The following is a 112,732-nucleotide window of genomic DNA, read 5'->3' as shown; positions in this document are numbered from 1 at the left end:
ATCGAAGGGGGCGCTGCCGGTATGCAGCAGGCGGGTATGCAGATGATGCGTCACGCGTGGGTTCCTGGGGCGGGCGGCGCGCCGGCGGCCCGCGCCGGCGGGGCTAGGCCGCGCTGAAACGCACGATGCCGTCCTCGCCGGTGCTGCGGCCGAGCTTGCCTTGGAAATAAAGGGCATGCAGGTGCGCCAGCGCCTCGCCCATGGCGAAGGTCAGCTGGTGCAGGTCGAGCTTGCGCTTGAATAGTACCGGGACGATGTCCGAGGCGGAACACGGCCGCGCGCCGCACGCCTGGATCACGTCGGCCAGCCGTTCGTCGTGGTGGCTGCGCTGCTGGGCGATGCGCTCGTGCAGGCCCACGAAAGGCCGCCCGTGCGAGGGCAGCACCAGCGTGTCGGCCGGCAGCCCGTCGTAGTTGGACAGCGAATCCAGGTACAGCTGCAGCGGGTTGGCGTCGGGCTCCATGTCGAACACGCTGACGTTGGTCGAGATGCGCGGCAGCACCATGTCGCCCGAAACGAGCAGCTTGGCCTGCGGATCGTAGAGCGAGATGTGCTCGGGCGCGTGGCCGTGCCCGACGATCAGGCGCCAGTCGCGCCCGCCGATGGACAGGACGTAGCCGTGCAGCAGGCGATGGAAGGTATCCGGCACGGCGGGCACCAGGCCCGAGTAGTAGGTGGCGCGCTGGCGGATCTGCGCCTGCGAGTCGGCGTCGGTCAGGCCGTGCCGCGCATAGTGGGCCACGGCCTGCTCGCCGCCGGCCGCCGAGCCCTTGGCGCCGGGCTGCGACCACAGCCGCGCCAGCGCGTAATCGGCCATGCTCATGTAGAGCGGCGCCTGCCAGCGCTCGCACAGCCAATGGGCCAGGCCGACGTGGTCCGGATGCATGTGGGTGACCACCACGCGCAGCACGGGCAGGCCCTGCAAGGCCGTCTGGAAGACCTGCTCCCACTGCGCCTTGACCTCGTCGCGGGCGATGCCGCAGTCGATCAGCGTCCAGCCCTGCCGGCCGGCGAACTCGTCGCGCACCAGCCAGACGTTGACGTGGTCCAGCGCGAAAGGCAGCGGCAGGCGCACCCACAATACCCCTGGCGCCACCTCCAGCGCCTGGCCGGGCTCGGGCTGGGTTGCTCCGAAGGGATAGTGCAGCTGGTGTTCCAGGGGGTTCATGCGCGTGCGTCTCCAAATCTTGACCGTCGGGCTGAAGTCATCATAATTTACGTTTACGTAAACTGCCAAACCATCCGCCCCCTTCATGCCGCCCGCCCAGAGCTGGACCATCTCCGAACTCGCCCAGGAGTTCGACGTGACGCCGCGCACCATCCGCTTCTACGAGGACCAGGGCATCGTCAGTCCCGAGCGCGACGGACGCAACCGCATCTACCGCGCGCGCGACCGCGCCCGCCTGAAGCTGGCGCTGCGCGGCAAGCGCCTGGGCCTGCAGCTGTCCGAGATACGCAGCCTGATCGACATGTACGACGGCCCGGGCACCACCGAGCCGCAGCTGCGCCTGTACCTGGAGGTGCTCACCCGCCACCGCCTGGCGCTGGAACAGCAGCGGCGCGACATCGAGGAAACCTTGGGCGAGATCGCCGAGCAGGAGCGGCAGTGCCGCCAATTGCTGGGCAAGGCCCACGCCTGAGACGGCGACCCGGCCGACGGTCCTAGCATTAACCCTGATTTACGTTTACGTAAACGGAATCTACGCTTTCCTTCCCGGCCGCGCGCCCGCCCCGCCGCGGCGCCCCCCCGACGCCTGTCGCAGGCGCAACCCGATACGGAGACACACCATGGATCTGCCCGGCCTGAATTTCTCCCTGGGCGAGGACGTCGACATGCTGCGCGCATCCTTGCGCGCCTTCGCGCAGGCCGAGATCGCGCCGCGCGCGGCCAGCATCGACCGGGACGACCAGTTTCCCGCCGACCTGTGGCGCAAGCTGGGCGAGCTGGGCGTGCTGGGCATCACGGTCAAGGAAGAGTACGGCGGCAGCGACATGGGCTACCTGGCCCACATGGTGGCCATGGAGGAGATCTCGCGCGCCAGCGCCTCGGTGGGCCTGTCCTACGGCGCGCATTCGAACCTGTGCGTGAACCAGATCCACCGCAACGGCACCGAGGCGCAAAAGCGCAAGTACCTGCCGGGCCTGATCTCGGGCGAGCGGGTGGGCGCGCTGGCCATGAGCGAGCCGGGCGCCGGCTCGGACGTGGTGGGCATGAAGCTGCGCGCCGACAAGCGCGGCGACCGCTACGTGCTCAACGGCACCAAGATGTGGATCACCAACGGGCCGGACGCCGACACGCTGGTGGTCTACGCCAAGACCGATCCGCAGGCGCACCAGCGCGGCATCACCGCCTTCCTGGTGGAGAAGGGCTTTGCGGGTTTTTCGGTGGCGCAGAAGCTGGACAAGCTGGGCATGCGCGGCAGCCATACGGGCGAGCTGGTGTTCCAGGATTGCGAGGTGCCCGAGGAAAACGTGCTGGGCGAGGTCAACGGCGGGGCGCGCGTGCTCATGAGCGGCCTGGACTACGAGCGCGCGGTGCTCTCGGGCGGCCCGCTGGGCATCATGCAGGCGGTGATGGACATGGTCGTGCCCTATGTGCACGAGCGCAGGCAGTTCGGCCAGCCCATCGGCGAGTTCCAGCTGATCCAGGGCAAGATCGCCGACCTGTACACCACGCTGCAGGCCAGCCGGGCCTTCTGCTATGCGGTGGGCAAGAACCTGGACAGCCTGGGCAGCGAGCACGTGCGCCAGGTGCGCAAGGACTGCGCCGCGGTGATCCTGTACTGCGCCGAGAAAGCCACGTGGATGGCCGGCGAAGGCATACAGATACTGGGCGGCAACGGCTACATCAACGAGTACCCGGCCGGCCGGCTGTGGCGCGACGCCAAGCTGTACGAGATTGGCGCGGGCACCAGCGAGATCCGCCGCATGCTGATCGGGCGCGAGCTGTTCAAGGAGACGGCCTGACGCGCGGCTGCCGGCGCCCGGCAGCGCGCCCCCGTGCGCCCCGGCAACAGGGCCTTGGGCCTAGGCGCCGCGCCGATCCCTTACGATAGATTGTTGCAGCCGGCCGCCCCCCTTTTTGCCTGGCGGCGTGCCGGCCCACCCCAGGACCCCTCAGGAGTATCTTCATGTCTGATCCCATCGTCATCGTTTCGGCCGCCCGCACCCCCATGGGGGGCATGCTGGGCAGCCTGTCCGGCCTGGCCGCCCACCAGCTGGGCGCGGTCGCCATCAAGGCCGCCGTCGAGCGCGCGGGCCTTGCGCCCGAGCAGGTCGAGGAAGTCATCATGGGCAACGTGCTGCAGGCCGGCCAGGGCCAGGCCCCGGCCCGCCAGGCGGCGCTGGGCGCGGGCCTGCCGCTGGGCGTGGCCTGCACCACCATCCACAAGGTCTGCGGCTCGGGCCTGAAGGCGGCCATGTTCGGCCACGACCTGATCGCCGCGGGCAGCGCCAACATCGTGGTGGCCGGCGGCCAGGAAAGCATGAGCAACGCGCCCTACCTGCTGCTGCGCGGCCGCCAGGGCTACCGCTACGGCCACTCCACCGTCTACGACCACATGGCGCTGGACGGGCTGGAGGATGCCTACGACCGCGGCAAGGCCATGGGCGTGTTCGCCGAGGATTGCGCGGCCAAGTACAGCTTCTCGCGCGAGGCCCAGGAGGCCTACACGCTGGAGTCGCTGCGCCGCGCCCGCGCCGCCGTCGAGAACGGCGACTTCGCCTGGGAGATCGCCCCGGTGACCGTGCCCGGCCGCAAGGGCGATACCGTGGTTGATTCGGACGAGGCGCCGGTCAAGGCCATCCCGGAGAAAATCCCCACGCTCAAGCCCGCCTTCAAGAAGGAAGGCACCATCACCGCCGCCACCTCGTCCTCGATCTCCGACGGCGCGGCCGCGCTGGTGCTGATGCGGGCCTCCACCGCGCAATCGCTGGGGATCGAACCGCTGGCCCGCATCGTGGCGCACAGCCAGCATTCGCAGGAACCGGCCTGGTTCACCACCGCCCCGGTGGGCGCGCTCAAGAACCTGTACGCCAAGACCGGCTGGAAGCCCGAGGACGTCGACCTGTACGAGATCAACGAAGCCTTCGCGGTGGTGGCCATGGCCGCCATGAAGGAGTTCAACCTGGACCACGCCAAGGTCAACCTGCACGGCGGGGCGACCGCGCTGGGCCATCCCATCGGCGCATCGGGCGCGCGCCTGCTGACCACCCTGCTGGGCGGCCTGCGCAAGACCGGCGGCAAGCGCGGCGTGGCCACGCTATGCATCGGCGGCGGCGAGGCGGTGGCCATGGGCATCGAGATGATCTGAGGAACGCCCATGCCCGCCATCGAATCCCGCATCAATCCGCGTAGCGAAGACTTCCTGGCCAATGCCGAAGCCATGCAGGCGCAAGTGCGGGATTTGCACGCGCTGCTGGCCCGCACCGCCGAAGGCGGCAGCGAGCAGGCGCGGGCCAAGCACGTGGCGCGCGGCAAGCTGCTGCCGCGCGAGCGCGTGCAGGCGCTGATCGACCCGGACAGCCCTTTCCTGGAGCTCTCGCCGCTGGCCGCGCACGGCATGTACGACGGCGAGGCGCCAGGGGCGGGGCTGATCACCGGCATCGGCCAGGTGTCGGGAACGCAATGCATGATCGTGTGCAACGACGCCACCGTCAAAGGCGGCACCTATTACCCCATGACGGTCAAGAAACACCTGCGCGCGCAGGAGGTCGCCGCGCAGAACCGGCTGCCCTGCATCTACCTGGTGGACTCGGGCGGGGCCAACCTGCCGCGCCAGGACGAGGTGTTTCCGGACCGCGAGCACTTCGGCCGCATCTTCTACAACCAGGCCAACATGTCGGCGGCCGGCATCGCGCAGATCGCGGTGGTGATGGGCTCGTGCACGGCGGGCGGGGCCTATGTGCCGGCCATGAGCGACGAGTCGATCATCGTGCGCAACCAGGGCACGATCTTCCTGGGCGGCCCGCCGCTGGTCAAGGCGGCCACCGGCGAGGAGGTCAGCGCCGAGGACCTGGGCGGCGGCGACGTGCACACGCGCCTGTCCGGCGTGGCCGACCACCTGGCCGCCGACGACCTGCACGCGCTGCGGCTGGCGCGCGACGCGGTGGCGCGGCTGAACCTGGCGCCCGTGCCGCAGGCGCCGGCCGCGCCCGTGCGCGAGCCGCTGTACGACCCGGCCCAGCTCGACGGCATCGTCCCGCGCGACACGCGCAAGCCCTACGACGTGCGCGAGATCATCGCCCGCATCATCGACGGCTCGGAGTTCGACGAGTTCAAGGCCCGCTTCGGCACCACCCTGGTCACCGGCTTTGCCCGCATCCACGGCATGATGGCCGGCATCGTGGCCAACAACGGCGTGCTGTTCTCCGAATCGGCCCAGAAGGGCGCGCACTTCATCGAGCTGTGCGCGCAGCGCAAGATCCCGCTGGTGTTCCTGCAGAACATCACCGGCTTCATGGTCGGGCGCAAGTACGAGAACGAAGGCATCGCGCGCCACGGCGCCAAGATGGTCACCGCCGTGGCCACCGCGGCCGTGCCCAAGTTCACCGTGCTCATCGGCGGCTCCTTCGGGGCCGGCAACTACGGCATGTGCGGGCGCGCCTTCTCGCCGCGGCTGCTGTTCATGTGGCCCAACGCGCGCATCTCGGTGATGGGCGGCGAGCAGGCCGCCAGCGTGCTGGCCACCGTCAGGCGCGAGGGCATCGCCGCGCGCGGCGGCAGCTGGTCCGAGCAGGAAGAAGAACAGTTCAAGCAGCCCATCCGCGAGCAGTACGAGCGCGAGGGCCATCCCTACTACGCCACGGCGCGCCTGTGGGACGACGGCATCATCGCGCCGGCCGACACCCGCCGCGTGCTGGGCCTGGCGCTGGCGGCCGCGCGCAACGCGCCGGTGCCGGACACGCGGTTCGGCGTGTTCCGCATGTAGGCGGCCGCGCGGCGGCAAGGCCAACAAGACAGACCTGAGCGAAGGAGCGCCCTCGTGTTCGATACCCTGCTGATCGCCAATCGCGGCGAGATCGCCTGCCGCGTGGCGGCCACGGCCCGCCGCCTGGGCCTGCGCACCGTGGCCGTCTATTCGGATGCGGACGCCCGCGCCCCGCACGTGTCGGCCTGCGATACCGCGGTGCGCCTGGGTCCGCCCGAGCCGCGCGCGAGCTACCTGCGCGCCGAGGCGGTGCTGGAGGCGGCGCGCCGCACCGGCGCCCAGGCTATCCACCCGGGCTACGGCTTTCTTTCCGAGAACGAGGCCTTCGCCCAGGCCTGCGCGCAGGCCGGCATCGTATTCGTGGGCCCGCCGGCCTCGGCCATCGCGGCCATGGGCAGCAAGTCGGCGGCCAAGGCGCTGATGGCCCGGGCCGGCGTGCCGCTGGTGCCGGGCTATCACGGCCAGGACCAGGACCCGGCGCTGCTGCGGCGGCAGGCCGACGCCATCGGCTATCCCGTGCTCATCAAGGCCAGCGCCGGCGGCGGCGGCAAGGGCATGCGCGTGGTCGAACGCCCTGAGGATTTCGCCGGCGCGCTGGCTTCCTGCCAGCGCGAGGCGGCTTCGAGCTTCGGCGACGACAAGGTGCTGATCGAACGCTATCTGCAACGGCCGCGCCACATAGAAATCCAGGTTTTCGCCGACAGCCACGGGCACTGCGTGCACCTGTTCGAGCGCGACTGCTCGGTGCAGCGCCGCCACCAGAAGGTCATCGAAGAGGCGCCGGCGCCGGGCATGACGCCCGAGCGGCGCCAGGCCATGGGCGAGGCGGCCATCGCGGCGGCGCGCGCCGTGGGCTACGTGGGCGCGGGCACGGTCGAGTTCATCGCCGAGCCCGACGGACGCTTCTATTTCATGGAAATGAATACGCGGCTGCAGGTCGAGCACCCGGTCACCGAGATGGTCACCGGCCTGGACCTGGTCGAATGGCAGCTGCGCGTGGCCGCCGGCGAGCCGCTGCCCCTGGCGCAGGAGCAGCTGCGCCTGTCGGGCCACGCCATCGAGGCGCGGCTGTATGCCGAGAACCCGGACAAGGGCTTTCTGCCCTCCATCGGCACGCTGGCGCACCTGGCCCTGCCGCCGCACGCGGCCTTTGCCAACGGCCCGGTGCGCGTGGACGGCGGCGTGCGGGCCGGAGACACCATCTCGCCCCATTACGATCCCATGATCGCCAAGCTGATCGTGCATGGCCAGACCCGCGACCAGGCGCGCGCGCGCATGCTCGAGGCGCTGGCCGCCACCCAGGTGGCCGGCGTGCAGACCAACGCGGCCTTTTTGGCGCGGCTGATGCGCGACCCGGCGTTCGCCCAGGCCGACCTGGACACCGGGCTGATCGAGCGGCGCCGCGCCAGCCTGCTGCCCGAGCCGCAACCGGCCGATGCGCAAGCCCTGGCGCTGGCCTGCGCCGCCGCGCTGGCGCAGCAGGACCAAGACCAGGACCAGGCGCCCGGCCCATGGTCGGCCCGCGACGGCTGGCGGCTGGGCGGGCGGTCCGGACGCATTTTCTACTGGTCGGGACCGGCCGGCATCCAGGCCGCCGTCCTGGCGCGCACGCCGCAAGGCCTGACGCTCGATACCGACGCGGACCCCCAGGCGGGCGATGGCGGGGACAGCCGGGACACGGACGCCGGCCGGCGCCGGGCCGGCGCCCTGCCCTTTGCCTGGTGGGCCCGCCGGGACGAGACCGGGGCGCTGCGGATATCGGCCACCTTGGGCCCGCGCAGTTGGCAGGCGCTGGCCTTCTGGCACGGCCAGACGCTGCACCTGCAATCGCGCGAGCAATGGATCGTGCTGCAGCGCCACGATCCGCTGGCGCATGCGGGCGAGCAGGCCCCCGACCACGGCGCCAGCCTGGCCGCACCCATGCCCGGCAAGATCATCGCGATACCGGTCCAGGCCGGCCAGGCGGTCAAGCAAGGCCAGCCCTTGCTGGTGATGGAGGCCATGAAGATGGAACACACCCTGACGGCGCCAGCCGACGGCGTGGTCGGCGAACTGCTGTACGGCGTGGGCGACCAGGTGCCCGAAGGGACGGTGCTCATCGCCATGCAGGACTGAAAGGCGCGGCACCGCCTGGCGGGGGCGGCACGGATATTGCTTTATCTATCAAAGATAAACCAGATATTTCAGACCCTCTTTCGCCATGCAAGCCTCCCACAACGTCGCCGAGCTGTCGCTGCGCATCGATCACATCACTTCCGTGAAGATCGGCGAAATCAAGGCCATCACCCTGGAGACCCGGCTGTTGAGCCTGAACGCGGCGATAGAGGCCTCCCACGTCGGCGAGGCCGGCCGCAGCTTCGCCGTGGTGGCCGGGCGGGTGCGGGAGGTCTCCGACCGCATCGAAGCCCTGGCCAGCTCGCTGCAGGACGAATTGCGCGACGTCGGCCTGGCCATGCAGCAGGCGCTGCGGCGCGCGCGCGGGCAGCGCCTGGCCGACCTGGCGCGCAACGTGATCGAAACCATCGACCGCAACCTCTACGAACGCACCTGCGACGTGCGCTGGTGGGCCACCGAGTCGGCCGTCCAGGCGCTGGCCGCCGCACCCGGCCCGCAGCGGCTCGAATCGGCGCAGGCGCGGCTGGGCATCATCCTGGACACCTACACGGTCTACCTGGACATCTGGGTGATCGGCCTGGACGGCAAGGTGCTGTGCAACGGCCGGCCGCAGGACTACCCGCAGGCGCGGGGCCACGACGTGCGCCAGCAGCCCTGGTTCCGCCAGGCCCTGGCCTGCGCCGGCCCGCAGGACTACGCCGCCGGCGACGTGCAGCCCGTGGCGGCGCTGGAAGGCGCGTCCTGCGCGGTCTACGCGGCCACCATCCATGCCGATCCGGACGACCCCGCCGCCCGGCACGGCGTACTGGCGGTGTTCTTCGACTGGTCCAAGCAGGCCGCCTCGGTGGTCAAGGGCATACGCCTGGACGCCGAGGAGGCGGCCACGGTGCGCTGCATGGTGGTGGACGCCAGCCAACGCGTCATCGCGGCCAGCGCCGATGACGTGCCCGACGCGCTGAACCTGCCCATGGACCGGCAGGACGGCTACTACGCCAGCGAGGACGGCCTGGTCGGCTACGCCCTGACGCCCGGCTATGAAACCTATGCCGGCCTGGGCTGGTACGGGGTGGTGATGGATCGCGGCCAGCGCGCCCCATGATGGCGCAGGCGCGCACGGAAGCGGCGCGCGATGCGCCAGGACGGCGCATGCACGGCGGGCCCGCGGCGGCTGCGCCGCGGGCCCGCCGTGCGCCCTAGGATCCTGCCGGCGCGGCCAGCAGCTCGGCCACGCTCAGGGCCAGCACCTTGCTGGCCCGGTACAGGTCGTTCAGGCGCAGGTTCTCGTCGCTGTTGTGCCCGCGCGCCTCGAGCATGCTGCGCGGGCCCGCGCCATACAGCACGGTGGGAATGCCGCGCGCGGCATAGTGGCGCGCGTCGGTAAACAGCGGCACCCCTTGCAGCGGGATGTCGGTCTGGAAGATGTCGCGGGCATGGCGGGCCAGCGGCTCGCACAGCCTTTCCACGCCCGGCAGCGGCGCCAGGGGGTTGGCCAGCAGCAGCCGGCGCACGCTGACCGACACGCCCCTGCACGGCGCCACGGCCTGCTCGACGATGCGCCGCAGCTCGCCCTCGGCGTCCTCGCCGGCCTCTTCGGGGATCATGCGCCGGTCCACGCGGAAGGTGACCAGGTCCGGCACGACGTTGGTGTTGATGCCGCCGCGGATGGTGCCCACGATGAGCGAGGGCGTGTCGATGCCCGGCGAGGCCGAATGCCGTGTACAGAGCCGGTCGCGGTAGGCGTACAGGGCGCTCAGGATGCGGTTGGCCGCCTCCAGCGCGTCGGCGCCACTGGCCGGCATGGCGGCGTGGGCCTGCTTGCCGCGCACGTTGATCTCGACCTGCAGGCAGCCGTTGTGCGCATTGGTGACGGCATAGGAAAAGCCGGCGCAGATGGCATAGTCCGGACAGGTCAGCTCGCGGGCCAGCAGCCACTTGGGGCCGATTTCGCCGCGCGCTTCCTCGTCGTAGGTAAAGTGCAGCTCGATGCGCCCGCGCAGGCGGGCGCCCTGGCGCTCGGCCTCGCGCAGCGCCAGCAGCACCCAGGTGTAGGCGGCGATGTCCGACTTGGAGACCGCCACGCCGCGCCCGTACATGACCGGGCCGTGCTCGGGATCGTCCTCGATGCGCGCCGCGTAGGGATCGCGCCGCCAGCCCAGGCCGGGCGGCACCGCATCGCCGTGCGCGTTCAGGGCCACCACCGGCCCGCCCGAGCCGAAGGCATGGCGCACGATGAGGTTGGTGGCCGAGATCATGCTGTTGGCGCGCACTTCCTCGGCCGGCACGCTGAAGGCCTCGACCGCCAGTCCCAGCGAGGCGAGCAGCGCCTGCAGGCGCTGGCCGTGGCTGGCGCAGTTGCCCGGCGGGTTGTCGGACGGCGCCCGGACCAGCTCGCGCAGGAAATCCGTCTGGTGTTCCTGCTGCTGGTCCAGATACTGCGTCAGCAGGGTGGCTAGGGCGGCGGACATGAAAACCTGATCCTGAAATTATTGTGATGGGACGATCGCCAGCAATCACTGTATTGCATGCTGCATCGCAGCGCAAACGGCCGGACCGCCCCAGGATGCAAGCGTCGATTGGGGGTCGGTCCCTTTAAGGCGACGGTCGCGCCCCGCCCGAGGGGGCTTGCTGCATCGCCGCAAAGCGCCCGGCGCTCAAGTTGCCCGGCATGACAAATCAGCGTAGAGTAAAGTTACGTTCAAGCCGTCGGTGGCTGCACGCCCGGGGGCGCGACGGGGTCAACCGAGCTGCACGATATATGTACGACATTCTGGTTTACCTGTTCGAAAATTACTACACGCCGCAAGCCTGTCCCGCGGCGGACGTCCTCACCCGGCGCCTGGTCGCCGCGGGCTTCGAGCACGAGGACATCGACGATGCGCTGGGCTGGCTCTACGGCCTGGCCGAGACCACCGAACGCTGCGTCGAACTGGCCCAGTCGCCCGCCACGGGCACCCGCGTCTACGCCGACACCGAATATGCCCAGCTGGGTTCCGAGGCCATCGGCTTCGTGGCCTTCCTGGAGTCGGCCGGGGTGCTGCCCGCGCCGCTGCGCGAGATCGTGATCGACCGCGCCATGGCCATCGACGAATCGCCCGTCTCGCTGGAAAAACTCAAGATCATCGCGCTGATGGTGCTCTGGAGCCAGGAGGCCGAGATCGACAACCTCGTCCTCGAAGAACTGCTCGACGACGAAGGCGGCCGCCGCCTGCATTGAGCTACGTCGGCCGTTTCGCGCCCAGTCCCAGCGGTCCGCTGCACGAAGGCTCGCTGGTCGCCGCCCTGGCCAGTTACCTGGACGCGCGCGCGCATCATGGCCGCTGGCTGCTGCGCATCGAAGACGTGGACAAGCCGCGCGCCGTGCCGGGCGCCGACCGCTGCATCATGGACCAGCTGCGCGCGTTGGGCATGCACTGGGACGGCCCGGTGATCTGGCAGTCGCAACGCGACGCCGCCTACGAAACCGCCCTGCAGCAGCTGGCCGAGCAAGGCAGGGTCTACCCCTGCGGCTGCACCCGCCGCGAGATCGCCGATTCGGCCCTGCAGCGCCACGGCCAGCTGCCCGAGGGCGAGCGTCCCTATGCCGGCACCTGCCGCAACGGCCTGCCGCCCGGCCGCGTCCCGCGCGCCTGGCGGCTGCGCGTGCCCGAGGGCACGGAACGTTTCGACGACCGCTGGCTCGGGCCGCAAGAGCAGGATGTCTCTCAGGCCATCGGCGACTTCGTGCTGCGCCGCGCCGACGGCTTGTGGGCCTATCAGCTGGCGGTGGTGGTGGACGATGCCGCGCAAGGCGTCACCGACGTGGTGCGCGGCCAGGATCTGCTCGGCTCGACGGCCCGCCAGCGGGTGCTGGCGCGCCTGCTGGGCGTGCCGGCGCCGCGCGTCATGCACGTGCCGCTGGTGTACGACGAGCGCGGCCTGAAGCTGTCCAAGCAGAACGGCGCGCCGGCGCTGGACCTTTCGCGGCCGCTCGATACCCTGCAAGCGGCCTGGCGCCAGCTGGGCCTGCCGGCGCTGCCGGCGCGGGACCTGGCGGCTTTCTGGCCGCAGGCCACGGCCCACTGGGCGCGGCGCTTTGGCGAGCGGCGCCTGGACGCCCGCGCCTGAGACGCCGGCCGGCGTGCGCAGCGGGCAGGCAGCCCCACCGCCCAGCCGGGCGCTAAAGCGGTTCGAGCCGCTCGTCCAGCAGGCGCACCAGCAGGCCGGTGCCGTATTCGTTGACGCGAAACTCGCCATAACGCGCGCCCTGGTAGCGGTGCGCCTGCCCCTCGGGAAAGAAGTAGGCGTTGGTGACCACATGGACCCGGCCGGCGCGCTTGCGGTAGCGCAGCGCGATCTCGCCCTGGCCGCGCGGCTGCGGGCTTTGCTGCAGCCGGACCAGGCGCGCCACGCCCTGGGCATCGGGCCGCAGGATCAGATAGCCGTCCCGGGGCACCTCGAAGTACGGCGTATCGGGCGCCGCCCTGGGCGGGCGCAGCCGCATCATCTGCACGGCGACCTCGAAATCCAGCGCCATGTAGTCACCCTGCATCAGGCTGCGCGGATCGGCCGGCGCCAGCGCCAGCCGCACCACCTGCCCATGCGCCAGCGTGCGTTCGCGCAGCCAGATGCTGCCGTTGCTCAGGCCCAGCGCCATCGCCAGGCCCAGCACCACCATGGCGGCGCGCCAGTGGTAGCGGCGCCGCACGCGGGCCGGGGGCGCCGGCGCGGGCGCCGTGGCCTGCACCCTGAGCGCGCGGCGCGCCGCCGCGGCCGCCAGCACGAACAGCAGCAGGGCCAGGGCGCCGGCGGCCGCCAGCCACAAGGCCTTGCCCAGCAGCGGCACCTGCAGGTGGTGGTAATACTGGATCAGGTAGAGCAAGCCGGCCACGGCGCCAAAGGCGGCCAGGTGGCGGCGCGCGCGGCCCTGGCCCAGTATCAGCCAGCTCAGCGCCAGCGAGATGCCCGGCGACGCGGTCCAGAGCAGCGCCAGCGCCAGCACGCCCAGGCAGGCCCCGGCGCGCCACGGGGCGCTCAGCCCGCCCTGGGGCTCGTCCGATTCGGTGCTGGCCAGCAGGGCCAGGCAGCAGACCGGCAGCAGCACGATGGCCAGCGCCGCCAAGGCGGCGGGCCGGTACAGGGCCCACAGGGCGGGCAGCTCGGACAGCGGCACGCCCCCGGCGATCCAGGCATAGCCTTGCGCCGCCAGCATCCAGGCCCAGGCCAGCGGCGCCAGCGCCTGGGCCGTGCGCGGGCGCTCGGGCGCGTAGGCCAGCAGGAAGGCGGCCGCCGCCCCCCAGGCCAGCACGGCCACCGGCACCAGCCGGGTGCGCAGGGCGTCGCCGGACGAGGGCTCGAACAGCCAGCGCAGCAAGCCGCTGTCCGCATGCAGGGCGAAGAAACCGGCGGCGCAGGCGCCGGCCATGCCCAGCGCGCACAGCAGCCGCAAGGTGCGGTCCGGCGCGGCGGCATAAAGCAGGGCCAGCATGCCGAACGCGCCGGCCCAATGGCCGGCGGCGGGCTCGCCGCTGCTGAACCAGGGCAAGCCGGCCAGCGCCAGCGCCGCCGAACCGGCGGCCACGGCCACCGCCGCCTGCCGCAGGAACACCCATCGGGCCGGCAGCAGCCGCAGCGCCACGGCCGCCGTCACGCACAGGGCCAGGCCGGCGGGCAGCGCGTTGTCCAGGCCGAAAAGGCCGGAGGAGACGGCAAAGCCCAGCAGCAGCACGCTGGACAGCCAGGCGCCGAAAGCAAGCAATGCCTGGACATACCAGGCAGGCGCGGCGGCCGCGTCCGCCTGTCCGCCCTGCACGCCGCCGGCCCCGCGCCCGAGCCAGCGCGCCGCCCAGGCCGCCTGGGCCAGCAGCAGGGCCGCCAGCGGCAAGGCGACGGCCGGGCCCGGCAGCAGCATCCACAGCCAGTGGCTGGCCGCGCGCAAGGAGACGAGCATCACGCATAGCACGATACAGGCCAGCACCACGCGATCGGGCCGCACGCGCCGGTACCAGGCCGCCAGGCCGGCGAACAGCGCCAGCAGGACGAGCCAGTTGGCCGGCAGCGGCGCGCCTACCGCGACGCTGGCGGTCAAGGCGCCCAGCGCCAGGGCCGCGGCCAGCCGCGGGCCGGTGCGCGCGCGCAGGCCGCGCGCCAGGCCGATGGCCTCCCAGGCGCCCAGCACGAGGAAATTGAAGCCGCCCAGCACCAGGGCGGCCAGCGGCGAGCCGGTCACGCTGAGCCAGCCCAGCGGGGTGCGCTCGCCCAGCAGGCACAGCAGGGCCACGTTGGCCACCAGCAGCCAGAGTATCCACAGGGCGGTGCCGCCTGCCCAGGCCCAGGGCAGCAGCAAGGCGGCCCACCATGCGAACAGCTGCCAGGTATCGGCGCCGGTCTGGTAGGTCTGGCCCAGCAGCGCCAGCAATGCGCCCAGCACCAGGCCGGCCAGCAACAGGGCCGCGCGCCAGGCGCGGCTGCGCAGGGCGCTGGCCGGCCGGGCGCGCCGGCGCCCCAGCGCCAGGGCGAGCGCCACGCAAAGCACCAGCAGCGCCTGGGCGCCGGACAGCCGGGCCCATACCGGCAAGGCCGGCCAATTGGCCGCCACCAGGCATACCAGCGCGCTGGCCAGCAGGACGACCGACAAGCCCAGCGCGGTGGCCGACAGGAAACGCTGCCAGCGCACCGCGCTTTGCAGGGGGGCTTGCATCGTGGCGTCCGGCATGGCGCTCCTTGGCAAGCCGGCGCCGGACAGGGGCCGGGCGCCGGGATGGTGAAATCACGATTATGGCGCAGCGCGGCGGGGGCCGGCCGCATTTGCGCTATGGTTCGGTACGGACCGCCTGCTCCGGCCCCGACTTGCACCGCGCGAAACTCCGCACTTAATATTCCCGCGCTATCGCGACGATCGTCGCCTTTGGAACCGCATGGCTAAAACATTGATCATTGCCGAGAAGCCCTCAGTGGCTCTCGATATCTCGCGCGCGCTGGGAGGCTTCGCTCGCGAAGGCGACTATTTTGAAAGCGAACGTTACGTGCTGGCGTCCAGCATCGGCCATCTGCTGGGGCTGGTGGCGCCCAACGATCCGGTCAAGGGCAAATGGAGCTTCACGCACCTGCCGGTGATCCCGCCCGAGTTCGAGCTGGGCCCGGCCGACAAGAAATCGGCCGAGCGGCTCAAGCTGCTGGTGCGCCTGATCAAGCGCAAGGACGTGGACAGCCTGATCAACGCCTGTGACGCCGGGCGCGAAGGCGAGCTGATCTTTCGCTACATCGTCCAGTACGCCGGCACCAGCAAGCCGGTCAAGCGCCTGTGGCTGCAGTCCATGACCCAGGCGGCCATCCGCGAGGCCTTCGAGAACCTGCGCGAAGACGAGGCGCTGCGCCCGCTGGAGGCCGCGGCCCGCTCGCGCGCCGAGGCCGACTGGCTGGTGGGCATCAACGGCACGCGCGCCATGACGGCCTTCAACAGCAAGGACGGCGGCTTCTTCAAGACGCCGGTCGGACGCGTGCAAACGCCCACCCTGGCCATCGTGGCCGAGCGCGAGGAACGCATCCGCCGCTTCGTCTCGCGCGACTACTGGGAAGTACGGGCCACCTTCGTGGCGGCCGCCGGCCTGTACGAGGGCCGCTGGTTCGATCCCAAGTTCGTCAAGGACGAACGCGATCCCGAAAAACGCGAGTCGCGCCTGTGGTCGCAGGCGGCCGCGCAAAGCGTGGTCGCCGCCTGCCGCGGCCAGGCCGGCACCGTCACCGAGGAATCGCGGCCTTCGACGCAGATGTCGCCGGCGCTGTTCGACCTGACCTCGCTGCAGCGCGAGGCCAACGGCCGCTTCGGCTTCTCGGCCAAGACCACGCTGGCGCTGGCGCAGTCGCTGTACGAGCGGCACAAGGCGCTGACCTATCCGCGGACCGACTCGCGCTACCTGCCCGAGGACTACCTGGGCACGGTCAAGGACACCATCGGCAACCTGGCGCAGGCCGAGTCGGCGCTGACCGGCGCGCTGCGCCCGCACGCGGCGCGCGTCGTCTCGCAGGGCTGGGTCAAGCCCAACCGGCGCATCTTCGACAACAAGAAGGTATCGGACCACTTCGCCATCATTCCGACGCTGCAGGTGCCGCGCGACCTGAGCGAGGCCGAGGCCAAGCTCTACGACCTGGTGGTCAAGCGCTTCCTGGCGGTGTTCTTCCCCCCGGCCGAATTTCGCCTGACCACCCGCCAGACCCACGTGGCCGGGCACGTCTTCAAGACCGAGGGCAAGGTGCTGGTCTCGCCCGGCTGGCTGGCCATCTACGGCCGCGAGGCGCAGGGCGAGGAAGGCAGCCTGGTCGCCGTGGCCGAGAACGAGCCGGTCCGCACCGAGGAAGTCCAGGCCGTGCCGCTGGCCACCAAGCCGCCGCCCCGCTACAACGAAGCCACGCTGCTCTCGGCCATGGAAGGCGCCGGCAAGCTGGTCGAGGACGAAGAGCTGCGCGAGGCCATGTCCGAACGCGGCCTGGGCACGCCGGCCACGCGCGCGGCCATCATCGAAGGGCTGATCAACGAGCAATACCTGCGCCGCGAGGGCCGCGACCTGGTGCCCACGGCCAAGGCGCGCCAGCTGATGACGCTGCTCTCGGGCCTGGACGTGGCCGAGCTGACCTCGCCCGAGCTCACCGGCGAATGGGAGCACAAGCTCAAGCAGATCGAGCAGCGCCAGCTCGACCGCGACGCCTTCATGCGCGAGATCGCGCAGATGACGCAAGTCATCGTCAAGCGCGCCAAGGAATACGACCGCGACACCGTGCCCGGCGACTACGCCACCCTGAGCACGCCCTGCCCCAAGTGCGGCGGCGTGGTCAAGGAAAACTACCGCCGCTACGCCTGCACGAACTGCGATTTTTCCATCGGCAAGCATCCGGGCGGGCGCACCTTCGAGCTGCCCGAGGTCGAGGAACTGCTGGCCAAGCGCGAGATCGGCCCGCTGTCGGGCTTCATCAGCAAGATGGGCCGCCCCTTCGCGGCCATCCTCAAGCTCGATGCCGACTGCAAGCTCGAATTCGACTTCGGCCAGAACGACGAGCAGAACGACGAGCCGGTGGATTTCTCTCAGTCCGAGCCGCTGGGCCCCTGCCCCAAGTGCTCGGCGCGCGTGTTCGAGCACGGCATGAGCTACGTCTGCGAGAAATCCGTGGGGCCGCAGCGCAGCTGCGACTTCCGTTCGGGCAAGGTCATCCTGCAGCAGGAGATCTCGCGCGGGCAGATGGCCAAGCTGCTGGCCGAAGGCCGCACCGACCTGCTCGACGGCTTCGTCTCCAGCCGCACCAACCGCAAGTTCAAGGCCTATCTCTCGCGCCAGGCCGACGGCAAGATCGGCTTCGAGTTCGAGCCGCGGCCCGAGAAGCCCGGGCGCAAGACGCCGGCTGGCAAGGCGGCGGGGGCCGTGGCGGGCGCGCCGGCCGGTGCGACGGCCGCAAAGAAGGCGCCAGCCAAAAAGGCAGCGGCCAAAAAGGCTGCGGCCAAGAAAGCCCCCGCCAAGAAGGCCGCGGCGAAAAAGGCCGCGGCTAAGAAGGCGCCCGCCAAGAAAGCGGCGAAGGCAGCCGCCAAGACCGCGGGCGCCGCCGGCTGACGGCGCGCCGCCCGGCCTGCCGCCGCGCACGCGCGCTGGCCCATGGGCCGGCGCGATCTGGCTCTATAGGGCGGCGCGCCGCTGCCCTATAGTGGCCGCCAGGCGGGGCGCGCACGCCGGCTTGGCGCGCAGGCATCGGCAAGGACTATCCATGAAGCAATTCGACGGCATCACCAACAGGCAGGCATGCGAACTGGACCTGCGCCACGTCTTTCATTCGTGGTCGGTCCAGGGCCAGCTCGATCCGCTGGCCTTCGCCGGCGGCAGCGGCTGCACGCTGTGGGACTACGAAGGACGCGAGTACCTGGATTTCAGCAGCCAGCTGATCAACACCAACATCGGCCACCAGCATCCCAAGGTGGTGCGCGCCATCCAGGAACAGGCCGCGCAGCTGTGCACCCTGGCGCCGGCCCATGCGACGGCGGTGCGCGGCCAGGCGGCCCAGCGCATCCTGGCGCGCGCGCCGCAGGGCTTTCAGAAGGTGTTTTTCACCAACGGCGGGGCCGACGCCAACGAGAACGCCATGCGCATGGCGCGACTGTATACGGGCCGCGACAAGATTCTTTCGGCCTACCGCTCCTATCATGGCAATACCGGCGCGGCCATCGTGGCCACCGGCGACCCGCGCCGCGTGCCCAACGAGTATTCGCGCGGCCATGTGCATTTCTTCACGCCCTACCTGTACCGCAGCGAGTTCCAGGCGCAGACGCAGGACGAGGAATGCGAGCGGGCGCTGCGCCACCTGCGCCGCGTGATCGAATGCGAGGGGCCGGCCAGCGTGGCTGCCATCCTGCTCGAATCCGTCCCGGGCACGGCCGGCGTGCTCGTGCCCCCGCCCGGCTATCTGCCCGGCGTGCGCGCCCTGGCCGACGAGTTCGGCCTGCTGCTGATCCTGGACGAAGTCATGGCCGGCTTCGGCCGCACCGGGGCCTGGCTGGCCCACGAGCATTTCGGCGTCACGCCCGATCTCATCACCTTCGCCAAGGGGGTGAACTCGGGCTATGTCCCGGCGGGCGGCGTCATCGTCTCCGAGCGGATCTGCGAGCATTTCCACGACCGCTACTTTCCCGGCGGGCTGACCTACTCGGGCCATCCGCTGGCGATGGCGGCCATCGTCGCCACCCTCGATGCCATGCAGGAAGAGGACATGGTGGGCAACGCCCGGCGCATCGGCCAGGAGGTCCTGGGACCGGGCGTGCGCGAGCTGGCCGCGCGCCATGCCGTCATCGGGCAGGCGCGCGGCCTGGGGCTGTTCTGGGCGCTGGAACTGGTGGCCGACCCTTCGACCCGCGCACCCCTGCCGCCGGCGCGCATGGCCGCGGTGCGCCGGGCGCTGCTGGACGCCGGCCTGCTGGCCTTCCTGGTCGAGAACCGCATCCACCTGGCCCCGCCGTGCATCGTGACCGCCGCCCAGGTAGAACAGGCGCTGGACGTGCTGGACGGCGTGCTGGGCCAGGCAAGCGCCTAGGGCCCCGACCTCATATCCTGTCCATCACCTCGGCCAGCAAGGCGATGCCCGGCTCGATGCGCTCGGCCGGGATGGCCTGAAAGCCCAGGCGGAAGTGGCGGTCGTCGGGCGCCTCGCCAAAAAAGTGGCGAAACCCCGGCTCGATCATGACGCTGCGGCGCGAAGCCGCCCAGGTCAGCTTCTGCGTGTTGATCCCGGCCGGGGCGCGCAGCCAGAACGCCGCCGCACCCGCACCGTCGGCATAGCGGCAGCTGCCCAGGCGCCGGTCGATGGCCGTGCGCAACAGGTCGTGCTTGCGCCGCTGCGCCGCGCGATAGCGCCGCAGGTGCGCGTCGTAGTCGCCCTGCGCCAGGAACAGCGCCAGCAGGCGCTGGTTGTTCAGCGGCGGATGGCGGTACATCAGCCGGCGCAGCGCGCGCAGCTCGCGCACCAGTTCCTCGTCGGCCACCAGGTAGCCCAGCCGCAGGCCCGGCGCCAGGCACTTGGACAGGCTGCTCAGGTAGATGACGCGGCCGTGCCGGTCATCGGCCTTGAGCGCGGGCAGCGGATGGCTGGCCAGGTCCAGGTCGGCGTCGTAGTCGTCCTCGATGATGACCTGGTCGCGCCGGTGGGCCTGGCTCCACAGCCGCGTGCGGCGCGCCGGGCTTAGCGTCACGCCGGTGGGCACCTGGTGGCTGGGCATCACGTAGACGTAGTCGCAGCGCGCCAGGCGCTCGTCGATGCGGATGCCCTGCTCGTCCACCTGGTGCAGCGACACCTGCGCACCCTGCATCTCGAAAATGTTCCAGGCGTCGCGAAAGCCCGGGCTTTCGATGCCCACGCGCACGCCCGGCCCCATCAGCAGCTGCGCGATCAGCGCCAGCGCGTTCTGCGAACCCAGCGTCACCAGGATCTCGCCGGCCGAGGCGCGGATGCCGCGCTTGGGCAGCACGCGCGTGCGCAGCTGCTCGATCAGCTCGGGATCGTCCTGGTCCATGGCATCGCCGATCCAGCCGCCGTGGCGGCCGGCGCGCAGCATTTCGCGGCTGGCGCGGCGCCAGTCCGCCAGGGGAAACAGGTCGGGATCGGCCTGGCCGTAGACGAAGGGATAGTCGTACTGGCGCCAGTTGCTCGGGCGCAGCACACCCTGGCGCAGGCTGGGCTGGCGCTGCAGCCGCGCGCTCCACCTTGGTTCATGGCCGCCGGCCTGCGCCCCGGTGCGGGGCATGCCGGGCGCGGCCTGGCCGACCTGCCGGTAGTCCGGATGCAGGTAGTAGCCGCTGCGCGGCCGGCTTTGCAGATAGCCCTTCTCCAGCAAGCTCTCGTAGACCAGTGCCACGGTATTGCGCGAGACCGACAGCTGCTGCGAGAGCTGGCGGCACGAAGGCAGCGGCTCGTCCGGCGGGAAGATGCCATGCAGGATGGCGTCGACCAGCGACTCGCGCAACTGCTCCTGCAAGCCGCGTTCGTGGCGAAAGTCCAGGTGAAAGTAGTGATCGATCATGACGGCGGGTTCCTGCGCTGCGATCTGCACCGCTCCGCCTGCAAGCAATATCCGGGCCAGCGGCGCGGCAGCTGGCCAGCGCACTGGCCGCAACTGTCCCTATCGGCCGCGCCGGGCTCGCCCCTAAGATGCCCGGGACCGCCGAGATCCAAGAGCGAGGGAAGGAGACCAGAGCCACTTCCAAGGGGAACGCCATGCGCAAACACTCTCTTCCGATGCTCTCCGACCTGCTGGCCCGGCACCGCGCTGCCTGGCGCGGCGCCCTGCTGGCGGCCGGCCTGATACTGGCCGCGCCGGCGCATGCCGACCTGGCCGATATCGAAAAACGCGGGACCATGACAGTCGCCACCGAGGACGACTACGCGCCCTTCAACTTCATCGCCGAAGGCAAGCCCTCGGGCTTTCATGCCGAGCTGCTCGAAGACCTGAAGGCCTACGCCAAGTTCGAGATACGCCAGGAGATCCTGCCCTGGACGGGCCTGCTGGCCGCGGTCTCTGGCGGGCAATACGACATGGCCTTCACCGGGGCGCTGGTCACCGACGAGCGCCTGCGGGTGTTCGATTTCGCCCCGCCCTTCGCCTCGGCCCAGCACTACTACGTCAAGCGCGCTGGCGACGACAGGCTCTCGGACGTGGCCAGCCTGAGCGGCAAGACGGTCGGCCTGCAGGCCGGCAGCGCCCTGCTGGCGCGCCTGCCCGAACTGGAGAAGATGCTGGCGCAGACGGGCGGCAAGCTGGGCCAGGTGGTGCAGTACCAGTCCTATCCGGAAGCCTACGCCGACCTGGCCAATGGCCGGCTGGACTACGTCATCAACGCGGTGATCTCGGTCAACGACCTTGTCAAGGCGCGGCCCAAGGTCTTCGAGAAAGGCGTGGCGGTGTCGGGCGACGGCTTCGCGGCCTGGCCCATCCCCAAGAACAGCCCGGGGCTGCGCGACTTCATGGCCGGCTTCATGACCCACATCCGCGACAGCGGCCGGCTGGCCGCGCTGCAGGAGAAGTGGTTCGGCGAGACCTTCCCGGACCTGCCCACCGAGCCGATCACCACGGTCGAGCAGTTCCACCGCCTCGCGGGCCTGCAGTAGCACGGGCGCGGGCGACCCATATGGACGCGCACGCCTGGCGCATGCTGCTAGAAGGAGCCTGGCTGACCGCCTGGATCTCCGGCCTGTCGATCGCGCTGGGCGTGGTGCTGGGGCTGGGCCTGGCCCTGCTCAGGATGGCCCGCATCCCGGTGATCGACCAGATCGTGGCTGCCTGGATCAGCCTGGCGCGCGTGACTCCGCTGGTCACGCTGGTGCTGTTCCTGTTCCTGGCCGCGCCGGCGGTGGGCCTGCCGGCCAGCCGCGAGGCCCTGGCGGTGCTGGCGCTGACGCTGAACACCTCGGCCTTCAACGCCGAGATCTGGCGCGCGGCCTTTCGCAGCTTCTCGCGCGAGCAGCGCGAGGCCGCCCTGGCCTGCGGCATGCCGCCGGCGCTGATGTTCCGGCGCATCATGCTGCCGCAGATGGTGCAAAACAGCCTGCCCGGCCTGATCAACGAGATGTCCTTCCTGATCAAGGGCAGCCCGGCCATCGCCATCATCGGCCTGGTGGACCTGAGCCGCGTCACCAACCGCATCGCCGCCGTGACCTACGAGCCCCTGCCGCCGATACTGGCCGCGGCCGCCATCTACATGGCGCTGATCGCCGTGCTGGTCCGGCTGCAGGCCTGGGCCCAGCGCAACGCCAGCCGCCTGGCCGGCTGAACGGGAGGCAAAGGCAATGAGCAACTGGTCCGTGGTCTGGTCCGCGCGCGATACCTTCGCGGCCGGCTTCGTCTCGACGCTGGTCCTGTTCGTGCTGTCGGCCGCGGCCGCCAGCGCGCTGGGCTGCCTGCTGGTCTACGCCCTGGAAGGCCGCGACAACCCGGCGCGCCGGCTGCTGCGCGCGGGCATCGACGCCATGCGCATGCTGCCCTTCCTGATCTTCGCCTACCTGCTGTACTACGGCCTGCCTGCCTTCGGCCTGCGCCTGACCGCCTGGCAGGCCGGCCTGGCGGGGCTAAGCCTGTACCACGCCGCCTACCTGGCCGAAATCCTGCGCGGCGCGCGCCTGACGCTGGCGCCCGGCTCGCTGGAGGCGGCCTACGCCCACGGCTACACGCGCGGGCGCGCCTTCGTGCGCATCGTGCTGCCGCAACTGGCCATGCGCACCCGCGGCGTGCTGGGCAACCAATACATCATGTGCCTGAAGGACACGGCCTTCCTGAGCATCATCACCGTGGCCGAGCTGACCGCGGCGGCCAACGCCGTGCAATCGCGCTACTTCATTCCGGTGGAGGCCTTCGTGGTCGCCATCGCCCTGTACTGGATCATCGGCGCGGCCATCGAAGCGCTGGTGCGCCTGGCCCGGCAGCCAGGCGTCAAGCGAGGCATCGAACATGAATGACGAGATCCCTGCCGTACATATCCGGCGCCTGTCCAAGAGCTTCGATGGCTACGAGGTGCTGCGCGACATCGACATGACCGTGCGCAAGGGCGAGGTAATCAGCATCCTGGGCTCCTCGGGCTCGGGCAAGTCCACGCTTTTGCGCTGCATCAACTGGCTGGAGCAGCCCGACCGCGGCGAGGTCTACGTGGCCGGCCACCGCATGGGCGTGGACGAGCGCACCGGCAAGCCCATGCGCGCGCGCCAGCTGGCCGCCGCCCGCGCGCGCACCGGCATGGTGTTCCAGGGCTTTAACCTGTGGCCGCACTTCAACGTGCTGCAGAACGTGATGGAAGTGCCGGTGCACGTGCAGGGCGTGCCGCGCGCCCAGGCGCGCGAGAAAGCGCTGGCGCTGCTCGATAAGGTCGGCCTGGCCGAAAAGGCCGCGCAATATCCGCACACGCTCTCGGGCGGACAGAAGCAGCGCGTGGCGATCGCCCGGGTGCTGGCCATCGAGCCGCAGGTGCTGCTGTTCGACGAGCCCACTTCGGCCCTGGATCCGGAGCGGGTGGGCGAGGTGCTGGAAGTCATGCGCACCCTGTCGGCCGATGGCTATACGATGATGGTGGTCACGCACGAGATGGATTTCGCCCGCGCGGTGTCCGACCAGGTCGTATTCCTGGACCGCGGCCAGATCATCGAGCGGGGCGATCCGGAAAGCTTCTTTTCCCGCCCGGCCACCGAACGGGTGCGCAAGTTCCTCGAGCGCAAGGACTGACCCGCCTTGCCCGCGCGGGCTCTCGCCCCGCGGCGCCTTTCGTCAACCCAACAGAGAAAGCCAGACCCATGAAACCCGTCGTCTTCATCACCGGCGCCACCTCCGGCTTCGGGCGCGCCAGCGCCCGGCGCTTTGCCGCGGCCGGCTGGTCGTTGATTCTTTGCGGCCGGCGCGCCGACCGGCTCGAAGCGCTCAAGCAGGAGTTGCAAGGCCAGGTGCCCGTGCACACGGCCGTGCTGGACGTGCGCGATGCGCAAGCCGTGGCCGATATGGTCCAGGCCCTGCCCGGGCCTTTTACCGCCGTCACCACCCTGGTGAACAACGCCGGCCTGGCGCTTGCGGCCCAGCCCGCGCAGGAGGTGGCGCTGCAAGACTGGCAGACCATGATCGACACCAACGTCACGGGACTGGTCAACGTCACCCATGCGCTGCTGCCGCGCCTGATCGAGACGGGCGCGGGCGCCAGCATCATCAACATCGGCTCGGTGGCCGGCCAGTGGCCCTATCCGGGCGGGCACGTGTACGGCGCCACCAAGGCCTTCGTGCAGCAGTTCAGCTACAACCTGCGCTGCGACCTGATCAAGACCGGCGTGCGGGTGACCGACATCGCGCCCGGCATGGCCGAGACCGAATTCTCGCTGGTGCGCTACAAGGGCAACCAGGACGCGGCCGAGAAGATCTACCGCGGCACCACGCCCATGTCGGCCGAGGACATCGCCGAGCAGATCTTCTACGTGGCCTCGCTGCCGCCGCACCTGAACATCAACCGGCTGGAGATCATGCCGGTGCGCCAGGCCTGGTCGCCCTTCGCGGTGGACCGGGACGGCTGAAGGCCGGTTTGCGGCGGCCCAAGGCATGCCCTGCCCGGGCTGCCTCGCCTGGCAGCCCGGGCAGCTTGCCCCTATTCCACCTGCACGCCCAGGCGCTGGATCAGTTCGCCCCAGACCTTGGCGTCCTGCCGGGCGCTGTCGGCCAGTTCGCCGCCGGTGCCCGGCACCACGTACAGGTTCAGCGCCTGCAGCTTGGCGACGATTTCCGGATCGGCCAGCGCCGCGCGCGTGGCCTGGCCCAGGCGCTCGACCACCGGCCCGGGCAGGCCTGCCGGCCCCATCAAGGCAAACCAGCTCGGCAGCTTGGGCAGGTCCAGTCCCAGCGACTGCGCGGTCGGCACGCCGGGCAGTTCGGCCACGCGGTCCGCGCCCATGATGAGCAGCGGCCTGACCATGCCGGCCTGCACCTGCGGCAGCGCGGCGCCTACCACGCTGGACATCAGGTCGATCTGCCCGCCCATCACCGCGTTCAGCGCGGGACCCGATCCCTTGAAAGGCACGTGCAGGAGCGCGATGCCGGCCTGGTCGGCCAGCATCGCGGTCGAAAGATGGGTGGAATTGCCCGCCCCGGCGCTGGAATAGGTCAGCGAGCCGGGCTTTTCGCGGGCCGCCTTGACCACCTGCTCGAAGGCCGTCAGGCCGCTGTGCTTGCTGGCCACCAGCACGAAGGGCGTATCGACCACCGGCGCGACATAGGTGAAATCGCGCTGCGGGTCATAGGGAAGGTTCTTGTACAGCGCCGGATTGAACACCATCTGCGACGAGCCGCTGAGCAGCAGCGTATAGCCGTCGGGCTGGGCCTTGGCCACGAACGAGGCCGCGATCACGCCATTGGCGCCGGGCCGGTTTTCCACCACCACGGGCTGGCCCAGCAGCTGGCCCAGCTTCTCGCCCAGCAGGCGGGCCACCACGTCGCCACCCGAACCGGCCGACTGCGGCACGACAAGCCTGACCGGGCTGGCCGGATAGGAGGGTTGCGCAGCGGCCGGCGCAAGCGCCGCGCCGGCCATCGCAAGGGTTGCCAAGCAGGCAAGCACGTTTTTTCTGAGCATAGGTATTCCCCTGGCTATCGTTGCCGGCGCCGGGACGCCGCCGCCTGCTGGCTCGCAGGCTGCCGCATTCTAGGAAGCGGCGGGGCGCGGCAACAAATACGAAATAACGATGGGGCCATCGTTATTTCGTTTTTCAGGGCGCCGCGCCGCGCTACGTATCATCGGCGCGGTTCGCCACACCGCAAGCCTGTCTCCCATGTCCGATCACGACCTCGCCGGCAACGCCTGGCACCTGCCTCCTTCCCGCTACCTGAGCGAGCGGCCCGCCACCCATGCGCTGCCCGCGCGGCCGCTGTCGGTCTATGTCCCGATGCGCGACGGCTGCCGGATCGCGGTGGACGTCTACCTGCCCGACGGCGGCGCGGGCGCATCGCCCGCGTCCTTTCCCACGGTCGCCATCTTCACGCCCTACAACCGGCGCTTTCGCGTCCAGCCGCCGGGCTCGGCCGAACCCTCGCCCAACGCGGCCAAGTACCGCGACATGTTCGTGCCGCGCGGCTACGCCGTGGTGGTGGCGGACGTGCGCGGCACCGGCGCGAGCTTCGGCACGCGTGATGCCCTGCGCTCGCCGGCCGAGGCCGCCGACTATGCCCAGATCGCCGACTGGATCGTGCAGCAGCCCTGGTCCAACGGCGTGATCGGCTCGACCGGCATCTCCTACCTGGGCGCGGCCGCCGTCTTTCTGGCCGGCTCGGGCCATCCCGCCGTGCGCGCCATCGCGCCGCTGTTCGCCGTCTCGGACATCTATGCCGAGCAGCTCTATCCCGGCGGCCTGCTATCGCGGGTCTGGGTCGAGGACTACGACACGCTGATGAAAGCCCTGGACCAGAATAGGCGCGACCTGCTTGCCCGCTATCCCTATTTCAACGACCCGCGCCTGCAAGGCCCGCAACCGGTGGACGAGGACGCCGACGGCAGCCTGCTTGCCCAGGCGCTGGCCGAGCACCGCCACAACTTCAGCATGGCCGAACTGGCGCCGCAGTTCGTTTTCCGCGACGAGGCATCCCTGCACGATGCGGCCCTGGACATCGCCGCCTGCAGCCCCTGTCACTACCATGCGGGGATCGGGCCCGAGGTCGCGGTCTATTCCATCTCGGGCTGGTACGACGGCGGCGGCTACGCCAACGGCGCGATCTCGCGCTACCTGAGCCTGGCCGGCCCGCACGACCGGCTGCTGCTCGGCCCCTGGGATCACGGCGCGCGCACCAATGTCTCGCCCTGGCGCGCGCAGCCGGCCAGCGCGTTCCCGCTGCTGGCCGAGGTGCTGCGCTTTTTCGACCAGCACCTGATGGGCCGCCGGACCGGCCTGGAGCAGGAAGCCCCGGTGCACTACTTCAGCATGCACGACGAATGCTGGCGCGCCGCCGGGCAATGGCCGCCCTGCGCGGCCCAGGCCACGCTGCACGCCGATGCGCAAGGCCGGCTGCAAGCTGCGCCGGCCCAGGCCGCGCAGCGCGTGCTGGCCACCCGCTACGACTGGAGCAGCGGACGCCATACCCGCTACGAGCGCCTGGGCGCGGCCAACATCGAAGACTATTACCCGGACTGGGCCGAGCGCTGCGCGGCGCTGCCGGCCTTCGACACCGAGCCGCTGCAGGCCCCGCTCGCCCTGTGCGGCCACCCGCTGCTGCGGCTGCGCGCCGCCGCGGACCAGGGCGATGCGGCGTTCTTCGCATACCTGTCCGAGGTACTGCCCGATGGCAGCGTGCGCTACATCACCGAAGGCATGCTGCGGGCCCTGCACCGGACCACGGCCCAGGCCCCGCCCCACTACCGGACCTGCTGGCCCTACCGGCGCTACAGCCGCGCCGACGCACAGCGCCTGACCCCGGGACGTACGGAGACTTTCGAGATCCCGCTGCTGCCGGTGGCCTGGACGCTGCAGCCGGGCAGCCGCCTGCGGCTGTCGATCGCCGGGGCGGACGACGGCCACTTTCCCCAGACCCCGCCCGGGCGGCCGCCGCGCGTGACCCTGGCGCTGGGCGGGCTGCAGGGCACCGAACTGGTGTTGCCCCTGGCGCCGTGAGCCCGCGCGCGGCCGGCCGTGTTACACAGCAGGGAAACACCATGGACCGGGCACCTAGGCAATGGACCTGCGGCAACTGCGCTACTACACCCGAATCGTCGAACTGGAAAGCATCACGGCGGCCTCCCAGGCGCTGCACGTGGCCCAGCCCTCGCTGAGCCAGCACGTGGCCAAGCTCGAGGACGAGCTGGGCACGCCGCTGCTGGTGCGCGGCCCGACCGGCGCGCGCGCCACCGAGGCCGGCGAAATCCTGTACCGCCAGGCCAAGGCCATCCTGCGGCAGCTGGAGGACGCCAAATCGGCCGTGCAGCAGGGCTTCGATACGCCGGCCGGCCACGTCACCGTGGGACTGCCCACCAGCACCTCGCGGATCCTGGCCGTGCCGCTGCTGCAGGCGGTCTCGCGCGACTATCCCGAGATCCAGCTCGAACTGGTCGAGGGCGCCACCGCCGAACTGGCCGAGGCGGTGGCGCAGCAAAAGACCGACATCGCCGTGGCGATGGAGGTGCGGCCCCGGCCGGGCATGCGCGTCACGCCCATCCTGGACGAGGACGTCATGCTGGTGTGCGGCCCGGCCCATCCGGGCCGCGGACCGGTGTCGCTGGCCGAGGTGGCCGCGCTGCCGCTGATGCTGCCCAGCTTTCCGAATTCCATCCGCGTGCTCTACGAACAGGCCCTGGGCCGCGCCAACCTGCCGCTGAAGCTGGCGGCCGAAACCAGCGCGGCCTCCATCCTGCTGGCCGCCGTGCGGGCCGGCATCGGCTGTACGCTGCTGCCCTGGTCGGCCATCGCCGAATCCCATGAAGGCGCCGCGCCGGCGCTGGCCGTGCGGCCATTCTCGGACCTGGCCTTTACCCGCCGCATGTCGCTGTGCGTCTCGCAGGTCGCGCAATTGAGCCGCACCTGCCAGGTGGTCCAGGCCTTGCTGTGCGAACTGATCCGCCAGCTGGTGCACAGCGGGCGCTGGCAGGGCGTGCGGCTGCTGCCGCAGGCCGCGCCGGCCGGCTAGGCCTGTGGCGGCGCGGCATCAAGCGCCCGCGCAAGCCGGCGCTTCGCTGTCCTCGTACCAAAGATCCTCGGCCAGCATGATCCGGTGATGCCCCACGCCCGCGGGCATCATGGGAAAGCAATTGGATTGCTGGGCCACCACCACGTCCAGGAAATACGGGCCGTCGTAGGCCAGGCATTCGTCCAGCGCGGCCTGCAGCTGCGAGGGATGCTCCACGCGGGCGGCGCCCCAGCCGAAGGCGCGTGCCAGCGCCACGAAGTCCGGCAGCGATTCGTTGTAGCTGTGGCTGAGCCGCCCGCCGTGGATAAGCTCCTGCCACTGGCGCACCATGCCCATGTAGCCGTTGTTGCACAGCACGACCTTGACCGGGCAGCGGTGCTGGCGCGCGGTGGCCAGCTCCTGGATGTTCATCAGCACCGAGGCATCGCCGCTGACGCACACCACGGTGCGGCCGGGGTGGGCCACCTGCGCGCCCAGGGCGGCCGGCAGGCCGTAGCCCATGGTGCCGGCGCCGCCGGAGGTCAGCCAGCGGTAGGGCGCATCGAACTTCAGGTATTGCGCCGCCCACATCTGGTGCTGGCCCACGTCGGTGGAGACGATGGCCTGGCGCCCGGCCAGCGCCGCGTCCAGCGTATGCATCAGGTGCTGGGGCAGGATGCGCGCGGCATCGGGCGTGTACGCCAGGCAGTCGCGCGCGCGCCAGCGGCCGATGCGCGCCCACCAATCATCCAGCCGCGCGGCCGGCAAGGGCCCCGGCGCGGCCACGGCCTCGCGCAGCGCCAGCAGCAGCGGCTCGCAGTCTCCCACCATGGCCACGTCCACACGCACCACCTTGTTGATGGAGGTCGGGTCGATGTCCAGGTGTATCTTGCGCGCGTGCGGGCAGAACTCGGAAAGCTTGCCGGTGATGCGGTCGTCAAAACGCGCGCCCACGCAGACCACCAGGTCGGCCTCGTGCATGGCCAGGTTGGCCTCCAGCGTGCCGTGCATGCCCAGCATGCCGACGAACTGCGGATCGCTGGCCGGAAACGCGCCCAGGCCCATCAACGTAAGCGTGCAGGGCGCGCCGGTCTCGCGCACCAGCTGCGTATAGGCCTGGCAGGCGGCGGTGCCCGAATTGATCAGCCCGCCCCCGCCATAGAACACCGGCCGGCGCGCCTCGCGGATCATCTGCGCGGCGCGGCGCAGCGCCGAGGCCGGCAGCTTGGGGGTGGCGCGGCGGGCATGGCGGCGCGCCCGGGCCTGCGCGGCCTGCGTGTGCGCCGCCTCCATCACGCCGCCGTGGGCCGGCAGGGCCAGCTGCACGTCCTTGGGCACGTCCACCAGCACCGGCCCGGGCCGGCCCTGGCGGGTCAGCGCCATCGCGCGGCGCACCACGTCGGCCACGTCGGCAGCCGCCTGCACCTGCGTATTCCACTTGGTGATCGAACGCGAGATGCCCAGCGCATCGCACTCCTGGAAGGCGTCGGTGCCGATGGCCGTGGTCGCCACCTGGCCGCTGATGCACAGCACCGGGATGGAGTCGCACATGGCATCGAGCAGCCCCGAGGTGGTGTTGGCCATCCCGGGCCCCGAGGTGACCAGCACCACGCCGGTCCGCCCGGTGGTGCGGGCGTAGCCCTCGGCCGCATGCACGGCCGCCTGCTCGTGGCGCACCAGCACGTGGCGCAGGCGCGGTTCGGCATGCAGCGCGTCATACAGCGGCAGCACGGCCCCGCCCGGGTAGCCGAAGACCGTGTCCACGCCGCATTCGATCAGGGTGTCCAGCAGGATCTGCGCGCCGTTGCGGGCGGCAGGCGGTTGGGAGGCGTCCGGGGACGGGGCGGCCAGGCTGGCCAGGGCGGCGGAGTGGAGGCGATCGTTCATGTGAACATTCTAGGGATGAAACCCCGGAATATTTCTCTTCTTTTCCAGCCATAACCGGTATGATTGGAAAATCATTCCTTGAACTGGCGCCATGCAAGAAAAATGAACCTGGACAAGTTCGACCTGGCCATACTGAAGGTGCTGCAAGGCAATGCGCGCGCCAGCCTGAACGAGATCGGCGCGGCGGTGGGCCTGTCGTCCACGCCGTGCTGGAACCGCATCAAGCGCATGGAAACGGCCGGCGTGATACGCGGCTATACGGTGGACATCGATCCGGCCATGCTCGGCTACATGGACACGGTCATCGTGCATGTGACGCTGGAGAGCCACAGCGAAGAGACGCTGTACGAGTTCGGCCGGGCCCTGGCCGACATCCCCGAGGTTCTCGAGGCCTTCCTGGTATCGGGCGACTACGACTATTTCATCCGCATCGCCGTGCGGGACACGCGCGACTACGAACGGCTGCTGCGCGAGCAGCTCTACCGCATCCCCGGCATCCGGCACAGCAAGTCCTCGTTCGTGCTGCGCCGGCTCAAGGAAATGCCGCTGCCGCTGGTGCCCAAGGGGCCGGGCCCTGCCGCTCAGGCCGGATAGGTGCCCGGCACCAGGATGCTGCGATCGACTTCCGAGATATTGCGCCGGCCGCACAGGGCCATGGTGACGTCGGCCTCGCGGTAGATGATTTCCAGCGCGCGCGTGACGCCGGCCTGCCCATAGGCGCCCAGGCCATACAGGAAGGGGCGGCCGATCATCACGCCCTTTGCGCCCAGGGCCACCGCCTTGAGCACGTCCTGGCCCGAACGCACGCCGCCGTCCATCCACACGTCGATGCGGCTGCCCACGGCGTCGGCGATCGAAGGCAGCACCGCGATGGAGGACTGCGCGCCGTCGAGCTGGCGCCCGCCATGGTTGCTGACGATGAGCGCGTCGGCGCCGCTGTCGGCCGCCAGGCGCGCATCCTCGACGTCCAGGATGCCCTTGAGAATGAGCTTGCCGCCCCAGCGCTGCCTGATCCATTCGACGTCGGCCCAGGACAGGCGCGGGTCGAACTGCTCGGCGGTCCAGGACGATAGCGAGGACAGGTCTCCCACGCCCTTGGCATGGCCGACGATGTTGCCGAAGGTGCGGCGCCGGGTGCCGAGCATGCCCAGGCACCAGCGCGGCTTGGTGGCCAGGTTGACCAGATTGCGCAGCGTGGGCTTGGGCGGCGCCGACAGGCCGTTCTTGATGTCCTTGTGGCGCTGGCCCAGGATCTGCAGGTCCAGCGTGAGCACCAGCGCCGTGCAGCCAGCGGCCTTGGCGCGATCGATCAGGTTCTCGATGAAGGCGCGGTCGCGCATCACGTAGAGCTGGAACCAGAAGGGCTTGCGGCCCGTGCCTTCGGCCACGTCCTCGAGCGAGCAGATGCTCATGGTCGACAAGGTGAAGGGAACGCCGAACTCGGCGGCCGCGCGCGCGCCCAGTATCTCGCCGTCGGCATGCTGCATGCCGGTCAGGCCGGTCGGGGCGATGGCCACGGGCATCACCGCATCGAAACCGGCCAGCGTGGTGCGCAGGCTGCGCCCTTCCATGTTCACGGCCACGCGCTGGCGCAGCTTGATCCGCTGGAAGTCCTGCTCGTTGGCGCGATAGGTGCTTTCCGTCCAGGCTCCCGAATCCGCGTAGTCGTAGAACATGCGCGGCACACGGCGCTTGGCAATGACGCGAAGGTCTTCGATGGTGGTGATCTTGGACAGGTTCTGGGCCATGGGACGCAGCGGATGCGGAAGGTGGACGGGAAACCGGCCCCCGGGAGCGCCGGCAACATGCCAGTATACGCGCCCGCCGACTTGTCTATTCATGCCGTCACGCTACACTGCCCGCTTTGGCAGACCGGCATCCTTACCCCATGAGCGTGCACACTTCCGTCAAGCGTACGACCGTCCCGCAGCTGATGGCCTGCAAGGGCCAGCGCAAGATCGCCGCCCTGACCGCCCATAACGCGGCCATCGCGCGCCTGATCGACCCGCTGCTGGACTTCATCCTGGTGGGCGACTCCACGGCCATGGTGGCCTACGGACATCCCGACACCCTGTCGATCACGGTCGAACAGATGGCCGCCCACGGCCAGGCGGTGGTCAGGTCCACCGCCCAGGCCTGCGTGGTGGTGGACATGCCCTTTGGCAGCTACCAGGAGTCGCCCGAACTGGCCTTTCGCAACGCGGCGCGCATCCTGTCGGTCAGCGGCGCGGCCGCGGTCAAGCTCGAAGGCGGGCAGGCCCTGGCTTCCACGGTGGCCTTCCTGGTCCAGCGCGGCATCCCGGTCATGGCGCACGTGGGGCTGATGCCGCAATACGTCAACACCATGGGCGGGTTCCGCGCCCAGGGCATGAACGACGAATCGGCCGCCCGCATCCTGGCCGATGCCCGGGCCCACGAAGCGGCAGGCGCCTTCGCGGTCGTGCTCGAAGGCATCGCCGAACCGCTGGCCCGCCAGATCACCGAGGCGCTGGCCATCCCCACCATCGGCATCGGCGCCTCGCCGGCCTGCGACGGGCAGGTGCTGGTCACCGAAGACCTGCTGGGCCTGTCCGAGCGCGCGCCCAGGTTCGCCAAGCGCTACGCCGACATCGGCGGCGCGGTGCGCCAGGCCGTGGCCGCCTACGCCGACGAAGTGCGCAACGGCGTCTTTCCCGACGAGTCGCACTGCTTCGGCATCAAGAAATCCCTCTGACCGCGCGCATCATGACCGACATCGAAAAGCCTTGGTACAAGGTCCGCCGTTCCAAGGTCCACGGCACGGGCATCTTCGCCGCCCGCAAGATCCCGGCCGGCACCCGCATCATCGAATACGCGGGCGAGCGCATCAGCGCCAAGGAAGCCGACCGGCGGCACCCGGTCAACCCCGACGACCCCTTCCACACCTTTTTTTTCGCCCTGTCCTCGGGCAAGGTCATCGACGGCGGCGTCAACGGCAACGATGCGCGCTGGATCAACCATAGCTGCCAGCCCAACTGCGAAACGCAGGAAGGACGCCATGGCAAGCGCGTCTACGTGGTCGCGCTGCGCGACATCGCGCGCGGCGAGGAGCTGAACTACGACTACGGCCTGGTGATCGACGAGAAGATCACGCCCACGCTCAAGAAGCAGTACGAGTGCCGCTGCGGCGCGCCGGCCTGCCGCGGCACCATGCTGGCGCTGCCCAAGAAAAAGGCGCGCGGCAAGAAGCACGCCGGGAAGCAGGGCACCGAGGCGGCAACGCCGCCGCACCCGGGCGTGCGGGACTGATACGCCGGCTTAGCCGGCGTAGTCGCGCGCCAGCCGCACCACCGTCACGCCCGGCTTGAGCTGGCGCAGCGAGGGCATGATCAGGGTGCAGCGGGGATAAGGCGAGAGCACCGGCTCGCCCTGCATCCATGCGATGGGCGTGCCGGCGTGTTCGAGCGTCTCCAGGCCCTGCCAGGGCTGCGCGAAGCGCACGTCCATGGACGGCGCCACCACCGGCTGGGTCACCTCCAGCACGCGCTGCGCGGCGGGATCGGCCCCGCGCCAGCCGGCCGGCAGGTCCTGCGCATCCACGATGCCCGACAGCGCCAGAAAGCGCGCCACCTGGTCCTTGGCCACGCCCACCGAGGCGGGGTCGCCATGAAAGCCGCATTCGATCAGCAAGGCGCAGGCATCGCGGGCATCGGCCTGGCCGAAGCGTCCGTAGTCGCGCATGCGCACGCCGTCCTTGTGGCCGGCATCGACCACCACGTGCGCCGGCGCTCCCATGGCGCGGGCCAAGGCGATATTGCGAGGCAGCACGCCAGTCAGCAGCAGCGGCGCGCCGGGCTCGTGCATGGAATGCAGGTCCAGCAGCCAATCGGCCCGCTCGACCCAAGGCGCCAGCGCCGCGGCCCGCTGGCGCTCGCGGCTGCCGCCCGCGCCCAGCCGCTCGCTGCTCCAGACCCGGTTCATGTCCTCGTCGACGAAACGCGAAGCGTCGTGGCGGGCCGGATCGAAACGGTCGAAGGCTTCCAGGTTGCACAAGGCCAGGGTCAGGCTGCCCTGGCGCGGACGCAGGCCCGAGGCCAGCAAGGCCTTGAGCGCCCAGGCCCCGCAAAGTTCGTTGCCATGCACCAGCGCGGTAATGAGCACGGCGCGCCCGGGCCGGCCCGAATCGAAGTGCCACACGCCCGGCGTGCCGGTGTTGCCGGCCCGCTCGGCGGCCAGGTCGGGTACGGCCAACTCGAATTGCATGCTTGCTCCAGGTTCAGCGGGCACGGATGCCGGCCAGGTCGACCAGCGCGCCGTACTTCTCGATTTGTTCGTCCAGGAAGGCCTGCGCATCCAGGCCGGGCTCGGCCGGTACGCCGCCGGTCTGCGCGAGCTTCTCGCGAAAGGCTGCCGATTCCAGCACCTGGCCCACGGCCTGGCGCAAGGTGGCGGCGACGTCCGCGGGCAGCCCCGCCGGCCCGTACAGGCCGAACCAGATATTGATGTCCACGTCCTCGAACCCCGGCGTCTCGGCCAGGGCGGGGATCTCGGGCGCAATCGCGGAACGCTTGGCCTCGGTCACGCCCAGCGCCACGATGTTGCCGTTGCGCACGGGCGGCAGGCCCGAGGAAAGCACCAGCATGCCGAAGGTCAGCTGCCCGCCCATCAGGTCGGTGACCAGCGGCGCCACGCCGCGGTAAGGCACGTGTTCGGCACGGGTGCCCGAGGCCTGGCTGATCATCTCGCCGGCCAGGTGCAGCGTGGTGCCCACCCCCGACGAGCCGTAGTAGAAAGCGCCGGCCGGCGCGCTGCGCAGGGCCTGCAGGTATTGTTCGGCGGTGGTAACGCCCGAGGCCTTGGAAGCGGCCAGCAGCATGGGCTGGGTGCCGATGATGCCCAGCGAGGTGAAATCCTTGCGGCCATCGTAGGTCACGGCTTCGTTGATCATGCGGGCGATGGCGATCTCGTTGGACGAGCCCAGCAGCAGCGTGTAGCCGTCGGGCTTGCTGCGCACCACGCGTTGCGCGCCGATGGTGCCGCCGGCCCCGCCCACGTTCTCCACCACCACGTTCTGGCCCAGCCGCGCAGCCAGTTCCTCGGCGAACAGGCGCGCGGTCAGGTCCACGCTGCCGCCGGCCGGATAGCCGACCACCAGCGAAATGGCGCGCTCGGGATAGGCGACGGCCGTCGCGGGCACCGCGCCCAGCAGCAAGGCGGCGCAGGCCGCGGCCAGGGGCGCGCATCGCCCCAACAGTTGCTTGATCATTTTTCCCTCGGATCGTTATTGGATGTTCCGCCTGATGGCGAACGTCCATTCTCCCGGGGAAGAGCCGGGCGCTTCGTGCCGGAGCGGCACGCCTTGGTGCCGATCCTGACCTAGCCCTGGCGCTGCGTGGCGTCCCAGACCGCTTCGACCAGATCGGCCTGGCGCGCCCGCGGCCGATACAGGCGCACCTCGAACACAATCTCGTCGCTGCGCTGGCCGGCGGGCGCCAACGCGCCTTGCCGGCAATCGCCCGCCACCATGGACCAGGGCAGCCAAGCCACCCCCAGCCCGCGCAGCGCGGCGCCGCGGGCGGCATCCAGGGAATCGCAGCGCAGGAAATGGGCCAAGGCATAGCCGTGGGCATCGAGCCGGGTACCCAGGATGCGCTCCATCGACATGCCCGGCTCGAAGGAGATCAGCGGCGCGGGCTCGCCCGCCTCGGCCAGCCGGTGGCGCGGCTGGCCGCGCCGGTCGGGCTGGCACACCGGCACGAGCTTGTCGGTGCCCAGCGTCATGTAGCGGTAGCGGCCGGGGGCCAGCTGCACGCTCAAGGCCGGGTGGGCATAGCCGCACAGCAGGTCGGTGGCGCCGCGCTCGAGCCGCTCGGCCAGGTCCTGCATGCGGCCAGTGACCATTTCGACCTGGCAGGCGGGCCCCAGCACGGGCCGTGCGCCGCGCCGCAGCCTTGCCAGCCAGTCGGCCACCAGGGTGCCGGCAAGGCTGCGCCCGGTCGCCACGCGCAGCACGGGCGCGCCGCCCGAGCCGGTCCCGGCGATGCGCTTGCGCACCGAGGCCAGCTGCTCGGCCACCAGCCCGGCGGTCTTGAGCAAGGCCTCGCCCTGCGGCGTCAGGCGCACCGGCGCGCGCCCGCGCTCGATGAGCGGCGCGCCGGCCCACGCCTCCAGTGCGCGGATACGCCGGCCGAAGGCGGGGTGGGTGACGTGCCGCTGCTCGGCCGCCAGCGTGAAGCTGCCGGCGCGCGCCAGCGCGAGGAAGTCCTCCAGGAGCTTGAGGTCGGCCATGCGCCTTGCGCGCCGCCCGCCTCAGGCCGCCGGCCCCGGCGCGGGGCGCTCGCCGAATACCGTCTGCGCCATTTGCGCCAGGCAGACCTGCACGTCGCCCACCACCACCTGCGAGGTGCAGGCCAGCATGGCATTCAGGTTCAGGCCGAAGTCCTCGACCGTGTAGCCCTGGATGTCGCGGTGGCGCAAGTGCTCGGGATCCCATTCGGCGCCGGCCTGCTCGACCAGCGGCTCGGCCATGTCGGTGTAGGCCCAGACGGTTTTCCCGCGCGCGTGCGCATAGCCCATCTCGAAAGCCGTGCCCGAATCGGGCTCGGCGCCGCGAAACGGGTTGACGTTGGCCAGCACGGCGTCGCAATCGTCGATCAAAGCCAGGTTGGCGCGGCAGATCCACTGCGCGCGCGCGGGACCTTGTAGATCCTCGGGCACCTCGTGGTCCAGCGGGAACGCCCCCTGGAAGCCGTACTTGGCGCACAGCTGCTTGAGCCGCTCGCCATATTCCTTGGCGTCGGCGCGGAAAACGTCAAAGCCAGCCAGGTAGAGTTTCATGGAGTCAGCGCGACCAGGGGGCCGCCGTGGTGGTGTCGATGCCGTATTTTTGCACGGCATCGGCCAGCACCGTATCGGGCAGGCGGCCCTCGCGCACCTGGGCGTGCAGCGCGGCCAGCACGATCCAGCGGCGGTCCACTTCGAAAAAGCCGCGCAGCGCCGTGCGGGTATCGCTGCGGCCAAAGCCGTCGGTGCCCAGCACCGTATAGCGCCCGCGCAGGTACGAGCCGATCAGTTGCGGATAGGCGCGCACGTAGTCGGTGGCGGCCACCACCGGCACGGCGTCGGGCAGGCAGCGCTCCAGGTAGCTTTGCGTGGGCCGGCCCAGCATGGACAGGCGCTCGGCCTGCCGCGCATCGCGGGCCAGTTCGCTGAAGCTGGTCACGCTCCAGGCCTCGCTGGCCAGCTGCCAGTCTTGCCACAGCATTTGGCCGGCGGCCAGCGCCTCGCGGAAGATCGCGCCCGAGCCCAGCAGCCGCACGGCGGGCGCGCCGTCGCCGAACGCCGCATGGCGGTACATGCCGCGCAGGATGCCCTCGTGGGCCGACTCGGGGATGGAGGGCTGGGCATAGCTCTCGTTGCCCACCGTCAGGTAATAGAAGACGTCCTGCTGGTTCTGCACCATCTCGCGCGCGCCGTGGTCCACGATCACCGCCGCCTCGCCGGCGAAGGCCGGGTCGTAGGCGCGGCAGTTCGGGATGGCGGCCGCGGCCAGGTGGCTGGAGCCGTCCTGGTGCTGCAGGCCCTCGCCGCCCAGCGTGGTGCGCCCGGCCGTGGCACCGATCAGGAAACCCCGCGCGCGCTGGTCGGCGGCGGCCCAGATCAGGTCGCCCACGCGCTGGAAGCCGAACATCGAGTAGTAGATGTAGAAAGGCAGCATGGTCACGCCATGCACGCTATAGGAGGTGGCCGCCGCCACCCACGAGGACAGCGCGCCGGCCTCGGTGATGCCTTCCTCCAGCAGCTGGCCGTCGCGCGACTCCTTGTAGTAGAGCATCGAGCCGGCATCCTCGGGCTCGTACAGCTGGCCGTCGGGCGCATAGATGCCCACTTGCCGGAACAGGTTGGCCATGCCGAAGGTGCGCGCCTCGTCGGCCACGATGGGCACGATGCGCGGCCCCAGCACCGGGTCCTTGAGCAGGTTGCCGAAATGCCGCACCAGCGACATGGTGGTGGACATCTCCTTGCCGTCGGCCTGCAGGGCGAAGCGGGCGTGCTCGTGCACCGGCGGCACCGGCAGCGGCTCGCATAGCGTGCGCCGGTGCGGCAGGTAGCCGCCCAGCGCGGCGCGGCGCTCGTGCAGGTACTTCATCTCGGGGCTGTCCTGGGCCGGCTTGTAAAAGCGCATCTGCGCCACGTCCTCGTCCGACAGCGGCAGGCCGAAGCGGTCGCGAAAGGCCTTCAGGGCATCGACGTCCAGCTTCTTCTGCTGGTGCGCCGTCATGCGCGACTCGCCCGCCCCGCCCATGCCGTAGCCTTTCTTGGTCTTGGCCAGGATCACGGTGGGCTGGCCCTTGTGTTCGCAGGCCGCGCGCAGCGCCGCATGCAGCTTGCGCAAATCGTGCCCGCCGCGCTTGAGCGCGTTGATCTCCTCGGGCGTCATGTGCGCCACCAGCTGGCGCAGGGCCGGATCCAGCGAGAAGAAATGCTCGTGGTTGTAGGCGCCGTCGTTCGCGCCCAGCGTCTGGTACTGCCCGTCCACCGTGGCGGCGAACTGGCGCAGCAGCGCGTGGTGGGTGTCGCGCGCGAACAGCGCATCCCAGTCCGAGCCCCAGATCACCTTGATCACGTTCCAGCCCATGCCGGTGAAGATCGACTCCAGCTCCTGGATGATCTGCCCGTTGCCGCGCACCGGCCCGTCCAGCCGCTGCAGGTTGCAGTTGATGACAAAGGTCAGGTTGTCCAGCTTCTCGCGCGCGGCCAGCGACAGGCCGGCCAGCGATTCGGGCTCGTCCATCTCGCCGTCGCCGAACACGCCCCAGACGCGGCGCCCTTCGGTATCGGCCAGCCCCCGGTGCGCCAGGTAGCGCATGAAGCGCGCATGGTAGATGGCGTTGATCGGACCGATGCCCATCGAGCCGGTGGGAAACTGCCAGAAGTCGGGCATCAGCCAGGGATGGGGATAGGAACACAGGCCCTGGCCGCCGACCTCCTGGCGGTAATGCATCAGGTGCTGCTCGCTCAGCCGTCCCTCCAGGTAGGCGCGCGCATACACGCCGGGCGCCGAATGCGGCTGGAAGAACACCAGGTCGCCCCGGCCCTGGCCGCTGTCGGCGCGAAAGAAGTGGTTAAAGCCCACCTCGAAGATCTCCGCCGCCGAGGCATAGCTGGCCACGTGCCCGCCCAGCTCGCCATAGGCCTTGTTGGCCCGCACCACCATGGCCAGCGCATTCCAGCGCATGATGGAGGTCAGGCGCTCCTCGATGTCCAGCTTGCCGGGATAGCTGCCCTGGCGCTCAACCCGGATGGTGTTCTGGTAGGCCGACCAGGGATGGACGTGGCTGTGCAGCCCCAGGTAGCTGCCATGCTCGGACAGCTGGTGCAGCAGGAAGCGCGCACGCTCCTCGCCTTCCTCGCGCACCACGCCTTCCAGGGCCTGCAGCCATTCGGCGGTTTCCTGCGGATCGGTGTCGCGCGCGGTATCGGGGATGTTGCGTGTCTCGTTCGCCTGCGGGCTGTTCATCGTGCCCTCCGTGGGGGTGTTTTTGCTACGCCCATTCTAGGCAGGCGGCCCTGGCATGTGCTTTCGTTTGCGCCGCCTTGCGCGCGGCGGCGCGGCACGAAAATCGACTTTTGGTTTGTCCCGCAGCACGATATTCTGCAAAATGCAGGAAAAACCATTTCCACCCGGCCGGCTTGCCGCGCCCGCCGCCGCCCAGGAGACTAGCCATGGCCAAGCAGGCACTGGACGACATCGACCGCCGCATCCTGCACGAGCTGCAGCACAACGGCAGGCTGAGCAACGTGGAGCTGGCCGCGCGGGTGCACCTGTCGCCCTCGCCCTGCCTGGCCCGCGTCAAGGCGCTGGAGAGCCGCGGCATCATCGAGCGCCACGTCACGCTGCTCAATCCCCAGCGCATCGGCATGAACGTCAACGTGTTCATCCAGATCTCGCTGGACAAGCAGGTCAAGGAAACCCTCGATACCTTCGAGCGCGCCATCCGCGCGCTGCCCAACGTCATGGAGTGCTACCTGATGACGGGCGATTCCGACTACCTGGTGCGCGTGGTCGTGCCCGACATGCAGGCGCTAGAGCGCATGGTGGTGAACGAGCTGACCCGCATCCCCGGCGTGGCCAACATCCGTTCGAGCTTTGCGCTCAAGCAGGTGAAATACAGCACGGCGCTGCCGCTGGATCCGCCCGCCTAGTCCCTGGTCCTGTTAAGGCCGCCGGCGCGCATGCTAGGGTTACGGCTATGTGCCTGCCATTGACCCAACCGCCCCAGGGCGGCCGCTTTTCGCCATGAACACCCCGCATCAAGACACTCCCCTGGAAACCCTGAGCGTGCGCGTCACCGGCAAGGTGCAAGGCGTGGGCTTTCGCCTGGCCACCGTGCGGCAGGCCCACCTGCTGGGCGTGGCCGGCTGGGTGCGCAATGCCCCGGACGGCTCGGTCGAGGCGCTGATCCAGGGCACGCCCGACCAGATCGACCTCATGCTGCAATGGCTGCGCGTGGGCCCGCCCGCGGCGCAGGTGCGCGAGCTCGCCAGCGAACAGGTGTACGAAGAACGCCGCTATGGCCGCTTCGAGCAGCGCTAGCCGGCGCCCCGGCGGCCCGGCGCCCGATGCCGGCGGCACGACGCTGACCGGCCTGCCCCCCATCGAGCCGGCGCCGCCGGCCAGCGCCCGCGTGCTGGTGCTGGGCAGCATGCCCGGGGCGGCCTCGCTGCGGGCCGGCCGCTACTATGCCCATCCGCGCAATGCGTTCTGGCCCATCCTGGCCGGGCTGCTGGGCGAGGATGCGCAAGCGCCCTACGACACCCTGGCCGCGGCCGCGGCCGCGCACGGCGTGGCCATCTGGGACGTGCTGCACCGCTGCGTGCGGCCGGGCAGCCTGGATGCCGACATCGTGCCGGCCTCGGTCCAGGCCAACGACTTTGCAGCCTTCTACGCCCGCCACCCCTGCCTGCGGCTGGTGTGCCTGAACGGCCGGGCCGCCGCGGCGCTGTACCGGCGCCATGTGGCCCCGCGCGTCGCGCTGCCGCCGGGGGCAAGCCTGCATGCCCTGCCTTCGACCAGTCCCGCGCATGCCGCCATGGCGCGACAGGCCAAGCAGGCCGCCTGGCACGCGGCGCTGGCGCCGCACCTGTCGCCGGCTGCCCGCGGCCCGGCCTGAACCGCGCGGACACGAACGGCGCTCAGGCCGGGCGCGGCGGTGCGGGCCCGTCCGGCCGGGCGGCCGAGGCCGGCCGGCCTTCCTGTGCCGCCTCGCCCGCCTCGTGCAGCAGCACCGTGGTCGGCGGCCTGTTCATCGACAGGTCGGCCTCGCGCAGGCGCCGCAATATGTCGAACAGCACGGCGCTGCGGATGCCGTAGGACGACCGCGGCGAATTGACGAAACCCGTGCCGTTGAAGACCAGGCTGCCGTTCTCGATGCCGTCCAGGTGCACCGTGGGCGCCGGGGCGTCCATGATGCCTTCGTGCTCGACGAAGGCATCGAGCATCAGCGCACGGACCTTCTCGGCATCGACGTCCAGCGGCATGGGCAGCTTGATCGTGACCACACCCTGGGGGTTGGAGTGGGTGACGTTGCGCACGGTCTTGGTGATGAACTCCGAGTTCGGCACGATCACGGTGGAGCGGTCGCCCATGCGGATTTCGGTGGCGCGCACGTTGATGCGCTGGATGTCGCCCTCGACCCCGCCCAGCGATACCCAGTCGCCCACCTTGACGGGGCGCTCGGCCAGCAGGATCAGGCCCGAGACGAAGTTCTGCACCACGGCCTGCAGGCCGAAGCCGATGCCCACCGACAGCGCGCTGGCCACCCAGGCCACCCGCTCCAGGCCCACGCCCAGCGCCGACATGGACAACGCCACGGCAACCACCACGCCCACGTAGCCCACCAGCGTGGCGGCCGACACGCGCATGCCCGGATCCAGCTGGGTGGTGGGCAGGTAGCGCTGTTCCAGCCAGCGCTTGAAAATGCGCACGCCTAACAGGCACAGGGCCAGCACCAGCAGCGCCTGCAGCACCGCCATCGGCCGTATGTGTATTTCGCCGACGGTGACCCCTTGCGGCAGCGTGCCGGCGCGCTGCACCAGCTCCAGCGGCCCTTCGCCGAACGGCGCCAGCAGCAGCACCAGGGCGAACAGCACGACCGCCAGGCGTCCCATGCCCGAGAGCAGCACCGCGGCCTGGTCGCGCGCGCGCGGACGCTGGCCATCGCCCTTGTCCTGCGGGTCGGGCGGCGGCGAGGACAGCAAGGTGCTAAAGCCGTCCTCGATCAGCAGCGACAGCAGATAGGCCGTGGCCAGCACCACCAGCGTCCAGATCAGCTGCTTGATGGCGAAGTTGCCGAAGGCCGCGTAGCCTACCAGCAGCGCCACCAGTCCCAGGCCGATGGCCGTCCAGGTCAGGTTGATCGCCGACACCAGCCACAGCGGCCGCAAGGGCAGCGTGGCGCCGTCCTCGTGCGCGGCGGCGGCCAGCTTGCGCCGGATCCGGTGCGCCCGGTGCAGCGCCAGCGCCAGCGTCGCGCTCAGCAGCAGCTGGGCCAGCGCATTGATGGCGATGGCGGTGCCCAGCGTAACGTTCAGGCGTGCGGCCAGCTGCTCGGCCAGCCAGACCAGCACGACCGCGGTGCCCAGCGCGGCCGGATAGCGCCGCAGCGACCAGGCGACCTGGTCCGACAGCGGCAGCAGCCGCCAGGAATTGCGATAGGGCGACAGCAGCGCATAGGCCAGGCCGGAGACAAAACCGCCGAAACATACCGTGGCAGAAAGCCGGCCGAGCAGGGCATCGGTCTGCTCGGACAGCTCGCCGCTCCAGTTCAGGCCCACGTGCACCAGGTAGGCGATCAGCCCGGGCACGGCCACCGAGAGCAGCACCAGCGCCATGGCCAGGAACGAGCGCCGCAGCCGCCCGGGAGGCACGCGCGTGGCGGTCAGCCGAAACAGCGTCCTGCCGGCCTGCAGGCGCAGCAGGATCACGCCCGCCACCCCGCCGGCCAGGCCCAGCCAGACCGGCAGCGGGGTCGCCGCCGCCGACTGGCGCAGCTCGTCGGCCAGCTCCAGGGTGCGCGCCAGGTCGCGCGGCAGGTCCTGCCGGAATTCGGTCCAGAACCCGCTGCCCAATATGGAGCTGCGGCGCTCGCCCAGCCTGGCCTGGAACTGCGAGCGGCGCAGGGCCGAGAGCTGCTCGGCGGCCTGCCCGCCCTCGACCGAGAGCAGGCGCGCCAGCTTGATCTGCGCATCGAGCTTGCTGCGCGATTTCTCCAGCTGGGCCCGCTGCGCGGCGACGTCGGCCGCTTCGGCCTGCTCGGGCGCGGGCCCCAGCTCGTCCAGCCGGGCGGTGACGCTGGCCAGCTCGGGCGCCAGGCTCTGGGCGACGCCATCGGCGCCGGCCTGTACCCTGAGCGCGGCGGCGCGCAGCGATTGCAGCACCGACTCCTCGGGCGGCTCCTCGCTTTGCAGCACCTGCTGCACCTTGTCCATCTGCTTGCGCGCCTCGTCCAGCGCGGCATCCACGTCCTGGGGCTGGGCCAGCGCCAGCGCGGCCCACAGGGCCAGGCAGGCAAAGGCCAGCCCGCGCAGCGCCGCGCGCAGCAGGCGCGCCGGCAGCGGCCGGCAAGGCAGGGCGATAGCGGTCATGGTCCTTGGGCGCCGCGGCGCCTTTCGCGGCACGCGGCAGGGTTTGCGACCGGGCCATTTTGCAATAAAAGCCGCGCCCGTCCGCGCGCGGTTACCTTATGCAGCAAAGCCGAAGGAATTGTCGGTTCCGGATGACACCAGGACTGCACTATCATCATGGTGGGGCCGGTATGGCCCTGATTTTTTTGGGCTGCGCCCTTGCACGCGCCGCGCGCACAGCCGGCCAAGGGCGTTTTCTTGCGGCGCGCCGCACGCCGCCGCGAGCATCCTTCGAATAGGAAACAAGCCTGGGCGCAATCAGCAAGGAGGTAAGCAAAGTGGGTGCCAGCACCGCCATCGATCCGACACCCGGCCGCAAGGCCGCTGCACAAGGCGGTCTGTCCGCCTGGCTGGCCAGCCTGCTGTTCTGCCTGCTTGCACTGGCATGCGTGCTGCCCGCAGGCGCGCACGCCGCCGCCGCGCCGCAACCGGCCGCGCCGGCGCAGGACGCGCCGTCCTATTCCGCCCTGGCCGACTTGCTCGAGAACGAGCAAAGCCGCCAGGCGCTCATCGAGCAGCTGCGCGCCCTGGCGGCGGACGGCGCACCGGCGTCCGGCACGCCGGCGCCGCCCGGCGGCGCGCGCGCGGCGCTGCCCGACGAGGCCGGCGAGCCGTCGCTGTCGCGCCGCATCGCCGACGGCACGCAGGAATTCTTCACCGACCTGGGCCAGGGCCTGGCCGAGGCCGCCGCGGCGTTTCGCTCCGTAGGCAGCGGCGAAGGCGCCCGCGGCATCAGCATGCAGGCCTGGCTGAACGCGCTGGCCGGCCTGGCCCTGGTGGTCCTGGCCACGCTGCTTTCGTGGTTCGTATTCCGTGTCCTGGCCGCGCGCCTGTATGCGCGCCTGGACCGCTGGCTGGCGCAGGTCGAGGCGGCCGCCGCCCCCGCGCAGGCCGTGCCCGGCGCGCCGCTACCGGCCGCGCCGCGGCTGACCGTGAGCCTGATCTACCGCCGCGCCCTGGCGGTGCTCGGGGCGCTGCTGGTCGATGTCGGCGTGATCGTGCTGGCCGCGCTGGTGGGCTACGGCGTGGGCCTGTTCGCCACCGGCCAGAGCGGACGCATCGGCACGCTCGAATCCATGTTCGTCAACGCCTTCGTGGCGGTGGAAATCGCCAAGGCCCTGGTGCGGGTGGTGTTCGCCACCCGCTATCCGTACCTGCGGCTGCTCAAGATGAACGACGACGTGGCGGTCTACTGGAACGCCTGGCTGGCCCGGCTGATCACGCTCACCGGCTATGGCCTGTTGATCGTGGTGCCGGTCATCCGCGCCATGTTCTCGCCGGCGGTCGGCCAGATGGTCGGCCTGCTCATCATGCTGGGCGTCTACGGCCACGCGGTGCGGGTGATCTGGGTCAACCGCCAGCTGCTGCGCCAGCGCCTGGAAGCCAAGGCGCAAGGCCTGGACACGGCTTTCATCGGCACCTTGCTGCGCATGCTGGCGCGGGTCTGGCACGTGCTGGCCATCGCCTATTTCACGGTGCTGCTGGTGGTCAGCCAGATCGCGCCCAACGATGCGCTGCCCTTCATGGCCAAGGCCACCGGCCAGACCATCCTGGCCATCGCCATCGGCCTGCTGCTCTCGGCCCTGCTGGGTTCGGTGCTGGCGCACCGCATCCAGCTGCCCGAGCACTGGCGCGCGCGGCTGCCCATGCTGGAGGCACGCCTGAATTCCTACGTGCCGGCGGCCATCAAGGGCCTGCGCCTGCTGATCCTGCTGTGGGTGCTGCTGATGGTGCTGGACGCCTGGCGCGCCTTCAACCTGTCGGCCTGGATCGCCTCCGAACGCGGCAGCGCGGCCATCTTCATGGTCGTGCACGTGGGCATCATCCTGGCCGGCGCGGCGCTGGTCTGGACGCTGATCGCCAGCATCATCGAGCATCGCCTGAACGCGAACGCCGACGCGGGCGGCCCCACCGCGCGCGAGAAGACGCTGCTGGCGCTGTTTCGCAATGCCGCGCTGATCGTCATCGTCACCATGACGGTGCTGATCGTGCTCTCGCAGATCGGCATCAACATCGGCCCGCTGATCGCCGGCGCCGGCGTGGTGGGCCTTGCCATCGGCTTTGGCGCGCAGAAGCTGGTGCAGGACATCATCACCGGCGTGTTCATCCAGCTGGAAAACGGCATGAACCAGAACGACGTGGTCGAGGCCGGCGGCGTATTCGGCACTGTCGAAAAGCTCACCATCCGCTCGGTGGGCATCCGCACGCTGGACGGCGGCTACCACCTGGTGCCGTTCTCGTCGGTGGACGTGGTCGTCAACCACATGCGCGACTTCTCGTACCACCTGGGCGAATACACCATCGCGCACCGCGAAAGCGTGGACGAGGCCATCGTGCACCTGAAAGCCGCCTTCGCCGAACTGCAGGCCGACGAGGTGCTGGGGCCCGAGCTGCTGGAGGACATCACCGTGGCCGGCGTCACCTCGCTGAGCGAGCGCGGCGTCACCATCCGGGTGCTGATCAAGACCACGCCGGGCATGCAGTGGGCGGTGCAGCGCGGCTACAACCGCCTGGTCAAGAAACACTTCGACGCGGCGCGCATCGAGCTGCCGTACCCGCACACCGTGGTCTACTTCGGCCAGGACAAGAACGGCAAGGCCCCGCCCGTGCGCGTGCAGACCATCGAGGCGCAGGAGGTTTCCGTTCCCGAGACGGCCACCGCCGCCGGGCACACGCCGCGCAAGCTCAAGCCTGCGGCGCCGCAGGACGCCGCCGACGTGCTGGGCAACGAACTGGAAACCGTGGTGGACGAGGACGGCGAAAAGAAGGACCAGCCCGAAGTGGACACCACCGGCCGCGACCGGCCGGGGTACGAGGGACCTTCCTCGCCGAAACGCTAGCCGCCGCGCCCGCCGGCGGCGGCCTGCCTCAGGCTGCCGCCGGCCGCACCTGCTGTTCCAGCGTTTCCTTCAGGCCGGGCTCGAGCTTGAGCTGGCGCGCCAGTTCGTCCAGGTAGGCGCGCTCCATGTAGCTTTCCTCGTCCACCACCATCAGGCTGGCCAGGTACATCTCGGCCGCCATTTCGGGGGTGGCCGCGGCCCGCGCCACGGCGGCCGGGTCCAGGGGCCGCGCCAGCTCGTCGTGCAGCCACTGCTGGTCGGCCGCCTCGCCCGAAAGCTTGGCCAGCTCGGTCTCGAGCAATTGCGTCTCCTGCGGGCCGATATGCCCGTCGGCCTTGGCCGCGCCGATCATGGCGGTCAGGACGGCCCGGCTGTGCTGCTCGGCTTGCGGGGCGGGAAGGCGGTCCAGCGTGCGCGGCTCGGCCGGCGCCGGGGCGCCCGGGCCCGCCGCCCCTTGCGCGGCCTGATTGCGCTGCCAGTCGCCATAGGCCTTGTAGGCCAGCGCGCCCAATGCCGCCATGCCGCCATACAGGGCCAGGTTGCCGCCCATCTTGCGCGCCTTCTTGTTGCTCAGCAGCAGCGCCAGGGCGCCGCCGCTCAAGGCCCCGCCGCCGAATCCGGACAGCATCGAGGCCAGCCCGCCGCCCGAGGCCGCTGCCCGGGCCTGGCCTTGCCCGCCCGGCAGGCCGCCCAGCCGGTCCTGCAGGCCGCCCGCGCCGCCCTGGCCTGCGCCGCCCAGCTGCCTGGCCAGCCCTTGGCCCGATTGCAGCAATTGATCCAGTATCTGACGTGCGCTCAAACTCGGCTCCTTGACGAAATAGGGACAACGCCATTGACGGCGAAATGAAAGCTTAAGTTCCGCGGCGCCCTGGCGGTTCGCCGCGCCGGCTGCGCTTTGCAACCAGGCATGACAGCGGCCCGTTGCGCATCGTGCAAGGCGCGCTGTCCGCTGGCCGAGGTGTCCGGCAGGGCCGGGCCGCCCAGGCGCGCCACGCCTGGGCCGCACGGATCGAGACGCACATCCGCTACAGCGGCCTTGCAGGTCATGACCGCCAGGTAACACAATCTAAAAGGGGTGCGACCCCGTCCGACACAGGCCCACACACTGCGAAACTTGCCGGGCCCGGCGCCGCGTTGCGATGATGGGTCCAGTTCCGGCGCGCGGCGTGGCCGCGGGCGCGCAGCGCGCCGGCCTTGACCGATTTGCAAGGAGATCCAGCATGAAGCGATCGACCAAAGCCGCCCTCTCGGCATTCCTGCTCACCGCCGGCCTGGCCTCGGGCGCGGCCATGGCGCAAGCGGCGGCGCCCGCGCCGCAGCCTGCGCAGGTGCAGCCCATCACCTCGCCCTCGGACGCCCAGCTCGAAAAATTCGCTGCGGCCTCCCAGAAAGTGGCCATGGTGGCCAATGAGTACCAGCCGCGTTTCGATTCGGCCACGGACGACGCCTCGCGCCAGCAGATCCTGCAGGAAGCCGACGCCAAGATGGTCGAACTGGTGCGCGCCGACGGCCTGACGGTCGAGGAGTTCAACGGCATCGGCCAGGCCGTGCAGCAGGATCCCCAGCTGCGCGAACGTGTCATGCAAAAGCTCGACAACGCCCCGGCGGTCCAGCAGTAGAACAGCCCGCCGCGCGCAAGCCGCCCCGGCCGGGCGGCTTTTTGCTGTCCGGACGGTAATCAGAACCCCGACAGCACCACCTTGCCGCGCGAGCGCTGGCTCTCCACCAAGGCATGCGCGCGGCGCAGGTTGGCCGCGTTGATGGGGCCGTAGTCCTCGTTCAGCGTGGTCTGGATGCGCCCCGCATCGACCAGCTCGGCCACCCGCTCGAGCAGGCGATGCTGGGCAATCATGTCCGGCGTCTCGAACATCGGGCGGGTGAACATGAGCTCCCAGTGCAAGGAGACGGCCTTGGACTTGAGCGGCATGGCGTCCAGCGTGGCGGGATCGTCGATGAGCCCCAGCTTGCCTTGCGGGCGGATGAGCTCGACGATCTGCGCGTAGTGCGCATCGGTGTGGGTCAGGCTGGCCACCAGTTCGGGAGCGGGCAGGTCCTGCGCCTTCAGGGCCTGCGCCAGCGGCTGGCTGTGGTCGATGACGTGATGCGCGCCCATGCGGCGCACCCAGTCGGCCGTCTGCGGCCGCGAGGCGGTGCCGATGACCGTCAGCCCGGTCAGTTGCCGCGCCAGCTGCACCAGGATGGAGCCCACGCCGCCGGCCGCGCCGATCACCAGCAGACTCTGCCCCTGCCCGCCGCCCTCGGGCACGCCCAGGCGGTCGAACAGCAGTTCCCAGGCCGTGATGGTGGTCAAGGGCAGCGCGGCCGCCTGCGCGTCGGTCAGGCTGCGGGGCTTGCGTCCCACGATGCGCTCGTCCACCAAGTGGTATTCGCTGTTGCTGCCCGGGCGGGTGATCGAGCCGGCGTAATAGACCTCGTCGCCCGGCTTGAACAGGGTCACCCCGGCGCCCACGGCCCGGACCACGCCCGCCGCGTCCCAGCCCAGCACGCGCGGCTGCTCGACGGCGGCGCGATGGCGCACCTTGGTGTCCACCGGATTGACGGAGACCGCCCGCACCTGCACCAGCAGGTCGCGGGGGCCGGGCTCGGGCGTGGGCAGCTCGATATCGATGAGCGCCTGCGGGTCCTCGATGGGCAGGGCATGGCGGGTGTAGGCGACGGCTTTCATAAAAATCCTCGGCGATAAGGGGTATCAGGCGGGCCAGGCCCGGGCCCCGCGATGCGGCGCGGCCCGGCGGCCCGGTCCTGGGCAGGCCATGATCCTCCTTTGCCATCCGTACTTAAACAGGCAAAATCAAGCAACAGTTTCACTCTGGAAAAGAAAATGCTGCGGCTTGGCGACTTGTCCCTGTTCGTGCGCGCGGCCTCGCTGGGCAGCTTCTCGCAAGCGGCGCGCGAGGCCGGCCTGCTGCCCGGCCAGGTCAGCGCGGCGATCAAGCGGCTCGAACGCGAGCTGGATATCCGCCTGTTCGCCCGCTCCACCCGCAGCCTGCGCCTGACCGCCGAGGGCGAGCGCTACCTGCCCTATGCGCAAGGCGTGCTGGAGCAGCTGCGCGAAGGGCGCGAGCAGCTGCAAACGGGCCGCAGCACGCTGCGCGGGCTGCTGCAGGTGGCCGCGCCCTCGGACCTGGGCCGCAACGTGCTGCTGCCCTGGCTTACCGCCTTTCGCCGCCAGCATCCGGCGCTGGGTCTGCGCCTGTATTTCTCCGACCGCGTCGCCGACGTGTTCCGCGAACCGGTGGACGTGGCCGTGCGCTACAGCCACGCGCCCGAGGCCAGCTTCGTGGCGCTGCCGCTGGCGCCGGCCAACCGCCGCGTGCTGGTGGCCTCGCCGGCCTACCTGCAACGCCGCGGCCGGCCGCAGACGCTGCAAGACCTGCAGGAGCACGAATGCCTGCTCTACCTGCTCAGCAGCCGCGTCTACGACAAATGGGCCTTCTTCGAGGCCGGCCAGCGCCGCCAGGTCGGGGTGCGCGGCGCGCTGCAAAGCGACGATGGCGAGATCGTGCGCCGCCTGGCGCTGCAAGGCGAAGGCATCGTGTACAAATCCTGGCTGGACGTCAGCGACGATGTGCTGGCCGGCCGGCTGGAAGTGCTGCTGGGCCATCTCGAGGGCGAGCAGGCGCCGCTGCACCTGGTCTGCCCCCACCGCAAGCAATACACCCCTGCCGTGCAGCAGCTCTACCAGCTGCTGCGCGAGCGCTGCGAGGCGCTGTCGGCCACGCGTCCGCGCGCGCCGTCCTGACTTCTTCCCGCCGCTCGATGACTTCTTGCTCCATGCTCCCTGACACCCCCCGCCTGATCGCCATCGCCACCTACCCGCAAGAACCCGCCCTGCATCCGGACGATGCCCGCCTGCTGCCCGCGCTGCGGGCCCAGGGCATCCAGGCCCATGCGCATCCCTGGGACGCCGCGCTTGACTGGCGCCGCTACGACGCCGTGCTGATCCGCTCGACCTGGGACTACGTCGAACGCCACGACCGGTTCCTGGCGTGGCTGGCGCAGCTGCCCGTCCCGCTGCTGAACCCGGCCCCTACGGTGCGCTGGAACGCGGACAAGCGCTATCTGCTGGAGCTGGCCGGCGCGGGCATCAACGTCGTGCCCAGCCAGGCCGCCCAGGCCGGCGAGCTGCCGGCGCTGGTCGCGGCGCGGGCCGGACAGACCGTCATCGTCAAGCCCTGCATCAGCGCCGCGGCCCGCCACACGCTGCGCGGCCAGGCCGGCCAGCCGGACTTCGCCGCGCAGTTGGCCGCCCTGCCGCCCGCCGGGCATTACCTGGTGCAGCCCTATATCCGCGAAATCGAGTCGCAGGGCGAATGGTCGCTGGTGTTCTTCGACGGGCAATACAGCCATGCCGTGCGCAAGCTGCCGGCCGCGGGCGATTTTCGCGTGCAGCCCGCCCACGGAGGCAGCGCCTTTGCGGCCGAGCCCGCCCCGGCCCTGGTCGAGGACGCCGCCGCGGTGCTGGCGGCGCTGCGGGCGCTGGGCCACGCGCAGCCGGCCTACGCCCGGGTGGACGGCGTAGCGGTGGACGGGCGCCTGATGCTGATGGAGCTGGAGCTGATCGAGCCGCTGCTGCACCTGTATGCCGACCCGCGCGCGCCGGCCCGGCTGGCGCAGGCCGTGGCGCGCCGCCTGGACGGCCTGCCCGCGGCCTGAAAACCGCGTCCCATGCCCGGCCTGGCCCGGATCGCGACACTGTGTCACGAAAATTTGACAGGCGCATTCCCGAAAAATATCGGAAGATAGCGGCAACGACATCCTTTCCTTCGACCATGCGGGACTGTTCGCGGCTTCCCGCATCCGGACCGGCCCTCACGCGCTGGCAAGCAAAGAACGGGCCGGCCGCAGCGCCAGCAGCATCGTGCGCATCGCCGCCTTGCACCCTTTCGTTGCTGCACCATCCAAGGAGAGTTCCGTGTCCAACCCGTACCTCGAAGTGCTCACGCCGCAGAACAGCCAGCTCATCTTCATCGACCAGCAGCCGCAGATGGCCTTCGGCGTGCAGTCCATCGACCGCCAGGTCCTGAAGAACAACGTAGTGGGCTTGGCCAAGGCGGCCAAGACCTTCGGCATCCCCACCACCCTCACCACCGTCGAGACCGAAAGCTTCTCCGGCCATACCTATCCCGAACTGCTGGCGGTGTTCCCCGAACACAAGATCCTCGAGCGCACCTCGATGAACTCCTGGGACGACCAGAACGTGCGCGACGCGCTGGCGGCCAATGGCCGCAAGAAGGTCGTGGTCTCGGGCCTGTGGACGGAAGTGTGCAACACCACCTTCGCCCTGTGCGCCGCGCTCGAGGGCGGCTACGAAATCTACATGGTGGCCGACGCCTCGGGCGGCACCTCGGTCGAGGCGCACAAATACGCCATGGACCGCATGGTGCAGGCCGGCATCGTGCCGGTGACCTGGCAGCAGGTGCTGCTCGAATGGCAGCGCGACTGGGCGCGCAAGGAAACCTACGACGCGGTCATCTCGATCGTGAAGGAGCACTCCGGCGCCTACGGCATGGGCGTGGACTACGCCTACACCATGGTGCACAAGGCCCCCGAGCGCGTGCAGCACGGCGAGCGCATCGGCCCGAACCCGGCCAGGTAGGGGCCGCGCATGCGCGCCGCGCCCATTGCCGACGTGGTCCTGCGCCACGGCCGGATCACCACGCTCGACCCCGCCAGGCCCACGGCCAGCGCCGTCGCCATCAAGGACGGCAGGTTCCTGGCCGTCGGCGACGATGCGCAGGCCATGGCGATGGCCGGGCCCGCCACCCGCGTCATCGACCTCAAGGGGCGCAGCGTCCTGCCGGGCCTGTTCGACAACCACACCCACGTGGTGCGCGGCGGCCTGAACTACAACCTGGAGCTGCGCTGGGACGGCGTGCGCTCGCTGGCCGACGCCATGGACATGCTGCGCCGGCAGGTGGCCGTCACGCCCGCGCCGCAATGGGTGCGGGTGGTGGGCGGCTTCACCGAGCACCAGTTCGCCGAAAAACGCCTGCCCACGCTGGACGAGATCAACGCCGTCGCGCCCGATACGCCGGTTTTCCTGCTGCACCTGTACGACCGCGCCCTGCTCAACGGCGCGGCCCTGCGCGCGGTGGGCTACACCCGCGACACGCCCGAGCCGCCCGGCGGGCAGATCGTGCGCGACGGGCAAGGCAATCCCACCGGCCTGCTGCTGGCCAAGCCCAACGCCACCATCCTGTATGCCACGCTGGCCAAGGGCCCGAAGCTGCCCCTGGACTACCAGGTCAATTCCACGCGCCATTTCATGCGCGAGCTCAACCGCCTGGGCGTGACCGGCGTGATCGACGCCGGCGGGGGGTTCCAGAACTATCCGCAGGACTATGCCGTCATCCAGAAGCTGGCCGACGAAAACCAGCTGACCGTGCGCCTGGCCTACAACCTGTTCACGCAAAAGCCCAAGCAGGAGAAGGAGGACTTCCTGAACTGGACCGCCAGCGTCAAGTACAAGCAGGGCACCGACTATTTCCGCCACAACGGCGCCGGCGAGATGCTGGTCTTCTCGGCGGCCGACTTCGAGGACTTCCGCCAGCCGCGTCCCGACATGCCGCCCGAGATGGAAGCCGAACTGGAGGAAGTCATCCGCGTGCTGGTGCACAATCGCTGGCCCTGGCGCCTGCACGCCACCTACGACGAAACCATCTCGCGCGCCCTGGACGTCTTCGAGAAGGTCGACCGCGACACGCCGCTGCAAGGGCTCAACTGGTTCTTCGACCACGCCGAGACCATCTCCGACCGGTCGATAGACCGCATCGCGGCGCTGGGTGGAGGCATCGCCGTGCAGCACCGCATGGCCTACCAGGGCGAGTACTTCGTCCAGCGCTACGGCGAGCAGGCCGCGCAGGCCACCCCGCCCATCGCCCGCATGCTGGAAAAAGGCGTCAAGGTGTCGGCCGGCACGGACGCCACGCGCGTGGCCTCCTACAACCCCTGGGTGTCGCTGTCCTGGATGGTCACCGGCAAGACGGTGGGCGGCATGCGGCTATACCCGCGCCGCAATTGCCTGGACCGCGAAACCGCCTTGCGCATGTGGACCGAGAACGTGGCCTGGTTCTCCAACGAGGAAGGCTTGCGCGGCCGTATCCAGGCCGGCCAGTTCGCCGACCTGATCGTGCCCAGCAAGGACTACTTCAGCGTGCCCGAGGACGAGATTTCCTTCCTGACCTCGGACCTGACCGTGGTGGGCGGACGCGTGGTCTGGGGCGCGGGCGAGTTCGCCAGCCTGGACGAAGGCGGGCCGCCGCCGGCCATGCCGGACTGGTCGCCCACGCGGCTGTTCAAGGGCTACGGGGCCTGGGGCGAGCCCGAGGGGGCGGGCAGGCATTCGCTGTACCCACGCTACCACTCGGTGGCCGGCTGCGGCTGCGCCAGCGCCTGCGGCCTGCATGGGCACGACCATGCGCGGGCCTGGGGCGCAGCCGTGCCGGCGGCGGACAAGAAGGATTTTTTCGGCGCGCTCGGGTGTTCGTGCTGGGCCGTATGAGCCGGGTGCCGCGCAGCGGCCGGCAAAAGGAGGACCGGACATGACGCCATCGGCGCAATCCCCGTCAAGCGGCGGCTTCGCCCCGCTGCGCCAGACACTGTTCGCGGTGCTGTGGGCCGCCACGGTGATCGGCAACACCGGCAGCTTCGTGCGCGACGTGGCCAGCGCCTGGCTGATGACCGACCTGTCGCCTTCGCCGGCCGCCGTGGCGATGGTGCAGGCCGCCGCCACGCTGCCGGTCTTCCTGCTGGCGATTCCGGCCGGCGTGCTGGCCGACATCCTGGACCGGCGCAAATTCCTCATCGGCATCCAGCTGCTGCTGGCCGGCACCAGCATCTGCCTGATGCTGCTGTCGGCCGCCGGCCTGCAATCGGTGGCCTCGCTGGTGGCCCTGACCTTCCTGGGCGGGGTGGGCGCGGCGCTGATGGCGCCCACCTGGCAGGCCATCGTGCCCGAGCTGGTGGACAGGAAAGACCTCAAGAGCGCGGTGGCGCTGAACTCGCTGGGCATCAACATCGCCCAGGCCATCGGCCCGGCGCTGGGCGGGTTGGTGCTGGCCAGCCTGGGCGCGGCCTTCACCTACGGCGTGGACGTCATCAGCTACGTGTTCGTGGTCGCCGCGCTGCTGTGGTGGCGGCGTGCGCCCGCCGCGCAGGACGCGCTGTCCGAACGCTTCACGGGCGCCTTCCGGGCCGGCCTGCGCTATGCGCGCGCCAGCCGCGAACTGCACGTGGTGCTGGTGCGCGCCTTCGTGTTCTTCGCCCTGGCCAGTTCGGTCTGGGCGCTGCTGCCGCTGGTGGCGCGCCAGCTGCTGGGCGGCGGCGCCGGCTTCTACGGCATCCTGCTGGGCGCGGTCGGCCTGGGCGCCATCGGCGGGGCGCTGCTCATGCCGCGCCTGCGCGCGCACCTGAGCGCCGACGGCCTGCTGCTGGCCGCCGCGCTGGTCACGGCGGCCGTCATGGCCTTGCTGTCCTTCGCGCCGCCGCAATGGGCGGCCGTGGCGGCGCTGCTGGTGCTGGGCGCGGCCTGGATCACCGCGCTGACCACGCTCAACGGCGTGGCCCAGGCCATCCTGCCCAACTGGGTGCGCGGACGCTCGCTGGCGGTCTACCTGACGGTGTTCAACGGCGCCATGACCGCCGGCAGCCTGGGCTGGGGCGCGGTGGCGCAGGGCATCGGCGTGCCGCTCACGCTGCTGGCCGGCGCGGCCGGGCTGCTCGCCAGCGGGCTGCTCGCCCACCGGCTCAAGCTGCCGTGCGGCCAAGCCGACCTGGTGCCCTCCAACCACTGGCCCGAGCCCTTGACGGCCGAGCCCGTCGCGCACGACCGCGGCCCGGTGCTGGTGCAGATCGAATACCGCATCGACCCGGCCGAGCGCGATGCCTTCTTGCAGGCCGTCACCCGGCTGTCGGCCGAGCGCCGGCGCGACGGCGCCTACGACTGGGGCGTGGCCGAGGATGCCGCCGACCCCGCGCTGATGCTCGAATGGTTCGAGGTCGAGTCCTGGGCCGAGCACCTGCGCCAGCACCGGCGCGTGTCCCGCGCCGATGCCGACCTGCAGGCCGAGGTGCAGCGCTTTCACCGGGGCGAAGGCAAGCCGGTGGTGCGGCACTTCCTGGCCGCGCGGCCAGGCGGGCGTAGGCAGGCCTAGGCGCGGGCGCCTACACGTCGATGTTGCTTGCCGACAGCGCGAACTGCTCGATGAAGGCCCGGCGCGGCTCGACGTGGTCGCCCATCAGCGTGGTGAAGATCTCGTCGGCCGCGATGGCGTCCTCGATCTGCACGCGCAGCAGGCGGCGCACCTTGGGGTCCATGGTGGTTTCCCACAGCTGCTCGGGGTTCATTTCGCCCAGGCCCTTGTAGCGCTGCTTGCTCACGCCGCGCTCGGCTTCGCTGCGCAGCCACTGCATGGCCTCGCGGAAGTCGGAGATGGCCATCTCCTTGCGCTTGTCGCCCTCGCCGCGCGCCACGAAGGCGCCCGGGCCGACCAGGTCCTTGAAGATCTCGGCCGAGCGGGCCAGCACGGCGTAGTCGGCGCCGCGCACGAAGTCGGCGTCGATCACGCTCACGCGCATGTTGCCGTGGTGCTTGCGGTTGACCAGGACGCGGTATTTTTCGGTGCCCTCGTCGTATTGCGCCACGGCCTCGACCTGGTTCGGCAGGGCCGGGTCCTGCAGCGCCGCGTGCAGGCGCTGCGCCGAGGCCTGGGCGGCCTCCTGGCTGGACAGGTCGATGCCCACGCCCTGGGCCAGCGCCGAGAGCGCGTCCTCGTCGAACAGGCGCGACAGGCGCGCGATGACCGCATCGGCCAGCACATACTGGCGCGCCAGCTCGGCCAGCGCATCGCCGCGCAAGGGATCCTTGCCCTGGCCGGGCACCACCTCGGCGTCCTTCAAGGCCAGCTGCATCATGAACTGGGCCTCTTCGTGCTCGTCCTTCAGGTAGCGCTCGTCGCGCCCGGCCTTGACCTTGTACAGCGGCGGCTGCGCGATGTAGACGTGGCCGCGCTGCACCAGCTCGGGCATCTGGCGATACAGCAGCGTGAGCAGCAGCGTGCGGATGTGCGCGCCGTCCACGTCCGCGTCGGTCATGATGATGATGCGGTGATAGCGCAGCTTCTCGATGTTGAAGTCGGGCCCGATGCTGGTGCCCAGCGCGGTGATCAGCGTGGCGATCTGCTCGCTGGCGATCAGCTTGTCGAAACGCGCCTTCTCGACGTTGAGCACCTTGCCGCGCAGCGGCAGCACGGCCTGGAACTTGCGGTCGCGCCCCTGCTTGGCCGAGCCGCCGGCCGAATCGCCCTCGACCACGTACAGCTCGCACAGGGCCGGGTCCTTTTCCTGGCAGTCGGCCAGCTTGCCGGGCAGCCCCGCGCCTTCGAGCACGCTTTTGCGGCGCGTCATCTCGCGCGCGCGGCGGGCGGCCTCGCGCGCGCGCGCGGCCTCGACGATCTTGGCGCACAGCGCCTTGGCGTCGTTGGGATGCTCCAGCAGCCAGGTCTCCAGCGTGCGGGCCACCGCTTCCTCGACGGCCGGGCGCACCTCGCTGGAGACCAGCTTGTCCTTGGTCTGGCTGCTGAACTTGGGCTCGGGCACCTTGACCGACAGCACGCAGGACAAGCCTTCGCGCATGTCATCGCCCGTGGTCTCGACCTTGGCCTTCTTGGCCAGCTCGTTGTCGGTGATGTACTTGTTCAGCACCCGCGTCATCGCCGCGCGCAGGCCGGTCAGGTGGGTGCCGCCGTCGCGCTGCGGGATGTTGTTGGTAAAGCACAGCACGCTTTCGGAATAGCTGTCGTTCCACTGCATGGCCACGTCCACGCCCACCGGCACGCCGCCGGCGCTGGACTCGGTGCTGACCGAGAACACATTCGGATGCAGGGCCGTCTTGGTGCGGTTGATGTATTCGACGAAACCGCGCACGCCGCCCGAGAAGGCGAAGTTTTCTTCCTTGCCCTGGCGCTGGTCGATCAGGCGGATCTTCACGCCATTGTTCAGGAACGACAGCTCGCGCAGGCGCTTGGAGAGGATCTCGTAGTGGAACTCGATGTTGGAGAAGATCTCGGGGTCGGCCAGGAAATGCACCTCGGTGCCGCGCTTCTCGGTGGTGCCGGTGACCGTCAGCGGCGCCACGCGCTCGCCGCGGCGGAACTCCATCTCGTGCACCTGGCCGTTGCGGCGGATGGTCAGGCGCAGCCACACGGACAGCGCATTCACGCAGGACACGCCCACGCCGTGCAGGCCGCCCGAGACCTTGTAGGAGTTCTGGTCGAACTTGCCGCCGGCGTGCAGCTCGGTCATGACGATCTCGGCGGCGCTGCGGCCGAACTCGTCGTCCTTGTGCACGTCGGTGGGAATGCCGCGGCCGTTGTCGGCCACCGAGATCGAGTTGTCGGTATGGATGGTCACGACGATGTCGTCGCAGTGCCCGGCCAGCGCCTCGTCGATGGCGTTGTCCACGACCTCGAACACCATGTGGTGCAGGCCCGTGCCGTCGGAGGTGTCGCCGATGTACATGCCCGGGCGCTTGCGCACGGCCTCCAGGCCCTTGAGCATCTTGATGGAATCGGCGCCGTAGTCGGCGGGCTGGGGGGTGTTCGTATCGGTCATATTTCTCTCAGTGGCTTGCCGCGCCAGGCGGGAGCGGCAACACATCAAACAGCTGCGGTCCTGTGCGGGGCGCCGCGCGGCCGGTCTTGCCGGTGCGCCGGCATCGCCCGTCGCGAGGCGGCGCCAAGCGCCTGGGCGCGGGCTCCATCGTGCCAAGGCGCCTGCCGAGGGCGCGCGCAGCCTCGGGGCGGGCTCAAATTCTCATGGGCATGACGACGTACTTGAACTGCTCGTCCTCGGGCAGGGTGATCAGCGCCGACGCGTTGGCATCGGGCATCACCGACCAGGTGACCTCTTCGGTCTTGACGTTGGACAGCACGTCCAGCAGGTAGCCGACGTTAAAGCCCACGTCCAGCGGCTCGTGGGAATAATCGATGTCGATCTCTTCCTGCGCCTCTTCCTGCTCGGCGTTGGAGGAGGAGATCCTCATCTGGTGCTGAGCCAGCTGCAGGCGCACGCCCTTGAACTTGTCAGTGGTCAGGATGGCCGCGCGCTGCAGGCTGCCCAGCAGCAGTTCGCGGTTGACGTTGAAATGGCGCGTGTAGGTGGTGGGGATCACGCGGTTGAAATCGGGGAACTTGCCCTCGACCAGCTTGGAGATCAGCTCGACCGCACCGAAGCGGAAACGGATCTGGCCGGCGGCCACGTCGATGGACAGCGGCTCGTCGGAGTCTTCGAGCAGGCGCTGCATCTCGAGCACGGTCTTGCGCGGCACGATGACCTCGTGGCGCTGGCCGATGCCCTCGACCGGCGTGGCGCAATGCGCCAGGCGGTGGCCGTCGGTGGCCACGGCGCGCACCTGGCCCGGCTCGAACACCAGCAGCATGCCGTTCAGGTAATAGCGGATGTCCTGCTGGGCCATGGCGAAATGCACCATGTTCAGCAGGTGGCGGAAGGTCTTTTGCGTGAGCGAGAGCGAGACGTCCCACTGCTCGGGCTGGGCCACGGTGGGAAACTCGGTGGCCGCCAGCGTCTGCAGCGCGAAGCGGCTCTTGCCGGTCTGCACGGTCATCTTCGAGGAAGCCAGCGACAGGCGCACGTCGCCGGTGTCGGGCAGGGCGCGCAGGATGTCCAGCAGCTTGCGCGCGGCCACGGTGGTCGATTCGTTGTCCGGGCCCACGCCGAACTCGGCATGGGTGGTGATCTGCACTTCGAGGTCGGTGGCAATGAACGAGACGCGATTGCCTTCCTTGCGCATCAGGATGTTGGCCAGGATGGGCAGCGTGTGCCGCCGTTCGACGATACCCGCCACGGTCGAAAGTGGCTTGAGCAAGGCATCTCGCGTGGTTTGTACCAGTTGCATGGTCATCCTTTTAGAGTTTGTTCCAACACGTGCAGGGTATGGTTCAGTTCGGCCTGTTTCCCCCGTGCCTCGGAGATCTTGCGCACCGCGTGCAGTACGGTGGTGTGATCCCTCCCGCCGAACAGGTCGCCGATTTCAGGCAGGCTTTTCTGCGTCAGTTCCTTGGCCAGGTACATCGCCACCTGGCGCGGCATGGCGATATTGGCCGGCCGGCGTTTCGAATACATGTCGGCCACCTTGATCTTGTAGAAGTCGGCCACGGTCTTCTGGATGTTCTCGACCGTGATCTGCCCGCTCGAGAGCGAGAGCAGGTCCTTCAGAGCTTCCTTGCAGACGTCCACCGTCAGGGCCTCGCGGCCATGAAAGCGCGCATAGGCCAGCACCTTGCGCAGCGCGCCTTCCAGTTCGCGCACGTTGCTGCGCAGGTGCTTGGCGATGAAGAAGGCCACTTCCTCGGGCATGTGCACGCCTTCGGACTCGGCCTTGCGCAGCAGGATGGCCACGCGCATCTCCAGCTCGGGCGGCTCGATGGCCACCGTCAGGCCCGAGTCAAAGCGCGTGGTCAGGCGGCTGTCGATGCCCGAGAGCTCGCGCGGATAGGTGTCGCTGGTGATGATGATCTGCTTGCGGTGCGAGACCATCGCCTCGAAGGCGTAGAAGAATTCTTCCTGGGTGCGCGTCTTGCCGGCGAAGAACTGGATGTCGTCGATCAGCAGCAGGTCCAGCGAATGGTAGTAGCGCTTGAAGTCGTCGAAGGCCTTGCGCTGGTAGGCCTTGACCACGTCCGAGACGTACTGGTCGGCATGCACGTAGCGCACGCGCGCGCCGGTGCCGGCCGCCACCATCGCGTTGCCGATGGAGTGGATCAGGTGGGTCTTGCCCAGGCCCACCCCGCCATACAGGAACAGCGGGTTGTACGACACGCCCGGGTTTTCGGCCACCTGCAGGGCGGCGGCGCGCGCCAGCTGGTTGGCCTTGCCGGTGACGAAGTTCTCGAAGGTCAGGTCGGTGTTCAGGCGCGAGCGGTCGTAGGCCTGGTCGGCCGCGGCCGACGTGACCACGGCCGGGGCGGCCACGGGCGCGGGGGCCGCGCCCGCACCTGCCGCACCTGCCGCACCTGCCGCACCTGCCGCGGCTCCCGCGCCGGCGCTGCGCACGCCCGGGCGCGCGGCGCCCTGCGCGGCGGCCGGCGGCAGCTCGAAGCAGACCTGCACCGGGCGCTGGAACCATTCGCTGGCCAGCGCCTCGATCTGGTGGGAGAAATTCTTGCGCACCCAGTCGAGCTTGAAGCGATTGGGCGCGGCCACGCGCAGCACCGCCTGCGCCTCGTCGAACGCAAGCGGCACCAGTGGACGGATCCACGCGCTGATCTGCTGAGGGGGAAGGTCCTGCTCCAGGCGACGGACGCAGGTCTGCCAGAATTCGTTCATTGAGTTCGATTCCAAACCAGGATTCTACCTTGCCTCCCCCCGGTTATCCACAGGCTGGCGGGAGGGGAAATCCGTAAACGGACGCTAAATGCTTGACGAAGCTAGCCATTTTTGATGAAATGGCGGGCTTTTCCGAATTCTTTGCTCTTTTTTGGGTTCTAGCCATGAAACGCACCTTCCAGCCTTCCGTTACCCGTCGCAAGCGTACCCACGGTTTTCGCGTGCGCATGAAGACCCGCGCCGGCCGCGCCGTCATCAACGCCCGCCGCGCCAAGGGCCGCAAGCGCCTGGCCGTCTAAGTCCGGCCGGCTGCGGCCTTGCCGCACCGCCCAGCCCCATCCAGGCCGGCCCCGTTTGCGGCCTGGAGCGCCAGCCCGCCGTGAGCGATCCGAAAGCCTTGCCCCGCGCCACCTTTGGTCCCGAGGCCAGGCTGCACAGCCCCTCCGAGTATGCCGCCGCCCTCAAGGGCCGCCGGCTTGCCCGAGGGGCGCTTTTCGTGCTGCATTGGGCCCCGCCCCTGCCCGGGGACGCTTCCGGGCTGGCCAGGCTGGGCCTGGTGGTTCCCAAGCGCCACGCACCGCGCGCCAGCACCCGCAACGCCGTCAAGCGGGTGGTGCGCGAGGCGTTTCGCCAGCGGCGCCATGCGCTGCCTGCCGGGCTGTACGTGGTGCGCCTGCAAAGCCGTCCGGCGCCGGCCAGCCTCACCGCCCTGAAGGCGGCGGCGCGCCATGAAGCAGACGCTCACTTCAAGCGCAGCCCACGATGATCCGGCAACTGTTGATCCTGCCCATCCGGTTCTACCGGTATTTCCTGAGCCCTTGGGTGGGGCATGGCTGCCGTTTCAACCCGACCTGCTCGGCCTATGCCATCGAGGCCATTGAACGCCACGGCGCCCTGCGCGGTCTGATGCTGGCCGTGCGGCGCATCGGCCGTTGCCACCCTTATGCAAAAGGCGGGCACGACCCGGTGCCGGACGTGCCCGCCGCCCGCCGCCGCCCAGGCAAGCCGGACTGAAAGCCGGCTGCGGTACACTGGCTGGCTTTGCTGGATTCCAGCCCCTTCTTTTTCCTGCCTTTTCCTGCCCGCGCGGCAGAACCCAAGCAAATGGAAATCCGTCGCACCATCCTGCTGATGATCTTCTCGTTCTCCCTGTTGCTCCTCTGGAACAACTGGCAGATCCATACGGGCAAGCCGCCCTTGTTCGGCCCCGCGCCGGCCTCGGGCACCGGGCAATCGGCGCAGGCCGAACAGCCGCAGCCGGCCGCCGGCGTGCCGGACGTCCCCACCAGCAATCCCACCTCGGCCGTCGAGGCGCCACCGGCCGGCCTGCCCGGCGCCACCGCCCAGGCGCAGGCCCAGGCGCAGACGGTGGTGGTCAGCACCGACGTGCTGCGCCTGACCTTCGATACGGCGGGCGCCCAGATCATCCGCGCCGAGCTGCTGAGGTTCCCGGCCACCGACCGCCCGGACCAGCCTTCGGTGCTGCTCGATCGCAGCCCCTCGCTGACCTACGTGGTGCAAAGCGGCGTGATCGGCGCGCCCGCCGGCCAGAGCTTCCCCACCCACATGAGCAATTTCCGGGTGGCCAGCGCCGAGCGCGAGCTGCAAGGCGATACGCTCACGGTCAGCTTCGTGGGCGAGTCCGACGGCGTGCAGGTCACCAAGACCTACACCCTGCATCGCGGCCGCTACGATATCGGCGTGCGCCACGAGATCGCCAACAACGGCCCGGCGCCGGTCTCGCCCTCGCTGTACCTGCAGATCACGCGCGACGGCAGCAACCCGCCCGATACCTCCAAGTTCTACAGCACCTTCACCGGCCCGGCCCTGTATTCCGAGCAGGAGAAATTCCAGAAGGTCAGCTTCTCGGACCTGCAAAAGAACCGCCACGACTACGTGCGCCAGGCCGACAACGGCTGGATCGCCATGGTGCAGCACTATTTCGTGACCGCCTGGGTGCCTCCGCAGGGCACGGCGCGCACCAACGACCTCACGCAGGTGCAGCCCAACCTGTACGCGGCGCGCACCATCGAGCCGGTGGGCCAGATCGCCCCGGGCGCCAGCACGGCCGTCGACTCCAACCTGTGGATCGGCCCCCAGGACCAGCAGGCGCTGGCCGCCCTGGCGCCGGGCCTGGACCTGGTGGTGGACTACGGCTGGCTGACCATCATCGCCAAGCCGCTGTTCGCCCTGATGACCTGGCTGCACACGCTGCTGGGCAACTGGGGCTGGACCATCGTGGCCCTGACGGTCATCATCAAGGCGCTGTTCTACCCGCTGGCCGCGGCCAGCTACCGCTCCATGGCGCGCATGAAGCAGGTCGCCCCGCGCCTGCAGGCGCTGAAGGAAAAGTACGGCGACGACCGGCAGAAGCTGAACGTCGCCATGATGGAGATGTACCGCAACGAGAAGATCAACCCGCTGGGCGGCTGCCTGCCCATGGTGGTGCAGATCCCCGTCTTCATCGCGCTGTACTGGGTGCTGCTGGCCAGCGTCGAGATGCGCGGCGCGCCCTGGATCCTCTGGGTCCAGGACCTCTCGGTGCGCGATCCCTGGTTCATCCTGCCCGCAGTGATGATGGCCACCATGTTCCTGCAGATCAAGCTCAACCCCACGCCGCCCGATCCCATGCAGGCCAAGGTGATGATGCTGATGCCCCTGGTGTTCGGCGGCATGATGTTCTTCTTCCCGGCGGGCCTGGTGCTCTACTGGTGCGTGAACAACATCCTGTCGATCGCGCAGCAGTACGTGATCACCAAGCAGATCGAGCGCAAGGCGGCCGAGCAAGCCATGAGGTAGGCCCGCCCCCGGGGCGCGCTCGCGCCTCCCCCTCCAGGGGGCGGCGCTGGCGGACCGGCAAAGCCGGCTCCGCGGCGCCCCGCCCCGGACCGTAGCGTGCGCCCGGCATTTTTCCTTCCGGGCCGCCTGCTTCAGGCGATCGAAGCGCGGTAGATGCTCTCGATGCTGGCGTCCAGCTGGCTGTTGAATTGCTCGTCGGACTGCTGGGCCGACAGGCCTTCGGTCAGCGCGCGGCTGAAGCTGGCGATCACGCCGGGATTGCGCGCCAGGCGGGCATTGGCCTCGTCGCGGCTGTAGCCGCCGGACAGGGCCACCACGCGCAGCACGCGGGGATGGTCCACCAGCGCCTGGAAGTCGCCGTCGGTCTCGGGCAGAGTCAGCTTGAGCATGACCTGGACGTCGCCGGGCAGCGCGTCCAGGCGCTTGAGAAAGCCTTGCTTGAGCAGGCGCTCGGCCTGCTGCTTGTCGGTGGCCTTGATGGAGACTTCCGGCTCGAGGATGGGCACCAGCCCGGCCCGCACGATCTGCATGCCGATCTCGAACTGCTGGTCCAGCACCGCCTCGATGCCCTTCTCGTTGGCCTCGGCCACCACCGAGCGCATCTTGGTGCCGAAGATGCCCTTGGCCACGGCGCGCTGCAGCAGCGCGTCCAGGCCGGCAATGGGCTTCATCCGCTGCACCCCGTCGGCCTGCTCGGCCAGGCCCTTGTCGACCTTCAGGAAGGGCACGACCTGCTTGCGCTCCCACAGGTAGGCGGGAGCGTCCATCCCGTCGAACTGGCGGTCCATGGTCTGTTCGAACAGGATCGCGCCCAGCACGCGGCGGCCATCGAAGGCGGGGCTGGCGACGATGCGCGTGCGCATGGCATGCACCAGGTCGAACATCTCGGTCTCGTTCTGGTAGGCCGACTCGGGCACGCCATAGAGTTTTAATGCCTTGGGCGTGCTGCCGCCGCTCTGGTCGAGCGCGGCGATAAAGCCTTGGCCCCCAGCGACCTTGGCGAGCTGTTCCGGATTCATGTAGCGGGCTCCGTGTGTAGGGTTGAAACGATAGGACGTCCGGGGCCGGGCGCGGCTCCCGATTCAGCCCGCAAGCTTACCTAGGCTTTGGGCCGGGGAGCGGCCTGCGGCCGGCGAAAAGGCAACAATCCATTTCCGCCGGCCGCGGGGCACGGGCATCGCGCGGGCGACGATGCATTCTTACCATAAAGCCGCAAGGCCGCGCCCGTGGCGACGCAGGGAATCCCGGGAGCCATCGGGAAACCCCTGCCGGGGGGCAAAACGGCTCAGCTGCCCTGCGCCGTGGCCTCGTCCTCGAAGAAGTAGTCCTGCCACGAAGCCGGTTCGTTCTTGATCGCCCCCACCTGGTGCATGAAACGCGCCAGCTGGAAGGTGTTTTGCGGGCGCAGCGTGAACTGGATTTCGGGGTTGGTGATGATCCTGACCAGGAAGTCCTTGTCGATCCGGGCGCCGGTCACCCGGATGTAGGTTTCGGCGGCCTGCTCGGGCTGCTCGGCGATGAAGCGGGCGGCCTCGGCCAGCGCGGCCTGGAAGGCGGCGTAGGTCTTGGGATTGTCGTTGCGGAACTTCTCGGTGGCGAACAACACGGTTGCCGAGGCCGGCCCGCCCAGCACATCGTAGGAATTGAGCACGATGCGGGCGTTGGGGTTGCCGGCCAGCTCCTGCTCCTGGAACGGCGGGTTGCCGAAATGCCCGGTGATCTCCGTGCCGCCGGAGATGATGGCGTTGGCCGCGTCCGGGTGCGGCAGGGCCACGGTGATGGGATCCAGGCGCGCATACTGGTCCTTGCCCCAGACCTTGGAAGCGGCCAGCTGCAGCACGCGCGACTGCACCGACACGCCCACGGCCGGCACGGCGATGCGGTCCTTGTCGGTGAAGTCCTCGATCGTCCTGACCGCCGGGTTGTTGCTGACCAGGTAGTAGGGGAAGTTGCCCAGCGAGGCCACGCCCTTGACGTTCTGGCGCCCGCGCGTGCGGTCCCAGATGGTCAGCAGCGGGCCCACGCCGGCGCCGGCGATGTCCACCGCGCCCGAGAGCAGCGCGTCGTTGACGGCCGCCCCGCCCGAGAGCCGTAGCCACTCGACCTGGATGTCCACGCCGGCGGCCTTGCCGTGCTTTTCGATCAGTTGCTGGTCGCGCGCCACGTTCAGCAGCAGGTAGACGATGCCGAACTGTTCGGCGATGCGAAGGCGGCCTTCGGCCTGCGCGGCGGCCGGGCCGGTGGCGGCCACGGCGGCCAGGGTCAGCGCGGCCAGGACACGCGCGGCAAGACGGTTGGAGAACCGGGAAAGAAACGATTTCATGGGCAGGTCCGCTAAGGGGAAAGTGGCGGACCATTATGGGCAGCCCCGGCCGGCGCGCAAAAGAAGATCTGGGCCTTTGGTCAGAGCCTCGGCGCATAAACCGATCGCCGCCCGCGCGCGCCGCCTATATCATTGCCGCACGGCCCGCCGCGGCCGCCCGTGACCATCGCCGAGGAGCCGCCATGCCCTATGTACGCATCGAATTGATCGAAGGACGCACCGAAGACCAGAAGGCCGCCATCGCCCAGGCCGTCACGCAGGCCATGGTCGAGCATGGCGGCGCCAACCCGCAAAGCGTGTTCGTGGTGTTCGAGGATGTGGCGCCGCAGAACTGGGCGGTCAGCGGGACGCTGATTGCGCGGCGGCCGAAGCCGTAAGGAACGGGCCGCCGTCGGCCTGCGCGGTGGCCGGCGCGGTCAGGGCCAGCGCGGCCAGCACCAGCGCCACGCCAGCCGTGGCGGCCAGGCGCTGCAAGGTCCAGTTCGAAGCGGCGGGCGATGGCATGGGCACGGGCCTGGAGAATGGGTTCAGGCATTATCCCCAGGCCCTCATGCCCGGCAAACGAACGTCTGGCTCTTACTTCAGACGGATTTTTCATATAGCCGCCGGCGCCAGCCCCAGCAGCCCGAAGGCCGGCACGGCATGCAGCGCGGCCAGGCGCGCGGCGCCTAGCTGCTCGGCCGAGACATGCTCGCTGCGCATCAGGAAGTTGACGGTGCCCAGGCAAGCCTGGCGCAGCACCACCGGCACGTTGATGACCGAGCGCAGGCCCAGCGCGGCGATGGCCGCATGGTCGTCGAAGGCCTGCCGGATGGCGTCGGCGCCTTCGCCCACGAACACGCGCCGCTCCAGCAGCACGTGCCGGCCCCACTCGGTGCCGCGCTTGTCCTTGCTGCCGCCCGCGGGATACGCCGCCGGATTGGAGCTGTAAAGCCGCACCACCCGCATGGCCGGGGCATCGAACCGGTTGACGGTGAACAGGGCATGTGCCAGCTGCGCGCCGGCCAAGCTGTCGATGGCGGCCAGCGCCGCCAGCCCGTCGCCCCGCTCCATCGCGCCGGCCAGGGCCTCGACGGCCGGAAGCCAGCCGCCGGTCTCATTGCCTGCCTGCATCACTCAGCCTTGATGCCCAATTCGCGCACCAGCTTGCCGTACTTGTCGGCATCGGCCCGCAGCAGCCGGGCGAAGTCCTCGGGCGTGCTCTGGCGCAGCTCCACCGCCATGCCGTTCATCTTCTCGATCACCTCGGGGCGGGCCAGCACGGCGTTGATCTCCTTGTTCAGGCGCCGCACCAGCTCGGGGTCCATGCCCTTGGGACCGAAGGCGCCGTACCACACCGCCAGCTCGTAGCCGGGCACGGTCTCGGCCACCGTAGGCGTCTGGGGCAGCAGCGGCGAGCGCTGGGCCTCGGTGACGGCCAGCAGCTTGAGCTTGCCCGATTTCACGTGCGGCAAGGTTTGCGTGCCGGCGCTGAAGAACAGCTGCGTACGGTTGGCGGCCGTATCCAGTACCGCCGGCGCGCCGCCGCGGTAAGGCACGTGCACCATTTCCACGCCGGTGGCCTTCTGGAACATCGCCGCACTCAGGTGGTTGGTCGAGCCGGGGCCGGCCGAGGCGTAGGCGATGGCATTGGGATTGGCCTTGGCGTATTCGATCAATTCGGCCACCGAATCGACCGGCAGCTCTGCGTTGACCACCATGGTGTTGGTCACCAGCGCCAGCTCGGCGATGGGCGTGAAGTCCTGCACGCCGTCAAAGGGCATGCTGCTGAACAGCGCCTCGTTCATGGTGTGCGTGCTCATCGAGCCGACCAGCAGCGTATAGCCGTCCGGCTTGGCGCGCGCCACCAGGGCCGAACCGATGTTGCCGGAAGCGCCCGACTTGTTCTCAACCACGAAGGTCTGGCCCATGGATTTGCTCAGGTGGTCCGACAGCACGCGCGCCAGGATGTCGGTCGAGCCGCCCGGCGCCCAAGGCACGATCAGCGTCACGGGTTTGTCGGGATACGCCGCCTGGGCGCCGGCGGCGGCCAGGAACAGGCCGGCCGCGAAGGTCTTGAGCAAGGTCTTGAACGAAAACATCGTGATTCCCCTGGAAGGTCTATGTTCCGGCCCGGGTGCCGGAACTCTGTTGGAAAACGGAACTACCGATATCGGCTGGCCCCTGGGCCCGCTGGCCTTAGCGGCCCACCGCATAGCCCTGCATGCCCCGGGCGTTGGCGGCCGCGCGCAGGCGCAGCCCACCGTTCAGGCCGGGTTCGCGCGTACAGGCGCTGATGCGCCCCTCGGACCAGGGCCCGCCCACCACCACCTCGTGGCCCGCGGCGCGCAGGGCCTCCAGCGTGGCCTGGGGCATGCGCGACTCCACCGTCAGGCGGTTGTACGCAACCGTGCGCGGCCAGAACGAGGACGGGCCGTGGTCCACATGCCAGGCAGGCGCGTCGATGGCCTGCTGCAGGTTCATGCCGTGCTCGACGTGGCGCAGGAAAAAGGCCACGGTCCATTGGTCCTGCTGGTCGCCCCCCGGCGTGCCGAACACCATGTAGGGCCGGCCATCGCGCAGCGCCAGCCCCGGCGAGAGCGTGGTGGCAGGTCGCTTGCCCGGCAACAGCCGGCCGGGCACGCGCTCGTCCAGCCAGCTCATCTGCAGGCGCGTGGTCAGCGAAAAGCCCAGGCCCGGCACGGCAGGGCTGGACGACAGCCAGCCGCCCGAGGGCGTGGCCGCCACCATGTTGCCTTGCGCATCGATCACGTCGATGTGGCAGGTATCGCCCACGAACACCTCCTTGGCCAGCCATTGCCCGACGGGCGGCAGCTGCGCGAAGGTGGGCTCGCCCACGCCGTAGCGCGTGTCGGCCTGCGCCAGCGTGCGGGCGGGCACCTGCAGGTCGGGCAGGCGCGCGGCGCGCCCGGCCGGCTCGCCGGGCAGCAGTTCGTGCAGCGCCTGCGCGCCGATGCGCGCGGCGCGCGCGCGGGCATAGTCGTCCGAGAGCAGCGCCGCCAGCGGCACGTCCTCGTGGATGGGGTCGCCATACCAGGCCAGGCGGTCCGCCAGCGCCAGCTTGGCGGCCTCGGCGATGCGATGCACGAAGCCGAAGGAATCGGGCGCATGATCGCCCAACCCCAGGTGGCGCAGCATGCCCAGCTGCTGCAGGAACACCGGCCCCTGCGACCAGGGCCCGCACTTGGCCACGGTATAGCGGCCGTAGTCCTGCGTGACGGGATCTTCGTAGCCCGGCCGCCAGGCCGCCATGTCCTCGCGGCGCAGCAAGCCGCCGCTGCGCTCGCCCGTGGTGTCGCGCAGCCGGGCCTGGCGGTAGAAGGCATCGACCGCCTCGGCCACGAAGCCCTCGGACCAGCTTTGCATGGCCGCCTCGATGCGCGCCTGGCGCGTGCCGGCCGCCTGCGCGTCCTCGACGATCCTGCGATAGGTGCGCGCCAGCACCGGCAGGCGAAACAGGGCGTTGGCCTGCGGCACCTTGCCCTCGGGCAGCCAGACCTGCGCCGAACTCGGCCACTCCTGGCGGAACAGCTCGGCCACGGCGGTGATGGCAGCCACCACGCGCGGCACCAGCGGAAAACCTTGCTCGGCATAGGCGATGGCCGGGGCCATCACGTCGGCCAGCTCCCAGGTGCCGTAATCGCGCAGCAGGGTCAGCCAGGCGCAGAAGGCGCCGGGCACGCAAGCCGGCAGCAGGCCGATGCCGGGCACCTGCTCCAGCCCCATGCCGCGAAAGAACCCGGCCTGCGCCAGCGCCGGCGCCGGGCCCTGGCCGCACAGCGCGCGCACGCGCTGCTCGGCCTCGCTCCAGAACAGGATGGGCGCCTCGCCGCCCGGGCCGTTCAAGTGCGGCTCGACCACTTGCAGCACGAAGCCGCCAGCCACTGCCGCGTCGAAGGCATTGCCGCCGCGCTCGAGCACGCTCATGGCCACCTGCGAGGCGATCCAGTGCGTGGAGGAGACGACGCCGAAGGTGCCCTGTATCTCGGGCCGGGTGGTGAAGGTGTCGGACATGGGCGTTCCGGGTGGCTGGCCGGCAGGTCGCCGGTTGTCATGTCCTGGAAGTATAGGAAGCACGAATAACGTCTGCGGGGTTTTTTATTATGGATCGATAACCGTATAGTTATGCTGGTCGCCAGCAGAAACGCCGTCCGTTCCCCTCCTCCTGCCCTTGCCGCCGACCATGACACCCACCTACACGCGCCTGCTCTCGCGCCTGAAGACCCGGCACCTGCTCCTGCTCGAGGGCATCGCCCGCCATGGCACGCTGACCCGCGCCGCGCGTGCCTCGGGCGTCAGCCAGCCGGCCGCCACCAAGACCCTGGCCGAACTGGAAGCCCTATTCGGCGCGCCGCTGTTCGTGCGCGGCGCGCGCCTGCAGCCCACCACGCTGGGACGACTGGCTCTGGTGCGTGCGCGCCAGATGCTGCAGGAACTGGAAAACTGGGGCCAGGAAATCGACAGCGCCCGGGCCGGCTACGGCGCGCGCCTGCACATCGGCGCGGTACCCTATATTTCCGGCGAACTGCTCAAGGCCGCCCTGAGCGCATTGCATGCGCGCCATCAGGTCGTCTGCACCCTGACCCGCGCCACCAGCGACCAGCTCAGCCAGGCCCTGGCGCGCTACGAGATCGATTGCCTCATCGGCCGGCCCTCGCCGGCCAACAGCGAATACGGCTTCACCCACGAGGTGTTGTATCCGCAAAGACCCGCGCTGGTCGCTCACCCCTCGCTGGCCCGCCGCCTGGCACGCCGCCAGCCGGACTGGCGCCAGCTGGCGAAGATGAATTGGATCCTACCCTCGCCGGCCACACCCATCGGCATGGTGGTGACCGAGCTCTTTACGCGCGCGCAGGCCGAGCCGCCCGTGCCGGTGCTGGAAACCTACAGCCTGGACTTGATCGCCAGCATGCTGCGCGACGACGCCACCCTGGTCTCCATCCTGCCCGAGGCGCTGGCGCGCGACATGGCGCGGCGCGGCGACGTGGGCATCGTGAGCTGGAAACTGGATTGGAGCCTGCCGCCGGTGGCGCTGATCCGTCAGCGGCGCGAAACGCCGCTGTGGGCGGAGGAAAGGCTGGTGGAGATCCTGCGGGAGGTGTGCGCGCCGCTGGTAGCGGCGGCGGGGTAGCGGCGGGGCGGGTGCTGCGCGCGGGGGTCGCCGCGCAGCGCGCCCGGCACGGTCCCAGGGGCACAGTTATATTGGCGTCTGCCAGCCTTCCCTCGCACACCCCGCCCCGCTTTCCATGGCCGCCTCCGACCAAGACTCCATCATCGCCATCGCCACCGCGCCCGGGCGCGCCGGCATCGGCGTCATCCGCATCTCCGGACCCTGCGTGCCCGCGCTGGCGCAGGCGCTGTTCCAGCGCGAACTGACGCCGCGCCATGCGCATTTCCTGCCCTTCACCGACGAGCAGGGCGAATTGCTGGACGAAGGCCTGGCGCTGCGCTTTGCCGCGCCGCATTCCTACACGGGCGAGCACGTGCTGGAACTGCAGGGCCACGGCGGACCGGCGGTGCTGCGCCGCGTGCTGGCCCGCTGCCTGCGCGCAGGCCAATCGATGGGCCTGCGGCTGGCCGAGCCGGGCGAATTCACCCGCCGCGCCTTCCTGAACGAACGCCTGGACCTGGCCCAGGCCGAGGCCGTGGCCGACCTGATCGAGGCCTCATCGGAGGCCGCCGCGCGCGGCGCCATCGCCTCGCTGTCGGGCCGCTTCTCGCGCGAGGTGCATGCGCTGGCCGAACGCATCGTGCACCTGCGCATGCTGGTGGAGGCCACGCTGGACTTTCCGGAAGAAGAAATCGAATTCCTGGAGAAATACCAGGCGCGCGAAACGCTGGACGGCTTGCGCCAGACGCTGGACGTGCTGCTGGCGCACACCCGCCAGGGCGCCGTGCTGCGCGAGGGCCTGCACGTGGTGCTGGCGGGCGAACCCAACGTGGGCAAGTCCAGCCTGCTCAACGCCCTGGCCGGCGAAGAGGTGGCCATCGTCACCGACATCGCCGGCACCACGCGCGACAAGGTGGTGCAGCAGATCCACATCGAAGGCGTGCCGCTGCACATCGTCGATACGGCGGGCCTGCGCGAGACCGAGGACACGGTCGAGCGGCTGGGCATCGCGCGCAGCTGGAGCGAGATCGAGCGCGCCGACGTCATCGTGCACCTGCAGGACGCCACCCAGCCCAACAGCGTGCTGGACGCGGCGATTGCGGCGCGCCGCAATCCCAGCACCCCGGTGCTGGCCGTGTGGAACAAGTCCGACCTGCTGGCCGAGTGGCCGGGCATGCAGACCGGGCGGATCGCGGTGTCGGCCAAGACGGGGCGGGGGCTGGACGAGCTGCGGGTCGAGCTATTGCGGCTGGCGGGCTGGACGCCCGGCGGGGAATCGCCGTGGCTGGCCCGGCAGCGGCACGTGCTGGCCTTGCAGGAAGCGGGCGAGCACCTGGTGCTGGCCGCTGGGCATGCGGCGCAGGACGACCGGGTGCTGGATCTGTTCGCCGAGGAGCTGAGGCTGGCGCATGATGCGCTGGGGAAGGTGACGGGGGCGTTTGGCAGCGAGGAGTTGCTGGGGGAGATTTTTTCCCGCTTCTGCATCGGGAAGTAAGCACGACCGCTACGCCTGCCCCACAAGCAAGCGGCCGTGCCGCGCCGCCGCAACAAAGCCCCCAGCTTGACACGCGGCTCAGTTCTCCTGCTTGGCCCCCGAGATCCGCACCAATTCGGCCGCTTCGTCCATGCCCTGCTTGACCATGTCCCAATAGGCGTCGGGCGACATGGGCTCGGCCGGCACCGAACCGAGCTCGACGAAGCGCTGGCGCAGCTCGGGACTTTGCAGCGCCTTGCCCAGGGCGGCGTTGAGCGTCTCCAGGATGGGCCGCGGCGTGCCTGCCGGCGCGACCAGCCCATACCAGGAATCCATGTAGAAGCCCTCGACGCCGGCCTCGTCGAAGGTGGGTACGTCGGGCAGGGCGGGGATGCGCTGCCTGGCGGTGATGGCCAGGGGCCGCACCTTGCCCGAGGAGATGGGCGCCACGCCGCCCGTGGTGATGATCATGTCGACGCGGCCCGCCATGACGTCGGTCAGCGCCGGCGCCGTGCCCTTGAACGGCACGTGCAGGATGTCGACCCCGGTACGGGCCTTGAAGCTTGCGCCGGCCAGGTGCTGCGACGAGCCGACCCCGCCCGAGGCGTAGGTCAGCTTGCCCGGGTTCTGGCGGGCCTGCGCCACGTAGTCCTGCACCGACTTGAACGGCGAATCCACCGGCACCAGCATCGTCGAGGGCGAGGTGTTGATCAGGCCGATGGGCGCGAAGTCCTTGATGGGGTCGTAGCCGATGTTGTCGTACAGCGCGGAGTTCAGGCCGTGCGAGGCCACCGTCGCCAGCATGATGGTGTAGCCGTCGGGGCGCGCGCGCGCGGCGGCTACCGAACCGATGTTGCCGCCGGCCCCGCCCTTGTTGTCGATCACGATGGCCTGGCCCAGGTGCTTGCCCATTTCGGCGGCCACCATGCGCGCCACGGCGTCGGCAGGCCCGCCGGCCGCCCAGCCGACGACCATGGTGACCGGCGCGGCGGGATAGCCGTCGGCGGACTGCGCGATGGCGGCGGGGGCGCAAGCCGCCAGCGCAAGGGCAAAGGGGGCGCAAAAACGCGATACAGGAATCATGGGGGTCGTCTCCATCGTTGTATTGAAGACGGCCATTCTAGGACGTATTGCGGGGGGGCGAGATCAAGCAGGGGCTGACGGCGCGGCCAGGACGGTCAACATTTCCCCGATGATGGCGAAATCCTCATGATCGTCTTCGCTTTCGATAACGATAGGCTTGTAGCCGGGATGAGTCGAGTCCGGGCTAAGGATGATGCGCGTGTGAGTCCACCCCCCATCCTCTGTCGCCGCTTTCTCACTCGAATAAACCTTTACCGTATAGCGCCCACCTGTCTCGGGATCCTGGATTGCCCGAGACTGCGCAAGCACCACCTTGCCCACCCGTGTGCCAGCTGGATTGGCCCGGAACAAGCACCAAGCGCCGTTGGGGATACGGCGGTTCATCGATTCGCCCACCACCTGCGCAACAAACAGGCCCGGCTGCGGGTTGATCCAGTCAGGAATTTCCACCCAGGCTCGGGCGCAGGCTTGTAGCGCTTGTACGTCGGAAAAGGCCCCGGCCGCCGCTTTCAGTTCCATCAGCGGCGCAGCGGGCATGCCTGCTGCCCGCTCTTCGGCGGAGACGATACGCAAGGGCAATACATTCGAGCTCCGAGTTTCTGCCTTGCGCTGCGCCGAACCTGACATCGGAACCAGACGGCTGCGCAAGTAATTCGCCAGGGGCGCGTCGGTGCAGTACACATAACAACCCTTCATGCCACGGGTCATCAATGTCCGATAGGTATTCTTGACGATGGCATCGGCCAATCTGGTGGCACGCTGGGGATCTTCGCGCATCATTTTCTTCAACCCGCGAACAGACTGGTCGGAACGTGCGCGCCGCGTCGCGTCGGTCACGATGCGGCCATCCTGGTACGTCAGGTCCGGGCCGATGATGACGCCGACATAGTCCAGTTCGAGTCCTTGGCTGGTGTGTATGCAGCCCACCTCCGACACAGAGCCGGGTTTCACGATCCACAGGCTGCCGTCCTTGTCCAGGTTCCAGCGGCGACGGTAGCCGAACTCAGGCAGTTCGATGTCCCATGCGCTTGGCATCTTTTTGCTGGGCCAGCGCCAGCAATATCCGGCGACCACACGCGATCGGTTATTGGCGCGGTTCTTTTTTTCTATCGATTCATGCAGTTTGGCAGGATCGTCGAATACCTGGAAATCGTATTCGCCGGTATCAAGACGCTGGTTAGCCGTCGGCCGGATTTCCAGAGTGTCGTCCAGCCAAGCCAGATAGCCATCCGAGCCATTGCAGCGGAACTGAGAGGCCAGTTCCAGTTCCGTGATCTCGGCATCCAGCGCCTGCGCATGACGCCGGAGTTCCTCAGTGTGCCCGATGTCGAACAACGTGACGCGCTGGTCGTCGTCCACGAAGAACACCGCGCATCGGGCAGCCCGAATCAACTCCCAGACTTGGTTCTGGCCCTTGTTGCGATACCGGCCGCTCTTTTCGTTGAGTCGATGCGCTTCATCCACGATCAATACATCGTAGGTGTCCGGTTCGATATCGACGAAGGACCCCGATCCGCTAAACAGGTTGCTTATCCGGGTCTTGGTAAATGTGCCCGTGAGCTTGGCCTCATAAACGGCCCTCGGCGCGCTGTTCTTCGACACATAGCGTGCGTTACGCTTGTTTCCAATCAAGGCGCCAAGCAGGTTGATCGCCAGCACCGATTTGCCTGTTCCGGGTCCTCCCTGGACGATCACCACCTGCTTGCGTTGCGCGGCACGTTTTTCGACCTGCAGGATAGTTTCGTACACCAGCTTCTGATCGTCGATCAGTATGAATTCGCTCCTGCCTTGCAGCAGGCCCGCGACATGCTCCATCAGCATCCTGGAGGGCTGTATACGGCCGTTCTCGATGGCATAAAGCGTTTTCCTGCGGTCGCCGCGCCGCACATGGGCACTGATGAACCGGCGCAATTTGTCCCTGTCGTTCTTGAGGAACAGCGGCGCCTGATCGATATGTTCGCGATAATGGGGATGGTCTATCTCTCCATCCCTAGGATGGTTGTGCAGATAGGCGCACGGTTGCAGGCCGATATCTCCGTCCTGTACCGCCGCATTGAAGTCTTTCAGGCACATGGCATAGGACCATGCCTGGTACGACGGATGCGGCCCTTCCGTCTCGCCGGCGCGGCCGCCGCGGTGCGCCCAAACTACGGCGTCCTTTTCACTGCGCCTGGATTTGGACCATTGCTTCAGCTCGATGATGACGACCTTGGCGCGGCCATCATCGTCCTCGCCGGTGATCATGAAATCAATCCGCTTGGACATCCTTGGCAACTGATATTCAATGGCCACGTCGGAGTCCGCCGGAATCTCCTCGTCATGAAGCACCTTGGCCATCTCAAACAGGGAATGCTTCCACGATCGGATTTCGCTTTCGGCACCGGCGCCGATCCCGGCGCTGCGCACATGCCGGACCATTACTTCCTCTATGTCATCTCGCCACACATGCTCAAGGAACTGGGCCTTGCTCGCCTGGTAGACAATCATCGCCGCCGCCTTCCGCTATTCAAAGCTCGTCATACTTCCTGCTATGGCCCCTGGACAGCTCGACGGGGTACTTCCTCGCATTGGCCAGCAGCTTGGCCTGCGCCGCCGCCACCGGATCAATGCCCAGCGCGTTGGACAGCTGGATGAGGTAAAGCAGCACGTCGGCGATCTCCGTGCCCACCGCCTCGCGCTTTTCCGGCGCAAGCCGCCGGCTGTCGGCCTCGGTCATCCATTGGAAGTGCTCCAGCAGTTCGCCGGCCTCTACGGTCAGCGCGCAAGCGAGATTCTTGGGCGAATGGAACTGTTGCCAGTCCCGCTCCTTGGCGAACTGGTCCAGTTGGCGGCTCAGGCCGTCGAGCGTATCGGTCATTGTGGAAAACCTTAGGAATAGGCTTGCCGGCAAGCATACTCGCCGGTGATCTCAAAACCCATACTGCTTCTTGATCTTCAGCACCGCCGCCAGCGCCGCGTCCCTTCTGTCGACCAGCGTGGCCGTGTCCTGCGATTTCATTTCCTCTTGCACGCCCTGCACCAGCTGCGCCTTGACCGCCTCGGTCAGCGCCGGCGAGCCCAGCTCCTTCCAGCGGTTCTCCTGCGTGGGGCCCAGGTGGTCCAGGTAGTGTCGATAGCCGCCCTTGCCGCCGCCCAGGTGATAGGTCATGTGCGGGCCGATCAGCGCCCAGCGCAGGCCCGGGCCGTAGCTCATGGCCTTGTCGATGTCCTCGACGCTGGCGATGCCTTCGGCGGCGATGTGCACGGCCTCGCGGTACAGGGCCGAGGTCAGGCGGTTGGCCAGGTGGCCGACCACTTCCTTGCGCACGCGGATGGTGACGCGCTGCATGCGCTGGTAGAAGGCCTCGGCCAGGTCGACGAAGCGCGCGTCGGTGAGCTTGCCGGCCACCAGCTCGACCAGCGGCACCATGTGGGGCGGATTCATGGGATGCGCCACCAGGATGCGCTGCGGGTGCGCCGCCTCGGCCTGGATGTCCGAGGCGATCAGCGAGGAGGTGCTCGAGGCGATCGGCACGTCGGCGCGCACGGCCGCCTCGATGGCGGCGATGATCTTGCGCTTGACCTCGATGCGGTCCGGGCCGTTCTCCTGCACGAAGTCGGCACCGGCCAGGTCCTGCATGCGGGTGGTAAAGCGCGGCAGGCGCGGCGCGGCCTGCAGCGTCAGGCCCAGCTCGGCCAGGCCCGTCCAGGCCGCCTCGATGAAGGGCTGCACGTCCTTTTCGGCGGCTTCGCTGGGGTCGTAGACGATCACGTCCAGGCCGCGCGCCAGGAACAGCGCGGCCCAGCTCAGGCCGATCAGCCCGCCGCCGACCACACCCACCGTCTGGATGCGCGCGGCGGCCTGCTGCGCGCCGGATGCGGCGCGCTCGCCATCGGGGCTGGGAATCGATGCGGTCTGGGTGTCGGAGGTGGCCATGCTGCGGTCCTTGCAAAAACGGGCTGGAGAATCGCCGGCCTCTTGCGGGCTGGCGGCCGGCGCCGAGGCGGCGGCGCGGGCCTGGCAAGGGCGGCGCGGCAAAGGCGAAAGATGGTACATGGGCAGGGCGCGCGCATCAATGCGACCCGGCCCCGGCCCAGCCGCGCCCGCCGCCGGGCCGCCGCGCGGCCTGCGCAGGCGGCCCATATAGTTGTATGATGCAACCATATGGAGAAAGCCATGCCCAGCCCCGGTCTTGCATTGGTCGATGAGATTCGCGCCGCCTCGCGCCAGATGGTGCGCGAGCTTGGGTTCATGCAGGCCACCCTGGCCGCCACGGGCTATCCGCCTTCGGCGGTGCACGCCATCCTGGAGATCGGCGCGCAGGGGCGCATGACCGCCGCGCAGCTGGGCGAATTGCTGCGGCTGGAGAAGTCCAGCGTCAGCCGCATGCTGCGCAAGCTGGTCCAGGCCGGCGAGCTGAAGGAATCGGCCAGCCGGGCCGATGGCCGCGTGAAATGGCTGGCCCTGACCGCCAAGGGCCGGCGCACGCACGCCGCGATCCAGGCCTATGGGCGAAGGCAGGTAAGCACGGCGCTGGCGGGCCTTGCGCCGCCACAGCAGCACGAGGTGGCCGCCGGCCTGGCCGCGTACGCCCGGGCGCTGACGGCTCGCCGGGAAGGCGGCCGCCCCGCGCCGCCCCCGCCGCTGCGGATCGAGCCCGGCCATCGGCCCGGCGCCCTGGGCCGCATCGTCCAGATGCATGCATGCTTCTATACGCGCCACGCGGGCTTTGGCCTGGACTTCGAAAGCCAGGTGGCGCGGGACCTGGCCGAATTCGCGCCACGGCTGCGCCACCCGTGCAACGGGCTGTGGCTGGCCTTGGACGGCGAGCGCGTCGTGGGCTCGGTGGCGATAGACGGCCAAGACCTGGGCCCGGATCGCGCGCACCTGCGCTGGTTCATCATGGACGAAGGGCTGCGCGGCGCCGGCGCCGGACGCCGGCTGCTGCGGCAGGCGCTGGATTTCTGCGATGCGCGGCGTGTCGCCGCCATCGAGCTATGGACCTTCCAGGGCCTGGATGCGGCGCGCCGGCTCTACGAATCGGCCGGCTTCGCGCTGGCCGAGGCAGCGCCCGGCCGGCGGTGGGGCCGGGAAGTCCTGGAGCAGCGGTTCGTGCGCAGCCGGCCCCCGGCGTAGGCCGGCATCCCCGCCGCCTCGCAGCGCCTGGCCGCGCATCGCCTACCATATCGGCTTCGGCCAGCCCCGCATCGCCGGCCCCCTTTACCGCAAGAGCGCCATGCCAGATTCTCCCGTTCGCCTCGTGCGCTTTAGCGCCGGCCCCCTTGTCGATCCCCAGGTCCGCAAGCCCAGCCGCCCGGTTTCGGGCGATACGGTGTTTCGCACCGTCACCGGCTTTACCGCCGAGCGCGGCGGCGCCGAAGCTGGCGTGTGGGAAAGCACCGCGGGCGTTTTCCGCTCGGATACCACCGGCTATATCGAGTTCGGCTATATCGTCGAAGGCCAGGCCCGCATCGTCGATCCCGACGGCACGGTGCATGCGCTGCAGGCCGGCGACCCGTTCGTGATGCCGGAAGGCTACAAGGGCCATTGGGAGGTCGACCGCTACGTCAAGAAAGTGTTTTTTGTCAGCCCCGTGGCGCAACCCTAGGCCCTGGCGCCCCGCCCGATGATCCTGCTGCACACCTCCGACTGGCACCTGGGCCGCGCCTTGTACGGCCGCAGCCGCTACGACGAGTTCCAGGCCTTCCTGGACTGGCTGGCGCAGGCCATCGAAACGCACGCGGTGGACGCGCTGCTGGTGGCCGGCGACGTCTTTGACACCAGCACGCCCAGCAACCGCGCGCAGCAGCTGTACTACCGTTTCCTGTGCCGCGTGGCCGCTTCGCGCTGCCGGCACGTGGTGGTGATCGCGGGCAACCACGATTCGCCGTCCTTCCTGGATGCGCCCAAGGAACTGCTCAAGGTGCTGCAGGTGCACGTGGTGGGCCAGCCCTGCCCCGATCCGGCCGACGAGGTGCTGCTGCTGCGCGATGCCCAGGGGCGGCCCGAGCTGCTGGTATGCGCGGTGCCCTACCTGCGCGACCGCGACATCCGCACGGCCGAGGCGGGCGAAAGCCTGCAGGACAAGGAGCGCAAGCTGCTCGAAGGCATCGGCGCGCATTACGCGGCGGTGGCCCGGGCCGCGCAGGCCCGCCGTGCGGCGCTCGATTGCCCGGTGCCCATCGTGGCCATGGGCCATCTTTTCACGGCCGGCGGCCACACGATCGAAGGCGACGGCGTGCGCGAGCTCTACGTGGGCTCGCTGGCCCACGTGGGCGCGGGCATCTTTCCCGACTGCCTGGACTACCTGGCGCTGGGCCACCTGCACGTGGCGCAGCAGGTGGGCGGGCACGCGCATCTGCGCTATTGCGGCTCGCCGCTGCCCATGGGCTTTGGCGAGGCGCGGCAGGGCAAGAGCGTGTGCCTGGTGACGCTTGACGAGCCGCCCGGGGCCGGAGGCCGCGCGGCCGTGCAGGTCGCGCAGTTACCCATCCCCGTCTTCCAGGCGCTCGAGCGCGTGCGCGGCGACTGGGACGCCATCGCGGCGCGCCTGGCCGAGCTCAAGGCCGCGGCCGCCCCCATCTGGCTGGAAGTGATCTACGAAGGCCAGGCCGTGATCGGCGACCTGCGCCAGCGGCTGGACGCGGCGGTGGCCGACACGCCCATCGAGATCCTGCGCGTGAAGAACAGCCGGCTGGCCGAACGCATCCTGGCGCGCATCGACGAGCGGGAAACGCTGGACGACCTGGACGAGCACCAGGTGTTCGAGCGCTGCCTGGCCGCCCACGAAGTGCCCGCCGCGCAGCACGAGGCGCTGCGGCAGGCCTACCGCGAGGCGGTGCTGTCGCTGCAGCAGCAGGACGCGCGGGCGCAATAGGCGAGCGGCATGCGCATCCTGCAGATCCGCCTGAAGAACCTGAACTCGCTGGCCGGGGAATGGCAGGTGGACCTGACCCACCCGGCCTATGCCGCCGACGGCATCTTCGCCATCACCGGGCCGACCGGCGCGGGCAAGACCACGCTGCTGGACGCCATCTGCCTGGCCCTGTACGGCCGCACGCCGCGCCTGCCGAAGGTGGCCAAGAGCGGCAACGAGATCATGTCGCGCCAGACGGGCGAGTGCTTTGCCGAGGTCACCTTCGAGACGCCGGCGGGCCGCTATCGCTGCCACTGGAGCCAGCACCGCGCCCGGCGCAAGCCCGATGGCGAACTGCAACCGCCCCGGCACGAGATCGCCAACGCCGACAGCGGCGAAATATTCCAGGCCAGGCTGCGCGGCGTGGCCGAGCAGATCGAGGCGGTGACCGGCATGGATTTCGAGCGATTCACCCGCTCGATGCTGCTGGCCCAGGGCGGCTTCGCGGCCTTCCTGCAAGCCGCGCCGGACGAACGCTCGCCCTTGCTGGAGCAGATCACGGGCACGGCGATCTACAGCCAGATATCCATGCGCGTGCACGAGTTGCGCGCCGAGCAGCGGCGCCTGCTCGAACAGGAGCAGGCGGCCTTGCAGGGCCTGAGGCTGCTGTCCCCGGAACAGCAGCAGGCGCTGGCCGGCAGCCTGGCGCAGTTGCAAGAGCACGAGCAGGCCCTGCAGCAGGAACTGGCGCAGCACGGCCGCGCCATCGAATGGCTCTCGCATATCGCCCGGCTGCAAGCCGCCCGCCAAGCCCAGGAACAGGAAGCGCAAGCCCTGCAGCAGCAGTTGGCCGGCTTTGCCGCGCAGCAGGCCCGGCTCGATGCGGCCGTGCGCGCGCTGGAGCTGGCCGGCGGGCACGCCGCCTTGCAGGGCCTGCGCAGGCAGCAGCAGGACGATGCCCAGGCCCTGCGGGCCGCGCAAGAGGCGCTGCCGGGCCTGGCCGATGCGCTGGCGCAGGCCCAGGCCGAGCAGGACCAGGCCCGGCGCCGATTGGACGAGCGGCTGGCCGACGAAGCGCGCTGGCGCCCCATACTGCTTCGCGTGCGCGAGCTGGACCTGCGCATCCAGGAGAAGGACAACCGCCTTGCCGGCGAGCGGCAAGACGCGCACCAGCGCGGCGCCGCGCTGGAACACTTGCGCGGCCAGCAGCGCCAGGCCGCCCTGCAAGCCCGGCAAGCCGCCGCGGAGCTGGCCTCGCTGGCCGAGGCGCTGGCGGCCAGCGGCCGGGACGAAACCTTGCTCGAACAGCTGGCCGCCTTGCGCAGCCGGCACGATGCCCTGCAGGCGCAGCAGCGGCTGTGCCAGAACAAGCAGGACCAGGCAGGACAGGCCGGGCAGGCGCAGCAAGCCGCCGCCCAGGCGCTGGCCGATGCCCAGGCGCAGCGGCAGTTGCGCCAGCAAGAGCTGGACGAGCAATCCGCGGCGCTGCACGCGCTCGATGCCACGCGCCTGTCCCTGCTCGATGCGCAGACGCCGGCGCAATGGCGCCAGCGGCATGCGCAGCTGCTTGAGCAGCGCGCATTGATCGCCCAGGCCGGCGCGGCGGCCGACAGCCTGCTGCAGGCCCGGCAGGCGCTCGAAGACCTGCGGGGACGCGAGCAGCGCCTGGCCGAGCAGCTGGAGGAACTGGACCGGCAGCTGCGGGGCCGGCTCGCCGAGCAGGCCGAGCGCGAGCGCGAACACGAACTGCTGCAGACGCAGCTGGTCCTGCTGCAACGCATCGCCGACCTGGAGCAGGCCCGCCACGGCTTGCAGGACGGCGAGCCCTGCCCCTTGTGCGGCGCGCTCGAGCACCCCTATGCGCAAGGCAACGTGCCCGAGCCCGACCAGGCGCGCCGGCAGCTGGCGCAGGCGCGCGAGTGGCTGCACGCGGTGGCGGGCGCCATCGGCGACATCCGCATCGCACAGGCCCGGGCGCAGCGCGAACTGCAGCAGGCCCGCGACGATACGCAGCGCCTGCACGAGCAGGCGGGGCGCGCCCGCCGGGCCATCGCGCAAGCGGCCGAGCGCCTGCCCGAGCGCGCGCGCTGGCCGCAGGACGAGCAGGAGCTGGCCGAGCACCTGGGCGTGGCCTTGCGGCAGAACGAAGCGGCGGCGCGGCGCTGCGGCGAGGTCCTGCGCGAACTGGACGAGGTGCAGGCGCAATTGCAGGCCCGGCAAGCGCAGCTGGAAGCCACGCGCCAGGCCTGGGCGCACGCCGACCGCCGGGCGCTTGCGGCCGAGCAGGCGCAGCAGGCCGCCTTGCAGCGCCAGCAGGATCTGCAGGCCCAGGCAGAACAGCTGCAAGCGGCTTTGCAAGAAGCGGTGCAGGCCTTGTGCGAGGACGTCGGCGCATACGGCATCCAGGCGGGCACGGCCCAGGCCTTGCAGGACGCGCTGGCCACGCTGGCGCAGCGCCGCGGGCAATGGCAAGCCCGCACACAGCGGCGCGAGGCGCTGCTGCGCCGGCAAGCCGAGCTGCACGCGCAGCTGCAGGGGCTGGACGAGCGCATCGCCGCCGACACCGCAACGCTGCAGGCGCAGCAGGCCGGTCTCGCGGCGCTGGCGCAAGAACGCCATGACCTGGCCCGGGAGCGCCAGGCCCTGTTCGGCGATCGCCCGCCGGACGCGGTGCAGGCGCAGGCGGCGCAACAGGTGGACCAGGCGCGCCAGGCGCACGAGCAGGCCGGGATGCGGCGCGAGGCGGCGGGCCAGGCGCTGGTCCAGGCCCAGGGCCGCATCGCCGCGCTGGAGCGGGCGATGGCGGCCCGCGCAGGCCAGCTGGACGCCGCCGCCCAGGCTTTCGCGGCCCGGCTGGCCGCCGCGGGTTTTGCCCACGAGCAGGCGTACCTGTCGGCCTGCCTGCCGGAGGACACGCGCCGCGCGCTGGCCGCGCAGTCCGACAGCCTGGCCCGCGCCCAGGCCGACCTGTCCGCGCGCACGCGCGAGACCGCGCGCGCCTTGCAAGCCGAGCGCGACAAGCGCCTGACCGAACAGCCGCTGGACGAGCTGCAGGAATCCGCCCAGGCGCTGGCGCGGCAATGCGCCCAGGCGCGCGAGCAGATCGGCGGCATCCGCAAGCAGCTGGAGCAGGACCAGGCCCTGCGGCAAGAGCAGCGCGAGCGGCTGCAAGCCATCGAGGCGCGCCAGCGCGAGTGCGCGCGCTGGGACGCGCTGCACGAACTGATCGGCTCGGCCGACGGCAAGAAATACCGCAACTTCGCGCAGGGCCTGACCTTCGAGCTGATGGTCGGGCACGCCAACCGCCAGCTGCAGAAAATGAGCGATCGCTACCTGCTGGTGCGCGATGCCGCGCAGCCGCTGGAACTGAACGTCATCGACAACTACCAGGCCGGCGAAATCCGCTCGACCAAGAACCTGTCCGGCGGCGAGAGCTTCATCGTCAGCCTGGCGCTGGCCCTGGGCCTGTCGCAGATGGCCAGCCGCAACGTACGGGTCGATTCGCTGTTCCTGGACGAAGGCTTCGGCACGCTGGACGAGCAGGCCCTGGACACCGCCCTGGAAACCCTGGCCGGCCTGCAGCAGGATGGCAAGCTGATCGGCGTGATCTCGCACGTGCCCGCGCTCAAGGAGCGCATCGCCACCCAGATCCAGGTCACGCCGCTGACCGGCGGCAGGAGCCGCTTGTCCGGGCCCGGCTGCAGCCGCTTGCAGGCGCCCTGAAGCAGGCGCCCTGAAAACCCGCGGCGCCAGCCCGGGCTGCGGACGCTTCAGGGCAGCAGCCCGAACGCCTCTTCCAGCGCGCGCTTGCCGCGCGGCGTCAGGGCCACCGCCCGGCTGCCCGCCTGGCGCTGCAGCCAGCCCTGCGACAGGCAATGCTCGCAGAACAAGGCGCCGACCGCCCCGGCCAGATGCGCGCGCCGTTCGCTCCAGTCCAGGCACGGCCGGCAGACGGCGCGCTCGCCCGCACGGCGGGCACGCTGCATCCTGCCGCCCTCCAGGTCCATGCCCAGGCGCCGCAGCAGGCCCTGGCCATCCTCGCTCAGCCGCGCCGACTCGCCCTGCATCACCACATGGCCGCCGGCCACCAGGCGGTCGGCCAGCGTGACGGCCAGGGTACCGGCCAGGTGGTCGTAGCAGGTGCGCGCGTAGCGCAGCGCCGCATCGCGCGGGCCGGGCACGGGCAGGCGCGGGGGCGCGGCGCCCGGCGGCTGCGGGCCGGCCGCCACCGCCATCACACTTTCGATCATGCGCGCCACCTCGGGCGAAGCCAGGCGATGGTAGCGATGCCGCCCCTGCCGCTGCATGGCGAGCAGGCCGGCCTGCGCCAGGCGCGCCAGGTGCGCGCTGGCGGTCTGCGGGGTGATGCCGGCCACGCGGGCCAGTTCGGCGGCGGTCAGGGCCCGGCCGTCCATCAGCGCCAGCAGCATGTTGGCGCGCGCCAGCTCGCCGATCAACGCGGCGGTCTGCGCAAAGGAAGCGACGTTCAGGCTGGCCGGACGCGGCGGCGGCAGGCGGGTGGACATGCCGGGACTCCTGTTCGGGAACGCCCACTATAGGGCAATGCAAACCGCGCACACTTCGCTGCGCAGCGAAACGTCGCGCGCGGCGCGCTCCCTAGCATTGCACGGGTTGGCCAGGCGCCCGTGCCGCGGCCCCCACTTAAAAAGCCCTTTGCCATGAAAACCCTTTCCCGCCCCTTTTCCGTCCCGCCTTTCTACGGCCCCACGGTCGTTCGCGCCGCCTTCGTGCTGGCGCTGTTCGGCTGGGGCGTGGGCTTCTACGGCCCGGCCGTCTACCTGGCCGCCGTCATGGACCGCACCGGCTGGAGCCTGCCCCTGGTCTCGGCCGCCGTCACGGTCCACTTCCTGTTCGGCGCGCTGGTGGTGGCCAACCTGCCGCGCCTGTATGCCGGGCTGGGACTGCCCGCCACCACCACGCTGGGCGCCGCCCTCACCGCCCTGGGCGTGCTGGGCTGGTCGCTGGCCCAGCAGCCCTGGCAGCTGTTCGCCAGCGCCCTGTGCTCGGGCGCGGGATGGGTGGCCATGGGCGCGGTGGCGGTCAATACCCTGATCGCGCGCTGGTACGTGCGCAAGCGTCCTTCGGCGCTTGGCCAGGCCTACAACGGCGCCAGCCTGGGCGGGGCCCTGTTCGCGCCACTATGGGTCGCCCTGATCGCGGCGGTGGGCTTCACCCCAGCGGCCGTCATGGTCGGCGCGGTGATGACCGGCGTGGTGGCCTGGCTGTCGCGGCGCGTCTTCGCGCGCACGCCCGCGGCCCTGGGGCAGCACCCCGATGGCGAGCCGGCGCAGCCGTCGAGCCCGCCCGGCGCGGCCCCGGCCGGCGCCATGCCGCCGCAGCTGCCCGGCCGCGCGCTGTATGCCAGCAAGGCCTTCCTGACCCTGGCCGCCGGCATGGCGGCCGGCCTGTTCGCCCAGATCGGGCTGCTGGCCCACCTGTACCGCCTGCTCAGCCTGGAGGTGGGCCCGCGCAGCGCCAGCCTGCTCATGGCCCTGGCCACGCTGTGCGCCATTGGCGGACGCAGCCTCGCGGCGCGCGTGCTCGGGCGCGTGCCGCAGCGCCGCGTGGTGGCGGCGGCCGGCTACGGCATCCAGGCCGCGGGCTGCGGCCTGTTGCTGGCGGCCGGACCGGCGGATATGTGGCTGCTGGCGGCCGGCATGGCGCTGATCGGCTCGGGCATCGGCAACGCCACCTCGTTGCCGCCCCTGGTCGCGCAGGCAGACTTCGCGCCTGCCGACGTGGCGCGTGCGGTGGCCGCCGTCGTGGCCATCGCACAGGCCGCCTACGCCTTCGCGCCGGCTGCGTTCGGCGCGGCGCAGGCCTATTGGGCCGGCGCCCAGGCGCAGGGCATGCAGCAGGCCGCGCTGCCCTTGCTGCTGGGCGCCATCGCCATCCAGGGCCTGGCCGCGCTGTTCATGCTGGCGGGCCGCTCCTACTGCCAGCGTGGCGCCGCGCTGCCCGGCGGCATCGAGCGCCGCCCATAGGCCAGCCGCCGCCCGTCCAGGTGCAGCGCCGGGCGCACCGCGCACAGCAGCCCGAAGCCCGAATCCTCGCAATCCAGGCAGCCGGCCAGTTCTGGCCTGTCGATGTCCAGGCCGCCCGGCACCCGGCCCAGCCCGCGCAGCCAGTGCCCGGTCTGCGCCAGCGAGACCTCTACGTGCCAGCTGCCGCCCTCGCGCTGCTGGCGCCACAGCGCGGCGGCCGCGCCGAAGGCCATCAAAAAGCCGCTGGCCTGGTCCAGGATCTGCATGGGCAGGGGCCGCGGCTGCCCGGCCCCTGCCGCCAGCCCTTCGGCATGATTAAAGCCCATGGCGGTCTGCACCAGCGAATCGAAGCCGCGCCGCTGCGCCCACGGCCCTTCGGTGCCATACGCCGTCAAGGACACGTACACGATGCCCGGACGGCGGCGGGCCAGGGCCTCGGGCGAGAAGCCGCGCTGCGCCAGGCCGCCGGGCCGGTAGCCCTGCGAGAACACATGGGCCGTATCGACCAGCCGCCACAGGGCCGCGCGGCCGGCTTCGGTGCGCAGGTCCACCTGCGCCGAACGCTTGCCCCGGCTGGTCTCGGCGATGGCCGAGATGTTGGGCAGGTGCGGCCCGTTGACCAGCATCACGTCCGCGCCCAGTACCGCCAGCGTGCGTCCGGCCACCGGCCCGGCCAGGATACGCGTCAAGTCCAGCACCCGCAGGCCGGACAGGGGCGGCGCGCCCTCGGGCAGGGCAGGCAGCTGGCGCGGCGGCGCATCGCCGATGCGCGTGAAAGTCATCAGCGGCTGGCCGGCCACCGCCTGGCCTTGCGGCGTGGCGTCCCATTGCTCGAAGCTGCGCAGCGCGGTCGCCACCAGGCCGCGTTCGGCGCAGGCGGCCTCGAAATCCAGCGCCCGCCACGCGCCCAGCAGGCGCTCGGCGTCGGCGCGGGTATGGGTCTGCGCCGACAGGCCCAGCACCTGCAAGGCGCCGTCGCGGTGATGCGCAAAGTTGGCGTGGATGCGCACATGGCCGTCCAGGCAGCGGTAGAGCCCGGTGAACGGATCCCAGAAATCGGGCTCCTTGCCGTCCAGCGTGAACCAGCCGGTGCTCTCGATCGCGGCCTCGCGCATGTCCAGCGACAGCGGCCGGCGCGCCGCGCCGCGCGCGTGCGCCAGCTCGCAGGCGGCCAGGCCGGCGGCGGCCAGCGTCGACTGCGCCGCCGCACCCACCGCGAAGGAAGAGGGAAAGACGGGATCGGCCCCCGTCAGCCCGGCATGGGCCAACGCGGCTTCGGGCAGCCCGGCCAGGTTCCAGATGGCGCGTAGCGCCTGGGCGGCTTGCGGCATGTCTTCGCTCCGTGGAATCAGGCAAACTATGCCCTTGCCGACACGGCGCTGCAAGACCCCTTCCCTCATGGCCGTCTCCTCTTCCGCTTCCCGCGCCTGGCTCAACGGCCTGCTGGGCGTGGCCATCTTCAGCGGCTCGCTGCCGGCCACGCGCGTGGCCGTGGCGCAAATCGACCCTTTTTTCCTGACCAGCGCGCGGGCCTGCATCGCCGGCCTGCTGGCCCTTTGCATCCTGGCGGCGGTGCGCCCGGCGCGCCCGCGCGCCCAGGACTGGCCGGGCCTGGCGCTGACGGCGCTGGGCGTGGTGGTCGGCTTTCCGCTGTTCACCGCCTTTGCGCTGCAGCACGTCACGGCGGCCCGCTCGCTGGTGTTCATCGGCCTGCTGCCCCTGGCGACCGCCGTCTTCGGTGTGCTGCGCGGCGCCGAGCGCCCGCCCGCGGCGTTCTGGCTGTTCGCGCTGGCCGGCAGCGCCTGCGTGGTGGCCTTCGCGCTCACCCAGGACGCGGGCGGCACCTGGCGCGGCGATGCCTGGATGCTGGCGGCCATCCTGGCCTGCGGCTTCGGCTACGCCGAGGGCGCGCGCCTGTCGCGGCACCTGGGCGGCTGGCAGGTCATCTGCTGGTGCCTGCTGCTGTGCCTGCCGGCCATGGCGCTCTGGTGCGCCTTCACGCGCGCGCCCGACTGGTCGCAGGTCGGGGCGCCCGCCCGCTACGCGCTGGCCTACGTCTCGCTCTTTAGCATGCTCATCGGCTTTTTCTTCTGGTACCGCGGACTGGCGCAGGGCGGCATCGCCGCGGTCGGGCAATTGCAGCTGCTGCAGCCCTTCATGGGACTGGGGCTGGCGGCCGGGCTGCTGGGCGAGCCGGTCAGCGGCGCGATGCTGCTGGCCACCGCGGCCGTGGTGGCCTGCGTGGCCGGGGCGCGCCGCCATGCGGCCGCGCCCCTGGTCAAGCCCCCTTCCAAGACGGTACAGTCATAGAGTCAGTCGTCCCCTTCCTCCAATTCCCCCACGCATAACAAAGGCAAGTCATGACAGCTTCCTATTCCGATACCCAATTGCTCATCAACGGCGAATGGGTCGGCGCCGCCAGCGGCAAGACCATCGACGTCGTCAACCCGGCCACCGGCAAAGTGATCGGCAAGGTCGCCCATGCCGGCACGCAAGACCTCGACCGCGCGCTGGCCGCGGCCCAGAAGGGCTTCGAGATCTGGCGCGATACCCCCGCCCACGAGCGCCAGGCCATCATGCGCCGCGCCGCCGCGCTGGTGCGCGAGCGCCGCGACCACATCGCCTCGCTGCTCACCCAGGAGCAAGGCAAGCCGCTGACCGAATCGCGCATGGAAGTGGCCGCCGCCTCCGACATCCTCGAATGGTTCGCCGACGAGGGCCGCCGCGTCTACGGCCGCATCATTCCCTCGCGCAACCTCGATGCCCAGCAGATCGCCCTGAAAGAGCCGGTCGGCCCGGTGGCGGCCTTCACGCCCTGGAACTTCCCCGTCAACCAGATCGTGCGCAAGCTGGGCGCGGCCCTGACCGCCGGCTGCTCCTTCCTGGTCAAGGCTCCCGAAGAAACCCCCGCCTCGCCGGCCGCGCTGCTGCAGGCCTTCCTGGACGCCGGCATCCCGCCCGGCGTGATCGGCCTGGTGTACGGCGATCCGGCCGAGATCTCCAGCTACCTGATCCCGCATCCGGTCATCCGCAAGATCACCTTCACCGGTTCGACCGCGGTGGGCAAGCAGCTGGCCGCGCTGGCCGGCAAGCACATGAAGCGCGTCACCATGGAGCTGGGCGGCCACGCGCCGGTCATCGTGGCCGATGACGCCGACGTCGCGCTGGCGGTCAAGGCCACCGGCGGGGCCAAGTTCCGCAACGCCGGCCAGGTCTGCATCTCGCCCACCCGTTTCCTGGTGCACAACAGCGTGCGCGAAGAATTCACCGAGGCGCTGGTGCGCCATGCCCAGGGCCTGAAGCTGGGCGACGGCCTGCAGGACGGCACCACGCTGGGCCCGCTGGCCAACGACCGGCGCGTCTCGGCCATCAAGAAGTTCATCGACGATGCCGTGCAAAAAGGCGCCAAGGTGGCCACCGGCGGTTCGGCGCTCGAGCAGCCGGGCAACTTCTTCTCGCCCACGGTGCTGGCCGACGTCCCGCAGGAAGCCCAGATCTTCAACGAGGAACCCTTCGGGCCGGTGGCCGCCATCCGCGGCTTCGACGACCTGGAGGACGCCATTGCCGAATCCAACCGCCTGCCCTATGGCCTGGCCGGCTACGCCTACACGCGCTCGATCAAGAACGCGCACCTGCTGGCGCGCCGCATCGAGGTCGGCATGCTTTGGGTCAACCAGCCTGCCGCGCCCACGCCCGAGCTGCCCTTTGGCGGGGTGAAGGATTCGGGCTACGGTTCGGAAGGCGGCCCCGAGGCGGTCGAGGCCTACCTGAACACCAAGGCGGTGTCCATCATGGCCGTCTGAGCGGCGCATTCGCCCTGGCACCGCAAGCGCGGCCAGGGCGGCTTCGCCCGCCGGCTGAGGGCCTACGCGCGGTATCGCGCGGCGTAGGCCGCCAGCCGGTTTTTCATTTCCTCGGCCGCCGGGCTGAGGCTTTGGCCAGCGCGGCTGACGATGCCGATGGTGCGATAGCGGCGCGGACCATGCAGGGGCACGAATGCCAGCTTGTCCGCGGCCATCGCCGGGATGGCCAGGCGCGCCAGCACGGTCACGCCGGCATCGGCGCAAAGCATGGACAGCAGCGTAAGCATGGTCGAGACGTGCATATCGGGCTGCTCCAGGTAACGCGCCTGGGGCGTGCCCGCCAGCTGGCGATGGGCGGTGGTGCCCAGCAAGGGCAGGCCGGCCAGCTGCGGCCAGCGCAGGCTCGGCTGGCGCGCCAGCCGGTGGCGCCGGCTGCACACCAGGCCGAAATCATCGCGCAGCAGCGGCTCGAAGCTCAGCTGCGGGTGATGCGAGATCCGGCTGGCCACGCCGAAATCCACTTCGCCGGCCAGCACCAGCCGTTCGACGTTTTCCGAATTGTCGTCCCGCGCGCGCACCGACACGCCGCCATAGTCGCGGGCGTAGCCGCGCACCAGTTCGGGCATCCAGTTGGCCGCCACGGCGCCGATGGCCGCCACGCTGAGCACGCCCATCTCCTTGCGCGCCATCGCCGACAGCGTATCGAAGGTGCGTTCCTGGCGCTGCAGCATTTCGCGCGCATAGGGCAGGCAGGCGCGCCCGAACGGCGTGAGCACGGTACGGTCCGAGGGTTCGAAGAGCAAGGCGCCGAGCTTGCGCTCCAGGGCGGCGATGGACTTGGACAGGGCCGGCTGCGAACGGAAGGCTTTTTCGGCCGCCAGCTTGAAGCTGCCGTGTTCGGCCACCAGCAGGAAATAGCGCAACTGGCTCAGGGGCAGGTCTGGCTGCGGCATGGTCGATATCCGGAAGTTATCGTTGAATGATCTTAATTCGTTTGAATCATGGGCGCGGCTGCCGCTAGCATCGCCGCATGACCCGAATCGACGAACTGACGCCGGCCATCGGCCATCCAGGCCCCCTGCTTATCGCCTTGCCCGGCTGCGGATGCAGCCCGCGCATCTTCGATGCGCTGCAGCTCGATGGCGTGGCCGTGCAGGCGCTGGACTGGTGCGCCGGCCCCGGCCCGCACGACCCGGCCAGCGTGGCCGCGCGGCTGGCGCAGGCCCTGGCGGCGCGCGGCGGCCCGACCTACCTGGCCGGCCATTCGGCCGGCGGCGCCATCGCCGCGCTGGCGGCCGCGCACCTGCCCGGGCGCATCGATGCCTTGATCATCAGCAACACCGGCGTGCACAGCCGCGCGCACGGCGACCCCGGCCTGCCCGAACGGATCCGCACGCGCTGGGACGCCGCCGCGCAGCAGGACTTCCTGCGCGGCTGCTTCCTGCACCCGCCGCCCGCGGCGCTATGGCATGCGCTGACGGACTATCTCGCGGCGCTGCCGCGCCAGGCCTTGCTGCAGGCCGTGCTCGGCCTGCGCGCCACCGACCTGGGCAGCCACCTGCCCGCCATCCGCATGCCTGTCTTGATCGCCCATGGCCGCGACGATCACCGCCGCCGCATCGACGATGCCCAGGCCCTGGCGCAGGGCATCGCCGGCGCGCAACTGGCGCTGCTGCCGGGCGGACACACGCCCATGGTCGACGATCCGGCCGCCTACCGGCAGGCGCTGCAGGCTTTCCTGGCGCGCGTGCGGTGCGCATCCTCCGCCTGAACGCGGCGCTTTCACAAGAACCCAAGGAGACAACCATGACCCCATCCCCCGCTTCCTGGTCACGCCGCGCCTTGCTGCGCCTGGCGCTTATCCTGCCGCTGGCCGCCACGCCCGCGCTGGCCGCGCAGCAGTGGCCCGACCGGCCCATCACCGTCGTCGTGCCTTCGACGGCCGGCGGCGCGGCCGACTTCGTGGGCCGCACCTTCGCCAATTTCATCGCCAGGAAGATGCCCGGCACGGTCGTCACGGTCGAGAACCGCGCCGGCGCGGGAGGCATCGTCGGCACGCTGGCCGTGCAATCGGCCGCACCGGACGGCTACACCTTCCTGATATCGACCAATTCCACCCACGCCGCCAACGTCAGCCTTTACAAGAACCTGCGCTACGACCCGGTCAAGGACTTCGAGCAGGTCGGCATGTTCGGCACCTTCGGCTCGGTACTGGTGGTGCGCAACGACAGCCCGTATCCGGACCTGCCGGCCTTCATCGCGCATGCGCGCGCCCACCCGGGCAAGCTCAGCTACGGCTACTACAGCTCGTCCTCGCAGGTGCCGCCCGAACTGCTGCGCGCCCGCATGGACCTGCAGTACGTGGGCGCCTCGTACAAAAGCGTGACGCAGATCCTGACCGACCTGATCGGCGGGCAGCTCGATTTTGTCTTCGTCGATACGCTGTCGGCCGCGCCGGCCTTGCAGAACGATCGCTTGCGGCCCATCGCCGTGACCACCGCCCAACCCATCGCCTCCCTGCCCGAGGTGGCCCCGGTCGCGCGCACGGTGCCCGGCTTCCTGGTCCAGGGCTGGTTCGGGCTGGCCGCGCCGCGCGGCACGCCCGCGCCCATCGTGGCGAAGATGGCCGAACTGGTGGAGCAGGCCGGCGCCGACCCCCAGGTCGCGCAGGCGCTGTCCGGACGCGGCCTGACCGTGCAATCCATGTCGGGCGATGCCTTCGTATCGTTCATCCATGAGGACATCGAGCGCTGGGCGCAATGGACCCGGGTCGCCGGCATCCAGGCGCAATAGCCACGGGGCGCCTTCGCACATATATCTGGCGGCATTGACGACATTGCCTTTTAGTCTTTTGCGTCAAATAACGCATTGCCTAGAATGAAAAGCCCACCCGCTCCCGGCCCGCATATGGCCGGCCGGCGCGACCCTCTGTCTGCCGAGGAAGGCTTTTCCCCATGCCGCTTGCCCTTCGATCCGATTCTCCTGTCCAGGCCGCCGCCGGCGCGCTGTCGATCGTGCCCCTGGACGGGCCGCTGGGCGCCGAGGTATTCGGCCTGGACCTGGCGAACCCCCTGCCGCAGCAAGCCTTTGCGGCCATCCATCGCGCCCACCTGGACCACCACGTGCTGGTGTTCCGCGACCTGGACATCACGCCGGCCCAGCAGATCGCGTTCAGCCGCCGCTTCGGCCCGCTGCAGATCCACGTGCTGCACCAGTTCCACCTGCCCGGCCATCCCGAGATCCTGATCGTCTCCAACATCAAGGAAAACGGCCAGCCCATCGGCCTGGGCGATGCGGGCCACTACTGGCACTCGGACCTGTCGTACAAGGAGATCCCCAGCCTGGGCTCCATGCTCTATGCGCAGGAGCTGCCCGAGGAAGGCGGCGATACCCTGTTCGCCAACATGCACCTGGCCTGGGACACGCTGCCCGAGCCGCTCAAGCGCCGTGTCCAAGGCCTGCAGGCCGAGCACTCCTACCTGGCCAAGTACGAGGCGCTGCGCGCGCGCAGCCCCTGGCGTCCCAAGCTCAGCGAAAAGCAGCTGGCCGAGGTCGTACCCGCCGTGCACCCGGTGGTGCGCACCCATCCCGAAAGCGGGCGCAAGGCGCTGTTCGTCAGCGAACACTTCACCACGCGCATCGTCGGCCTGCCCGAGGACGAAAGCCAGGCACTGCTGCAGGAACTTTACGCCCACAGCGTCAAGCCCGAGCACCTGTACCGCCACCAGTGGCGCCCCGGCGACATGGTGTTCTGGGATAACCGTTCGGTCATGCACCTGGCCACGGGCTGTCCGGACCACATGCGCCGCAAGCTGCACCGCACCACCATCGAGGGCGACAAGCCCTACTGAAGCCGGGCCCGTCCCCGCCTGCTGCACACCGGCCCCGCGCTGCGCGGCCGGCAGGGACGGTATCGCCCGGGCCCTTGCCTCCAACCCTTTTTTCCCGCAGGAATCCGCATCATGTCCTTGCCCTTCCCACGCCGCGCCGCTCGCGTCCTGCCCGTCCTGCTCGCGGGCCTGGCCCTGCTGGCCGGCCCCGCCGCCGCCCATGCCGAAGGCCGCATCCGCATCGCGCAGCAGTTCGGCATAGCCTACCTGATCCTGGACGTGGTGCGCGAGCACCAGCTGATCGAAAAGCACGGCAAGGCCGCCGGGCTGGACATCGCGGTGGACTGGGCCAGCATCTCGGGCGCCACCGCCATGAACGAGGCGCTGCTGGCCGGCAACCTGGACGTGGTCTCGGCCGGGGTGCCGCCCATGCTCACCCTGTGGGACCGCACACGGGGCCGCCAGGACGTCAAGGGCATCGCGGCGCTGGGCTCGCTGCCCAACTACCTCATCACCAACAATCCCGCGGTCAAGACGCTCGATGACCTGGGCGCCAAGGACCGCATCGCCGTGCCGGCCGCCGGCGTGGGCTTCCAGTCGCGCACGCTGCAGATCGAAGCCGCCAAACGCTACGGCCAGGACAACTTCGACCGCTTCGACAAGATCTCGGTCAGCCTGCCGCATCCGGACGCCACCGCCGCGCTGATCTCCGGCGGCCTGGAGGTCAACACGCACTTCTCCAGCGCGCCCTTCTACTACCAGGCGCTGCAGGCCAACCCCAACGTGCGCAAGCTGATCAGCTCCTACGACATCCTGGGCGGGCCGGCGACCTTCAACGTGCTCTACACCACGCGCAGGTTCCACGAGTCCAATCCCAAGACCTACAAGGCCTTCTTCGATGCGCTGGCCGAGGCCGCGCAATGGATCCGCGACCACAAGGCCGAAGCGGCGGAAGTCTTCATCCGCCAGCAGAAGTCGCGGCTGGCGCCGGAGTTCGTGCGCCAGATCCTGGACGATCCGGAGAACGACTTCACCATCACCCCGCACCGCACCGAGGTCTATGCCACCGAGCTGCACAAGATCGGTGTGCTCAAGAACCAGGCCGCTTCGTGGAAGGATTACTTCTTCGAGCCCGCGCACGCCTTGCAAGGAAGCTGAACATGGCAAGCCTGAGCAGCCTGCCCGCGCACGAGCCGCCCCTGCTGGCCGTCGATGCGGTCAGCATCGACTACCGCAGCGCCCAGCGCGTGGTGCGCGCCACCCACCGCGTCGGTTTCGACGTGCATGCCGCCGAGCGCTATGTGCTGCTGGGGGCCTCGGGCTGCGGCAAGTCGACGCTGCTCAAGGCCATCGCCGGATTCATCGAGCCCTCCGAAGGACAGATCCGCCTCGATGGCCGGCCCGTGCACGGCCCCGGCCCGGACCGCGTGGTCGTGTTCCAGGAGTTCGACCAGCTGCCGCCCTGGAAGACGGTGGTGCAGAACGTGGTCTTTCCCCTGCTCGCCTCGCGCCGGGCCAGGCGCGACGAGGCGCTGGCGCGCGCGCACGACATACTGGCCAAGGTCGGCCTGGCCAAGTTCGCCGACGCGTATCCGCACACGCTGTCCGGCGGCATGAAGCAGCGCGTGGCCATCGCGCGGGCCCTGGCCATGCAGCCGCGCGTGCTGCTCATGGACGAGCCCTTCGCCGCGCTGGACGCGCTCACGCGCCGGCGCATGCAGGAGGAACTGCTGTCGCTATGGGACCAGACGCGCTTTACGCTGGTGTTCGTCACGCATTCGATCGAGGAGGCGCTGGTGGTGGGCAGCCGCATCGGCATTCTTTCGCCGCATCCGGGCCGCATGCGCGCCGAGCTCAACAGCCATGCCTGGGATCTGCACAGCACGGGCGGCGCCGACTTCCAGCAGGCCGCCCAGCGCATCCACCGGCTGCTGTTCGAGCCGGCGCCCCCCGCCGATGCGCCGGCCCAGCCCGACTCGGTGCGCCGCATCGCATGATGCGCCGCCGCGCGCCGCGTCTTTTCACCAAGGAATCCGCATGACCTCACCTGCCGCCGCCCGTCCCGCGCTGGCGCCGCCCGTGCGTCCCGAATACGAACGCAGGCTCGAACCCCTGACCGACGTGCCGCTGGCGCGCACGCTGGCGCTGCACAAGCGCCTGTGGCAGGCCGGCTGGCTGCGCAAGACGCTGCTGCTGGCGGTGCTGGCGCTGCTTTGGGAGGCGCTGGCGCGCTGGCAGGACAACGACCTGCTGTTTCCCACCTTTTTGGCCACCGCCGCGGCGCTGGCCGAAGGCCTGGCCAGCGGCGAACTGATCCAGAAGGTATGGCTCTCGCTGGTGGTGCTGCTGCAGGGCTATGCCGGCGGCATCGCGGCCGCCTTCGTACTGACCACGCTGGCCGTCTCCACCCAGCTGGGCCGCGACCTGCTGGGCACGCTGACCGCCATGTTCAACCCGCTGCCGGCCATCGCCCTGCTGCCGCTGGCGCTGCTGTGGTTCGGGCTGGGGCGCGGCAGCCTGGTGTTCGTGCTGGTGCACTCGGTGCTCTGGCCCATGGCCCTGAACACCTACGCGGGCTTCCAGGGCGTGCCCGAGACCCTGCGCATGGCCGGGCGCAACTACGGCCTGACGGGCTTGCGCTACGTGCGGCACATCCTGGTGCCGGCCGCGCTGCCATCCATCCTGTCGGGGCTGAAGATAGGCTGGGCCTTCGCCTGGCGCACGCTGATCGCCGCCGAGCTGGTGTTCGGCGCGTCCTCGGGCCAGGGCGGCCTGGGCTGGTACATCTTCCAGAACCGCAACGAGCTGTACACCGACCGCGTTTTCGCCGGCCTGGCCATGGTCATCCTGATCGGCCTGTTCGTCGAAGGCGTGCTGTTCAACGCGCTTGAACGCGCGACGGTGCGCCGCTGGGGCATGCAGCGCTAGGGCGGGATCCGCATGAAACCGCCTTCGCACCCCAAGGAGCTGTTCCCGGCCGAATTCGGCCTGTACACCGAACTGGTGGGGGACATCGCCGCGCAGCTGGCCGCCACCGCCGCCGAGCGCGACCAGGCCGGCGGCACCGCCTTGGCCGAACGCCGCCTGCTGCGCGACAGCGGCCTGCTGGCCCTGGCCGTGCCGCGCGCGCACGGCGGCCTGCAAGCCGATTGGCCGCTGATCCTGCGCATCGTGCGGCGCTTCGCGCAGGCCGACAGTTCGCTGGCCCACCTGTTCGGCTTCCAGCACCTGCAGGTCGCCAGCGTCCTGCTGTTCGGCTCGCCGCAACAGCAGCAGCACTACCTGCAGGAGACGGTGGCGCAACGCTGGTTCTGGGGCAACGCCGTCAACGCGCGCGATGCGCGGCTACGGGTCTGGCCCACCGGGGACGGCTATATCCTGGACGGCATCAAGGCCTTCTGTTCCGGCGCGCGCGACTCGGACGTGCTCAACGTCTCGGTGGCGCTGGGCGAGCAGCCGCACGAACGCCTGTACGCGGTCGTGCCCACCACGCGCCCCGGCGTGCAGGTCAACGACGACTGGGACAACATGGGGCAGCGCCAGACCGATAGCGGTTCGGTGACCTTCGACAAAGTGCTGGTGCGCCACGACGAGGTGCTCGGCCCGCCCGGGCCCGCCGGCTCGGTGCGCGCCACGCTGCGCAACCTGATCGGCCAGCTGGTGCTGACCGAGATCTACCTCGGCAACGCCCAGGGCGCCCTGGACGACGCCGTGGCCTACCTGCGCGAGCACGTGCGTCCCTGGGCGATGTCCGGCGTGGAACACGCGCACCAGGACGCCTATGCCCAGCTGCGCGCGGGCGGGCTATGGGTCAAGCTGCGCTCGGCCATCGCGCTGGCCGACGATGCCCTGGCGCAGTTCCAGCAGGCCTGGCTGGCCGGCGACGGCCTGACCGCCGAAGCCCGCGGCGAACTGAGCATCGCCATCGCCGCGGCGCGCATCCACGCCGGCAGGCTGGCGCTGGAGATCACCTCCGACATCTTCGAGCTGATGGGTGCGCGCGCGACCACGCGCCGCAACGCCTTCGACCGCTATTGGCGCAACGTGCGCGTGCACACCCTGCACGATCCCCTGGATTACCGCCAGAAGGGCGTGGGCAGCTGGCTGCTGACGGGACAGGCGCCCGATCCCTACGGCTACGGCTGATACCCACGCGCGGGCGGGCCGGCGGATGCTTCACTTTTGCTTCGCGGCGGCCGAGCCGGCTTCGCGCGCCAGCAGTTCCCGCTTGCGGGCCACGCCCCATCGATAGCCCGACAGGTCGCCGTCGCGCCGCACCACCCGGTGGCAGGGGATCAGCACCGCCAGCGGGTTGGCCGCGCAGGCCTGCGCGACCGCCCGCACCGCGCGCGGCGCGCCGATGCGCTCGGCGATCTCGGCATAGCTGGCCGTGCTGCCGGGCGCAATGTCGCGCAGGGCGCGCCAGACCCGTTCCTGGAAGGCGGTGCCGCGCACGTCCAGCGGCAGGTCCAGCCCCAGCCCGGGCGCCTCGACCAGGCCCACCACCTGCGCCACCAGTTGTTCGAATTGCGCATCGCCCCCGGTGAACTCGGCCAGCGGAAAACGGTCCTGCAAGTCCCGCACCAAGGCCTCGGGATCCTCGCCCAGCGACACCGCGCACAGGCCTTGCTGGCTTTGGGCCACCAGCAGCGCGCCCAGCGAGCATTGCGCCACGGCGAAGCGGATCCGCGCGTTGCGCCCGCCCGCGCGCCAATCGCGCGCCGGCATGCCCAGCATGCCGGCGGCCTGTTCATAGAAGCGGCTGGGCGCGCCGAAGCCGGCCTCGTACACCGCGTCGGTCACGCGCGGCGCCTGGCCCAGGCGTTCGCGCAGCCGGCGCGCCCGCTGGGCCTGCGCGTAGGCCCTGGGGGTCAAGCCGGTCTGGGCCTTGAACAGGCGGTGGAAATGGTAGGGGCTCAAGCCGCTGTCGGCGGCCAGCTCGGCCAACGAAGGCAGGGTCTCGGCGGCCTCGATGCGCCGGCAGGCCGCTTCGACCCAGGGCGCGCGCGGCGGCGCGGCCAGCCGGCGGCTGGGGCGGTAACCCGCCGCTTCGGCCGCCCCGGGCGTGTCGAAGAACACCACGTTCTCGCGCCGGGGCAGGCGCGCGCCGGCGCCCGGCCGGCAGTACACGCCGGTGGTGCGCACCGCGTAGACGAAGGGATCGCCCGGCGGGGCATGGCGCGCCAGCACGGCCTGCCAGCGCGCCTGGTCGCGCTGGCTGCAGGAATCGGCGGGAATCAAGACGGCAGTGTCCATGGCGTAGGGTCTCCAGCAGAACTTGGCTGCATGGAGCTACGATAGCGGCGAACCCGGCACGCCGCACCCCGGAGCTTGCGGGCGAATTCCTAGCCCGCCTTGCGGAACGTGAAGTTGATGCGCTGCTCGCCCAGCAGCGGATGCGCCGGCCCGCGCGGCGCCATGACGCCGTGAAAGCGCAGCCTGTCGCGCCCGCCCCAGACCGCCACGTCGCCGTGATCCAGCACGATGCGCGCCGCCTTGTCGCCGCGTTGCAGGCCGCCGAACAGGAACACCGCGCTCATGCCCAGCGACACCGACACCACCGGCGCGCACAGGTCGCGTTCGTTGCGGTCCTGGTGCAGGGACATCCGGGCCTGCGGGCCGTAGCGGTTGATCAGGCAGGCGTCGGGCGTGAAACCCGGAAAACCCGCCGCCTCGGCCACCTCGCGCGCCAGCGCCAGGAACACGGCCGGCATGGCCGGCCAGGGCAGGCCCGTTTGCGGATCGACGGCGCTGTAGCGATAGCCGCGCCGGTCGGAAGTCCAGCCCAGCGCGCCGCAATTGCTCAGGGCCGCCGACATGACGAAGCCGCCCGGCGTGTGCATCTGCCGCCAGGGCGATTGCGCCGTGATGCGTGCGATCTCGGGCAGCAGGGCCGGCACATGGGGCAGGGCCAGGCCGCGCAGCACCACCGATTCGGGACCCAGGGCCACGCGCGCACCGTCCTGCGCGCCGAACAGCTCCAGGTTCATGGCCTTGCTAGCGCATCAGCGCGTCGTAGCGCGAAGCCATCGCCTCGCCCTGGCGGATGACGCGCTCGGGCGCCCAATCCGGGTTCAGGTGGCAACGGTTCTTGGGAAACAGCAGCACGACGGTCGAGCCCAGCAGGAAGCGGCCCATTTCCTCGCCCTTGGCCAGGACCACGTCCTGCTCGTGGTAGGTCCACTCCTTGAGCTGCCCCGTGCGCGCGGTATTGACGATGCCGTGCCAGGCCGTGGCGATGCTGCCCACGATGGTCGCACCCACCAGCACCATGGCGAACACGCCCTGCTCGGAATCGAAGACGCACACCACGCGCTCGTTGCGGGCAAACAGCCGGTCCACCCCGCGCGCGGTGACCGGATTGACCGAGAACAGCTCGCCCGGCACGTGGATCATGCGGCGCAGCCTGCCATCGCAGGGCATGTGGACGCGATGGTAGTCGCGCGGGCTCAGGTACAGCGTGGCGAACAGGCCGTCCTGGAAATGCGCGGCCAGTTCCGGATCGCCGCCCAGCAGCGCGGTGGCCGAATAGCTGCGGCCCTTGGCCTGGAAGATCTGGTCCTTGTCGATGCGGCCCAGCTGGCTGACCGCCCCGTCCACGGGACTGACGATCTCGGCCGGCGCCACCGGCCGCGCGCCCGGGCGCAGCCCGCGCGTGAAGAAGGCGTTGAAGGACGGATAGCTCTTGATGTCCGGATCCAGCGCCTCGCTCATGTCCACGCCATAGCGGCGCACGAAGTTGCGCACCATCAGCGAGGTCCAGCGCCCGCCCTGCCAGTGGGCCAGCCGCCCGGCCAGGGCGGTCAGCGCCTTCTTGGGCAGAAGGTATTGGTGCAGTACTGCGTAGCGGTCGTTCATGTAGGAATGGCGTAGCGCGCGAGCGTCCTCAAGCCGATGTTAGCAAGATACGTTCAAGGAGCCAGACTATACGGCAAAGGATCATGCAACAGAAATTCAAGCGCCTGGGCGCAGGGCTGCACGAGCTTCAGGCTGAGCAGGGCGTCGGCGCGCGTGCGGCCCAGGTTGACCGCGGCGATGGGCAGGCCGGCGGCCGCGGCGGCCTGCGCATGGCGATAGCCCGAATGCACCATCAGGGAAGACCCCAGCACCAGCATGGCGTCCGATTCGGCCAGCGCCTGGCGCACCTGCGCGCCGCGCTCGGGCGGCACCGCTTCGCCGAAAAAAACCACGTCCGGCTTGAGCACCCCGCCGCAAGCCGGACAGGCCGGCACCGAGAAGGCCGAGAAGTCCTGTCCTTGCAGATCGGCGTCGCCATCGGGCGCATCCTGCGCGTCCAGCGCCGCCCAGCCGGGATTGCGCGCCAGCAGCCGCGCCTGCAGCGCGGCGCGCGGCTCGCGGTAATCGCAATGCAGGCAGCGCACCTGGTCCAGCCGGCCATGCAGATCCACCACCTGACGGCTGCCCGCCGCCTGGTGCAGGCCATCGACGTTCTGCGTCACCAGCAGGCGGATCCGCCCCAGGGCCTCCAGCCGTGCCAGGGCGCGGTGCGCGGCATTGGGCTGGACGCTGCCGAAACGGCGCCAGCCCACCATGCTGCGGGCCCAATACCTGGCCCTGGCCAGTTCGCTGCCCAGGAAAACCTGCAAGGTCATGGGCGGCGAGCGCTTCCACTGGCCGTCGGCGTCGCGGTAGTCGGGAATGCCCGAATCCGTGCTCACACCCGCGCCGGTCAGCACGAACAGCCGGCGATGGCTGGCCAGGAACTGGGCCAGCGCCGGATCGAAGGCGGCGGGCGAGGCAAGCGGCATGGCAAATAGCGGATGGACGTGGCGAGCAGCATACCGCGCCAAAAAAGGGGACAAGCACAAGGCCAGCCGCCCCCTGTGGACAGCCCCTGGCAGCACGCTTGTGCACAAGCTGTGGAGCCCCGAGGGCGAAATCCGCCCGCCCCACGGGTTCGGCAAAACGCTCCACAATCGTGCGCAAGCCGGCACAGACCTGCTCAACAGCCAAAAACCGCCGCAAGTGCCGGTCACCGTGACAGAAACCGGACTTGTTCGACTTATCCACAAGCCTTATCCATCAGTAGTCTCTATATAAAGAAAAAAAGAAAGGACAAACGCCAGGCGGCGCAGCCCGCGGGCGGCTGCGCCTGGCAGCCCGCCGCGCTCCGCACGCCCTGGGATTGCCGAAAGACGGTGGCGGCACCGACGTGACAAGCACGATGGCACCAATACGGCATGTCGCAACGTCCGGCCAGTGCCGAACAAGCAGCCCATCCGCCGTTGCAAACGGGGGCCAGGCGCCTTTACAGCCTCGCCACGCGTTTTTTGAATTTTTTACATCCCCTGGGACTGCGGCCGGCTGCAGGCGGCCTGGCGGCCCCGTAGGGCCTGTCGAGCCGGCGGGCGGCGGCCATCGCGGCGCCATGCCCGGGGGGCCGGCGCGGCGCATGCCTGTGGATATCGTCTATGGCGCACGGATGTTGAAAATGTGTGCAGCCGATCTGGACAAGCACCTCTTGCAGGCCAGTCTGCGAAAATTGTCCAACTTTGTCCCTGGTTGCCGGACAGACCTTGCGCACAAGCCAAAAGATGTTGCAAGCGCTTGATATCCCACCAGGTTTACAGCCTGTTCGACTTATCCACAGGCCATCTTATCTACCATCAGTTGTATAGAGAACTTATTAATAGAACCCTTGCTGCGCCCATCCAGCCCTGGCCGCCGCTTTCTGCTACAACTTTGCGATGCGCATCCTGCTGATCGAAGACGAACCCGAACTTGCCCGATGGCTTTCGCTGGCGCTGGCCCGACAGGCCGGCTACGTGGTGGAATGGGCCGACGACGGCCTGCTGGCCGAACGGCGGCTGCGGGTCGAGGAATTCGATGCCGTCATTCTCGACCTGGGTTTGCCCGGCATGGACGGCCAAACCTTGCTGGGCAAGATGCGTGCCCGCGACGACCGCACCCCGGTGCTGGTGCTGACCGCGCGCGATTCCCTGGCCAACCGGGTGGATACCTTGCACCTGGGCGCCGATGATTTCCTGCCCAAGCCCTTCCGGGTCGAGGAAGTCGAGGCCCGCCTGGTGGCGCTGGTGCGGCGCAGCCGCGGCCGCGAGCACCCGCGCCTGAGCTGCGGCAGCCTGGTGCTCGATACGGCCAGCCAGCGCTTTACCATCCACGGCACGGCCCTGGCGCTTTCCCCGCGCGAACATTCCGCCTTGCGGGTCTTCATCCAGAAAAGCGGCGAGCCGGTCAGCAAGCAGCAGGTGCTCGAACGGGTCTTTCCCGATGACAAGGAAGTCAACCAGGAAGCGGTCGAGGTCCTGGTGCACCGCCTGCGCAAGAAGCTGGCGGGCACCGACGTGCAGCTGGTGACGCTGCGCGGCATGGGCTATTGCCTGGAACAGGTGGCGCATGGCGACCTCCGGCAGGCCTAGCGCAAGGCACCGCAGCCTGAAGGCCACGCTGCTCTGGTGGCTCATTCCCCCGCTGCTGGCGGTCATGATCGGCGCCTTGTGGTTTTCCAACCGCCTGCTCAAGGAGCAGGTCGATGCGGCCTACGACCGGTCGCTGGCCGGGGCCCTGCGCGCCATCGACCTGAACATCTCCACGGCCAGCGGCGGTTTGTCGATGGAGCAGCCCTACCTCATGCTCGAATTCTTCGAGCTGACCGCCAACGGCACCGTCTACTACCGCGTGGCGACCGAGGACGGCCTGGCCGAGATCGGCAGCCCGGGCCTGCCCCTGCCCGACCCGCGGCCGCGCTCGGGCGAACCGGTGTTCTACGAGGCGCAATACCAGGGCCAGCCCGTGCGGGTAGCGACCCTGATGCGCGAGATGGACCCGCCGCTGGCCGGCGACCACGGCCGCCTGGTGGTGCAGGTGGCCGAAAGCATGCAGACCCGGCAGGTGTTCCTGAACGCCGTGCTGCGGCGCGCGATCGAACGGGATCTGCTGGTCATCGCCATCGCCGTGCTGCTGCTGGTCGTTGGCGTGTTCATCGCCCTGCGCCCCCTGGGACGGCTGCGCGACGAACTGGAAGAGCGCAGCGCCGATGACCTGCGGCCCATCGAGGCCGGCGAGCTGCCGCTGGAAGTGCAGCCCATGGTCCAGGCGCTGAACCGCCATGTCGAGCGCCATGCCGCCCAGTCGCAGGCCCAGCGCCAGTTCCTGGACGACGCCTCGCACCAGCTGCGCACACCCCTGTCGGTGCTGCGCATGCAGGTGGGCTATGCCTTGCGCGAGACCGACCCGGCGCAGATGCGCGCCGCGCTCGCGGCCATGGACGAAGGCCTGGACCGGGCCGAGCGCATGACCAACCAGATGCTCTCGCTGGCGCGGGCGCGCGATGCCGGCGTCATGCGCCACGAGCTGGCGTTCGAGACCGTGGACATGGCCGAACTGGGCCAGGCCGTGCTGCGCACCCTGTTGCCGGCGGCCCGCGCCAAGCGGCTGGACTATGGCCTGGAGGCCGAAGAGGGCCCCTGCCGGATCCACGGGGTCGAATGGCTGCTGCGCGAGGCTTTGAGCAACCTTGTGGATAACGCCATCCGCTACAGCCCCGAGGGCGGCACCGTGACGCTGCGCGTAAGCGGCGGTCCGCAGGGCTGCCTGGTCGAGGTCATCGACAGCGGACCGGGCATGTCGGCGCGCGACATCGCCCAGGCGGGCGTGCGTTTTCGCCGTGGCGAGGCTGGCAAGAAGCGCCTGGGCGCGGGCCTGGGACTGGCCATCGTGCGGGCGATTTCCGACCTGCACCATGCCCGGCTGCGCTTGCAGCCGGCGGCCGGCGGAGCTGGATTGCATGTCCTGTGGATATTTCCTGCGGCCTGACCGCGCCGGGCGGCGCGGCGCCCGCCCGGCGTGTCCGGGCCTGCCAAGGCGGCGCTCCGACCATCCTGGGGTTATCCCTGAGAACAGTCAAAAAGCCCGGGATTGAAAGGGTCCGGAAAGGTAGGCTTGCGTAAGGTGTTCGCCTCGGCCCACCCGCCTGCCGGCGGGCCGGGCCAACGACAACAACGCCAAGGAGACCGTGCAATGCGCCTCATCCCTTCCTTTTCCATCCGCGGCCTGCTGGGCCGCACCGCCCTGGCTGGCGCGGCGATCGCTTGCGCGCCGGCCGCCCTGGCCGAGCCGCCCCGCCCCGAATGCGTGGCTCCCGCGCAGCCCGGCGGCGGCTTCGACCTGACCTGCCGCCTGGCCCAGACTTCGCTCAAGGCCTCGGGCGCGCTGCAGGCGCCGCTGCGCATCGTGTACATGCCCGGCGGCATCGGCGCGGTGGCCTACAACAACATCGTGGCCCAGCGTCCCGCCGAAGCCGGCACCATCGTCGCCTTCTCGGGCGGCTCGTTGCTGAACCTGGCCCAGGGCAAGTTCGGCCGCTACAACGTCGATGACGTGCGCTGGCTGGCCGCCGTGGGCACCGACTACGGCGTGGCCGTGGTGCGCGAGGATTCTCCCTACAAGGACCTGCCCAGCCTGATGTCCGCGCTCAAGCAGGATCCCACCAAGATCGTGCTGGGCGCGGGCGGCTCAGTCGGCAGCCAGGACTGGATGAAGGCCGCGCTGACGGCCCAGGCCGCCGGCGTGGACTTCAAGAAGATGCGCTTCGTGGCTTTCGAAGGCGGCGGCGAGGCCATCACCGCGCTGCGCGGCGGCCATATCCAGGCCTACATGGGCGATGCGGCCGAGGCCATGCAGATGCTCGAAGGCGGCGCACCCATCCGCGTGCTGGCGGTCTACAACAAGGAGCGCCTGCCCGGCCGCCTGGCCGACGTACCCACCGCGGCCGAACAGGGCTACGACATCGAATGGCCCATCATCCGCGGCTACTATGTCGGCCCCAAGGTGTCGGACGCCGACTACCAATGGTGGGTGGAGGCCTTCAAGAAGACCATGGCCGATCCGGGCTTCGCCAAGCTGCAGGCGCAGCAGGGCCTGTTCCCCTTCAACCTGGTCGGCGACGAGCTGGACGCCTACGTCAAGCAGCGCGTACAGGAATACGCCAAGCAGGCCGATGCCTTCGGCCTGATCAAGAAATAAGCCGCGTTCCGGTCCTGGCGGGCCGCTGCGGCGGCCCGCCGGCGCGCGTCCGGCCGCCTTCCCTGGCCGGCGCGCGCAGGCAGGCGCACAGCGCCTGCCATTGCGTTTCATCGAGTCTGTGAGGGTGCCATGGCACTGAACGATAGAACCCTGGGCGTGGCCGCGCTGGTGCTGGCCGCGTTCCTGACCTGGCACGGCTACGACCTGCAGGCGCCGTTCGCCTACGAACCGGTCGGGCCGCGCGCCTTTCCCCTGCTGGTGGCCGCCATCATCGCCTTGTGCGGCCTGCGCCTGGTGCTCAAGGGCGGCAATCCGGCCCAGCCCAACCCCGCGGGCGCCAACACCCGCATCTCGCTGATGGTGGCCATCGTGGCCGGCTATGCCCTGCTGTTCCAGTGGCTGGGCTTTGTCATCGCCACCGCGCTCATGACCGTGCTGGTGGGCCGCCTGTTCGGCGGCAGCTGGCTCAAGAGCGCCATCGGCGGCGTGGCCATGGGCGTGGGCTTTTTCCTGTTGTTCGACCGGCTGCTGGACGTCGTGCTGCCCACCGGCCTGCTCGGAGCGCTGCTATGAACGGCATCCTCGATACGCTTGCCCTGGGCTTTGGCGTGGCCTTCACGCCGACCAACCTGCTGGTGGCGGCCATCGGCTCGTTCTTTGGCACCATCGTCGGCGTGCTGCCCGGCCTGGGCCCCATCAACGGGGTCGCCATGCTGGTGCCCATCGCCTTCGCGATGAACCTGCCGCCCGAGACCGCGCTGATCCTGCTGGCCGCCGTCTACGTCGGCGCCGAATACGGCGGGCGCATCACCTCCATCCTGATCAACGTGCCGGGCGAAGCCGCCGCCGTGATGACCACGCTGGACGGCTACCCGCTGGCGCGCCAGGGCCTGGCCAGCGTGGCCTTGTCGCTGTCGGCCTGGGCTTCGTTCATCGGTTCGCTGGTCGCCACGCTGGGCATCATCCTGCTCGCGCCCATGCTGGCCGGCTGGGCCCTGGCCTTCGGCCCGGCCGAATACTTCGTGCTGATGGTCTTTGCCTTCTGCGCCCTGACCAGCCTGCTGGGCGAGCAGCCCGTCAAGGGCGTGCTGGCGGCCATGATCGGGCTGGCCATCTCCACCGTGGGCGTGGACGCCAACTCGGGCGTCTATCGCTATGCCTTCGACCTGCCGCACCTGGCCGACGGCATCGATTTCGTGGTGGTGGTGATCGGCCTGTTCGCCGTCGGCGAGATGCTGCAGATGCTGGAGAAAAAGCTGTCCGGGCACTCCATCGACGTGCCGGTCAGCGGCCGCAAGCTGTTCAATTGGCGCGAACTGAAGCTGACCAGCTGGACCACCGTGCGCAGCAGCGTCATGGGCTTTTTCATCGGCATCCTGCCCGGCGCGGGCGCCAGCGTGGCCTCGGCGGTGGCCTACGCCAACGAGAAGCGCCTGGTCGAGGGCAAGGATCCCGAGGCCAAGTTCGGCCGCGGCGACATGCGCGGCCTGGCCGCGCCGGAGGCGGCCAACAACAGCGCGGCCACCGGCTCGTTCATTCCCATGCTGACGCTGGGCGTGCCCGGCTCGGGCACCACCGCGGTGATGATGGGCGCGCTGACGCTCTACAACATCACGCCCGGGCCGGCGCTGTTCGAGAACCAGCCGGGGCTGGTGTGGGGTCTGATCGCCTCGCTGGTGGTGGCCAACGTCATGCTGTTCGTCATGAACGTGCCCATGGTGCGGGTCTTCGCTTCGATGCTGTCGATACCCTCGTGGCTGCTGGTGCCGGGCGTGCTGGCCATCAGCTTCGTGGGCGTGTACGCCATCAACGCGACCACGTTCGACCTGGTGCTGGTGGCGATCATCGGCGTGCTGGGCTATTTCCTGCGCAAGCTCAACGTGCCCATGGCGCCCCTGATCCTGGGCGTGGTGCTGGGCACGATGATGGAGCAGAACCTGCGCCGCGCGCTGTCCATCACCAATGGCGAGCTGGGCATCCTGTTCGAGAGCAGCGTCACCAAGGGCCTTTGGGTGGCCGCCGTCGCAGTGGTGGTGTTGCCCATGTTCTTACGTTACCTGGCCCGCCGGCGCGCCGCTCGCGCAACGGACGCGTCGGGCCGGTAAGCCAAGGTTTTTGCCGCCGGGGCCGGTACGCGCAGTTTGCGTGCCGGCCTTTTTTTCTTACACCGCCTGCAGCCGGTCGATGGCCTGACCCAGCGTTTCGGCCTTCTTGGCAAAGCAAAAGCGCACCAGCCTGTGATTGGATGCCGGCGCGTCGGGCTGCCGATAGAAGGCCGATACCGGGATGACCGCCACCCCGTGCTTCAAGGTCAGCCAGCGCGAGAATTCCGCCTCGGGCGCATCCGAGATGTCGCTGTAGTCGGCCAGCATGAAGAAGGTGCCGGGGCTGGGCAGCGGCTTGAAGCGCGTGCTGGCAAGGCCTGCGGCCAATTGGTCGCGCTTGGCCTGGTAGAAGGCGGGCAGCTGGCGGTACGTGGCGGGGTCGGCCATGTAGGCGGCCAGCGCGTGCTGCATGGGCGAGGACACGGTGAACACCATGAACTGGTGCACCTTGCGCAGTTCGGCCGACAGTGCCGGCGGCGCGCAGCAATAGCCGATCTTCCAGCCCGTCGTATGGTAGGTCTTGCCGAAGGACGAGATCACGAAGGCGCGTTCGGCCAGCAGGGGGCGGCTGGCCACGCTCAGGTGCGGCTGGTCGTCGAAGACGATGTGTTCGTAGACCTCGTCCGAGACGATCAGGATGCGCGTGTCGTGGACCACGGCTTCCAGCGCATCCAGGTCCTGGTGCGTCAGCACCGCGCCGGTGGGATTGTGCGGCGAATTGATCATCAACAGCCGCGTGCGCGGGGTGACCGCATCGCGCACGCGCTGCCAGTCGATGCGGTAGCAGGGATCGTCGGGCTGCGGCGCGCGCATGGGCACGGTAACCGGCGTTGCGCCGGCCAGCCGGATCGCCGGCAGGTACGAGTCATAGCAGGGCTCGATCACGATGACCTCGTCGCCGGGGTTGACCGAGCACAGCACCGAAGCCATCAGGGCCTCGGTGGCGCCGCTGGTCACGGTGATTTGCGTCTCGGGGTCGTAGTCGGCGCCGTATTCGGTATGCACCTTGGCGGCGATGGCATTGCGCAGCAGGGCGACGCCCGGCATGTACGGATACTGGTTGTGCCCTTGCGCCATGGCGCGCGTCACCAGATCCAGCAGCGCCGGATCCGCGTTGAAATCCGGAAAGCCTTGCCCCAGGTTGATCGCGCCGGTCTCGGCGGCCAGGCGGCTCATTACCGTGAAGATGGTGGTGCCCACGTCGGGCAGCTTCGATTCGATCATAAGGGGCGCTTCGTTCTGCTTGGGGTTGTCGTTTGCCGGGCGGCGTCATGGATAATACGCACTTTGTGCGCCCGCTTTGCCTGCTCCGGCGGCGCGGCTGCCTGTGCAGGGCGGCCCGGGCGCCTGGCCAGCGCAAAATGATATGGCAGTTCGGTTGATCGGTGGTTTTCTCGTTGCCCTGGCCGGCGCCCAGCTCGCCTTGTGGCTGAAGCTGCCGCTGCCGTGGATGCTGGGCGCCTTGCTGGCCACCGCGGCCACCCGCATCGCCGGCGTGCGCACGGCCTGCGCCGCCCCGCTGCGCAATGCGGGCCAATGGGTCATCGGTACGTCGCTGGGCCTGTATTTCACGCCGCAGGTGGTCGGGCACATTGGCGAGAACGCCGGCGCCATCGTGGCCGGCATGCTGCTGGCGCTGCTGCTGTGCTGCCTGGGAAGCTGGCTGCTGCAGCGCCTGGGCGGGCAGGATTTCCAGACGGCCTGGTTCGCCTCGGCCATCGGCGGCGCCAGCGAAATGGCCTCGCTAGCCGAACGTTATGGGGCGCGTATCGAACGCGTGGCCACCGCCCACAGCCTGCGCGTGCTGATGGTCGTGCTCATCGTGCCCTTCGCCTTCCAGTGGAGCGGCATCGCCGGGCTGGATCCCACCGTGCCCGGGCCGGGGCGCGTGCATTATCCGGGCCTGGCTTGGCTGGTGGCGCTGACCTGCCTGGCAGCGGCCTTGTTCGCCTGGCGCCGCTGGCCCAGTCCCTGGGTCATGGGGCCCTTGCTGTGTGCGCTGGCGCTGACGGCCCAGGGCATCGAGCTCTCGGCCCTGCCGCCCGCCTTCCTGAACGCCGGCCAGCTGCTGGTAGGCTGGTCGCTGGGCGACCGCTACCGGCCGGGTTTTTTCCGGACCGCGCCGCGCTTTCTTGCCGTCGTGATGCTCTACACCTTGCTCTCGCTGGGTGTGGCCCTTGCGCTGGCCTGGGCCCTGTCGTTCTTTTCGCCGGTGCCCCTGCCCACCCTGGTGCTGGGCACCACGCCCGGCGGCATCGCCGAGATGGCCATCACCGCCAAGGTGCTGCAGCTGGGCGTGCCCGTGGTCACCGCCTTTCACGTCACGCGGATGGTATTTGTCGTGATGGTGACCGGGCCGCTGTACGTCTATCTGTCGCGGCGCAAATCGGCATCTTGAACCCCGTGCCTGGCAAAGCCAGTCGTCATGAAAGCCACATACGGGTAAACGCTGATTGGATTATTTTGTCGGCGCTCGGTATGCTGCTTTCGCAGTAATCAAGCTGTGTGCCAGTCCCGTCTGTTTGTCCCGTACTGCCCGGAAGGTGCCTTCTCCCCCGGGCAAGCGCAGTCCAGTAGGAATCAGCGGCCTTGGTTCATTGCATCCACTGTTTCTATAGGGACGTTTCACATCATGGCTCAAACGGGCAAAGTCAAATGGTTCAACGCCGAAAAGGGTTTCGGCTTCATCACGCCTGATGCCGGCGGCACCGACGTGTTCGCGCACTTCTCGGCCATCCAGGGCCGCGGCTACCGCAGCCTGAACGAAGGCCAGGCGGTCGAATTCGAAGTCAAGGACGGCCCCAAGGGCCCGCAGGCCGAGGACATTCGTCCTTTGTAAGCAACCTGCCGCCTTTTCCGGCCGCGCCGCGGCCGGTTGCCGCCCCCTTGCCTGAAGCAGGCCAAGGGGGCGTTGTGCATTTGGGCGTCATTGGGTGATTTTCCTTTATATATCAATAAGTTGCGAGTTTTGCGCCGGACCCGGGCCGCAGGCGCGGCGCCGGTGATCGTAGACAGTCCCGGCCATATTGCAACACGGCCGCTCAAGGCCTTGGGCAGTCGGGCATCGCGCCCGCCATGGTCTTGTCGTCGTTTATTCCCGCATCCTGCCATGCGCGCCCTAGGAGCCGGTCAGGCACGGCGCCCCCGGGGGTTGGAGCTGCGCCTTCGCCGCTGTGGATAAGTACCGGGAATGTCTTGTGCCCGAGGCTGGTCCCATCCCCTTTTTGCCCTGCAATATCGCGGCTTCTTTCGCTCCGGCGTTTCTGTGGATAACTGCCGCCTTATGACAGGGATCGAAGCATAGATCTGCCAACAAGGAGAGGGTGGATGCCTGGCGTTCCGTCGTGCTGGCGGGGCATATCCGCGCCTGCGTTGTCGAGGATCGGACAAGGCCGTTGGCGGGTAAACGCGGCTTTCTCGGGCGACTGGCCAGGCAAGGAAGTCGGATGCATGCTGGTGGCCTGCTGCCTTTCTGAGCGCCCACACTCTTTCTTGATGACCCAGCCTGCAGCTTGACCGGTAGCCCATTGCTGGTGGCCTGGCTCTGTGACGCATGGGTCCAGCAGATGGCATGCTCGGCGCCCGCGACGCCTTCCTACATTGCGTGGCGCCGCCTTCCGTGCTTTTTTCCGAACCTGCCAGTGCTGTCGATTTTGCGGCATAGTGCGAGCCGGCTGCAGCAACGGTCGGCATCCTGGGTGGGCCTGTGTCGCAGCCTAGATCAGGGTGCGGCCAGAACGCAGCCCAGCCCCGTTGCTTTCCAAAGGAGGGTGCATTGTCGTGGCGGCAAGCCGTGCATAGTCGAGCTGGATGCGCAGTGATACCGGACACGCCGCCGTTTTTTTCTTGCCTCATGCAGCAAGCAGCAAGTTGCGAGCTGTGAGTTGCGGGCTGTGGGATGGGGCTGTGGGATGGGGCTGTGGGATGGGGCTGTGGGATGGGGCTGCGAGTTGCGAGTTGCGAGTTG

The 112,732-nt window shown here is 69.8% G+C and carries 95 protein-coding genes (1 of these 95 cut by a window edge); 58 read left to right on the top strand and 37 right to left on the bottom strand.

Annotation, left to right across the window (positions count from 1 at the left end):
• A protein-coding gene (gene metC / locus V8Z80_RS10655) for a cystathionine beta-lyase (protein WP_336062000.1) crosses the window boundary here: on the bottom strand, positions 1-54 show its start. It extends 1,137 nt beyond the left edge of the window; only the first 54 of its 1,191 coding nucleotides appear in the window; it begins with the start codon at positions 52-54; its stop codon lies beyond the left edge, outside the window.
• A gap of 49 nt (positions 55-103) precedes the next feature.
• Positions 104-1,168 carry an MBL fold metallo-hydrolase gene (locus tag V8Z80_RS10650; RefSeq protein WP_155197118.1) on the bottom strand — a complete coding sequence of 355 codons (1,065 nt, stop codon included), beginning with the start codon at positions 1,166-1,168 and terminating at the stop codon, positions 104-106.
• Positions 1,169-1,253: 85 nt separating this feature from the next.
• Between V8Z80_RS10650 and V8Z80_RS10645 the strand changes: the two genes are divergently transcribed.
• From V8Z80_RS10645 to V8Z80_RS10620, 6 genes are all read left to right on the top strand, one after another.
• A complete protein-coding gene (locus V8Z80_RS10645) occupies positions 1,254-1,640 on the top strand; it encodes a MerR family transcriptional regulator (protein WP_155197119.1) in 387 nt (128 codons plus the stop codon).
• Positions 1,641-1,788: 148 nt separating this feature from the next.
• Positions 1,789-2,967: an isovaleryl-CoA dehydrogenase gene (locus tag V8Z80_RS10640; RefSeq protein WP_155197120.1), complete on the top strand. Its 1,179-nt coding sequence runs from the start codon at positions 1,789-1,791 to the stop codon at positions 2,965-2,967.
• 164 nt (positions 2,968-3,131) lie between these two features.
• Entirely contained in the window at positions 3,132-4,313 is a 1,182-nt protein-coding gene (locus V8Z80_RS10635) for an acetyl-CoA C-acyltransferase (RefSeq protein WP_155197121.1), read from the top strand.
• Positions 4,314-4,322: 9 nt separating this feature from the next.
• Positions 4,323-5,930, top strand: coding sequence for a carboxyl transferase domain-containing protein (locus V8Z80_RS10630; RefSeq protein ID WP_336061999.1), 1,608 nt, complete (start codon positions 4,323-4,325; stop codon positions 5,928-5,930).
• 54 nt (positions 5,931-5,984) lie between these two features.
• The gene (locus V8Z80_RS10625) at positions 5,985-8,045 is read left to right on the top strand and encodes an acetyl/propionyl/methylcrotonyl-CoA carboxylase subunit alpha (protein WP_336061998.1); all 2,061 of its coding nucleotides are present in this window, start codon (positions 5,985-5,987) and stop codon (positions 8,043-8,045) included.
• A gap of 85 nt (positions 8,046-8,130) precedes the next feature.
• Entirely contained in the window at positions 8,131-9,144 is a 1,014-nt protein-coding gene (locus V8Z80_RS10620) for a methyl-accepting chemotaxis protein (protein ID WP_336061997.1), read from the top strand.
• A gap of 94 nt (positions 9,145-9,238) precedes the next feature.
• On the opposite strand, the gene V8Z80_RS10615 is transcribed toward V8Z80_RS10620, so the two are convergent.
• Positions 9,239-10,510, bottom strand: a complete 1,272-nt coding sequence (locus V8Z80_RS10615) for a M20/M25/M40 family metallo-hydrolase (RefSeq protein ID WP_336061996.1) — start codon at positions 10,508-10,510, stop codon at positions 9,239-9,241.
• A 290-nt stretch (positions 10,511-10,800) separates the two neighbouring features.
• Here V8Z80_RS10615 and V8Z80_RS10610 point away from each other — a divergent pair, with 290 nt between their 5' ends.
• Positions 10,801-11,259 (top strand): DUF494 family protein, encoded by a 459-nt coding sequence (locus V8Z80_RS10610; protein ID WP_155196920.1) that lies wholly within the window; start codon positions 10,801-10,803, stop codon positions 11,257-11,259.
• Positions 11,256-12,149 carry a tRNA glutamyl-Q(34) synthetase GluQRS gene (gene gluQRS, locus V8Z80_RS10605; RefSeq protein ID WP_336061995.1) on the top strand — a complete coding sequence of 298 codons (894 nt, stop codon included), beginning with the start codon at positions 11,256-11,258 and terminating at the stop codon, positions 12,147-12,149. Before V8Z80_RS10610 ends, gluQRS begins: the two co-directional genes overlap by 4 nt.
• Before the next feature lie 52 nt (positions 12,150-12,201).
• Here gluQRS and V8Z80_RS10600 read toward each other — a convergent pair whose 3' ends face one another.
• Positions 12,202-14,736 carry a GDYXXLXY domain-containing protein gene (locus tag V8Z80_RS10600; RefSeq protein WP_336061994.1) on the bottom strand — a complete coding sequence of 845 codons (2,535 nt, stop codon included), beginning with the start codon at positions 14,734-14,736 and terminating at the stop codon, positions 12,202-12,204.
• Between the two features lie 202 nt (positions 14,737-14,938).
• On the opposite strand from V8Z80_RS10600, the gene V8Z80_RS10595 reads away from it, so the two are divergent.
• Together V8Z80_RS10595 and V8Z80_RS10590 are read left to right on the top strand one after the other, a co-directional pair.
• Complete coding sequence (locus V8Z80_RS10595; RefSeq protein WP_336061993.1) at positions 14,939-17,620, top strand: DNA topoisomerase III; 2,682 nt, start codon at positions 14,939-14,941, stop codon at positions 17,618-17,620.
• 151 nt (positions 17,621-17,771) lie between these two features.
• Positions 17,772-19,088, top strand: coding sequence for an aspartate aminotransferase family protein (locus V8Z80_RS10590; RefSeq protein WP_155196924.1), 1,317 nt, complete (start codon positions 17,772-17,774; stop codon positions 19,086-19,088).
• 10 nt (positions 19,089-19,098) lie between these two features.
• Here V8Z80_RS10590 and pdxR read toward each other — a convergent pair whose 3' ends face one another.
• The gene (gene pdxR, locus V8Z80_RS10585; protein ID WP_336061992.1) at positions 19,099-20,571 is read right to left on the bottom strand and encodes a MocR-like pyridoxine biosynthesis transcription factor PdxR; all 1,473 of its coding nucleotides are present in this window, start codon (positions 20,569-20,571) and stop codon (positions 19,099-19,101) included.
• Positions 20,572-20,765: 194 nt separating this feature from the next.
• Between pdxR and V8Z80_RS10580 the strand changes: the two genes are divergently transcribed.
• The 5 genes from V8Z80_RS10580 (at position 20,766) to V8Z80_RS10560 (ending at position 24,587) form a co-directional block, all read left to right on the top strand.
• Positions 20,766-21,656, top strand: a complete 891-nt coding sequence (locus V8Z80_RS10580) for a transporter substrate-binding domain-containing protein (RefSeq protein ID WP_336061991.1) — start codon at positions 20,766-20,768, stop codon at positions 21,654-21,656.
• A 41-nt stretch (positions 21,657-21,697) separates the two neighbouring features.
• Complete coding sequence (locus V8Z80_RS10575; protein ID WP_336061990.1) at positions 21,698-22,318, top strand: amino acid ABC transporter permease; 621 nt, start codon at positions 21,698-21,700, stop codon at positions 22,316-22,318.
• A gap of 16 nt (positions 22,319-22,334) precedes the next feature.
• Positions 22,335-23,000, top strand: a complete 666-nt coding sequence (locus V8Z80_RS10570) for an amino acid ABC transporter permease (protein ID WP_155196927.1) — start codon at positions 22,335-22,337, stop codon at positions 22,998-23,000.
• Positions 22,993-23,757, top strand: coding sequence for an amino acid ABC transporter ATP-binding protein (locus V8Z80_RS10565; protein ID WP_336061989.1), 765 nt, complete (start codon positions 22,993-22,995; stop codon positions 23,755-23,757). The genes V8Z80_RS10570 and V8Z80_RS10565 overlap by 8 nt, the downstream gene beginning before the upstream one ends.
• Before the next feature lie 68 nt (positions 23,758-23,825).
• A complete protein-coding gene (locus tag V8Z80_RS10560) occupies positions 23,826-24,587 on the top strand; it encodes an SDR family NAD(P)-dependent oxidoreductase (protein ID WP_336061988.1) in 762 nt (253 codons plus the stop codon).
• 71 nt (positions 24,588-24,658) lie between these two features.
• On the opposite strand, the gene V8Z80_RS10555 is transcribed toward V8Z80_RS10560, so the two are convergent.
• Entirely contained in the window at positions 24,659-25,639 is a 981-nt protein-coding gene (locus V8Z80_RS10555; protein WP_336061987.1) for a Bug family tripartite tricarboxylate transporter substrate binding protein, read from the bottom strand.
• A gap of 196 nt (positions 25,640-25,835) precedes the next feature.
• Here V8Z80_RS10555 and V8Z80_RS10550 point away from each other — a divergent pair, with 196 nt between their 5' ends.
• Together V8Z80_RS10550 and V8Z80_RS10545 are read left to right on the top strand one after the other, a co-directional pair.
• Entirely contained in the window at positions 25,836-27,665 is a 1,830-nt protein-coding gene (locus V8Z80_RS10550) for a CocE/NonD family hydrolase (protein WP_336061986.1), read from the top strand.
• Between the two features lie 61 nt (positions 27,666-27,726).
• A complete protein-coding gene (locus tag V8Z80_RS10545; RefSeq protein WP_155196932.1) occupies positions 27,727-28,674 on the top strand; it encodes a LysR substrate-binding domain-containing protein in 948 nt (315 codons plus the stop codon).
• Positions 28,675-28,692: 18 nt separating this feature from the next.
• On the opposite strand, the gene ilvB is transcribed toward V8Z80_RS10545, so the two are convergent.
• Positions 28,693-30,540 (bottom strand): biosynthetic-type acetolactate synthase large subunit, encoded by a 1,848-nt coding sequence (ilvB, locus tag V8Z80_RS10540; protein ID WP_155194378.1) that lies wholly within the window; start codon positions 30,538-30,540, stop codon positions 28,693-28,695.
• Positions 30,541-30,642: 102 nt separating this feature from the next.
• On the opposite strand from ilvB, the gene V8Z80_RS10535 reads away from it, so the two are divergent.
• Positions 30,643-31,134 carry an Lrp/AsnC family transcriptional regulator gene (locus tag V8Z80_RS10535; RefSeq protein ID WP_336061985.1) on the top strand — a complete coding sequence of 164 codons (492 nt, stop codon included), beginning with the start codon at positions 30,643-30,645 and terminating at the stop codon, positions 31,132-31,134.
• Here the strand turns inward: V8Z80_RS10535 and V8Z80_RS10530 are convergent.
• Complete coding sequence (locus V8Z80_RS10530; protein WP_336061984.1) at positions 31,122-32,288, bottom strand: alpha-hydroxy acid oxidase; 1,167 nt, start codon at positions 32,286-32,288, stop codon at positions 31,122-31,124. The genes V8Z80_RS10535 and V8Z80_RS10530 overlap by 13 nt on opposite strands.
• 140 nt (positions 32,289-32,428) lie before the next feature.
• Between V8Z80_RS10530 and panB the strand changes: the two genes are divergently transcribed.
• Together panB and V8Z80_RS10520 are read left to right on the top strand one after the other, a co-directional pair.
• On the top strand, positions 32,429-33,253 hold the full coding sequence (gene panB / locus V8Z80_RS10525) for a 3-methyl-2-oxobutanoate hydroxymethyltransferase (RefSeq protein ID WP_155194384.1): 825 nt from the start codon (positions 32,429-32,431) through the stop codon (positions 33,251-33,253).
• 11 nt (positions 33,254-33,264) lie between these two features.
• Entirely contained in the window at positions 33,265-33,807 is a 543-nt protein-coding gene (locus tag V8Z80_RS10520; RefSeq protein WP_155194386.1) for an SET domain-containing protein-lysine N-methyltransferase, read from the top strand.
• 9 nt (positions 33,808-33,816) lie between these two features.
• Here the strand turns inward: V8Z80_RS10520 and V8Z80_RS10515 are convergent, their stop codons facing one another.
• The 5 genes from V8Z80_RS10515 to mdeB form a co-directional block, all read right to left on the bottom strand.
• On the bottom strand, positions 33,817-34,761 hold the full coding sequence (locus tag V8Z80_RS10515) for a succinylglutamate desuccinylase/aspartoacylase domain-containing protein (RefSeq protein WP_155194388.1): 945 nt from the start codon (positions 34,759-34,761) through the stop codon (positions 33,817-33,819).
• A 13-nt stretch (positions 34,762-34,774) separates the two neighbouring features.
• Positions 34,775-35,764: a Bug family tripartite tricarboxylate transporter substrate binding protein gene (locus V8Z80_RS10510; protein WP_336061983.1), complete on the bottom strand. Its 990-nt coding sequence runs from the start codon at positions 35,762-35,764 to the stop codon at positions 34,775-34,777.
• A 110-nt stretch (positions 35,765-35,874) separates the two neighbouring features.
• Positions 35,875-36,786 carry a LysR family transcriptional regulator gene (locus V8Z80_RS10505; RefSeq protein WP_336061982.1) on the bottom strand — a complete coding sequence of 304 codons (912 nt, stop codon included), beginning with the start codon at positions 36,784-36,786 and terminating at the stop codon, positions 35,875-35,877.
• A gap of 21 nt (positions 36,787-36,807) precedes the next feature.
• Positions 36,808-37,335 (bottom strand): nucleoside 2-deoxyribosyltransferase, encoded by a 528-nt coding sequence (locus tag V8Z80_RS10500; RefSeq protein WP_336061981.1) that lies wholly within the window; start codon positions 37,333-37,335, stop codon positions 36,808-36,810.
• Positions 37,336-37,339: 4 nt separating this feature from the next.
• Complete coding sequence (gene mdeB / locus V8Z80_RS10495) at positions 37,340-40,018, bottom strand: alpha-ketoglutarate dehydrogenase (RefSeq protein ID WP_155194395.1); 2,679 nt, start codon at positions 40,016-40,018, stop codon at positions 37,340-37,342.
• Between the two features lie 206 nt (positions 40,019-40,224).
• Here mdeB and V8Z80_RS10490 point away from each other — a divergent pair, with 206 nt between their 5' ends.
• From V8Z80_RS10490 to V8Z80_RS10480, 3 genes are all read left to right on the top strand, one after another.
• Positions 40,225-40,704 (top strand): Lrp/AsnC family transcriptional regulator, encoded by a 480-nt coding sequence (locus V8Z80_RS10490; RefSeq protein WP_336061980.1) that lies wholly within the window; start codon positions 40,225-40,227, stop codon positions 40,702-40,704.
• A gap of 94 nt (positions 40,705-40,798) precedes the next feature.
• Positions 40,799-41,095 carry an acylphosphatase gene (locus V8Z80_RS10485; protein WP_336061979.1) on the top strand — a complete coding sequence of 99 codons (297 nt, stop codon included), beginning with the start codon at positions 40,799-40,801 and terminating at the stop codon, positions 41,093-41,095.
• On the top strand, positions 41,073-41,672 hold the full coding sequence (locus V8Z80_RS10480; protein WP_155194400.1) for a DNA-deoxyinosine glycosylase: 600 nt from the start codon (positions 41,073-41,075) through the stop codon (positions 41,670-41,672). Before V8Z80_RS10485 ends, V8Z80_RS10480 begins: the two co-directional genes overlap by 23 nt.
• A gap of 22 nt (positions 41,673-41,694) precedes the next feature.
• Here the strand turns inward: V8Z80_RS10480 and V8Z80_RS10475 are convergent, their stop codons facing one another.
• Positions 41,695-44,145 (bottom strand): DUF3772 domain-containing protein, encoded by a 2,451-nt coding sequence (locus tag V8Z80_RS10475; protein ID WP_336061978.1) that lies wholly within the window; start codon positions 44,143-44,145, stop codon positions 41,695-41,697.
• A 317-nt stretch (positions 44,146-44,462) separates the two neighbouring features.
• Here V8Z80_RS10475 and V8Z80_RS10470 point away from each other — a divergent pair, with 317 nt between their 5' ends.
• Complete coding sequence (locus tag V8Z80_RS10470; RefSeq protein ID WP_336061977.1) at positions 44,463-47,024, top strand: mechanosensitive ion channel domain-containing protein; 2,562 nt, start codon at positions 44,463-44,465, stop codon at positions 47,022-47,024.
• A 28-nt stretch (positions 47,025-47,052) separates the two neighbouring features.
• Here V8Z80_RS10470 and V8Z80_RS10465 read toward each other — a convergent pair whose 3' ends face one another.
• Positions 47,053-47,709, bottom strand: coding sequence for a tellurite resistance TerB family protein (locus tag V8Z80_RS10465; protein ID WP_442951963.1), 657 nt, complete (start codon positions 47,707-47,709; stop codon positions 47,053-47,055).
• A gap of 535 nt (positions 47,710-48,244) precedes the next feature.
• On the opposite strand from V8Z80_RS10465, the gene V8Z80_RS10460 reads away from it, so the two are divergent.
• Positions 48,245-48,643, top strand: a complete 399-nt coding sequence (locus V8Z80_RS10460) for a DUF4168 domain-containing protein (protein ID WP_336061975.1) — start codon at positions 48,245-48,247, stop codon at positions 48,641-48,643.
• A gap of 59 nt (positions 48,644-48,702) precedes the next feature.
• Here V8Z80_RS10460 and V8Z80_RS10455 read toward each other — a convergent pair whose 3' ends face one another.
• A complete protein-coding gene (locus V8Z80_RS10455; RefSeq protein ID WP_155194407.1) occupies positions 48,703-49,710 on the bottom strand; it encodes a zinc-binding alcohol dehydrogenase family protein in 1,008 nt (335 codons plus the stop codon).
• Positions 49,711-49,866: 156 nt separating this feature from the next.
• Between V8Z80_RS10455 and V8Z80_RS10450 the strand changes: the two genes are divergently transcribed.
• From V8Z80_RS10450 to V8Z80_RS10430, 5 genes are all read left to right on the top strand, one after another.
• Positions 49,867-50,787, top strand: a complete 921-nt coding sequence (locus tag V8Z80_RS10450) for a LysR family transcriptional regulator (protein WP_336061974.1) — start codon at positions 49,867-49,869, stop codon at positions 50,785-50,787.
• 32 nt (positions 50,788-50,819) lie between these two features.
• Positions 50,820-51,701, top strand: coding sequence for an ATP-grasp domain-containing protein (locus tag V8Z80_RS10445; RefSeq protein WP_336061973.1), 882 nt, complete (start codon positions 50,820-50,822; stop codon positions 51,699-51,701).
• Between the two features lie 259 nt (positions 51,702-51,960).
• Positions 51,961-52,644, top strand: a complete 684-nt coding sequence (locus V8Z80_RS10440; RefSeq protein WP_336061972.1) for a hydrolase — start codon at positions 51,961-51,963, stop codon at positions 52,642-52,644.
• A 9-nt stretch (positions 52,645-52,653) separates the two neighbouring features.
• On the top strand, positions 52,654-54,549 hold the full coding sequence (locus V8Z80_RS10435; protein ID WP_336061971.1) for an amidohydrolase: 1,896 nt from the start codon (positions 52,654-52,656) through the stop codon (positions 54,547-54,549).
• A 40-nt stretch (positions 54,550-54,589) separates the two neighbouring features.
• Positions 54,590-56,200, top strand: coding sequence for an MFS transporter (locus V8Z80_RS10430; RefSeq protein ID WP_336061970.1), 1,611 nt, complete (start codon positions 54,590-54,592; stop codon positions 56,198-56,200).
• 10 nt (positions 56,201-56,210) lie between these two features.
• Here the strand turns inward: V8Z80_RS10430 and gyrB are convergent, their stop codons facing one another.
• From gyrB to dnaA, 3 genes are all read right to left on the bottom strand, one after another.
• Positions 56,211-58,658, bottom strand: coding sequence for a DNA topoisomerase (ATP-hydrolyzing) subunit B (gene gyrB, locus V8Z80_RS10425; protein ID WP_155194418.1), 2,448 nt, complete (start codon positions 58,656-58,658; stop codon positions 56,211-56,213).
• A 193-nt stretch (positions 58,659-58,851) separates the two neighbouring features.
• Positions 58,852-59,961 carry a DNA polymerase III subunit beta gene (dnaN, locus tag V8Z80_RS10420; RefSeq protein ID WP_336061969.1) on the bottom strand — a complete coding sequence of 370 codons (1,110 nt, stop codon included), beginning with the start codon at positions 59,959-59,961 and terminating at the stop codon, positions 58,852-58,854.
• A gap of 2 nt (positions 59,962-59,963) precedes the next feature.
• On the bottom strand, positions 59,964-61,391 hold the full coding sequence (gene dnaA / locus V8Z80_RS10415) for a chromosomal replication initiator protein DnaA (RefSeq protein ID WP_155194421.1): 1,428 nt from the start codon (positions 61,389-61,391) through the stop codon (positions 59,964-59,966).
• 164 nt (positions 61,392-61,555) lie between these two features.
• On the opposite strand from dnaA, the gene rpmH reads away from it, so the two are divergent.
• From rpmH to yidC, 4 genes are all read left to right on the top strand, one after another.
• A complete protein-coding gene (rpmH, locus tag V8Z80_RS10410) occupies positions 61,556-61,690 on the top strand; it encodes a 50S ribosomal protein L34 (protein WP_132472335.1) in 135 nt (44 codons plus the stop codon).
• 98 nt (positions 61,691-61,788) lie between these two features.
• On the top strand, positions 61,789-62,157 hold the full coding sequence (locus tag V8Z80_RS10405) for a ribonuclease P protein component (RefSeq protein ID WP_155194493.1): 369 nt from the start codon (positions 61,789-61,791) through the stop codon (positions 62,155-62,157).
• Positions 62,154-62,405, top strand: a complete 252-nt coding sequence (gene yidD, locus V8Z80_RS10400) for a membrane protein insertion efficiency factor YidD (RefSeq protein WP_155194423.1) — start codon at positions 62,154-62,156, stop codon at positions 62,403-62,405. Before V8Z80_RS10405 ends, yidD begins: the two co-directional genes overlap by 4 nt.
• A gap of 90 nt (positions 62,406-62,495) precedes the next feature.
• A complete protein-coding gene (gene yidC / locus V8Z80_RS10395) occupies positions 62,496-64,190 on the top strand; it encodes a membrane protein insertase YidC (protein ID WP_155194425.1) in 1,695 nt (564 codons plus the stop codon).
• 131 nt (positions 64,191-64,321) lie between these two features.
• Here the strand turns inward: yidC and V8Z80_RS10390 are convergent, their stop codons facing one another.
• Positions 64,322-65,209 carry a fructose bisphosphate aldolase gene (locus tag V8Z80_RS10390; RefSeq protein WP_336061968.1) on the bottom strand — a complete coding sequence of 296 codons (888 nt, stop codon included), beginning with the start codon at positions 65,207-65,209 and terminating at the stop codon, positions 64,322-64,324.
• 266 nt (positions 65,210-65,475) lie between these two features.
• Entirely contained in the window at positions 65,476-66,513 is a 1,038-nt protein-coding gene (locus tag V8Z80_RS10385) for an ABC transporter substrate-binding protein (protein WP_336061967.1), read from the bottom strand.
• Between the two features lie 35 nt (positions 66,514-66,548).
• Between V8Z80_RS10385 and V8Z80_RS10380 the strand changes: the two genes are divergently transcribed.
• Positions 66,549-66,890 (top strand): 2-hydroxymuconate tautomerase, encoded by a 342-nt coding sequence (locus tag V8Z80_RS10380; protein ID WP_155194430.1) that lies wholly within the window; start codon positions 66,549-66,551, stop codon positions 66,888-66,890.
• On the opposite strand, the gene V8Z80_RS10375 is transcribed toward V8Z80_RS10380, so the two are convergent.
• The 4 genes from V8Z80_RS10375 to V8Z80_RS10360 all read right to left on the bottom strand — a co-directional run bounded on the left by V8Z80_RS10375 (position 66,853) and on the right by V8Z80_RS10360 (position 70,527).
• On the bottom strand, positions 66,853-67,017 hold the full coding sequence (locus tag V8Z80_RS10375) for a hypothetical protein (protein ID WP_336061966.1): 165 nt from the start codon (positions 67,015-67,017) through the stop codon (positions 66,853-66,855). The two genes, V8Z80_RS10380 and V8Z80_RS10375, sit on opposite strands and share 38 nt — an antisense overlap.
• Positions 67,018-67,107: 90 nt before the next feature.
• Complete coding sequence (locus V8Z80_RS10370) at positions 67,108-67,626, bottom strand: GAF domain-containing protein (RefSeq protein ID WP_336061965.1); 519 nt, start codon at positions 67,624-67,626, stop codon at positions 67,108-67,110.
• A complete protein-coding gene (locus tag V8Z80_RS10365) occupies positions 67,626-68,594 on the bottom strand; it encodes a Bug family tripartite tricarboxylate transporter substrate binding protein (protein WP_336061964.1) in 969 nt (322 codons plus the stop codon). The genes V8Z80_RS10370 and V8Z80_RS10365 overlap by 1 nt, the downstream gene beginning before the upstream one ends.
• A gap of 97 nt (positions 68,595-68,691) precedes the next feature.
• On the bottom strand, positions 68,692-70,527 hold the full coding sequence (locus V8Z80_RS10360; protein WP_336061963.1) for a gamma-glutamyltransferase family protein: 1,836 nt from the start codon (positions 70,525-70,527) through the stop codon (positions 68,692-68,694).
• Positions 70,528-70,696: 169 nt separating this feature from the next.
• On the opposite strand from V8Z80_RS10360, the gene V8Z80_RS10355 reads away from it, so the two are divergent.
• Together V8Z80_RS10355 and mnmE are read left to right on the top strand one after the other, a co-directional pair.
• Entirely contained in the window at positions 70,697-71,644 is a 948-nt protein-coding gene (locus V8Z80_RS10355; protein ID WP_336061962.1) for a LysR family transcriptional regulator, read from the top strand.
• Between the two features lie 115 nt (positions 71,645-71,759).
• Complete coding sequence (mnmE, locus tag V8Z80_RS10350; protein ID WP_336061961.1) at positions 71,760-73,118, top strand: tRNA uridine-5-carboxymethylaminomethyl(34) synthesis GTPase MnmE; 1,359 nt, start codon at positions 71,760-71,762, stop codon at positions 73,116-73,118.
• 78 nt (positions 73,119-73,196) lie between these two features.
• Here the strand turns inward: mnmE and V8Z80_RS10345 are convergent, their stop codons facing one another.
• The 4 genes from V8Z80_RS10345 to V8Z80_RS10330 all read right to left on the bottom strand — a co-directional run bounded on the left by V8Z80_RS10345 (position 73,197) and on the right by V8Z80_RS10330 (position 78,096).
• Positions 73,197-74,180: a Bug family tripartite tricarboxylate transporter substrate binding protein gene (locus tag V8Z80_RS10345; RefSeq protein ID WP_336061960.1), complete on the bottom strand. Its 984-nt coding sequence runs from the start codon at positions 74,178-74,180 to the stop codon at positions 73,197-73,199.
• A 63-nt stretch (positions 74,181-74,243) separates the two neighbouring features.
• Complete coding sequence (locus tag V8Z80_RS10340; RefSeq protein WP_155194437.1) at positions 74,244-76,667, bottom strand: DNA/RNA helicase domain-containing protein; 2,424 nt, start codon at positions 76,665-76,667, stop codon at positions 74,244-74,246.
• A 19-nt stretch (positions 76,668-76,686) separates the two neighbouring features.
• On the bottom strand, positions 76,687-77,037 hold the full coding sequence (locus V8Z80_RS10335) for a nucleotide pyrophosphohydrolase (protein WP_336061959.1): 351 nt from the start codon (positions 77,035-77,037) through the stop codon (positions 76,687-76,689).
• A gap of 51 nt (positions 77,038-77,088) precedes the next feature.
• Positions 77,089-78,096: a 3-hydroxyacyl-CoA dehydrogenase NAD-binding domain-containing protein gene (locus V8Z80_RS10330; protein WP_336061958.1), complete on the bottom strand. Its 1,008-nt coding sequence runs from the start codon at positions 78,094-78,096 to the stop codon at positions 77,089-77,091.
• A gap of 240 nt (positions 78,097-78,336) precedes the next feature.
• Between V8Z80_RS10330 and V8Z80_RS10325 the strand changes: the two genes are divergently transcribed.
• From V8Z80_RS10325 to V8Z80_RS10310, 4 genes are all read left to right on the top strand, one after another.
• Entirely contained in the window at positions 78,337-79,296 is a 960-nt protein-coding gene (locus V8Z80_RS10325; protein ID WP_336061957.1) for a helix-turn-helix domain-containing GNAT family N-acetyltransferase, read from the top strand.
• A 100-nt stretch (positions 79,297-79,396) separates the two neighbouring features.
• A complete protein-coding gene (locus tag V8Z80_RS10320) occupies positions 79,397-79,768 on the top strand; it encodes a cupin domain-containing protein (protein WP_155194444.1) in 372 nt (123 codons plus the stop codon).
• An 18-nt stretch (positions 79,769-79,786) separates the two neighbouring features.
• A complete protein-coding gene (locus V8Z80_RS10315) occupies positions 79,787-81,037 on the top strand; it encodes an exonuclease SbcCD subunit D C-terminal domain-containing protein (protein ID WP_336061956.1) in 1,251 nt (416 codons plus the stop codon).
• 9 nt (positions 81,038-81,046) lie between these two features.
• Positions 81,047-84,739 carry an AAA family ATPase gene (locus tag V8Z80_RS10310; RefSeq protein WP_336061955.1) on the top strand — a complete coding sequence of 1,231 codons (3,693 nt, stop codon included), beginning with the start codon at positions 81,047-81,049 and terminating at the stop codon, positions 84,737-84,739.
• Positions 84,740-84,786: 47 nt separating this feature from the next.
• On the opposite strand, the gene V8Z80_RS10305 is transcribed toward V8Z80_RS10310, so the two are convergent.
• A complete protein-coding gene (locus V8Z80_RS10305) occupies positions 84,787-85,542 on the bottom strand; it encodes an ArsR/SmtB family transcription factor (RefSeq protein ID WP_155194449.1) in 756 nt (251 codons plus the stop codon).
• A gap of 153 nt (positions 85,543-85,695) precedes the next feature.
• On the opposite strand from V8Z80_RS10305, the gene V8Z80_RS10300 reads away from it, so the two are divergent.
• Positions 85,696-87,021 (top strand): MFS transporter, encoded by a 1,326-nt coding sequence (locus V8Z80_RS10300; RefSeq protein ID WP_155194451.1) that lies wholly within the window; start codon positions 85,696-85,698, stop codon positions 87,019-87,021.
• Here V8Z80_RS10300 and V8Z80_RS10295 read toward each other — a convergent pair.
• Entirely contained in the window at positions 86,970-88,352 is a 1,383-nt protein-coding gene (locus V8Z80_RS10295) for a CoA transferase (RefSeq protein ID WP_336061954.1), read from the bottom strand. The two genes, V8Z80_RS10300 and V8Z80_RS10295, sit on opposite strands and share 52 nt — an antisense overlap.
• A 67-nt stretch (positions 88,353-88,419) precedes the next feature.
• On the opposite strand from V8Z80_RS10295, the gene V8Z80_RS10290 reads away from it, so the two are divergent.
• Entirely contained in the window at positions 88,420-89,331 is a 912-nt protein-coding gene (locus V8Z80_RS10290; protein ID WP_336061953.1) for a DMT family transporter, read from the top strand.
• Between the two features lie 50 nt (positions 89,332-89,381).
• Positions 89,382-90,824: an NAD-dependent succinate-semialdehyde dehydrogenase gene (locus V8Z80_RS10285; RefSeq protein WP_155194456.1), complete on the top strand. Its 1,443-nt coding sequence runs from the start codon at positions 89,382-89,384 to the stop codon at positions 90,822-90,824.
• 62 nt (positions 90,825-90,886) lie between these two features.
• On the opposite strand, the gene V8Z80_RS10280 is transcribed toward V8Z80_RS10285, so the two are convergent.
• Entirely contained in the window at positions 90,887-91,777 is an 891-nt protein-coding gene (locus V8Z80_RS10280) for a LysR family transcriptional regulator (protein WP_336061951.1), read from the bottom strand.
• A 77-nt stretch (positions 91,778-91,854) separates the two neighbouring features.
• Between V8Z80_RS10280 and V8Z80_RS10275 the strand changes: the two genes are divergently transcribed.
• The 7 genes from V8Z80_RS10275 (at position 91,855) to V8Z80_RS10245 (ending at position 98,800) form a co-directional block, all read left to right on the top strand.
• Positions 91,855-92,595 (top strand): alpha/beta fold hydrolase, encoded by a 741-nt coding sequence (locus tag V8Z80_RS10275; protein WP_336061950.1) that lies wholly within the window; start codon positions 91,855-91,857, stop codon positions 92,593-92,595.
• A 35-nt stretch (positions 92,596-92,630) separates the two neighbouring features.
• On the top strand, positions 92,631-93,617 hold the full coding sequence (locus tag V8Z80_RS10270) for a Bug family tripartite tricarboxylate transporter substrate binding protein (RefSeq protein WP_336061949.1): 987 nt from the start codon (positions 92,631-92,633) through the stop codon (positions 93,615-93,617).
• 161 nt (positions 93,618-93,778) lie between these two features.
• Complete coding sequence (locus tag V8Z80_RS10265) at positions 93,779-94,675, top strand: TauD/TfdA dioxygenase family protein (protein WP_336061948.1); 897 nt, start codon at positions 93,779-93,781, stop codon at positions 94,673-94,675.
• Between the two features lie 111 nt (positions 94,676-94,786).
• Complete coding sequence (locus tag V8Z80_RS10260; protein ID WP_336061947.1) at positions 94,787-95,812, top strand: ABC transporter substrate-binding protein; 1,026 nt, start codon at positions 94,787-94,789, stop codon at positions 95,810-95,812.
• A gap of 2 nt (positions 95,813-95,814) precedes the next feature.
• A complete protein-coding gene (locus V8Z80_RS10255; RefSeq protein ID WP_336061946.1) occupies positions 95,815-96,651 on the top strand; it encodes an ABC transporter ATP-binding protein in 837 nt (278 codons plus the stop codon).
• Between the two features lie 40 nt (positions 96,652-96,691).
• A complete protein-coding gene (locus V8Z80_RS10250) occupies positions 96,692-97,582 on the top strand; it encodes an ABC transporter permease (RefSeq protein WP_336061945.1) in 891 nt (296 codons plus the stop codon).
• 12 nt (positions 97,583-97,594) lie between these two features.
• The gene (locus tag V8Z80_RS10245) at positions 97,595-98,800 is read left to right on the top strand and encodes an acyl-CoA dehydrogenase family protein (RefSeq protein ID WP_336061944.1); all 1,206 of its coding nucleotides are present in this window, start codon (positions 97,595-97,597) and stop codon (positions 98,798-98,800) included.
• A gap of 30 nt (positions 98,801-98,830) precedes the next feature.
• Here the strand turns inward: V8Z80_RS10245 and ada are convergent, their stop codons facing one another.
• The 4 genes from ada to V8Z80_RS10225 all read right to left on the bottom strand — a co-directional run bounded on the left by ada (position 98,831) and on the right by V8Z80_RS10225 (position 102,423).
• Entirely contained in the window at positions 98,831-99,910 is a 1,080-nt protein-coding gene (gene ada, locus V8Z80_RS10240; protein ID WP_336061943.1) for a bifunctional DNA-binding transcriptional regulator/O6-methylguanine-DNA methyltransferase Ada, read from the bottom strand.
• 89 nt (positions 99,911-99,999) lie between these two features.
• Positions 100,000-100,644 (bottom strand): DNA oxidative demethylase AlkB, encoded by a 645-nt coding sequence (alkB, locus tag V8Z80_RS10235; RefSeq protein WP_336061942.1) that lies wholly within the window; start codon positions 100,642-100,644, stop codon positions 100,000-100,002.
• A 7-nt stretch (positions 100,645-100,651) separates the two neighbouring features.
• Entirely contained in the window at positions 100,652-101,512 is an 861-nt protein-coding gene (asd, locus tag V8Z80_RS10230) for an archaetidylserine decarboxylase (RefSeq protein WP_336061941.1), read from the bottom strand.
• A gap of 53 nt (positions 101,513-101,565) precedes the next feature.
• Positions 101,566-102,423, bottom strand: a complete 858-nt coding sequence (locus V8Z80_RS10225; RefSeq protein WP_336061940.1) for an NAD-dependent protein deacetylase — start codon at positions 102,421-102,423, stop codon at positions 101,566-101,568.
• A 939-nt stretch (positions 102,424-103,362) separates the two neighbouring features.
• On the opposite strand from V8Z80_RS10225, the gene V8Z80_RS10220 reads away from it, so the two are divergent.
• The 5 genes from V8Z80_RS10220 to V8Z80_RS10200 all read left to right on the top strand — a co-directional run bounded on the left by V8Z80_RS10220 (position 103,363) and on the right by V8Z80_RS10200 (position 108,765).
• Entirely contained in the window at positions 103,363-104,055 is a 693-nt protein-coding gene (locus V8Z80_RS10220; RefSeq protein WP_336061939.1) for a response regulator, read from the top strand.
• A complete protein-coding gene (locus V8Z80_RS10215) occupies positions 104,033-105,451 on the top strand; it encodes a sensor histidine kinase (RefSeq protein ID WP_336061938.1) in 1,419 nt (472 codons plus the stop codon). The genes V8Z80_RS10220 and V8Z80_RS10215 overlap by 23 nt, the downstream gene beginning before the upstream one ends.
• Before the next feature lie 204 nt (positions 105,452-105,655).
• Entirely contained in the window at positions 105,656-106,660 is a 1,005-nt protein-coding gene (locus V8Z80_RS10210) for a Bug family tripartite tricarboxylate transporter substrate binding protein (protein ID WP_336061937.1), read from the top strand.
• A 135-nt stretch (positions 106,661-106,795) separates the two neighbouring features.
• Positions 106,796-107,233, top strand: coding sequence for a tripartite tricarboxylate transporter TctB family protein (locus V8Z80_RS10205; protein WP_336062011.1), 438 nt, complete (start codon positions 106,796-106,798; stop codon positions 107,231-107,233).
• Positions 107,230-108,765 carry a tripartite tricarboxylate transporter permease gene (locus V8Z80_RS10200; protein ID WP_336061936.1) on the top strand — a complete coding sequence of 512 codons (1,536 nt, stop codon included), beginning with the start codon at positions 107,230-107,232 and terminating at the stop codon, positions 108,763-108,765. The genes V8Z80_RS10205 and V8Z80_RS10200 overlap by 4 nt, the downstream gene beginning before the upstream one ends.
• A gap of 57 nt (positions 108,766-108,822) precedes the next feature.
• Here the strand turns inward: V8Z80_RS10200 and V8Z80_RS10195 are convergent, their stop codons facing one another.
• On the bottom strand, positions 108,823-109,989 hold the full coding sequence (locus V8Z80_RS10195) for a pyridoxal phosphate-dependent aminotransferase (protein WP_336061935.1): 1,167 nt from the start codon (positions 109,987-109,989) through the stop codon (positions 108,823-108,825).
• A gap of 142 nt (positions 109,990-110,131) precedes the next feature.
• On the opposite strand from V8Z80_RS10195, the gene V8Z80_RS10190 reads away from it, so the two are divergent.
• Positions 110,132-111,163 carry an AbrB family transcriptional regulator gene (locus V8Z80_RS10190; RefSeq protein ID WP_336061934.1) on the top strand — a complete coding sequence of 344 codons (1,032 nt, stop codon included), beginning with the start codon at positions 110,132-110,134 and terminating at the stop codon, positions 111,161-111,163.
• 234 nt (positions 111,164-111,397) lie between these two features.
• A complete protein-coding gene (locus V8Z80_RS10185; RefSeq protein ID WP_067758460.1) occupies positions 111,398-111,604 on the top strand; it encodes a cold-shock protein in 207 nt (68 codons plus the stop codon).
• Positions 111,605-112,732: the final 1,128 nt, after the last annotated feature.

Origin of the sequence: Orrella sp. JC864 (genome assembly GCF_037026685.1) — a bacterium.
GTDB lineage: Bacteria > Pseudomonadota > Gammaproteobacteria > Burkholderiales > Burkholderiaceae_B > Orrella.
The sequence above is the reverse complement of the archived record's forward strand: the minus strand, read 5'-3'. Positions and strand labels throughout refer to the sequence as shown.

Bases quoted from the DNA above. Each gene is read 5' to 3' on its own strand.
- V8Z80_RS10280 (WP_336061951.1), bottom strand. From the start codon at position 91,777: ATGCCGCAGCCAGACCTGCCCCTGAGCCAGTTGCGCTATTTCCTGCTG.
- V8Z80_RS10305 (WP_155194449.1), bottom strand. From the start codon at position 85,542: ATGTCCACCCGCCTGCCGCCGCCGCGTCCGGCCAGCCTGAACGTCGCT.
- V8Z80_RS10515 (WP_155194388.1), bottom strand. From the start codon at position 34,761: ATGCAATTCGAGTTGGCCGTACCCGACCTGGCCGCCGAGCGGGCCGGC.
- V8Z80_RS10490 (WP_336061980.1), top strand. From the start codon at position 40,225: ATGGCCAAGCAGGCACTGGACGACATCGACCGCCGCATCCTGCACGAG.
- mdeB (WP_155194395.1), bottom strand. From the start codon at position 40,018: ATGAACAGCCCGCAGGCGAACGAGACACGCAACATCCCCGATACCGCG.
- ilvB (WP_155194378.1), bottom strand. From the start codon at position 30,540: ATGAACGATCGCCTCCACTCCGCCGCCCTGGCCAGCCTGGCCGCCCCG.
- V8Z80_RS10650 (WP_155197118.1), bottom strand. From the start codon at position 1,168: ATGAACCCCCTGGAACACCAGCTGCACTATCCCTTCGGAGCAACCCAG.
- panB (WP_155194384.1), top strand. From the start codon at position 32,429: ATGAGCGTGCACACTTCCGTCAAGCGTACGACCGTCCCGCAGCTGATG.
- V8Z80_RS10220 (WP_336061939.1), top strand. From the start codon at position 103,363: ATGCGCATCCTGCTGATCGAAGACGAACCCGAACTTGCCCGATGGCTT.
- V8Z80_RS10520 (WP_155194386.1), top strand. From the start codon at position 33,265: ATGACCGACATCGAAAAGCCTTGGTACAAGGTCCGCCGTTCCAAGGTC.
- V8Z80_RS10270 (WP_336061949.1), top strand. From the start codon at position 92,631: ATGACCCCATCCCCCGCTTCCTGGTCACGCCGCGCCTTGCTGCGCCTG.
- alkB (WP_336061942.1), bottom strand. From the start codon at position 100,644: ATGAACCTGGAGCTGTTCGGCGCGCAGGACGGTGCGCGCGTGGCCCTG.
- V8Z80_RS10325 (WP_336061957.1), top strand. From the start codon at position 78,337: ATGCCCAGCCCCGGTCTTGCATTGGTCGATGAGATTCGCGCCGCCTCG.
- V8Z80_RS10565 (WP_336061989.1), top strand. From the start codon at position 22,993: ATGAATGACGAGATCCCTGCCGTACATATCCGGCGCCTGTCCAAGAGC.
- V8Z80_RS10215 (WP_336061938.1), top strand. From the start codon at position 104,033: ATGGCGACCTCCGGCAGGCCTAGCGCAAGGCACCGCAGCCTGAAGGCC.
- V8Z80_RS10610 (WP_155196920.1), top strand. From the start codon at position 10,801: ATGTACGACATTCTGGTTTACCTGTTCGAAAATTACTACACGCCGCAA.
- V8Z80_RS10255 (WP_336061946.1), top strand. From the start codon at position 95,815: ATGGCAAGCCTGAGCAGCCTGCCCGCGCACGAGCCGCCCCTGCTGGCC.
- V8Z80_RS10335 (WP_336061959.1), bottom strand. From the start codon at position 77,037: ATGACCGATACGCTCGACGGCCTGAGCCGCCAACTGGACCAGTTCGCC.
- V8Z80_RS10450 (WP_336061974.1), top strand. From the start codon at position 49,867: ATGCTGCGGCTTGGCGACTTGTCCCTGTTCGTGCGCGCGGCCTCGCTG.
- V8Z80_RS10185 (WP_067758460.1), top strand. From the start codon at position 111,398: ATGGCTCAAACGGGCAAAGTCAAATGGTTCAACGCCGAAAAGGGTTTC.
- dnaA (WP_155194421.1), bottom strand. From the start codon at position 61,391: ATGAACGAATTCTGGCAGACCTGCGTCCGTCGCCTGGAGCAGGACCTT.
- V8Z80_RS10300 (WP_155194451.1), top strand. From the start codon at position 85,696: ATGAAAACCCTTTCCCGCCCCTTTTCCGTCCCGCCTTTCTACGGCCCC.
- V8Z80_RS10545 (WP_155196932.1), top strand. From the start codon at position 27,727: ATGGACCTGCGGCAACTGCGCTACTACACCCGAATCGTCGAACTGGAA.
- V8Z80_RS10620 (WP_336061997.1), top strand. From the start codon at position 8,131: ATGCAAGCCTCCCACAACGTCGCCGAGCTGTCGCTGCGCATCGATCAC.
- pdxR (WP_336061992.1), bottom strand. From the start codon at position 20,571: ATGATCGATCACTACTTTCACCTGGACTTTCGCCACGAACGCGGCTTG.
- V8Z80_RS10575 (WP_336061990.1), top strand. From the start codon at position 21,698: ATGCTGCTAGAAGGAGCCTGGCTGACCGCCTGGATCTCCGGCCTGTCG.
- V8Z80_RS10245 (WP_336061944.1), top strand. From the start codon at position 97,595: ATGAAACCGCCTTCGCACCCCAAGGAGCTGTTCCCGGCCGAATTCGGC.
- V8Z80_RS10595 (WP_336061993.1), top strand. From the start codon at position 14,939: ATGGCTAAAACATTGATCATTGCCGAGAAGCCCTCAGTGGCTCTCGAT.
- V8Z80_RS10455 (WP_155194407.1), bottom strand. From the start codon at position 49,710: ATGAAAGCCGTCGCCTACACCCGCCATGCCCTGCCCATCGAGGACCCG.
- V8Z80_RS10370 (WP_336061965.1), bottom strand. From the start codon at position 67,626: ATGCAGGCAGGCAATGAGACCGGCGGCTGGCTTCCGGCCGTCGAGGCC.
- V8Z80_RS10445 (WP_336061973.1), top strand. From the start codon at position 50,820: ATGCTCCCTGACACCCCCCGCCTGATCGCCATCGCCACCTACCCGCAA.
- V8Z80_RS10510 (WP_336061983.1), bottom strand. From the start codon at position 35,764: ATGATCAAGCAACTGTTGGGGCGATGCGCGCCCCTGGCCGCGGCCTGC.
- V8Z80_RS10225 (WP_336061940.1), bottom strand. From the start codon at position 102,423: ATGCCGCTTGCCTCGCCCGCCGCCTTCGATCCGGCGCTGGCCCAGTTC.
- gyrB (WP_155194418.1), bottom strand. From the start codon at position 58,658: ATGACCGATACGAACACCCCCCAGCCCGCCGACTACGGCGCCGATTCC.
- V8Z80_RS10195 (WP_336061935.1), bottom strand. From the start codon at position 109,989: ATGATCGAATCGAAGCTGCCCGACGTGGGCACCACCATCTTCACGGTA.
- V8Z80_RS10290 (WP_336061953.1), top strand. From the start codon at position 88,420: ATGGCCGTCTCCTCTTCCGCTTCCCGCGCCTGGCTCAACGGCCTGCTG.
- V8Z80_RS10330 (WP_336061958.1), bottom strand. From the start codon at position 78,096: ATGGCCACCTCCGACACCCAGACCGCATCGATTCCCAGCCCCGATGGC.
- V8Z80_RS10190 (WP_336061934.1), top strand. From the start codon at position 110,132: ATGGCAGTTCGGTTGATCGGTGGTTTTCTCGTTGCCCTGGCCGGCGCC.
- rpmH (WP_132472335.1), top strand. From the start codon at position 61,556: ATGAAACGCACCTTCCAGCCTTCCGTTACCCGTCGCAAGCGTACCCAC.
- V8Z80_RS10560 (WP_336061988.1), top strand. From the start codon at position 23,826: ATGAAACCCGTCGTCTTCATCACCGGCGCCACCTCCGGCTTCGGGCGC.
- yidD (WP_155194423.1), top strand. From the start codon at position 62,154: ATGATCCGGCAACTGTTGATCCTGCCCATCCGGTTCTACCGGTATTTC.
- V8Z80_RS10375 (WP_336061966.1), bottom strand. From the start codon at position 67,017: ATGCCATCGCCCGCCGCTTCGAACTGGACCTTGCAGCGCCTGGCCGCC.
- V8Z80_RS10500 (WP_336061981.1), bottom strand. From the start codon at position 37,335: ATGAAACTCTACCTGGCTGGCTTTGACGTTTTCCGCGCCGACGCCAAG.
- V8Z80_RS10615 (WP_336061996.1), bottom strand. From the start codon at position 10,510: ATGTCCGCCGCCCTAGCCACCCTGCTGACGCAGTATCTGGACCAGCAG.
- V8Z80_RS10315 (WP_336061956.1), top strand. From the start codon at position 79,787: ATGATCCTGCTGCACACCTCCGACTGGCACCTGGGCCGCGCCTTGTAC.
- V8Z80_RS10435 (WP_336061971.1), top strand. From the start codon at position 52,654: ATGCGCGCCGCGCCCATTGCCGACGTGGTCCTGCGCCACGGCCGGATC.
- V8Z80_RS10310 (WP_336061955.1), top strand. From the start codon at position 81,047: ATGCGCATCCTGCAGATCCGCCTGAAGAACCTGAACTCGCTGGCCGGG.
- V8Z80_RS10345 (WP_336061960.1), bottom strand. From the start codon at position 74,180: ATGATTCCTGTATCGCGTTTTTGCGCCCCCTTTGCCCTTGCGCTGGCG.
- V8Z80_RS10600 (WP_336061994.1), bottom strand. From the start codon at position 14,736: ATGCCGGACGCCACGATGCAAGCCCCCCTGCAAAGCGCGGTGCGCTGG.
- V8Z80_RS10460 (WP_336061975.1), top strand. From the start codon at position 48,245: ATGAAGCGATCGACCAAAGCCGCCCTCTCGGCATTCCTGCTCACCGCC.
- mnmE (WP_336061961.1), top strand. From the start codon at position 71,760: ATGGCCGCCTCCGACCAAGACTCCATCATCGCCATCGCCACCGCGCCC.
- V8Z80_RS10200 (WP_336061936.1), top strand. From the start codon at position 107,230: ATGAACGGCATCCTCGATACGCTTGCCCTGGGCTTTGGCGTGGCCTTC.
- V8Z80_RS10380 (WP_155194430.1), top strand. From the start codon at position 66,549: ATGGGCAGCCCCGGCCGGCGCGCAAAAGAAGATCTGGGCCTTTGGTCA.
- V8Z80_RS10550 (WP_336061986.1), top strand. From the start codon at position 25,836: ATGTCCGATCACGACCTCGCCGGCAACGCCTGGCACCTGCCTCCTTCC.
- ada (WP_336061943.1), bottom strand. From the start codon at position 99,910: ATGGACACTGCCGTCTTGATTCCCGCCGATTCCTGCAGCCAGCGCGAC.
- V8Z80_RS10535 (WP_336061985.1), top strand. From the start codon at position 30,643: ATGAACCTGGACAAGTTCGACCTGGCCATACTGAAGGTGCTGCAAGGC.
- V8Z80_RS10295 (WP_336061954.1), bottom strand. From the start codon at position 88,352: ATGCCGCAAGCCGCCCAGGCGCTACGCGCCATCTGGAACCTGGCCGGG.
- V8Z80_RS10475 (WP_336061978.1), bottom strand. From the start codon at position 44,145: ATGACCGCTATCGCCCTGCCTTGCCGGCCGCTGCCGGCGCGCCTGCTG.
- V8Z80_RS10275 (WP_336061950.1), top strand. From the start codon at position 91,855: ATGACCCGAATCGACGAACTGACGCCGGCCATCGGCCATCCAGGCCCC.
- V8Z80_RS10570 (WP_155196927.1), top strand. From the start codon at position 22,335: ATGAGCAACTGGTCCGTGGTCTGGTCCGCGCGCGATACCTTCGCGGCC.
- V8Z80_RS10485 (WP_336061979.1), top strand. From the start codon at position 40,799: ATGAACACCCCGCATCAAGACACTCCCCTGGAAACCCTGAGCGTGCGC.
- V8Z80_RS10340 (WP_155194437.1), bottom strand. From the start codon at position 76,667: ATGATTGTCTACCAGGCGAGCAAGGCCCAGTTCCTTGAGCATGTGTGG.
- asd (WP_336061941.1), bottom strand. From the start codon at position 101,512: ATGAACGACCGCTACGCAGTACTGCACCAATACCTTCTGCCCAAGAAG.
- V8Z80_RS10645 (WP_155197119.1), top strand. From the start codon at position 1,254: ATGCCGCCCGCCCAGAGCTGGACCATCTCCGAACTCGCCCAGGAGTTC.
- V8Z80_RS10265 (WP_336061948.1), top strand. From the start codon at position 93,779: ATGCCGCTTGCCCTTCGATCCGATTCTCCTGTCCAGGCCGCCGCCGGC.
- V8Z80_RS10430 (WP_336061970.1), top strand. From the start codon at position 54,590: ATGACGCCATCGGCGCAATCCCCGTCAAGCGGCGGCTTCGCCCCGCTG.
- V8Z80_RS10635 (WP_155197121.1), top strand. From the start codon at position 3,132: ATGTCTGATCCCATCGTCATCGTTTCGGCCGCCCGCACCCCCATGGGG.
- V8Z80_RS10320 (WP_155194444.1), top strand. From the start codon at position 79,397: ATGCCAGATTCTCCCGTTCGCCTCGTGCGCTTTAGCGCCGGCCCCCTT.
- V8Z80_RS10505 (WP_336061982.1), bottom strand. From the start codon at position 36,786: ATGGCCGACCTCAAGCTCCTGGAGGACTTCCTCGCGCTGGCGCGCGCC.
- V8Z80_RS10285 (WP_155194456.1), top strand. From the start codon at position 89,382: ATGACAGCTTCCTATTCCGATACCCAATTGCTCATCAACGGCGAATGG.
- V8Z80_RS10555 (WP_336061987.1), bottom strand. From the start codon at position 25,639: ATGCTCAGAAAAAACGTGCTTGCCTGCTTGGCAACCCTTGCGATGGCC.
- V8Z80_RS10390 (WP_336061968.1), bottom strand. From the start codon at position 65,209: ATGAATCCGGAACAGCTCGCCAAGGTCGCTGGGGGCCAAGGCTTTATC.
- dnaN (WP_336061969.1), bottom strand. From the start codon at position 59,961: ATGCAACTGGTACAAACCACGCGAGATGCCTTGCTCAAGCCACTTTCG.
- V8Z80_RS10355 (WP_336061962.1), top strand. From the start codon at position 70,697: ATGACACCCACCTACACGCGCCTGCTCTCGCGCCTGAAGACCCGGCAC.
- V8Z80_RS10365 (WP_336061964.1), bottom strand. From the start codon at position 68,594: ATGTTTTCGTTCAAGACCTTGCTCAAGACCTTCGCGGCCGGCCTGTTC.
- yidC (WP_155194425.1), top strand. From the start codon at position 62,496: ATGGAAATCCGTCGCACCATCCTGCTGATGATCTTCTCGTTCTCCCTG.
- V8Z80_RS10260 (WP_336061947.1), top strand. From the start codon at position 94,787: ATGTCCTTGCCCTTCCCACGCCGCGCCGCTCGCGTCCTGCCCGTCCTG.
- V8Z80_RS10640 (WP_155197120.1), top strand. From the start codon at position 1,789: ATGGATCTGCCCGGCCTGAATTTCTCCCTGGGCGAGGACGTCGACATG.
- V8Z80_RS10530 (WP_336061984.1), bottom strand. From the start codon at position 32,288: ATGGCCCAGAACCTGTCCAAGATCACCACCATCGAAGACCTTCGCGTC.
- V8Z80_RS10360 (WP_336061963.1), bottom strand. From the start codon at position 70,527: ATGTCCGACACCTTCACCACCCGGCCCGAGATACAGGGCACCTTCGGC.
- V8Z80_RS10480 (WP_155194400.1), top strand. From the start codon at position 41,073: ATGGCCGCTTCGAGCAGCGCTAGCCGGCGCCCCGGCGGCCCGGCGCCC.
- V8Z80_RS10580 (WP_336061991.1), top strand. From the start codon at position 20,766: ATGCGCAAACACTCTCTTCCGATGCTCTCCGACCTGCTGGCCCGGCAC.
- V8Z80_RS10210 (WP_336061937.1), top strand. From the start codon at position 105,656: ATGCGCCTCATCCCTTCCTTTTCCATCCGCGGCCTGCTGGGCCGCACC.
- V8Z80_RS10590 (WP_155196924.1), top strand. From the start codon at position 17,772: ATGAAGCAATTCGACGGCATCACCAACAGGCAGGCATGCGAACTGGAC.
- V8Z80_RS10250 (WP_336061945.1), top strand. From the start codon at position 96,692: ATGACCTCACCTGCCGCCGCCCGTCCCGCGCTGGCGCCGCCCGTGCGT.
- V8Z80_RS10385 (WP_336061967.1), bottom strand. From the start codon at position 66,513: ATGAAATCGTTTCTTTCCCGGTTCTCCAACCGTCTTGCCGCGCGTGTC.
- V8Z80_RS10630 (WP_336061999.1), top strand. From the start codon at position 4,323: ATGCCCGCCATCGAATCCCGCATCAATCCGCGTAGCGAAGACTTCCTG.